This window comes from Pseudomonas sp. Teo4 (genome assembly GCF_034387475.1).
Taxonomy (GTDB): Bacteria; Pseudomonadota; Gammaproteobacteria; order Pseudomonadales; family Pseudomonadaceae; genus Aquipseudomonas.
Genome location: NZ_JAXCIL010000001.1, coordinates 631,916 through 741,342 on the forward strand (window position 1 = coordinate 631,916; position 109,427 = coordinate 741,342).

The following is a 109,427-nucleotide window of genomic DNA, read 5'->3' on the forward strand; positions in this document are numbered from 1 at the left end:
CCTGGGGGTAAATGTCGAAGCGGTGCGTGAGCGACTGGGCGACGTGCCGCTGGACAGCCTCGACCTGCTGTTCAAGCCTGAGTACGCCAGCCGGCTCAAGTCGTGCGGCATTGCCATGCCCGACTCACCCCAGGAGGTCATCGGCCTGGCCTTGAACTACCTGGGCAAGGACCCATACAGCCAGGACAAGACTGACCTCGCGGCGGCGCGCAAGCTTTTGGAACAACTGCAGCCGTCGATCAGCTACGTCGCCAATGGCCGGCAGATCAGCGACCTGGCCAATGGCAGCGTGTGCCTGGCATTGACCTACAACGGTGACGCAGCCATGGCCGCCGACCAGGCGCGCAACGCTGGCAAGCCGTTCCAATTGATCTACCGCATTCCCCGGGAAGGCACCCTGGTATGGCAGGACAACCTGGTCATTCCCAAGGATGCCCCGCATCCGGAGGCCGCCCGAGCCTTCATCGCCTTCATGCTAAAGCCCGATTCGGTGGCGGCGCTGACCAACACGTTGTTTTTCGCCAACGCCAACCAGGCCGCCACCCCTTTGGTGGATGACGCCGTACGCAACGACCCGGACATCTACCCGCCCGCTGATGTGCGTGAGCGCCTATACGCGGACCGCAGCATGGCGTTGTCCGACCTGCGTCAGCGCAACCGCTTGTGGACGGCGTTTCGCAGCGGCCAGTAACCAATAACGACAAAGGAGCAACACCGTGGACCAAGCCGTCGACAATGACCAGGCCATCACCCGCGACAGCCTGTACGGCACTGCCGCAGAAAGTACTTACGCAGGTATCACCAGTTTCTCTCGGCGACGCTACAGCCGTGACCTGCGAGGGGTCGATGTGGTAGTGAGTGGGGTGCCTTTCGACACCGCCACCAGCAACCGCCCAGGTGCACGTTTCGGGCCGCGGGCGATTCGCGCCGCCTCGGTTCAGCAAGCCTGGGCGCGTCACTGGCCCTGGGCATTCGACCCCTTCGACCACCTGGCGGTTATCGACTACGGAGACTGTGCGTTCGACAGTGGCACCCCGCAGTCGGTGCCGGACAGCATCGAAGCCCATGCCAATCGGATACTTGAGGCCGGGTGCGCCATGCTCACCCTGGGCGGCGACCACTTCATCAGCTACCCGCTGCTCAAGGCCCACGCCCGGCGTTACGGTCCGCTGGCGCTGATCCACTTCGATGCGCACAGCGACACCTGGCCCGATGAAGACGGCAAGCGTATCGACCACGGCACCATGTTCTGGCACGCCGCGCGCGAAGGCCTAGTCGACCCGGCTCATTCCGTGCAGATCGGCCTGCGCACCACCAATGACGATAGCCAGGGCTTTGCCATCGTCGATGCCCGCCAGGTCCATCGTCAGGGAACGGAGGCAGTGATCGAAGCGATTCGCCAACGGGTTGGAGATCGGCCGGTATACCTGACGTTCGACATCGACTGCCTCGACCCGGCCTTCGCCCCCGGAACTGGCACCCCGGTATGTGGTGGGCTGAGTACGGTGCAAGCCCTTGAGATTCTGGGCGGGTTGCGCGGTATCAATCTGGTGGGCATGGACCTGGTGGAAGTGGCGCCGGCTTATGACCATGCCGATATCACCGCCCTGGCGGGAGCGACCCTGGCCATGGAAATGCTCTGCCTGTATGCGGCCCGGCACAAAGACATCGGCACTCCACTGCACCTGTAGGAGCCGGCTTGCCGGCGATGAGGCCATCGGAAACTACAGATGGCCTTGCGTCGCCACTAGCCCGCACTGCGCCGCCAAAGCCCATACTGAAACATCAGGAATTAACTCCACCCGCATTCACACTTTTGCCGCGAACCCATCGCGCCTTAGGCTATCCAACCTTCGAGGCGCGCCATTTCGTACAGGAGGTGAAGCATGAACATCAAGATGCCAGCCTTGGGCTTGGGCCTGTTGCTGTGCCTGCCACTGCAAGCGGCGCCCCTCCAGTCGCTGCAGCTCGCTGCCAGCAACAATAACCCCTACAACAGCCCGATCCAGCGCGCCAACCCCAACAGCCGCCAAGGCAGTGTCCAGGCGGCGCCCCCGGTGCGCGGGCCTTCGACCGAGCCCTACCAGCGCACGCCAAGCCTGGACAACCGAGGCATCGGCAATGGCGACAACCTGCGGCGCCAGCAGCAGACGCCAAACCTTGAACCTACCCGGCCACCCCGCGACTCCCAGCGCGTACCGTGAGCCTCGCAATGGAAGGAACCCTGCATGACCCGACCTACCTGGTTGATAACCCTGACCGCCGCCGCGCTGTTCCCGCTACTGGCCCAGGCCGCTGCTCAACAACAGTTTTCCAGTGAAGAGGGGGCACTGACGGTCGATACCCTGGCTGATGGCCTGCGCAACCCCTGGTCGCTGACGTTCCTGCCGGGTGGCAAAGACATGCTGGTGACCGAGCGCCCCGGCAACCTGCGCATCGTCAACGCCGAGGGCAAGGTCGGCCCGCCCATCAGTGGTGTGCCCAAGGTATGGGCCGAAGGGCAGGGCGGCTTGCTGGATGTGGCGCTGTCGCCGGAGTTCGGCCAGGACCGCACCGTCTACCTGTCGTATGCCGAGGAAGGCAGCGACGGCAAGGCCGGAACAGCGGTCGGCCGTGGCCAGCTTTCGAGCGACCGTGCGCGGCTGGAAAACTTCACGGTGATCTTCCGTCAGCAGCCCAAGCTGTCGGAGGGCAACCACTTCGGCTCGCGGCTGGTGTTCGACCGTGACGGTTACCTGTTCATCGCTCTGGGCGAGAACAACCAGCGCCCCACCGCCCAGGACCTGGACAAACTGCAGGGCAAGATCGTGCGCCTGCGGTCCGATGGCAGCGTACCGAAAGACAACCCTTTCGTCGGCCAGGACGCCGTCCGCCCGGAAATCTGGTCGTACGGCCACCGCAACCAGCAGGGCGCGGCCCTCAACCCCTGGACTGGCAAGCTCTGGACCCACGAGCACGGCCCTCGTGGCGGCGATGAGATCAACATCCCGCAGGCGGGCAAGAACTACGGCTGGCCCATTGCAACCCACGGCATCAATTACTCGCTGCTGCCAATCCCCGAGGCTGAGGGCAAGCACGTCGATGGCATGGTCGACCCGCACCATGTGTGGGAGAAGTCGCCCGGAATCAGTGGCATGGCCTTCTATGACAGTCCAACCTTCCGGGCCTGGGACCACAACCTGTTCATCGGCGCACTGGCCACGCAGGAGTTGATTCGTCTGCAGCTTGTGGGGGACAAGGTCGTGCATGAAGAGCGGCTGTTGAGCCAGCTCAAGGCCAGGATTCGTGATGTTCGGGTGGGGCCGGATGGCTACCTGTATGTGTTGACCGACGAAAAGGATGGAAAGCTGTTGAAGGTCGGGTTAGCCGAAGGTTGAGGTCAAGCCCTGGGTAACAGGAGTGCCTATGCTCAAGCAGGTATTACAAGGAATCGTCTTCATGTCTGCCGTCGTCACCACCAGCCTCCAGGCCGCACCGCGCGAGCTGATCATCGATACCGACCCCGGTGCCGACGACGTGGTTGCGCTGTTGCTCGCCATGGCTTCGCCTGACGAGTTGAACATTCGTGCGATCACTACCGTGGCAGGCAATGTGCGCTTGGCCAAAACCTCACGCAATGCCCGCCTGGCCCGTGAGTGGGGAGGTCGCGAAGACATCCCGGTGTACGCCGGCGCCGGGCGACCGCTGGTGCGCACGCCTGTCTACGCCGCCGACGTGCATGGGGAAGAAGGGCTGAGTGGCGTGCAGGTTCACGAACCGGCCAAGCCCCTGGCCCAAGGTAACGCGGTGCAGTACCTGGTCGATACCCTGGGCGCCGCCGAGCCCCGCAGCATCACCTTGGCCATGCTCGGTCCACAGACCAACCTGGCGTTGGCGCTGATCCAGCGCCCGGAAATTGCCAAGGGCATCAAGGAAGTGGTGGTGATGGGCGGTGCCCACTTCAACGGCGGCAACATTACCCCAACGGCTGAATTCAATATCTACGCAGACCCCCATGCCGCCGAAGTGGTGCTGGCCAGTGGCGTACCACTGACCTACCTGCCACTGGACCTGACCCATACGCTACTCACCAGCGAAGCCCGTCTCACGCAGCTGGCGGCGGTGAACAACCACGCGAGCCAGGTGGTGGTGGATATCCTCAATTCCTACATCAAGCACGACATGGACCTGTACGGCATGCCTGGCGGGCCGGTGCACGATGCCAGCGTCATCGCCTATCTGGTCAAGCCAGAACTGTTCAGTGGGCGACGTATTCATCTGGCGGTCGACAGCCGTGAAGGCGCAACCTTCGGCCAGACCATCGCCGACTGGTACGGTGTGCTGAAACGTCCGGCCAATGTGATGTGGGTGTCGCAAGGCGACGCCCAGGGCCTGTTCGACCTGCTCAGTGACCGTCTGGCGAGATTGCGATAGCCGGTTGTGGCGCGTAGCGCTCGATCACCTGCTCGACGAAGCTGCGCGCGGCTTCGCCACCGCGGTCACGCACCAGCAGGTCGATGGCGATCAATAGCAGCTCCTCCGGGGTGCCGGGGCTATAGGCGCTCTGGCCCTCGGCCCATTTGACCTTGATGTCGGCGTCGATACTGTGGCTGCTCATGAAAGGCTCTCGCTGAAGGCCCGGTATGGAGGGGCGAACACCTGACCCTGGTGTCCGACGGAGGCACGGTGCGCTCCACTTCTTGCAGTAAATCATGACTTTGCGTCAATCACCCTGCGACTTAAGAATAAAAGGCCGCGCACTGCAAACCAAGGGGCTGGTGCAAAATTCGGTCACGATTGCTTTTCGCCTCTGTTGGCCAGTTCAGGCAGACTTGGACGGTTTTGCAACAAACAGTGAGTGGAGCTGTCGCATAAGGCAGTTCCCGGATTGATTTTAGGAGGATTCATGTTCCGTACCCGTGCTTCCCTGGCGACCTTGCTGGTGGCGTCCGTCCTGGCAGGTTGCAGCTCTGGCGGTAACTCGGGCGGCGGTGCCCCGGCTGCGGCAGCCGGCAACGATGGCCGCTGCGAGGCCAGTGGCGCCGATTTCGCCATCGGCAAGCCAGGTAGTGCCGAATTGGTCGAGCAGGCGCGCAAGGCCAGTGGCTCGCAAATGGCGCGCATCCTCAAGCCCCATGATGTGGTCACCCTGGAGTACCGTTCCGAGCGTTTGAACCTGAATGTCGACGAGCAGGGTGTGGTCACCCGCGTCAACTGCGGCTGAGTGGCAGGGCAGGGCCCGCCAGGCCCTGCGGATCCCATAAAAACCGCCGCAAGGGCGTGATGCTGTTCACTTAAACGGAGCAGCCTTCCGGTCCACTGGATACCGGGTTTTGGAAATCTTCACCGTCCTTGGCCTTCCTGGTCTTGGACGGTGATCCAGAAATAGCTGAACAGCATTACGCAGCGATGCAAGCTTTTTGTTTGGCTATCAGGAATCGTTTCCTTGTCAACTGATTTCAAAGTTTACTCGTAGATCTACGAGGTTCTGAAATCAAGAAAAGTGGTTACTTTGTTGGCTTCATTAGTTAACAGAGTATCAATGATCATGGAATATATTACGGCAACAACGGGTGAGGAATTCATCTCGCCGGAACTACAACTGCCTGGTGAAGATGAGTTATTGGATGCTGAACGCGAAGACCTTGAAAATGGAGAAGGTCAAACCTGCGAATTCGGTTGTCAGGACGTCTGCGCCCACATTCTGCAAGGAGAGCAATAATGGCCGGTTGGTGTCCAAGTGGAAGCTGGTCGGGTGGTATTTGCAAACCGGCAAATAATAATCGCAGCAACTGGATGGAACGTTATTCAGGCGCGCGTGTATTGCCCATCGGTGAGACCTTGCTGTTGGGTACGCACAATGCGGCGTTTGACAAGGAAGCGCCTCGCACCCCGTCGTTTGAAACCTGCCAGGACGTCAGGATCTACCAGCAATTGATGTGGGGCGTGCGTGCACTCGACTTGCGTGTACAGTACTTCAGTGGTGCCAAAGGCGCCGGTCGCTTTGCCATCTTTCACGAGGGAACCAATGGTCGGACCGTCGAGGCCGACATCCTGCGGGAGTTGCTTCGCTATCGGCGTGATGCAAGAGCCGACAAGGAAATTGTCATCCTCAATTTCCATCGATTCAAAAACTTCACCCGTGAGGCGCACGCGGAACTTAATGCGTTGCTGAAGCGCGTGCTGGGTCAATCGATCATTCCGCCTACGTGCAGAGAAGCGGCAATCGTACAGTTGTGGGCGCTGAACAAAAATACCGTGGTTTCCTATAACCACGATGCCAGGGACGTTTCGTTCTGGCCTGGGGTGAGCCAACGCTGGATTGGCAGTAATACGCCGAGCCTCGATAGGCTGGGAAAATTCATACGCGAAGTTGGCAACGAACCCAAAGCATTTGGTGACTTGCGCGCCATTCAGGCGGCGCGTTATTCCAATCCGTTCTTCACCCCCAAGGATATGTCAGGCCATATCATGCGTTGGTTTGCCGCTACCAAGGAAGGCGGTCCCATCGCCTCCCACTACATCATCAATACCGACTGGTCGCTACGTTGCCGGGTGGCCGACAACATCATCTACGCAAACAGCGTGCGCGCTCGCCAGCGTGGTGCGCATGTGATCCAGTCTTCGCCGAACACGGCGGGGGCTCGGGTTCAGACACAGTCCTACGGTATCTACAAAATGGAGAATGGAAACTGGAAGCAGACGCTGGATTTTGCCCCCAATACTTCCGGTTATCCTTCCATCCAGGTAATTGCCAGCGATGCGGAGTATGCCAGTGAGATCAGGTACGGCACGTTCGTGCAGCCAATCCGCAAGGGTGACCGGTTGCTGTTCAAGGTTGAATCCGGGCGGTTGCCAAGACTGCTCGCGCGGTTCAATAACGCCTGATGCTTCCAGCCACGCAGGGCCCGCGCATGGCGCGTAATGCTGTTCACCTAAGCGGAGCAGCTTTACGCTCCACTGAATACTGGGAGCTGATCAGAGGCCAGGCCTTGAGCACAAATGTTCAAGCGTCTGGCCACCTCATGCACAGGCTCATCACGGAACAAGGCCATGCCCAGCACTAGCCACAGCACTTGTTCGCTGGGTAGGCGGTGGCGCCGAATGGTGGCTTGTGCAGAGAGGTCGGGTGCGCTGGCGACCCACTCCCCAGGGATTTTCTGGGTGAAGGTGCCAAGGTCGGAGAAGTTGGAAAGATCGCCGAGGTCGAGCAATCGCTGCTGAATGGGCATAAAAAAATCCGATACCAGAGGACTGATATCGGATTTTCTAGAAACCCCGGCTTGGACTCACATGCTTAAGTGAAAAGCATTAGCCACAAGGGCGGGTTTTTACAGCTTTCCGAATTACTCCGGACGAACCTGTGCAGCCTGCATGCCCTTCTGGCCGCGCTCGGCGACGAAGGAAACAGTCTGGCCTTCTTTCAGGCTCTTGAAGCCGTCGGATTCGATGGCCTTGAAGTGTACGAACAGGTCGTCGCCGCCGCCTGCTGGGGTGATGAAGCCGTAGCCTTTCTCATCATTGAACCATTTGACGGTGCCTTGTTGGCGATTGGACATGAGGTGAATCTCCAGAACATTTAGTTTTTCAGTGGTGCAATGTGGCCGAGGCTACGCAGCACCGGCAACATCATAGTCTAATTCTGCGCATGTAGCGCCTTTTACCTTCGCAGGATGCTGATCCAGGGCAAACAAAGTGTTGATTGCCTGCTCATCACTTGGGTTTGCAGGCCGCCTGCACGACCGTCTGTGCCTTCTGCATCAGCTTGGCGTCAACGCCGTCCTTGCTGTCCAGGTCTTCGATCTCCTTATCGGTGAAATTCTTTTTGATGGCCTGCGCGCCGCAGTCACAGTGCTTTTTCGCGGTCGCAGCATCCACACCCTGTCCGCTGGCCACCTGGGTGCACTGGGCCATGTAACCAGCCTCTTTCCCCGGGGGGAAGTTGCCAGCGTTCGCAGCCACGGGCAGCAGCAGGGCGCCAGCGGCCGCCAGGGCCAGGAGAGAGTGAAGTCGCATAACCGGTTACTCCTTGGGTTAAGGTCTCATCAAGAGTAGGTTGCTTCCCAAGGTCTGATAGGAAATTTTCCGCGTTAGTTCACCGGGGCCGCGTAATTTCCAAATATTTCTGCCTGCTGCGCAACCCGCGTGCTAGCATGCTCGGCTTGCAGCTGACCAAGCGCAGCGTGCAGCTATCTCTATTACTTTCCAGTCACTCTGGTTCGTCCCAGGCAAGCCGAAAGGCTTCTGCCACTGTGAGGCAGGCTTTCCCGCGGGAAAGGCAGGGCGGATCTTGTACTGGCTCATCCCAACCCACGTGACCTTTGGTAGGGGTCACCACTAGGAGAGGAGGCGCCATGCCCGTTATTACTCTTCCCGATGGCAGTCAACGTTCGTTCGACAAGGCCGTATCCGTAGCCGAAGTCGCCGCCTCGATTGGCGCCGGCCTGGCCAAGGCCACCCTGGCCGGCAAGGTCGACGGCAAGCTGGTCGATGCCTGCGACCTGATCGAGAACGACGCCACCCTGCAGATCATCACCCCTAAAGATGAAGAGGGACTGGAGATCATCCGTCACTCGTGCGCCCACCTGATCGGCCACGCGGTGAAACAGCTGTACCCGACCGCCAAAATGGTGATCGGCCCGGTGATCGACGAAGGCTTCTATTACGACATCGCCTACGAGCGTCCTTTCACCCCGGAAGACCTGGCCGCCATCGAACAGCGCATGCAGCAGCTGATCGACAAGGACTACGACGTCATCAAGAAGATGACTCCGCGCGCCGAAGTCATCGACGTGTTCCAGAACCGTGGCGAAGACTACAAGCTGCGCCTGGTCGAGGACATGCCGGACGAGCAGGCCATGGGTCTGTACTACCACGAAGAATACGTCGACATGTGCCGTGGTCCGCACGTGCCGAACACCCGCTTCCTCAAGGCGTTCAAGCTGACCAAGCTGTCCGGCGCCTACTGGCGCGGTGATGCCAAGAACGAACAGCTGCAACGTGTGTACGGCACCGCCTGGGCCGACAAGAAGCAGCTGGCCGCCTACATCCAGCGCATCGAAGAAGCTGAAAAGCGCGACCACCGTAAAATCGGCAAGCAGCTGGACCTGTTCCACCTGCAGGAAGAAGCGCCGGGCATGGTGTTCTGGCACGCCAACGGCTGGACCGTTTACCAGGTACTCGAGCAGTACATGCGTAAAGTCCAGCGCGAAAACGGCTACCAGGAAATCAAGACCCCGCAGGTTGTCGACCGCATCCTCTGGGAGCGCTCCGGCCACTGGTCCAACTACGCCGAGAACATGTTCACCACTTCGTCGGAAAGCCGTGATTTCGCGGTGAAGCCGATGAACTGCCCGTGCCACGTGCAGGTGTTCAACCAGGGCCTGAAGTCGTACCGTGACCTGCCGCTGCGCCTGGCCGAATTCGGTGCCTGCCACCGTAACGAGCCGTCCGGCGCCCTGCACGGTATCATGCGCGTGCGTGGCTTCGTGCAGGACGACGCGCACATCTTCTGCACCGAAGATCAGGTGAAGAAAGAAGCCGCCGACTTCATCAAGCTGACTTTGGACGTGTACAAGGACTTCGGTTTCACCGACGTCGCCATGAAGCTGTCGACCCGTCCGGCCAAACGCGTGGGTTCCGAAGAGCTGTGGGATCGCGCCGAAGGTGCCTTGGCCGATGCGTTGAACGAGTCGGGCCTGGAGTGGGAATACCAGCCGGGCGAGGGCGCGTTCTACGGTCCGAAAATCGAGTTCACCCTGCGCGACTGCCTCGGCCGTAATTGGCAGTGCGGCACCCTGCAGTACGATCCGAACCTTCCAGAGCGCCTGGATGCCAGCTATATCGCCGAAGATAACAACCGTAAGCGCCCGGTCATGCTGCACCGCGCCATCCTCGGTTCGTTCGAGCGCTTCATCGGCATGCTGATCGAGCACTACGCTGGCGTGTTCCCGGCCTGGTTGGCGCCAACCCAGGCCGTGATCATGAACATCACCGACAAACAGGCCGATTTCGCCCTCGAGGTAGAAAAATCCCTGAACGGTAGCGGTTTCCGTGCCAAGTCGGACTTGAGAAATGAGAAGATCGGCTTTAAAATCCGCGAGCATACTTTGCTCAAGGTCCCGTACCTTTTGGTTATAGGGGATCGCGAAGTCGAAACGCAGACCGTCGCCGTACGCACCCGTGAAGGCAAAGACCTCGGCTCCATGCCGGTGGCTGAATTCACGCAGCTGCTCAACAGCGCTATTGCCCAGCGCGGTCGCCTAGAATCGGAGTAATGACTATTAAGCGTGAAATGAGAAACGATAAACGAACTGCACCGAAGGCCCCGATCAACGAGAATATCTCGGCACGCGAGGTTCGGTTAATTGGCGCTGACGGCGAGCAGATTGGCATCGTCTCGATTGATGAAGCGCTTCGAATCGCTGATGAAGCGAAGCTGGATCTGGTGGAAATCTCTGCAGACGCGCAACCGCCCGTCTGCAAGGTGATGGACTACGGCAAGCACCTCTTCGAGAAGAAGAAGCAGGCCAACGAAGCCAAGAAAAACCAGAAGCAGATCCAGATTAAAGAAATCAAGTTTCGTCCAGGGACGGAAGAAGGGGATTACCAGGTAAAACTACGCAACCTGGTACGTTTCCTTACCGATGGGGACAAGGCCAAGATCTCTCTGAGATTCCGTGGCCGTGAGATGGCCCACCAGGAGCTGGGCATGGAGCTGTTGAAGCGGGTCGAAGCCGACCTCGCCGAATACGGCTCCGTTGAGCAGCATCCGAAGATGGAAGGACGCCAGCTTATGATGGTCATCGCCCCCAAAAAGAAAAAGTAATCTCCCGGGCACGGCAGGCCTGATGATTATTGTGTAATTTTATCGAATGCGGAGTTCCAACATGCCAAAAATGAAAACCAAGAGCGGTGCTGCAAAGCGCTTCCTGAAGACCGCTTCCGGCTTCAAGCACAAGCACGCTTTCAAGAGCCACATCCTGACCAAAATGTCGACCAAGCGTAAGCGTCAACTGCGCGGTGCCAGCCTGCTGCACCCGTCTGACGTGGCAAAAGTCGAGCGCATGCTGCGCGTACGTTAATTTCGGTCAAAGATAGAGGAAGTTACTCATGGCTCGTGTAAAGCGCGGCGTTATCGCTCGTAAGCGTCACAAGAAAATTCTGAAACTGGCTAAAGGCTACTACGGTGCACGCTCGCGCGTATTCCGCGTTGCCAAGCAGGCGGTCATCAAGGCTGGTCAATACGCCTACCGTGACCGTCGCCAGAAGAAGCGTCAGTTCCGCGCCCTGTGGATCGCTCGTATCAACGCCGGTGCCCGCACCAACGGCCTGTCCTACAGCCGTCTGATTGCTGGCCTGAAAAAGGCGTCGATCGAAATCGACCGTAAGGTTCTGGCTGACCTGGCAGTGAACGAAAAAGCGGCGTTTGCTGCGATTGTCGAGAAAGCTAAAGCCGTTCTGGCTTAAGTACCCACGACAATCATCCGGCGGCGCGCTGCGGCGCCGGGTGTAAAACGTCATCGATAGGGGAAGAGCCTTCAAAAGCTCTTCCCCTATTTTCGTATCTGGAGTCTGTACATGGAAAACCTGGACGCGCTGGTTGCCCAAGCCCTCGAGGCCGTGGAACGCGCTGAAGACATCACTACCCTGGAACAGATCCGGGTTCAATTCCTCGGCAAGAAAGGCGAACTGACCCAGGTGATGAAGACCCTGGGCAATCTGCCAGCCGAAGAGCGGCCGAAAGTCGGCGCGCTGATCAACGACGCCAAGGAACGCGTCACCGACGTGCTCAACGCACGCAAGGCCGCCTTTGAAGAAGCCGAGCTCAGCGCTCGCCTGGCCGCCGAATGCATTGACGTGACCCTGCCGGGCCGTGGCCAGACCACTGGCGGCCTGCACCCGATCACCCGTACCCTCGAGCGCATCGAGCAGTTCTTCACCCACATCGGCTACGGCATCGCCGAAGGCCCAGAGGTGGAAGACGACTACCACAACTTCGAAGCGCTCAATATCCCCGGCCACCACCCGGCCCGGGCGATGCACGACACCTTCTATTTCAATGCCAACATGCTGCTGCGCACCCATACCTCGCCGGTACAGGTCCGCACCATGGAATCGACCCAACCGCCGATTCGCATTGTCTGCCCGGGCCGCGTCTACCGCTGCGACTCGGACATTACCCACTCGCCGATGTTCCACCAGGTCGAAGGCCTGCTGATCGACCGCGGCATCAACTTCGCCGACCTCAAGGGCACCATCGAAGAGTTCCTGCGCGTGTTCTTCGAAAAAGAACTGGCCGTGCGCTTCCGCCCGTCGTTCTTCCCCTTCACCGAGCCGTCCGCCGAAGTGGATATCCAGTGCGTGATGTGCTCCGGCAACGGCTGCCGTGTGTGCAAGCAAACCGGCTGGCTCGAGGTAATGGGCTGCGGCATGGTGCACCCGAACGTGCTGCGCATGTCCGGTATCGACCCGGAAGAGTTCCAGGGCTTCGCCTTCGGCATGGGCGCCGAGCGCCTGGCCATGCTGCGCTATGGCGTCAACGATTTGCGTCTGTTCTTCGACAACGACCTGCGGTTCTTAGCGCAATTCCGCTAGGCCAACCCGACGCAATTTTCAGGAGAACAGCATGAAATTCAGTGAACAGTGGCTGCGCGGTTGGGTAAACCCGCAAGTCTCCCGTGACGAGCTGGTCGCCCGCCTGTCCATGGCCGGCCTCGAAGTCGACAGCGTCACCCCCGCTGCCGGCCAGTTCAGCGGCATCGTCGTGGGCGAAATCCTCGCCACCGAACAACACCCGGACGCCGACAAACTGCGCGTCTGCCAGGTGAGCAACGGCCAGGAAACCTTCCAGGTCGTCTGCGGCGCCCCTAACGCCCGCCCAGGCATCAAGATTCCGTTCGCCATGATCGGTGCCGAGCTGCCAGGCGACTTCAAGATCAAGAAAGCCAAGCTGCGTGGCGTCGAGTCCTTCGGCATGCTGTGCTCGGCCGCCGAGCTGCAGATCAGCGAAGAGAACGACGGCCTGCTGGAACTGGCTGCCGACGCCCCGGTGGGTGAAGACATTCGCCAGTACCTGAGCCTGGACGACGCCAGCATCGAGATCGGCCTGACCCCGAACCGCGGTGACTGCCTGTCCATCGCCGGCCTGGCTCGCGACGTCAGCGCCCTGTACAACGTCCCGGTCACCCGCCCGACCGTGCCAGCCGTACCGGCTGCCCACGACGAAGTGCGCCCGGTCGAAGTCAGTGCCCCGGCTGCCTGCCCGCGTTACCTGGGCCGCGTCATCCGCAATGTCGACCTGAGCAAGCCGACCCCGCTGTGGATGGTCGAGCGCCTGCGCCGCAGCGACGTGCGCAGCATCGACGCCGCTGTCGACATCACCAACTACGTGATGCTCGAACTCGGCCAGCCGATGCACGCCTTCGACCTGGCTGAAATCAACGGCGGCATCCGCGTGCGCATGGCCGAAGAGGGCGAGAAGCTCGTTCTGCTCGACGGCCAGGAAGTTGCCCTGCGCGCCGACACCCTGGTCATCGCCGACCACACCCGCGCCCTGGCCATCGCCGGCGTCATGGGTGGCGAGCACAGCGGCGTGAACACCGAGAAGACCCGCGACCTGTTCCTGGAAAGCGCCTTCTTCGAGCCGATTTCCGTTGCCGGTAAAGCCCGTTCCTACGGCCTGCACACCGACGCCTCGCACCGTTACGAGCGCGGCGTCGACTCGCAGCTGGCCCGCGAAGCCATCGAGCGCGCTACCGCGCTGGTGCTGGAAATCGTCGGCGGCGAAGCTGGCCCGGTGGTCGAAGCCGCCAGCGAACAGCACCTGCCGAACATTGCCCCGGTCACCCTGCGCGCCGACCGCATCACCCAGATGCTCGGCATGGAAATGGACCCAGCCCAGGTCGAGCAGTTGCTCAATGCCCTGGAACTGACCACTACCCGCAGTGCGGAAGGGGAGTGGACCGTCAACGTCCCAAGCCACCGCTTCGACATCAGCCTGGAAGTCGACCTGATCGAAGAGCTGGCCCGCCTGTACGGTTACAACAACCTGCCGGTTCGTTACCCGCAAGCGCGCCTGGCGCCGCAAGCCCGCCCGGAAACCCGTGGCGAGCTGCCGAACCTGCGCCGCCTGCTGGTTGCCCGCGGCTACCAGGAAGCCATCACCTACAGCTTCATCGACCCGAAACTGTTCGAGCTGTTCAGCCCAGGTGTCGAGCCGCTGCTGCTGGCCAACCCGATCTCCAGCGACATGGCCGCCATGCGTGCGTCCCTGTGGCCGGGCCTGGTCAAGGCGCTGCAGCACAACCTCAACCGCCAGCAAGACCGCGTGCGCCTGTTCGAAAGCGGCCTGCGCTTCGTTGGCCAGCTGGGTGACCTGAAGCAGCAGCCGATGATCGCTGGTGTCGTCACCGGCAGCCGCCTGCCCGAAGGCTGGGCGAACGGCCGCGATGGCATCGACTTCTTCGACGTTAAAGCCGACGTGGAAGCCCTGCTGGGTTACTCCGGCGCCCTGAGCGACTTCACCTTCAGCGCTGGCAAACACCCGGCCCTGCACCCTGGCCAGACCGCCCTGATCGAGCGCGACGGCAAGCAGGTCGGCTTCCTCGGCGCCATCCACCCAGAGCTGGCCAAGGCCCTGGACCTGGATCGCCCAGTGTTCCTGTTCGAGCTGGTGCTGGGTGACGTGGTCGAAGGCCGCCTGCCGAAGTTCAGCGAACTCTCCAAGTTCCCGGAAACCCGTCGTGACCTGGCCCTGATCGCCGGTCGTGACGTGGCCTCCAGCCAGGTGCTTGAAGTAATTCGTGACAATGCCGGCGAATGGCTGACAGACCTCAGGCTGTTTGACGTCTACCAGGGTAAAGGCATTGATCCTGATAGAAAAAGCCTGGCAGTTGGCTTGACCTGGCAGCATCCATCGCGCACTCTTAACGACGATGAGGTGAACACTACCCTGCAAAACATCCTCACCTCGCTCGAACAAAGGTTGAACACCACGTTAAGGAAATAACGGCATGGGTGCTCTGACGAAAGCTGAGATGGCCGAAAGGCTGTACGAGGAGCTGGGGCTCAACAAGCGTGAGGCCAAGGAGCTGGTAGAGCTGTTTTTCGAAGAAATTCGGCACGCGCTAGAAGAGAACGAGCAGGTGAAGTTGTCCGGTTTCGGCAACTTCGACCTTCGCGACAAACGCCAGCGGCCGGGCCGCAACCCCAAGACAGGGGAAGAGATCCCGATCACTGCGCGGCGCGTCGTCACCTTTCGTCCAGGGCAGAAGCTGAAAGCCCGGGTAGAGGCCTATGCTGGAACCAAGCCATAACGACGAACTGCCCCCCATACCGGGCAAACGCTACTTCACCATTGGTGAAGTGAGCGAGTTGTGTGCCGTGAAGCCGCATGTGCTGCGGTATTGGGAGCAGGAATTTCCCCAACTCAACCCGGTCAAGCGGCGCGGGAACCGGCGGTATTATCAGCGCCAAGACGTGCTGATGATCCGCCAGATCCGAGCGCTGCTGTATGACCAGGGCTTCACCATTGGCGGGGCGCGGTTGCGGCTTTCCAGTGATGAAGTGAAGGATGAGTCCAGCCAATACAAGCAGCTGATTCGGCAGATGATTGCTGAGTTGGAGGATGTGTTGGTGGTGCTTAAGAAGTAATCTATACCCGACGAATGGAAAGTTTTTTGAAAAAAAGCTTCCATTAATCATGAGGTTAGGGTAGATTCTTCATCGTTCTCAGCGGTATCGAGAATAGAGTCGGGGCGTAGCGCAGCCCGGTAGCGCACTTGCATGGGGTGCAAGGGGTCGAGTGTTCGAATCACTCCGTCCCGACCAAAAATCCCTAAAAAACCAGTCGTCGAAAGATGACTGGTTTTTTTTTGCCTATGTTTTGCTCTCATCTTCAGTTCCTATTTTATCGTCATTGAGCGCGTGGCTAGCCCGATGGTTTGGTAATCTCGACCATCGACTAATTGACTCTCTTGAGTTTAGAAGTTGGTCAGGCCGGTAATGGTTCTGCTTTTATAGATTTCGGCGATACTCACGAGATTCGAATCAAGTGAGTGGCTACGCGCGGCAGAGCGAATTTTCCAATCAGCTGTAGGAAATTTCCTCTTTTTTGGTAGGCTTTTGCCATCAAACGAGAGGAAATGAAATGCCCGTCGTCATCGTTGAAAACGACACATCGCAGTGGGAAGATGAGACAGGCGCTGTCTATCACTTCCCCAAGCGCTACCAAACCTGGCTAGCGCAGGGGGCGGAAGTGATCTACTACAAAGGGCGCATAAAAGATAAAACCTTTGATTCCGAGCGCCTAAGTTCAGGTCCGCATTATTTTGGTAAGGCGCGCATCGGCAAGGTTTATCCAGACCCCAAGAGTGATAAGGGTGATCTTTTTGCACTTGTCGAAGATTTCACTCCGTTTGAGGCCGCAGTCCCCTCGAAAATTGATGGGGTGTACCTGGAAACCATCCCCGCTAGCAGAGTCAAGAACTACTGGCGTGACGGAGTTCGGCCCATTGCCCAGAGTGTTTACGATGCCATCTTAAGTCATGCGAAGCTTCTGCCGTCTAAGCTTGAAACGGTTGTGCGGAGTTCGGAAGACGATCCCTTGGTCTTTGAATCGGCGAATGAAGGTAGCAAGTCAAGCTATTTTGGAACCCGTTACGAGCGCCGGAAAGACTTGCGGGTGAAGGCCATTGCTATCCATGGGCTCAACTGCAAGGCTTGCGGTTTTGACTTCGAACAGGCGTATGGCGAACACGCTAAGGGCCTAATCCACGTTCATCATGTGCTCCCGATTTCGGATTTTGGTGGAGAGAAGGCCGTTAATCCCGAGACTGACCTCGTGACGCTATGCGCCAATTGCCACGCGGTAGTCCACCGAAAGAGAGATAAAACTCTGAGTATTGATGAGCTGAAAGGAATGTTGCGCGGGCGATGGGTCATCCCGTCTTAGTTGACTGCTGATGGTATTGGAGCGCGTTCGGAATTGGGTAACTCCCCAGCTTTAGAAGGCAGTCCGGCAACTGGGGAGGGACATTAGTGCATCATACCCAGCTCTGCATCATCCATTAGCGCCTTTGCCAAAGCGCACAGGTAGTGCGATGCCCAGATTAGCTGCGGTTTGTGTTCCATCAGACCGTCGATGGTGAGGTCGCGGGCATAGCCCATCAGTTCTGAGGCCTGTTCGCGGGCGCTTTGGCAAGGGATGCCAGCTTCGATGCGGAAGAGGGGATGGGTCTGGTTTTCACCTTGGTAGAAAGTGGTTTTGCCAACAGTGAATTTGGTGTCGTCTGTGCTCATGGTTCAATCTCCCTGAAATTGGCTGTGCCTGAGTCGGCCTCTCGCAAGCAAGCTGGCTCACATAGGTACCGCACGGGTTTAGCATCTGCAGTTCAGCGCAGACCTTTGTTGTACCCAGCTTGCCGGCTAGAGGGGCTGTACACGCAACGCACTACTTAAGCCCTAGTGCAAAGTCCGTGGCTCAGTGGGCATCTGCACCTGGATCAGCGCAGATTCAAGCAAAGCTCGCAGCGTCTCCAGCTCATGCATCGACGTCATCATCAAAATCGACGCGGGTGACTTGGGCTGCAGAAGTAGACTTTGTTGCACCACTGCCGCAGCGCACAGCGCGTAATCCGCAGCCTGGATCAAGGTGTCTTCGAGGGATTGAAGCGTATGGGGTGGATCTGGAACTATCTTTAGCATCGTACTGTGTTCTCGGTGGGGCCACCGCCAGCGCGCTGTCAAACGAGAAGGTGGCAGCTGTGCATGGGTTGACAGACCGGCGAACACAGAAACCGGCGCACGCAAGCGTGCCCCATGCACAACCGCCATGGACGGATATGCACTGTGTTTCGTCGCGGCCTGTCAAAGCCGGTCGTTGATGTGCAACGACGGACCGAGACTAAAACGCTGAAAATGCGACCGCAACGAAAAACGGGGGAGGGGAGTATCTTTGGGAAATGGACTACAAGAAAGGGGTTAAGTCTGATTTTTAGTCCGCTGAAGCTCATTGGCCTACCCGAATACTCAGCAAGCGTTGGCCTGAAGTCGCCTCTGGTTTCTGTTCAAGCTTGAGGCACCAACCGATGCCAATAGACCGCCTGACCAGGGGGGCAGGATGCGATCATCTTGTCCCCAAATCAGAAGCGTCGGCATGCGAACTCAAGTGAGCCAGTCAGGTGTACGCCGTAACCTTCCTTGAGCGCCTCGAAGGCCGTTGCCGGCCAGTAGACGAGCCAGGCCGTCGTTCGAGCTTTCTTGCGCGTTCGCATGAGGACGGCTATTACTTAGCTGTGTGTTTGGGGAAGGATCCACACGCAAAGTCGATTTTTTGTCGTGCCGGCCCTGCCCGTCAAAAAGGTGTCAACTCGTGACGGCAACCGTTTTCCGCCATGCCGCTTATTGGCGGCTTCGATGTAAAAGTTTTCTACTGCTGCGCTTTCGTCAACAATGAGAGTAAACGCCATGTACCTACTCTCGACGATCTGATTTCCGCCCGCTTCAGTCGACTGGGCAATTGCATGACCGCACCAGGCTGTGCCTTCAAAGAACTTTATCTTAAATGGTAGATGCCTCCATGCTGACTTTTGTATGCTGCGTCGAATACGGTCGACTCGAACAACAAACGCTTCTGATGATAGAGTCGTTAAGGACATTTGGCGGCGACCTTTCATCTTCGAGATTGCTTGCGGTCAAAGGAAGGCGCGGCCCCGCACTCATGCCATCGACCTTACGAGCATTCGATAGGCTGAATGTAGAGTTTGTCGAAGCGAAAGAGGGGGAGAATCCGCATCCATGGCTAAATTACACAAACAAGGTTGTTGCCGTTAAAACAGCCGAACGCATGGCTAACACAGACACGGTTGCCTGGTTGGATAGCGATATCTTCGTGTTGGGCGGAATGAGCCACCTATTACTGAATGACAACGAAGATTTCACCGCCAGGCGCGAGTGGCTACCTCCGGCCATGTTTAAAAGCGACGCTCATTTTGAGCCCTACTGGCGCGATGTATGCCAATTGCTTGGTACTTCTTTGAAGGACATGCCGTGGTTAGCTACGGATGGGCGGCGCGAAGAGCAGTTGGCTTACTTTAATTCTGGGCTGTTCTCGTGGAGACGCGGGTCTGGTTTTGCCGATGCCTATCAGTCAGCCTTCTCAACGCTACTGCGAAGTAAGCTGGCCACACCCGAAGGGCAATTTTTTACAGCAGACCAAGTTGTTCTAAGCCCCATTATTACGCGCCTTGGCTTAAGGTGGCGTGAGTTGGGGCCTGATGAACACAATATGGTGTTTCAGGGCTTGATCACCGGCCCTGCTGCCGCTCCCTCCATGAGTAAATCGTCCGTTGTGCACTATTCTCGGTCCATGGAGCATCCCTATCGCGAGGCATTTATGCAAAGACTGGTTGCTGAGCGTCAGGAGTTCGCGAACTGGCTAAAAAGTTACTTTGCGGCACAGGAAACTATTAACTCCAGTACCATAAGTACGAAGAAAATATTTGCAAAAGCACTGAGAATTGCACGAGGAGCTCAATATAGGCTCTTTGACCGAGCAACAGTTCGATCAAAATCCGGAAGGGTTAATGATACCTGATACAGGGTCGTTAATAGGGGCGGTCTTGAGCGGGGGCTTTCACCATTCGATAGCTCGCCCATCCCACGCCCAAAACCCTCCGCTGTCACTGGGTCCAAGCTGCCCCACCAGCTCAATCAGGCACTGCGCTGCAAACGCCGGCTCAAAGAGTTTGCCAACTGGCACTCCCCCCTGAAACGGCCGCGACAGTTCCGTGTCGGTCGTACCCGGATGCAGCGCCAGAACCGTTGCCGCCGGGTTCAGGCGTTTCAGCTCAATACTCGCCGTATGTAGCAGCTGATTGAGCGCAGCCTTGCTCGCCCGGTAGCTGTACCACCCGCCCAGTCGATTGTCGCCGATCGACCCAACCCTGGCCGACAGTACTGCAAAGGTGGCGGGTTGTTTGCGTAGCAGCGCCAGCAGATGCTTGAGCAACAATATCGGCGCGAACGCATTGGTGGCGAAGCTCGCCTGCAGGCCCGCCAGGTCCAGTTGGGCCAACGACTTCTCTGCCGTGGCCCCGTCCTGATGCAGGATGCCCAAGGTGCTGATGACCAGGTGAAGATGATCGCAACCCTGTGCCACCTGCGCCGCAAGTGCTGCAAGTGCCCCTTCGTCGCGTGCGTCGCAATCTATCAGCACCACGCGCTCGCTGTGTTGATTGCTGAGCTCCGCGAGCCCGTCACTGTGCGTCGCATTGCGTGACACGGCCCATATCCGGGACACATCATCGCGGGCCAGCATCGCCCCACAGAGCGCCAACCCTATGCCTCGGCTTGCACCGCAGACCAACACATTGGCCTTGTCAGTCAGATTGGGGATCAAGCTCATGCAGCACCTCGCGCAACTGCTGGTGGTTCACCTTGTCGCGCAGTTCAAACGCCATTCGGCATCGATACCGGGCCACCGTTGGTCGCTGGCAAGCCTTCAAGAAACGCCCTGATTTGCCGTTTCCCTCGCAAGTGCAGTGTAGGCACCTGCGGCCCGACTTTCTGGCGTACGGCTTCGATACCTGCCCGATAGCTGCCGTCGAATGTCCATACGAATTTGAGGAATGCCAGGTCGAACCGTTCTTCGCAGCCATCGGCGCGATCAGGGCGTGGTTGGTTGCGAAGCAGACGCAGCACAACCCGGGTGAAACAGGTTAACCGAGGTGTGTCGAGCCAGATGACCAGATCAGCGCGGGCAAGGCGCAGGTCGAACGTGCGGCGAGCATAATTGCCCTCGCACACCCAGGCGTTGCCGGCAATCGCCTCGCGTACGCGGTTGCGAAACTGTTCGGCGTCGGGCTCGGTCCAGCCCGGCTCCCAGAAGAGTTTGTCCAGGTGCACTACCGGCAGATCGAGGCGTGCGCCAAGTGCGCGGGCGAGGGTGGACTTGCCGCTGCCGCCGTTACCTAGAATGATGATTCGTTGCATGAAGACTTCCTGTCGCGGGCAAACCGGAGATTGTATCGCTTGAGTTGGGCTGCTCAAAGGAGAGTGCCATCGGGCAGGCTTTTTGAGTCATCAGCGGCTGTCCAGCGCCCCTCATTCCCTTTACGCTGAAGCCTTTCTTCCTCACTCATAGACTTTGCGCTCTTGAAGAAAATCCCCCGCGTCGATGACCTGCAGGTCTTCATCACAACCACCGATGCCGGCAGTTTTTCCGCAGCCGCCCGGTTGCTGGACATCTCACCGGCCCTGGCCAGTGGCGCAATCCAGCGCCTGGAAACCTGTCTGGGGGTGAGACTGTTCATTCGCTCCACCCGCCGTCTGCGCCTCTCGGACGACGGTACACGCTATCTACCCCACGCCCGCCAGGCCCTCGAATCCCTCGACGTCGGCGAGCTGGCCTTGACCGAGGGGCGTGATGAAATTGCGGGTCTGCTGAGCCTGTCCATGCCATCGGACCTGGGCCGCAACGTCCTGTTGCCATGGCTCGACGAGTTCCAGCAGTTGCACCCCAAAGTGCTTTTGCAACTGCGCGTCAGTGACCAGGTCGCGGACCTGTTCGGCGAGCAGCTGGACGCCAGCATTCGCTACGGTCAGCTTGCGGATTCCAGCTTGGTGTCGCTGATGCTGTCTCCATCCAACCGGCGAACCGTCTGTGCATCTCCGGGCTACATATCCCGCCACGGCAAGCCCCAAACGCTTGAAGACCTGAGCCGGCATAACTGCCTGCGCTATGTCATGGGCGAGCAAACCTACGAGCGTTGGCATTTCCAGACCCCGGACGGGGTGAAAACCCTTCAGGTAACCGGCGACCGCATCAGTGACGATGCCGACATTGTCAGGCGCTGGGCGGTCGCCGGGCTGGGTATCGTCTACAAATCGAAGCTCGATGTGATGGACGACATCCGCAGCGGCCGGTTGGTGGAGATCTTCCCGGCCGACTATGGCCAGCCGGCACCGCTGCAACTGGTGTGCGCGCATCGCACGTCGCTTACGCCAGCACTGCAGGTTTTACGGGCTTTCTTGGCCGAGCGTTTTGAACGCTACATCAAAGCCCCAGCTGAAAAGCCCTGAGTCGCGATCAAAACCCTGCCAGCACAATCTTGCCCTTGGCTTTGCCACTCTCGATCAGCGCATGGGCACGCTTTAGTACCGCTATTTTGTAGCCTTTGTGCTACAAAAAATAAAGAATGTAAGTAATTTGTAGCTCTAGTGACACATGTTGACGAGAATGAGTCTTTGCTAAGATGTAGCTCTAGGGCTACATTAATGAGTCTAAACACAATTTTTGATGCTCAGGGGCTACAAATGTCCTCTCTCTACGACATCGCCGAAATGCTTAAGGAAGCCCGGCGTAATGCGAAACTCAGCCAGGAAGCACTGGCCAGCAGTGCCGGGGTTTCGCGCTCAACCGTTGCGCGCATGGAGACACTGGCCAAAGGCGATATGAGCGTGTCAGCACTAGTTCGCCTTCTGGAGGCAGCAGGCTATGACCTGAAGCTTGTGAAGGCCGGTCACGAACGGACAGTTGAGGACATTCTCAACGAGCAACGTTTCGGAGCCACCTGACCATGATCCTTGATGTCCATGTTCGATCGAGGCTTGTGGCCAAACTTTACCGGGAGCGTGACGAGTATGTTCTACGCTATCTTCCCGGCACGGCCCAAGAGGACTTTGTCAGCCTGGCCATGCCCGTGCGCGAAGATCCCTGGCGCTGGCCTCGCGATTTGTTTCCCTTCTTCCGGCAGAACTTACCCGAAGGATATCTGCTGAATGTCATCCGCGAAGAATTTGGCCCGCTGCTCGATGGCACTGACCTGTCCTTGCTTGGATTGGTGGGCGGTACCGGTATTGGTAGGGTCTCGGTCACGCCTGAAAGCGTCAAGCCAGGGATCGAGATGGAGCCTTTGGAAATAGGTCACCTGCTCAAGGCAGAAAACTCCACCGAGAGATTCGCCGCATTGGTCCGGCAGTACGCTCGGGTGGCGGTTTCGGGGGTTGTACCAAAGTTCATTGCGACGGATGCAGTTCAGCCCCGCTTGCCAATTGGAAAGCCAACCTTACGCACCGGCTTTCACATCATCAAAGGCTCTGATGACACGACTCCATTCCTAGGCTTCAACGAGTTCTACACCATGCGTGTGCTGGCGCGGCTCGATGTTGCACCTGTAGCTGCCTGCCGTATGTCTGAGGATGGCAAGGTCCTCGTAGTGGACCGCTTCGATGTAGATGATCAAGGCATCCCTTGCTGTGGTGTTGAAGACGCCTGCGGGTTGCTGGGCTTGCCGCCACATGAAAAGTACGCGCCCACGACTGAGCGCGTCTGGAATGCTACACGGGCGTACATCCCGGCAAATCGCCTAAAGACGCAACGTGAACACTTGGGCTGGCAATTGCTGACCAACTATGTCGTGCGCAATGCAGATTGTCATTCGAAGAACATTGCTCTGCTTTACACATCGCGAGCTGATGTAGCCTTTACTCCCGTCTTTGATCTGGTAACCACCCAAGCCTACCCACGCTTCGCCAGCAATCCACCGGGGCTTTCCATTGGTGGTAGGCAAACCTGGACTCCAGGGCGCTCATTGGAGTCTTTTTTCAAAGCCGTTCTGAACATTCCACCGCGACAGTACGCTGAGATGGTCGAGCAGCTTTGCGAATCAGCAGTAGAAGTTGGAAAAGAGGTGATTGAGGCCTCGAAAAACGAACAGGCGTGGCGTGAGGTGGCCAAGAGTATGGTGCATGCTTGGAATGTCGGGATGGAAACCCTGCGCAGTCCAAAGGCAGCTCCCCATTTTCGAGGCTTGGATGCAGCAATTGCACAAGCCGGATTTTCTGGGCCTCGTAAACCTGAACGCAGCGCAGAAGTGATCGGTAGGTCTGAACTGCTAGGAAAAAGATGATTCAGGCGGGCGCTTGATTCACTACTCAAACGCTCGCCCATCCCCGCTCCAAACCCACCGCTAAAACGTTGTTAACGCTACATCAACGTCTCTACCTAAATGCACTGTAACGCGATCAAAACCCTTCCAGCACAATCTTGCCCTTGGCTTTGCCACTCTCGATCAGCGCATGGGCACGTTTGAGGTTATCCGCACTGATGCTGCCGAAATGCTCACCCAGAGTAGTTTTCAGCACGCCGTCGTCGACCAGCCCTGCAACCCGCTCCAGCAGTTGGTGCTGCTTGATCATGTCATCGGTGTGGTACAGCGACCGTGTAAACATCAGCTCCCAATGTACCGACAGTGATTTGCGCTTGAACGGCATGATATCGAGCTGCTCAGGGTCATCGATCAACGCGAGTTTGCCCTGGGGGCGAAGCACTTCGACGATTTGCGCAAGGTAGCTGTCGGTGTGGGTCAGGCTGATCACATAGTCGACCGGGTTGAGCTGCAGCGCTTCCAGCTGAAGTGGGATCGATGCCGAATGGTCTATCACGTGGTGAGCCCCAGTCTCGCGCACCCATTCCTGCGTTTCCGGCCGGGACGCGGTGCCGATGACGGTCAGTTGCGTGAGTTGGCGGGCCAGCTGCACCAGAATCGAACCCACCCCGCCTGCAGCGCCGATTACCAGCAGACTTTGCCCTTTGCCGCCGTTCTCCTCGACACCCAGCCGGTCGAACAGCAGCTCCCAAGCGGTGATGGAGGTCAGGGGCAGGGCGGCGGCGCTGGCATTGTCCAGGCTACGGGGCTTGTGCCCGACGATGCGTTCATCCACCAGGTGGTACTCGCTGTAGCTGCCAGGGCGGTCGATGGCGCCGGCGTAGAACACTTCATCACCAGGTTGGAACAACGAAACCTCTGTGCCTACCTCGCGGACGATACCGACCGTGTCCCAGCCCAGCACCTGCGGGCCTTGGCCGTTGCGGCTTGCGCGCACCTTGGTGTCGACCGGGTTGACGGCGATGGCCTGGACCTCAACCAACAGGTCGCGGGGGCCAGGCGCAGGTTGGGGCAGGGTGGTTTCGTACAGCGATTGTGGGTCTTGAATCGGCAAACCGGGTTGGGTGAATACGATGGCTTTCATGGGTGTTTCCTTAACAGGTTCAGACGTGGTGTCAGGCTATCCGTACTGGTTTGGTACAAAAACAGGTTAATCAGCGCAAGACTTTCGTCGTTTTGGCGAAAGTCGAGGGAGCACCTGAGTGTCAAGGGTAGGTGCTCCTCGCTCTGAATCGCCTAGAGGGAGTGAGGTACGGGCAATGCGCTTCAGCTGGTCTGGTAGCGCGGCGCAAGCCGGTGGTTCGACAGCTGCGGGAACAGCGCCTGCCGGCTGGCTTCAAAGGCCTCGTACTGTTGCAGGTCATGCAGCGAAGGAATGGACATCAGCACGCCTTTGTCGAAGTCCTGCAAGGCGCCATCGACCAGGTCGGCAGCGGTCATCACGATGCCTGGGTCCAGATTCTCCACCGGCAGGCCGCCGATTTCCCAGAAGTCGGTAGCGGTGGCGCCGGGCAGCACGGCCTGGATCTGGATGCCTTGCCCGGACAGTTCTTTGTGCAATGACTGGGTGAACCCCGTGACGTACGCCTTGCTGCCGCCGTACACGCCATTGAGCAGCTCTGGCGCCAGGCTGACGACCGACGAGATGTTGATGATGGCGCCTTGCTTGCGGGCGCTGAAGCCGGGCACGGCAGCGTAGGTCAGGCGGGTGAGGGCGGTGATGTTGAGGCTGATCATATCGGCCATGCGCTCGACGTCGCTTTCCTGCAAGGGGGTATGGGTGCCGATGCCGGCGTTGTTCACCAGCAAGGTGATGCTGGCGTCCTCGCGCAGTTTGCGCTCCACGCGGGCCAGGTCTGCGGCGTTGGCCAGGTCGGCCTGCAGCACTTCCACATTCTGTTGGGTTTCGCTGGTGAGGCGGCTGGCCAGGGTGTTGAGGCGGTCACGGTTGCGTGCCACCAGCACCAGGTCATAACCCCGGCGGGCGAGGCGCTCGGCATAGATAGCGCCGATGCCGCTGGATGCGCCGGTGATCAGTGCGGTGCCTTTGTGTGCTTGGCTCATGGTCTTGCTCCGGTTGGGTGGGGACTGGGGCCATGATGTGCTGAGTTGCCTGTGTCTCAAATGACCAATATGGTAGTGTTTCAGGACATCGGCAGAGGAGTGCGAAGATGCACAGGGTCGGGTACTTGGTGACTGAAGGTTTTCAGGTGATGTCACTGGCCACGCAGACGGTTTTCGAGTTGGCCAACTATGTGGCGGGTGAACGCGTCTACAGCGTGCAGAACTTCTCCCAGGCGGGCGGTATCGTGCGTTCTTCTCTGGGCATGTTCGTCGACACTCAGCCTTTGGGCGCACCGGGGCTGGCCGATAGCTGGATGGTGGTCGGTACCCTGAGGCCGTTGACGCCGCAGCCCGAGGTGGTGCTGAACAGCGTGCGCGCCATGGTCGACAGTGCGCGGCGCACGGCGGGTGTCTGCACCGGCGGGTTCATCCTGGCGGCAGCGGGGGCGCTCGACAATCGTCGGGCGACGACCCACTGGGCGTTTGCCGCTGCGCTGCAAGCTCATTACCCGGCCGTGCAGGTTGAGCCAGACCGTATCTACATCGTCGACGGGACGGTCTGGACGTCGGCAGGCATGACGGCTGCGCTGGACATGGCATTGGGCATGGTGGAAAAAGACCTGGGCGCGGAAATCGCCCGCTCGGTCGCGCATAATCTGGTGATGCATCAACGCCGTTCGGGCGGGCAGTCGCAGCATTCTGAAATGCTTTCGCTGTCGCCCAAGTCGGACCGGATTCAAAGCGCGCTGGAGTATGCGCAAAAGCACCTGAACCGCCCGCTTGGCGTCGAGGAACTGGCCGAGGCGGTGCACCTGAGCCCCAGGCAGTTCACCCGGGTGTTCACGGCTGAGACGGGGCAGTCGCCGGCCAAGGCAGTCGAGAGCCTGAGGCTGGAGGCGGCGCGGCTGATGATCGAGCAGAGCCGGCACAGCCTGGACGTCGTGGCCAGGGAAACGGGGTTCAGGGACCGTCGCCACATGCGCGAGGTGTTCATGCGAGGTTTCGGCGTTCCACCGCAAGCGATACGCCGGGATGCGCGGCGGGTCGAGTGAGCTGGCACGCACCGAGACCGCCGTGCGGACTCAGGTTTCGGGTGGCTGCAGACGTCTGCGACTGGTGCGGCGTAACACTGCCGCCAGCGCCACGGTCAGCGATACTGCAACGGCCATGGCGAGGCTGATGGTCAGTGCAATGCCCAACCCATCAAGCAACCCGGCCATGGTCAGGTAGAACGCAATCACACCTGCCGCGCCAATGGCATTCCCCCGCACCATCGCCGCCATCCCGGCCCGCCCTCCCTGCACATGGGCAAACACCACCAACGGCCAGGCAATCACTGGAATCGGCGCAAGCATCCCGCTGGTAGCCGGGCCTAGCCAGCTGGCAAGGTGGGTGGTGACCATCAGCAGGGAGGTGGCGGACACCATGCGCAGGGGGATTTCCCAATACCGATGCCGTGGGCGGGGCAGCGTGTCAGGCTTGGGTTCGCGGCCGCTGGCGCGTATCAGCACGCCGATCAGCACCAGCGCCACGCCAATCGACAGATACAAGCTGCCCCAGTGAGTGAAGGCATAAGCCGCCAGGCCGTAGAACAGGATCGCCAGCAGCACCGCCGGGGCGATGCCGAGCCTGCGCGTGGCGAACAGGTAGAAGGTATATGTGGCCTGCACGGCAGCCAGGCCGCCGAGCGCCCCGGGTACCGCGCCCAGGGCGAAGCCTGTGCCTTGCTCAAGGCTCAGGAAGGTCATCACCAGTGCCGAAGTGATCGGCAGGCCGGACAACAATCCGCCCAACAGGCCACCCCAGCGCCGTGAGGCGAGGGAGATGGCCCACATCAATAGCGGCGTGACGACAAGTTTCAGGTAGAAGAGCGTCATTGCGTGGGTATCCGGTTCTGCACGGGTCGTTCCTTGAGTACGGCAGCCCCACAGGTTAGTGGCGGCGCCGGCAGAAGTGGTCAGTCAGCGGTATCAGGTCATGGGTATCGTTTCGCTATCATGGGTCGCCTGCTGCACCAGCACTTTGTTCGCCACCCCAAACGGCACATGCACCATCGGCAGGTTCCTCGCCGCCGAGGTCAGATGGCTGCGCTGGTCGTCGAAGAACATGTGCGGCCGCAAAATGGATAGCACGCGGTCCTTTTCCATTCCTCCCAGAAAAAACGACTCGTCAGGCGAAACGCCCCAGTTCTTCAACGTTGTCACCACCCGTTCGTGGGCGGGGGCGTTGCGCGCGGTGACGATGGCGATGCGCAGAATGCGCTTGTAGGCAGGGTCCTGCGCCAGTTTCTGGTCTTCCAGCGTACGAATGTGCGACAGCTTGCGGTAAAGGTCTGCCAGTGGCCCTGGCTGGTGCGGAATGGCCTTGCGCGCGTGCTCGTGGGCCTTGAAGTCGTTGAGGTCCAGCCGCTGCTTGTACACGCTTTCCGCCTCGTCATCGGCAATCACACCATCGAAGTCGAAGGCCACCCGCAGTTCGGTGTCGATCTCGTCATCGTAGATGCGCGTCGGCAGCACCAGGCCGGCGGGGTAGTTGGCGTCGATGGCTCGTTGCACATCGCCTTCGTGGGCACTGAGGAACAGTGACGCGTTGAAGGCGGGAATGTATTCGTAAGGCGAGCGGCCGGACATGAACGCCGCCCTGGTGATGTCCAGGCCGTAATGGTCGATCGAACGGAACACCCGCAGGCCGGTCTCCGGCGAGTTGCGCGAGAGCAGCACCACTTCCACCGGCAATTGCTCGGGGAAGGCTTGGTTGATGCTCAGGAAGCGGCGGATGAAGGGGAACGCCACGCCTTTGGGGAAGGGCTCGTCGAGGTTCTGCTCCTGATGCAGGCGGTACGCCTCCATGCCGTCGTTCTGGTAGATGGTGTCGGAAACGGTGAGGTCGAACAGGGCGCTGGAGGCGACGCCGACGACCAGTTTCTGTTCGATGGGGTAGGGCATGAGGGGCTCCTGAAGATGTTGCGCAGCAGCGATAGCCATGAAGCATACAACGTGGTGCCGGGTGCGGGCTAAGGCACCAGGCTCAGCAGTAATTGCACCTGGCGCTGCAATTGGCTCACATGCTCGCGCTCGGCACGCAGCGCCGAGTGCAGCTCGCGGTTCTCTTCGATGTGCTGGCGAGCGCTGTGTTCCAGGTCGCGGTCCCTGCGTAGCAGATGCCGCAGTTCAACCAGCCGGGCGTGATGCAGGCCAACCATCAACAAGGTGAGGCCAGTCGTGCCCAGCAGGGCCATTTCGAGCAATTCCATCGTCAACTTCCCTGAGCAGCGGCGCAGTGCCGATGCGTCGAAGGTTATGTCTACTTTTGCTACATGTCGATAATGGTGACTTGTACAGGTAAAGGATTGCAGCAGGTTCGCGGTGGCAGAAATCGCCATTGGCAAGGTTTCAGCAGAGCCGGCGTGGGTTGGCTGCCAGAGACATGCCTTCTTGCTTTACATATCACACATCTGAATGGCGAATGTTGTACGGAAAATGGATCAGCTATAGCTCGAGTGCCCGGTTGTCCGATTGAGTCAAAAAACAGGCCGCCGCATTTGCTTACCGTCAGGCTTTGTCTATGGTGGCATTACACCACCCATATAAGACTAAAGTCGTAGGAGAGTGGCATGAGAATACGCGGTGATGTTTTCTGGGCCTGGGCTGACCCGACGCTTCACCATCGCACTCATGACGAAACCCTCAATGACGGTACGCTCATCGACGTACAAGTCAGGCTGTCGCGAACAGGTGGTACCCAGATGTTCATCGGCGTCTATACGCCATCGGGCATGCCCATCCACGAAGAGTCGATGCAGTCCCGCCCGGGAGAGTCCATGACCCGGGCCTTGGCTTGGGGCGTAGGGCGCGCCAGGCGCATTGCGACAGATGCCGTTCCGGCCGTGGAACAGTTCGTCTGCGCGAAATAGCGGGGAGGTGCGGTTGTTGCGGGGGCGCATCCTTGCGACAGACGCCGGGAAAGGATCACCGGCTGCCTGGCTCTATGCCCTCAGAGCGTTGAAATGCTCTGCTCTTTGGTGTTCGAGGTCATATCCGAGGGAATGACTTCGACATCGCCGTCGGCGACCACATTTTCCTCGGTCAGGGTGGACACGGTGACTGCATAGCGGCCCAGGTCGTTTTCCTCGCGCTGGAAGCGCATGCCCAGTTTCTTGCCCTGCCACTTGTACACTTCGGTCTGGTAGGAAGCGCCAGAGGACAGTTTGACCCAGTGGTTGGTGCGCTCGCCGGGTTCGCCGAAATCTTCGGTGAGCATTTCGCTCACCAGATAGAGGCTGTTGGCGTTGCCACTGAACACCAGCTCTTTGATTTTCCCGTTGGGGGCGACCGCCACCAGTTCATAGCCTGGGGAAATCGGTAGGTACGGCAACCCGCGGACCTCGAAGCGATCGGCCGCGGCAGTGGCGATGCGGCACAGGGTGGTCGGATTGACCGGCGAGGCCGGGCAGGCGGGTACCTGCTCCATGAAGTTGCCGTCGATGTCGATGCCCAGAAACGCGCTTGGCTCCTTGGCCCAGAGCCTGACTGGTTCGGGTGCGTCGGATTGCGCCCAGGCAGAGGTGTTGAACAGGCCCGCGAATGCGGCGAGGACGAGTACGGATCTCATGAGCTCCCTCCTTGGATGTTGGCCATAGGTAGCGCGATTCTACGCTGGGGTATGTGACAAAGCGGCCATGTTACTCAATTTCCAATGTCGGCTGCTACAACGCTTTTGTCAGAGGCTATTTGCCATTACCGGCTTTTCGCTACCATTCGTCGCTTTTTCGAGGCGATGAATCTGCCATCACTTACTGGTAGATCCAGCGCTGCAGGTCATCCAGATTGGCCACCACAACCTGTTGCGCCACCGCTTTGGCGTGAACCTTGGTCGGGTCGATGTGATAGCGCTGCAGCACGTACTGCACCAAGGCGCCACGGCTGGGCACCTGCAGGCAGCCAGCCTCCATGCCGAAGTCCTGTTCGATGATGTTCTTCTGTTCAGGTTTCAGACGCGGGTCGGGCTCGAAGATGATCGTGACTTCGGTGTTCCAGCCCGGGTCCTGTTCCCGCGCGTGCTCGGATTTGTCGAGCACCCCAGGCTCCCCTCGGAAACGGCTGAGGACGAAGTCGCGGTAGTCCCGGTTTTTCTCGCAGTAACCGCGCACATGCCAGCGCATGCCGGTATAGACCAGGGTGTGCGGGGCGATCAGGCGGGTTTCCGGTTCGGGATTGGCCAGCGACACATATTCGCACTCCAGGCGCAGCCCTTCACGGCAAGCCTTGAGCAGCGGGCGCAGCACCTCGGGGCGTACTGAGCGGTCCGGCACCTTGAGCACTTCGGTGTGGGCGTAGGCCAGGGCCAGGCCTTCGATGTGTGGGGCGCGCTCCTTGTTCTGGTCCAGCAGGTGCAGGTAAGCGCTGGCGCTGTGGTCGATGAACCGCGGCTTGAAGCGTCGGCTGGGAATGTAGCCTTTCAGGTGCCGGTCATAGGTCAGGTTGTCCGGAGCATGCTCGGCGATGTAGGTGTTGATGTCCTTGGACGCCTGCTGCCGGCTGATACCGAAGCTTTGCATCAGGTGGTTGGTGGTCAGGCGCCCCTCCCACCAGGCCACGGTTTCGATCAGGCGGTAGCGAAGCGCCAGGTCCCAGCGCACCGACTCGATCGATTGATTGCGTTTCATGCGGATTCCTTTTCCCAGCGATATGATTGCTACATGTAACCATTATGGACGGGACCTGAAAAGCTACATATTGCCGGTTGCAGGACCTTGCCACGCTAAAACGCCATTCTTGTAGTCCATTTCCCAAAGGTGGTGTTTCCACCCCGCAAGCCATTGTGGTGACGGCGCTGCCGTTCTAGTCTCGGCCCGTCCGTCGCGCTTCGTAGTAGGGGTTGGCCAGGCCAAGGGCAGAGATTCGTGTAGGGTTCGCACGGGTCGGCCTGGCCGGCGTCATTGGTGTGGCGCGACGGGCGCCCTAGCGGCATGGCAGATTGAGACTATAGTAACGTCTAAAAAAACGGGTCAGGGATGCTGCCATGCCTACGATCGAGTTGTCGTCCCCGCAAAGCCTTCGCAAACGCGTCCTGGTGGCCGGGGCGTTGAATATCGGGTCCATCGTGGCTTCACAAGTCATCCGATTGGGCGGCAACCTGATCATCACCAGGCTGCTGGTGCCGGAGATGTTTGGCCTCATGGCCATCGCCACCACGGTGTCGGTGATGTTGCTGCTACTGTCCGATGTCGGCTTTCGACAGAATATCGTCCAGAGCCCGCGAGGCGAGGAGCCGTTATTCCTCAACACCGTCTGGTCACTGCAGATCATTCGCGGCTTTGTGCTGTTCGCCGTGATGGAGTTGATCGCACTGTGCTCCTGGTTCAGCCAGCATCTGCAACTGTGGCCGGCGCATTCCACCTACGCCGCGCCGGAGCTGCCCGGTGTGCTGGCCATTACTGGCTTTTTCGCAATCTTCTTCGCGTTCCAGTCGACCAAAATCGACGTGGCCGTCCGCGTGTTCCAGCAGAAGAAAGTGGTCCTGATCGAGCTGATTGCGCAAATCGTCGGCCTGGCGGTGATGCTGGTGCTCGGTTACCTCACCCGATCCATCTGGGCGCTGGTGGCCGCGGGCCTGGTCAGCACATTGGTCTCCACGGTGCTCAGCCATGTGATGTTCCCAGGGCACAGGGACCGCCCGCAATGGGACCCGCAAGCGCTGCGTGAAATCGTCAATTACGGCCGCTGGATACTGTTGTCGTCCGCCATCGGCGTGCTGGCGATGCAGGGTGACCGTATCTGGTTCGGTGGCAGCATGACGGTGGCGCAACTGGGGGTCTATTCGATTGCCGTAGGCATCCTGCAGGCGTTCACGTTGAGCCTGCAGCGCCTGGCCGGGGCCGTCGCGCTGCCGGCCTTCAGCGAGGCGGCCAGAAGTGGCGACAAAGAACGGCTGCGTAACCTGTATTTCCGCTTCAGGCTGATGTTCGATGTGCTGACCCTGTTCACTTGCGGCTTCCTGTTCACCGCCAGCCCGCTGATCATTCACTGGCTGTACGACGACCGTTATGCCGAAGCTGGGCAAATGATGGCGATTCTGTCGTTGTCGCTCTTCACCCTGCGCTATGGCCTGACCCAGCAAGTCTGGATGGCCACGGGGCTGACCAAATACGTCGCCATGGACAACATCATCCGGGTGGTGGCGTTGTTCACCTTGATGCCGCTGCTGCTGGCCATCGGTGGCGTGACCTATGCGCTGTGGGGCGTGGCCTTGCATACCTTCTTCACTCTCATCCTGATCTTCAAGGTCAGCCACCAACTGGGCATGTTGAGCATCAAGCGTGAGCTGGTGGTCCTGCCAGTCATGGTGATCGGCGCCTTGTGCGGGGAGTTCGTCACCAAGTTGTTCGCCTGAACCCGTTGCCAAGGACCTGACCGATGAATGTGATCGACTACTTTGATCGAACCCGAATCATCAATATCCCGTACCGAACGGACCGCCGCGTGGAGACCGAAGCCGAGTTCGCCCGCAACGGTTTCCACATCGATGACGACAAGATAGGTTTCTTCGCCGCGGTCACGCCCACGGCCGAGGAGGGCTTTCCCAGCGTCGGTGCCAGGGGCTGTTTCATGAGCCACATGCACATTCTGGAAGAGGCCATGCGCCTGAATGTGAAGAACATCCTGATCATGGAGGACGACATTCAGTTTTCCCGGCGCATTGCAGCGTTCGGCAAGCAGGCCATCGAGTCGCTGCAAGGCATGGACTGGGACATCGCTTACCTCGGCCACCCGTTTGACGGCAACTCGGATACTCCGGGCTGGGAAGTGGTCGACCGGCCGATACACCTGTCCCATTTCTACGCTGTGAACGGCAAAAGCGTTGGCAAGCTGCGGGACTTTCTGGCCGAGATTCTAGAGCGCCCGCCCGGGCACCCGGATGGCGGGCCGATGCACTACGACGCAGCCCTCAATACGCTGATCCACACCCGCAAGGACATCCAGGCTTACTACTTCACCTGGAACCTGGGTTACCAGCGGCCTTCGCGCACCGACCTGCATGCCCTTTCCATCTTTGACCGCCTGGCCGTGTTTCGGCCGTTGATGGCCGTCTACAGGCGGCTGAAGGCAGAAAAGCTGCGCAGAACGCGCTGATGCGCAGGGCTGGGTGGAAACTACCCAGCCCTGTTCCGCTTTGGTGCATTACCGCCTCAATTTAAGTCACGAAGCACATATTGAATCAGGTTAAGCGGTACTTTTCTGTGCAGGGTGCACAGCACTGTTTGTGCCGCCCGCCCGCTATTTTTCTGTTTTTCAGCCATTTCAAAAGCGGCCCGCATATTGCTCTTTCTGCTCCCAACTACAACCCGGAGCACCGTGCAATGAGCTCACCGACCGAATTCCCGCTGTCCGAAGCCCCCCAATCCTCCCGCAAGGGGCTGTTGCCCATTGCGATGGTCCTGTTCAGCTTCACCTTCTTCACCGGCACGATGTTCGCTGGCGGCAAGCTGGGCATGGCCTTCAACTTTGTCGACATGCTGTGGGTAGCCGCGATCGGCAACACCTTGCTGGCCCTGTACGCCGCAGCCCTGGCCTTCATCGCTTCGCGCAGCGGGCTGAACACCGTGCTGATGGGCCGCTTCTGCTTCGGTGAAGCGGGCAGCCGGTTGTCCGATTTTCTACTGGGGTTTGCCGAGCTAGGCTGGTACGCCTGGGGCACGGCCACCGTGGCGATCGTACTGGTCAAGCTGCTGGGGTTGGCGGGCGACTACACGGTGCCGCTGATGGTGCTGTTCGGCCTGGGCTTCAGCATTACCGCCATCATTGGCTTCAAGGGGCTGGACCTGCTGTCGCGGGTGTCGGTGCCGCTGATGTTTGCGCTGCTGGTGGTGTCGATGTACATCGCCACTCGTGATGCCGGTGGCTTTGCCGGCCTGGCCGCGGTGGTGCCCCATGAAACCATGACCTTCTCGGCAGCGGTGACCATGGTCTTCGGCACCTTCGCCAGCGGCGCCACCCAGGCCACCAACTGGACGCGCCTGGCGCGCAGCGGGCGGGTGGCGGTGGTTGCCAGCATCGTCGCGTTTCTGCTCGGCAACGGGCTGATGGTGGTGGCCGGCGCCTGGTGCGCGATGGTCTACCAGCAGGCCGACATCGTCGAAGTGATGATGCTGCAAGGCCTGTCGTTCGCCGCAGTGGTGATGCTGTGCCTGAACCTGTGGACCATCCAGGGGCCGACCATCTACAACGTTTCGGCCGCCGCCTGCCACCTGCTGCGCAGCGAACGCCGACGTACCGCCACGCTGGTGGCGGCGGGCGTCGGGATTGTGCTGGCCATCGGTGGCATGTACGAGATGCTGATTCCGTTCCTGGTGCTGCTGGGCTCGATCATTCCGCCGGTGGGTGGGGTGATCATGGCCGACTTCTGGTACCGCCACCGTGGCAAGTACCCGGCGCTGGCCAGCGTGAGCCTGCCGCGCTACAACCTGATGGGGCTGTGTGCCTATGCGGTCGGTGCGGTGTTGGCCTATGCCTCGCCGTGGGTCGCGCCACTGGTGGGCATCGGCGCCTCGGCCCTGTGTTACATCGTCATGCTTGAACTGAGCGGCCGGCGCCGGGCGCTGGGCCAGGCGGGTGCCGAGCAGTGAGTCTGGCGCTGGACGAAATCCTGCACCTGCCCGGCTTGCAGGACATGACTGTCCGCGCCGGTGCACGCAACCTGCAGCGGCGCGTGCGTTGGCCGTATGTGGCAGAGAACGAAGGCATCGCCGAGTGGGTGATGGGCGGCGAGCTGGTGTTCGTCACCGGCATCAACCACCCACGCGGCGAGACCAACCTGCTGAGCCTGGTGGAAGATGGCGACGCCGTGGGCATCGCCGGTATGGTGATCCTCACCGGCGGCACGTTCATCCACGGCATTCCGCCCGCGGTGATCGAGCGTGCCGAGCAGTTGGGCCTGCCGCTGATCGAGCAGCCTTATGCGTTGAAGATGGTCGTCGTCACCCACCTGATCGGCACGGCGCTGGTGCAGATGACCCAGGTGCGGCGTTCGCGCAATGACATCCTCGGCCAGTTGCTGACCGGCGACTACCCAAGCCTGGCCATCGCCCGGCAGCGGGCCGCGCACCTGGAGCTGGCGCTGGACGAGCCGCGCCGACTGGTGGCACTGCGGCTGTCTGGCGTCGATGGCCTGTTCGAACGCCATGGGTTGGCCCAGGGTGAGCGTGTGTGGCAGGGCATCCGCCAGGCGCTGGAAGATCAACTGGAGGCCTGGTGCCGTGGCCGGCCAGGGACGGTGACGGCGCATTTGCCGGGCGACTTGTTCGTGTTGCTGCTGGCCGATGCCCAGGGCCTGCACGCCACCCTGGCCGCGCTGCACCGGCAATTGGCGACTGTGGCTGGGGAGCTGGGCCTGTACATGGGCCTGTCGAGCCTGGCCGAGGATTGCGCCCACTACCGCCAGGCGCTCAACGAGGCGCGCCAGGCCCTGGAAGTGGCGCAGAACCTGCGCCCGGCCACGGGTTTCTGCGACTTCAGCGAGTTGGGCGTGCTGCGCCTGCTGCAAGGCATCGTCGACCGCTCGCTGATCGACGACTTCGTCGCCGAAACCCTTGGCCCGCTGATCGCGCCTGGCCGCAAGCACCCCCATGTGCTGGTGTACACCCTCGACGCCCTGCTCAAGGAAAACGGCAATGGCCTCAAGGCCGCCCAGCGTCTGGGCCTGCACCGCAACACCATCAACCAACGTATTCAACGCATCGAACAACTGAGCGGGCAGTCTCTGGACGACCCGCTATTTCGTATGAACGCTTCGGTTGCCATGCTGGTATGGCGCATGAGCGAAGCCCAAGGCAAGGAGTAACAACATGAACATCATCAATGCACGTCTGCGTGGCAAGCCGGGCCTGTTCCGTATCGAACTGGACGGTGACCGTATCGCGGCCATCGAGCCCCAGGCCGATGTGGCGGCGCAGGGCAGCCCCGAAGATCTGGACGCCAACCAGAACCTGGTGGTGGCCCCCTTCGTCGAGCCGCACATCCACCTGGACGCCACCCTTACCGCCGGCGAGCCAAAGTGGAACATGAGCGGCACCTTGTTCGAAGGTATCGAGCGCTGGGCCGAGCGCAAGGAAATCACCACCCACGACGACATCAAGCACCGCTCGAAAAAGACCATCGACATGCTGGTGGAGCATGGCATCCAGCACGTACGAACCCATGTGGACGTGACCGACCCCAAGCTCACCGCACTCAAGGCCATGGTCGAGGTGCGTGAAGAAGTGCGCCACCTGGTCGACCTGCAAATTGTCGCTTTCCCTCAGGAAGGCATCGAGTCGTACGCCAACGGCCGGGCCTTGATGACCGAAGCGGTGGCCATGGGCGCCGATGTAGTCGGTGGTATTCCTCATTTCGAGAACACCCGCGATCAAGGTGTGTCGTCGGTGAAGTTCCTGATGGAGCTGGCTGAACGCACCGGTTGCCTGGTTGATGTGCACTGTGACGAAACCGATGACCCACAGTCGCGCTTCCTTGAGGTGCTGGCCGAAGAAGCCCGGGTGCGTGGCATGGGCGCGCGGGTCACGGCCAGCCACACAACGGCCATGGGGTCCTACGACAATGCCTACTGCTACAAGCTGTTCCGCCTGCTCAAGATGTCGGGCATCAACTTCATCTCGTGCCCGACCGAGAGCATCCACCTGCAGGGCCGTTTCGACACTTACCCCAAGCGCCGCGGGCTGACCCGCGTCGCCGAGATCGACCGCGCCGGAATGAACGTGTGCTTCGGCCAGGACTCCATCGTCGACCCGTGGTACCCGCTGGGTAACGGCAACATCCTGCGCATTCTCGAAGCCGGGCTGCACATCTGCCACATGCTCGGCTACGAAGACCTGCAACGCTGCCTGGACCTGATCACCGACAACAGCGCCCGCACCCTCAACCTGGGCGAGCGCTATGGCATCGAAGTCGGGCGGCCGGCCAACCTGCTGCTGCTGTCGGCGCCGGATGACTACGAGATGGTCCGCAGCCAGGGGCATGCCTTGGTGTCGGTGCGTCATGGCAAGGTGTTGATGCGCCGCACGCCTTCTTCCGTCGAGCGGTTTGCCTGACGGCATCTGATAGGGGCCGCGTCGCGGCCCATCGCAGGCTTTCGCCAGCTCCCACAGGTGAAACGCATACCTCCATTTATGCGCGGTGCCCGTAGGAGCTGGCGATAGCCTGCGATGGGCTGCAAAGCAGCCCCAAAAAAATGACTTTCACGATGACCTGCCGGCCGTGCAAGGCGGGTCGGTTGGTCTCGCGCTCAAAAAAATGATTGATGCACCTTGTGGCATCAATACCCTCTCAAATACGAATTATCAGAATCAAATCCACCCCTTAGACTCGGGTTCATGGATTGATCAGACCCTGTGGAGTCAGTGCATGGTATCTAAGCAGACAATCGGGCTACGCCGCGTGGTCGTAACCGGCATGGGCATCGTCTCGTGCCTGGGCAACAGCCCCGCGCAGGTCCTGCAGGCACTACGCGACGGGCGTTCGGGCATCGCCTTCAACCCGTCCTACGCCGAAGCCGGGCTGCGCAGCCATGTCAGCGGCCGCCTGGACGTCGACCTGGAGCGCATCGACCGGCGCCATCGGCGCTTCATGGGCGATGCTGCAGCCTATGCCTACCTGGCCATGGCCGACGCCATCGCCGATGCGGGCCTTACGCCCGAGCAAGTGTCCAACCCGCGCACCGGTTGCGTCATGGGCTCGGGCGGCGGCTCCAGCGAAGACATCGTCGAGGCCAACCGCCTGCTGCACACCCAAGGTGTGCGCAAAGTCGGCCCCTACCGCGTGCCGCGCACCATGACCAGCACGGTGTCGGCGTGCATGGCCAGCTTCTTCAGCATCAAGGGCCTGAACTATTCCATCGCCTCGGCCTGCGCCACCAGCGCCCACTGCATCGGCCATGCCTTCGAACAGATCCAGTTCGGCAAGCAGGACGTGGTGTTCGCCGGCGGCGCCGAGGCCGAGCACTTCAGCCAGAGCTGCATGTTCGACGCCATGGGCGCGTTCTCCACCAGCTACAACGACCAGCCAAGCACGGCCAGCCGGCCTTATGACATGGCCCGCGATGGCTTCGTCATCAGTGGCGGGGCAGGGGTGCTGGTGCTGGAGGCGCTGGAGCATGCCCAGGCGCGCGGGGCGACGATCCTCGCCGAGGTGATCGGCTACGGCAACGCCTCGGACGGCCTGGACATGGTCTCGCCCAGCGGTGACGGCGCCTTGCGCGCCATGCAAATGGCCTTGGCCAGCTGCGAAGAACCGGTGGACTACCTCAACACCCATGGCACCAGCACCCAGGCCGGCGACCTGGTGGAGCTGCAGGCGGCGCTGCAAGCCTTTGACGGCGACCTGCCGCCGTTCAGCTCGACCAAGTCGCTGAGCGGCCATGCACTGGGCGCGGCCGGGGTGCACGAGGCGATCTACTCGTTGCTGATGATGCGCCACGGCTTCATCGCGGCGTCGCACAACATCGACACACTCGACCCGCAGGTCGAAGGCTTGCCGCTGGTGCGGACTGTCCGCGAAGGGCAGCAGGTGGACTGCGTGATGTCCAACAGCTTCGGCTTCGGCGGGGCCAATGCCTCGTTGGTGTTCAGTCGCCGGGGGCTGGAAGCACACGCCGACATGTAAAGGGGTGAACGGCCCGTCAGAGGCCGGACCTACGTTGAGCCTGAGGGCTGCCTTGCGGCCCACTCGCTGCGCAATGGTTTCGTACTGCCAATCGCTTGTTTTCCAACAGACAGTGAGGTGGATATGTCAGGTACGTCGCAGCAGCCGGTGTCACCGGCGCATTTGAAACGCGTGGACTGGGCCGCGTCCTGCGCGACCGTTTCGGGTGGCCCTTGAGCCGCGCCACCGATCAACCCGCCAAGCCCTTGGCATAGAAACCCCAGGCCCCGCGTGGGGCCCCCGCACTTCAACAACAACCATAAGACCCACGTGCGAATCGGCTCGGCGGCGCAGTTGCCGAGTGCATTCGCGATCACCAGGAGTGACGCAGAATGGCCCGTATAGGCGTAGATGTCGGCGGTACCAACACAGACCTGATCCTGGAAACCACGGAGCGCGACTCCATCGGCCGGCGGATCTTTTCCCATAAGGTTCCCACCACCCTCGAAGACCAGTCCATCGCCGTGATGCGCGGGATCCTCGAGCTGTGTGCCAAGGCCGGAATCGGCACCGAGGAAGTGGACCTGATCGTCCATGGCACCACGGTGGCGACCAACATTTCCATCGAACACAATGGCGCCGAGGTGGGCATGCTCACCACCAAGGGCTTTCGCGACATTCTGCACATCGGCCGGCACAAGCGGCCCTACAACTTCTCGCTGCAGTTCGATGTGCCGTGGCAGAGCACACCGCTGGTGCGTCGGCGCAACCGCATCGCCATCAACGAGCGCATCCTGCCGCCCCATGGCCAGGTCGAGACGCCGCTGGACGAGCAGGAAGTCCGCGAGGCCGCGCAGTTGCTCAAGGCCCGTGGCGTGCAGGCGGTGATCATCGGCTTCATGTACGCCTTCCTCGACCGCTCCCATGAGCTGCGCGCCAAGGCCATCGTGCAGGAGGAAATGCCCGAGGCATTCGTCTGTTGCTCCACCGAAGTGGTGGACGTGATGCGCGAGTACGAGCGTTTCTCCACCACGGCCATGAACGCCTACGTCGGCCCGCGCACCGCCCACTACCTGACCCACCTGGCCAGCCAGTTGCGTGAAAATGGCATCCAGGCCGACCTGCGCATCATGCAGTCCAACGGCGGCGTGGCAACCGTTGAAAGCTGTTGCGAGCGGCCGGTGAACATTCTTATGTCCGGCCCCGCCGGTGGCGTGATGGGCGGGCATTACTTCGCTGGGCTCGACGGTGAGCGCAATATCATCACCGTCGACATCGGTGGCACTTCGGCTGACATCTCGACCCTGGTCGATGGCCAGATCAAGGTGATGAACCCACGCGACTCCTACGTGTCCGGGCACCCGGTGCTGGTGCCGATGATCGACCTGATCACCATTGGTGCCGGGGGCGGTTCGGTGGCCTTCATCGACCCGGCCGGTGGCTTCCAGGTCGGCCCTCGCTCGGCCGGCTCCAACCCCGGCCCGGCCTGTTACGGCCGCGGTGGCGAGGACCCCACCGTGACCGACGCCAACATCGTGCTGGGCCGCCTGGACCCGGACCAGATGCTCGGCGGCGACCTGAAGATCGACCCGGCGCTGTCGTTCCAGGCCATCGAGGCGAAGATCGCCAAGCCGTTGGGCCTGAGCGTGCACCAGGCGGCGCTGGGCATCCTGCGGGTGGTCAACAACAACATGGCCCTGGCCATACGCTCCAACTCGGTGGCCCGTGGTATCGACCCACGCGATTTCGTGCTGATGCCGTTCGGCGGGGCAGGGCCGGTGCATGGCCCGGCGCTGGCCGACGAGGTCAATGCCAAGTCGGTGCTCATTCCGCCGGCACCGGGCATCACCGCTGCCGCCGGCCTGCTGACCACCGACCTGCAATACGAGGCCCTGCGCTCGCTGCTGTGCACCCTGAACACGATCAACGACACGCAATTGCAGCGGCTCGAAAGCGCCTTGCAAGAACTGGAAGCCAACGTCCGCCAACAACTGCGCAACGATGGCGTGGACGATGCCTGCATGCAGCTGACCCGCATCGCCGAATGCCGCTACGACGGCCAGGGCTTCGAACTGCGAGCCTTGATTCCTGACGGCAAGGTCGACCACCAGGCCATTGCCCAGGTCATGGCCCACTTCCACCAGGTGCATGAACAGGACTACGGCTATTGCTACGCCGATGCCCCGGTTGAAGTGGTCAGCCTGCGCGTCATCGGCCATTCCCAGTCCGAGAAACTGGCCTGGCAGCCGCTGCCGGCGGCGCTCGACAGCGACACCGGCCAGGCCTTCCTCTACGAGCGCGACACCTGGTTCGACGATGGCCAGTGCCTGCCCACGCCACGCTATGACCGCAGCAAGCTGCACGCCGGCCAGCACATCGAAGGCCCGGCCATGCTCATGCAGCACGACTCCACCTCGCTGGTGCCGCCGGGTTGGGTGGCCAGGGTGAGCGCCCACGGCAACCTGATCATCTCCCGCCAGTAATTTCAGAGGACACAGCCATGAACACGCAACAGGTCGATCCAATCACCCTGCAAGTCATCAGCGGCGCCTTGAAGACCATCGCTGAAGAGATGGGCCACGTGCTGTACCGCATGTCGTTCTCGTCGATCATCCGCGAGTCCCAGGACATGGGCGCCGGGCTGTTCGACACCCGCTACCAGACCATCTGCGAATCCGAATCCACGCCCATGCACATCGGCTCGATCCCGGCCTACCTGCGCGGCATCGAGGCCACCCTGCAAGGTGGTGCCTGGCATGAGGGCGATGTGGTGGTGCACAACCATCCCTACCACGGCTCCAGCCACAGCCCGGACCTGGCGGTGATCGTGCCGATTTTCCATGACGGCGAACTGGTGGGCTTTTCCGGTAATACCGCGCACCACATCGACATCGGCGCAGCGACGCCGGGGCTGATCATCGACGTGGGCGACGTGTACGCCGAAGGCATGCTGATGGCCGGGCTCAAGCTCTATGAGCGCGGTGTGCGCAACGAGGCATTGGTGCAGATGTTCCGCTACAACAGCCGTGCATCCGACCAGCTGATTCGCGACATCGAAGCCCAGGTGGCCTCGGCGCAACTGGGCGCCCGACGCTTCAAGGAACTGCTGGCCCGCTATGGCAAGGACTTCAGCTTCACCGCGATCAACCAGCTGATCGACTACGCCGAAACCATCATGCGCCAGCAGATCGCGCAGATTCCCGATGGCGACTACCGCGCCGAAGGCTTCCTCGACGATGACGGCCGCAACCGCGAGCGACGCCTGCCGGTGGTGGTCACGGTCAAGGTGCGCGGCGATGCCCTGGAGGTGGACCTGACCGGCTCGGCGCTGCAAACCGAAACGGCCTATAACGTGCCGTTCGAAGGGTCGTGCAAGGTGGCTGCCTACGCCGCTTTCCGCAAGCTGCTGCTCGACGCTGCCACGCTGCCCAGCCCGGTGCCGTCCAACGAGGGGTCGTTTCGCCCGATCAGCGTGGTGGCGCCGCTGGGCACGATTTTCAACCCAGTGTTCCCGGCGGCTGCCGAGGCCCGTTTCACCCAGTGCAACCGCATGATCGACCTGATCATCAGGGCGCTGGCACCGGTGCTGCCGGAGCGTGTCATCGCTGGCAGCTCGGCGTCGATCTCGTTCGCGGCCTATTCGGGGGTCAAGGCCGATGGCGACTATTGGGTGTTCCTCGAAGTCAACGAGGGCGCCTATGGCGGGCGCCCTAAGTCAGACGGCCCGGACGCCATCGACAACCTGATGGCCAACACCCGCAACAACCCCATCGAAGACTTAGGCATGCACCTGCCGATGATCTGCGACCGCTATGAACTGCGCGACGACGTGATGCCAGGGGCCGGCAAGTACCGGGGTGGCATTGGCGTGGTGAAAGCCCAGCGGGTGCTGACACCGGGCTTCATCACCCACGAGAGCGAGCGCCATTTCGATGTGCCGTGGGGGTTGTTCGGCGGCCAGGATGGGGTGGTGGGCAAGACCGAAATCTACAACGTCGCCAGGCCTGATGAAGTGACATCGATGCCGTCGAAGTTCTCGGGTTACGCCTCGAAGGCAGGGGATGTGATGGCCTACTACTCGCCTTGCGGCGGTGGCTACGGCAATCCGCTGGAGCGCAGTGCCGAACAGGTGCGCGAGGATGTGCTGGATGACTTCTGCACCCTTGAGCAGGCTTACGAGGTGTATGGCGTAGTGCTCGATGAGCAGGTGCGCCTGGATGTCGAGGCCACCCGCTCGCGCCGGGCACAGATGCAGGCCTGACCTCGCCAAGCCAGTGCCGGCCTCTTCGCGGGTAAACCCGCTCCCACAGGTTCGGCACTTTCCTTGAAAACAGTGGGGGCTCTGTGGGAGCGGGTTTACCCGCGAAGAGGCCGGCACTGGCAACAAAGGCTTTCGATCTCTCAGATAACTCAAGACCCAAGCCGCCGGTCTCCGATGGCAAGGCCCTTTTGTGCCCAAAATTTTCTGCACAGGTGCTTCCATGAACACCCCAGAACTCACATCCGACTCCGATGCACCCAGCGTCACCCGCCACAACCTGCTGGAACCTTCGATCCTTCCGATAAAACGCCAGCAACGCTCCATCGGCACCCTCGGCTTCACCTGGATCTGGATCGGCATCGCCTTCATGATCGCCACCTTCCAGCTCGGCGCCACCGGTGTCTCCGGCCTGCCGCTGTTGCAGGTGGTGGCGGTCATTCTGCTGGCCAACTTCGTACTGGCGCTGCTGATGACCCTCACCGCCGACATCGGCACCGAGCACGGCCTGTCGTTCGCGGTGTACCTGCGCGCGCCGTTCGGCGTGCACGGCACCCATATCCCGTCGTTGTTCCGCGGGTTGGTGGCGGCGATCTGGTTCGGCATCCAGACCTACCTCGGCGCCCTGGCCCTGAGCGGCATCGTCGAGTACCTCACCGGGTTCGACAACTGGGCAGTGTGGTACGTGATATTCGCCGTCGTGCAGGTGATCAACACCGCCCTGGGCATCAAGGCCGTGGAGTTTCTCTCGTCGATCGCCGCGCCGGCGATCATCGCCATTTCGGTGTGGATGTACATGACCCTCGATGTGCTGGCGGTGGCCAAGGGCGTGAACATCTGGACCTTCGTCGGCGACAAGCCGTTGACCATCATGACCCTGTTCCTGGCCAACGTGGCGTTCTGGTCGACCCTGGCCATCGACATTCCCAACATCACCCGCTACGTGCGCACACCCGTCGATGCCAAGGGTTTCTTCTCCCGCAACCGTCATATTTTCCTGGCCCAGCTGGTGGCGTTGCCGCTGACCCAGACCTGGATTGCGGTGATCGGCGCGGCTTCATTCATCGCGGCGGGGGACTGGAACCCGATCAACGTCATCCAGGGGCAAAGCACCGGGTTCAGCCTGATCGTGCTGATGGTCCTGGTGGTGCTGGCGCAGTGGTCGACCAACACCGCTGCCAACTTGATTCCGGCGGCGCTGACTTTCGTCAACGCTGGCGCACCCCGGGTCAAGTACCCGACGGCGGTGGTCATCGCTGGCATCATCGGCACGCTATCGATGCCCTGGGCGATTCTCGACAACCTGTTCGCCTTCCTGTTTTCGTACGGCTCGTTCCTCTCGGCGATTGGCGGGATCATGGTTGCCGATTACTACCTCATTCGCCGCCGGCGCTTGAACGTGCCGCAGCTATACGAGTTGCAGGGGCAATTCCATTACTGGCGAGGGTTCAACCCGGCAGGGTTGCTGGCCTGGGCAGCCTCCAGCGTGCTGGCGTTCTTTTCCGGCGACTGGGCGTTCGTGGTCGGCTTCGTCAGCGGGTTGGTGATTCATGGGCTGCTGATGAAGCTGTGGATCGTCAAGCGCTACCCACAGCAGGAGATCGTCAGTGACAGTGCCGAGCAGTGGCTGGCCACCAGCGTAGGGCAGGACTGGAGCTATGACGCCGACAGCGACAGCTTCCGGCGTACGCCTGGAGGGCAGGGCTGACAGTATCGGCCTCAGCGCGCCAAATCCTTGAGCAGCGCCTTGAACCGGGCGGCCGTGGGGCTCTCGTACGCCTCGTTCCATGCCGCAATGGTCTGCACCCGTGCCTGGGCATTGTCCAGCGGTACGATCACCACGCCCTCGCGCTGAATTCGGTAGGCGCATTCCGAGTACAGCGACACCCCCATATTGGCCGCCACCAGCCCGAGAATGCCGATGCTGGTGGTGGCCTCCTGGTGGATGTTCGGGCTGAACCCGGCACGCTGGCACAACTGGAACGCCTGGTCGCGGAAAATGCTCCAGCCACTGGGCGAGCCGAAGATGAAGCGCTCGTTGCGCAGCTGCTCGATGCGAATGCTCGGCTGCCCGGCCAGCGGGTGCCGTGACGGCAGCACCGCCACCATCTTTTCCTGGTCCACCAGCAACGAGGCGATGTCCGGCTCGGTCATCGGCCCCAGAAGAAAACCGACGTCGATCAGGCAGTCGCGAATCGCCTTGTACTGCTCGTGCGAGGGCATGTACAGCAGCTCTACCGTCACCTCCGGATGCAGGTCCTTGAAACGTTCGAGAATACCGGGCAAGGCGCCGTTGATGGCGAAGTCGTTGTAGGCCACGGTCAGGTGGCCGATGTCGCCCGCGGCAGCACTGCGCGCCAGGTCGATGCCGCGCTCGATGTGGCGGAACACCTGGTGGCATTCCTGCAGGAACAACCGGCCGGCCTCGGTCAGCGCCACATGGCGGGTGGTACGCATGAACAGTTCCGCCCCCAGCTCGCTTTCCAGGGCCTTGATCAGCCGGCTCAAGGCGGGCTGGGTGATGAACAGGGCGTCGGCGGCACGCTTGAAATGCAGCAGTTCGGCAACCGTGACGAACGCTTTCATCTGCTTGAGATCGAACCGGATATTGTTGCTCATATTGGTATCAATGCTCGCCAATAATGAATTAGATGTTATCAGTGAGCGAGGTTATCGTGAGTTCCAGGTCAAGGCAAACCTTCCTTGCCGAACCGCTCACAACGACCCACTGGAGAGATTCACTATGTCGCAAGACCTGATGACCATGCTCGAACGCGCCTTCGAAGAATCGACCAAGCTCTATAAAGAGCGTGGCTTCCAGCGCCGTATCGGCTTCGGCAAGCGCCCGGCTCTGATCAACGTCGACCTGGCCAACGCCTGGACCCGTCCTGGCAACCCGTTCACCTGCGAGAAGATCGACGACGAGATCATCCCCGGTGTGCAGCGCCTGATGAAGGTGTTCCGCGCCAACCGCTTCCCCATCGTCCACGTGACCACCTGCTACCAGAACACCGACCGCCAGGACCCCAACACCGACATGGGCCAGTGGCACAACAAGATCCCGGTTGACGTGGTCAACCAGGCCGACGAGAACCTCTGGGCAATCGACTCGCGCATTGCCCCGATCGATGGCGAGTTCGTGCTGATCAAGAAGCGCGCCAGCTCGTTCAGCGGCACCTCGCTGGCCGGCTACCTGCGTTCGGCTGGGGTCGACACCATCCTGGTCACCGGCGTGACTGCCTCGGCTTGCGTGCGCACCACGCTGTGCGACGGCCTGGCCGAAGGCTTCCGTACCATCGCGGTAAAAGAGTGCATCGGTGACCGTGTGCCGGGTGCGGTGGCCTGGAACCTGTTCGACATCGATGCCAAGTTCGCCGACGTGGAAACCGTCGACAGCTGCCTGGACTACCTGACCAGCATCGGCAAGCAGTAACACCCTCGGGGGCACACACGCCGTGGCGCAGCACAGCTTCGCCACGGCGTGCTTGCATTGGGGCAGGGGATGCCCTCTAGAATGCCAGTCCAGTCTTTAGCCGATGGACCAACATGGAAGCGTTCTACCTCATCGCACTTGGCGCCATGGTCGCGGGTTTCGTCCAGGGGCTCTCGGGGTTTGCCTTCGGCATGGTCGCCATGTCGTTCTGGGCTTGGGGCCTGGAACCTCGTCTGGCGGCGTCCCTGACTGTGTTCGGTAGCCTTACTGGTCAACTCATTGCCGTCTTCAGTGTCAGGCGTGGCTTCAGTTGGCCGTTGCTGTGGCCCTTCGTGCTCGGTGGCCTGGCCGGTATTCCGCTGGGCGTGTGGATTCTGCCCTACCTGGACATGCTCTGGTTCAAGGCCGTATTCGGCACGCTGCTGGTGCTGTGGTGCCCGCTGATGCTGCTGGCGCCACGCTTGCCAAGGCTTTCCGGCAACCGCTTGGCCGATGGTGCGGTAGGACTGGTCGGTGGGGCACTGGGCGGAATCGGTGGCTTTACCGGAACGGTGCCGACCTTGTGGTGCACCTTGCGCGGGTTCGACCGCGACACCCAGCGGGCGGTGATCCAGAACTTCAACCTGTCGATGTTGATGGTGACCATGCTCACCTACCTGGGCACCGGTGTGGTAACCGCTCAGATGCTGCCGTCGTTCGCCGTGGTGGCCCTGGCGATGGCGCTGCCCGCCGTGTTGGGCACCCGGGTGTACCTGGGCATCAGTGAGGCGGCGTTTCGCCGGGTGGTGCTGAGCTTGCTGACCTTGTCCGGGGTGGCCATGTTGCTGGCATCGCTACCAGTATTGCTGGCGCGTTGAACGCTTGCCTGAGGGCGTCGAACTTGGCACCCTTGGACCGCGTGAATGGTCCATGCCTTGGCTGAAGGAAACACACCGTTGAGTTGGGACAGAGTCGGGAAACTACTGGTAGCCCTGCTGCTTGGCCTGCTGGCCATGCTGGTGGTCTATGGGGTGCTCACGGGCCGCCCGCGTCTGGAAGCGTCCCTGACCTACGCCTACCTCACCTACCCAAGCCAGTTCAGCGAACGCATCAGCACGGCCAGCGAGCAGCTCAAGTACGAGCAGTTGCACCGGCGCATCCGCAGCATCGGCCAAGGCGCGCTCAGCGATGAGCAAGTCGACAAGCTGGTCGATCTGGCCCAGGCACCCTATGCGCAACTGTTCGCCAAACCCTTCGAGGCAGGCTTGGTGGATCACCGCACCGGCCTGCTGATTGACCTGCGCAATACCGGCGATGCGCAGGTGCGCGAGGTGAAGATCCAACTGCCGGCCAAGGGCCTGGTGCAAGTGCGCGATGCCCAGGGCAACGACACCATCGTCGAGGCTTCGACGTCGGCGGTCGACATCCCGACTATCGAGCCAGGTGGTCTGTGCAAGGTCTGGGTGTATTTCGATGCCGATTACGCCCAGATCCGCCAGGGTGGTATCAGCATCAGCCATGCCGATGGCGTGGCCGATGTGCAGGTCTACCGCGAGTTCACAGGTTTCCCGGCACAGGTGGCCCGCTACAGCCGCGAGCTGGTCGCGCTGCTGGGCGTGCTGGGGCTGAGTGTGCTGGTGCTGGGCTGCACCTGCCTGTGGCGGCGGCGGAGCCAAGTTCTACCGTCCTGATCTGCCACAGGGCAAACGACTCGCTGCAGTTGCCCGCTTCGGTCAGAGGTGGCAACTCATGCCGTCTGCTCACTGATCATGCAACGCCAGGCTCTGGCGCAGTTTCTCGAGCATGTTGCTGCGCAAGGATTCCGGTGCCCTGACCTTGATCGAGCCGGCGTGCGACAGGAGCCACCACATCAGCTCCCAGCTGTCGTTCACGGTTGCTTGCAATTCGGCGCCACCCTCGGCGAGCGAGTTGAGCTGCATGTCGTCCGACAGCGGTGTTTCCAGCAAGCGGCGGGCAAGGCTGTCATCGACCCAGGCCAGCAGGCTGATTTGCCGAGGAATGCCGAACTGCAAGGCGCCGCTGTCGATGTAGGCCGCCAGCTCGAAGTCAGCCGGTTTCTGGCTGGCCGTGGCGAGCGGTTGCAGGGACTGAATACGGTGCAGGACGTACAGGCGCACGTCGCTGAAGCCCACTGCGGTGGCGACCAGATAGGAGATCTGACCGCGCTGTACCAGCCCCAACGGGTTGAGCTGCAACTCACTGGTCTGGTCTTTGTGCACCGAGTAATAGCGCACCTGGATCTGGCGGTCATCCAGCAGCGCATGCTGCACCTGCTCCAGCACTTCAGGATCGATGTCCGGAACCAGCAGGTTCAACGAAGGCTGAACGCTCGCCACCTTGTCCATCCACTGTGCAGACCCGTTGGTGTCGGCCAAAGCCTTGAGTTTCTGGCGTGCTTCGTTGAAGCGTGGCTCAAGGGACTTGAACATTTGCGCGGGGATCAGCGGGCGAATGCTGTCTTCCACCAGTTGCAGGGTCATGGCTTCGCCCAGGCTGATACCTGGGAGTGCCAGGTTGCGGCCAACCTGCCAGTACCAACCATACGGCATGCCCTTGTCGTTGCACTGCAACGGGAACAGCGCCGACAACTCGATGAGGTCACGCTCAACCGTGCGCTTGCTGGTCTCGTGCCCGGTATCGGCCAGGGCTTTTTGCAGCTGGGTGGAGGTGAGTCCCGGGTGACGGTTGGGCAGCAACTTGAGCAGTTGCCACTGACGGGCGATGGTGTGGCGAGTGGAATGGCTTGGCAACTCGAATTCCTTGACGGCCGGGTGATGGCATATAGCTACTCCATGAGAATACCCGGTCGAAAGATGGGATCCAAGTTTTAAAGGTGAAGATGACTGTTCAATCGGGCTGGTGCGATTCCTGTGGGAGCGGGCTTGCCCGCGAACACCGGCGGAGCCGGTGCCATACACCGCATCGCCTTCTTCGCGGGCAAGCCCGCTCCCACAGGGATTGCGCCAGCTTTTGGAGATTGGCCTCAGGGCACCAACCGAGCCACCCACTTGCCGCCCAGGCACCCATCCTTCAACTGCTGTAACGCCTGGGGCAGCGCCTCGAAGTCGAAACTACGTCGTTGCGGTGACACCAACCGACCATCGGCCACCGCTTGCATCAGTTGCTCGCCCGCCACGCGCAACGCCTGGCGGTCCAGCACGCGGCCATGGGCATGAATGCTGTTCAGCGCCACTTCATGCAACGAGATCGCGGTGCTGAATGCAGCCAGTGGTGCGCTTTCCTGGCGGTCCTGGATACACACCAGATGGCCGTTGTAGCCGAGCAGGTGGGCGAGGCTGGCGGCATGGGCGCCACTGACGGTATCGAACAGCGCATGCAGCGGGCGTTCGCCCAGGGCTGCCTGCAAACGGGCCTGCCAATCGCTGGCCTGGTAGCCGAACACCTCGATCACACCCAGTGCCTTGAGCGCGGCGTGATGGCGCTGGCCGGCCGTGGCCCAGACCCTCAAGCCCCGTTGCACGGCCAACTGCGCAACATACCAAGCGACTGCTCCGCCTGCGCCGATCACCAGCACGTCGCGGCTGGCGCCGTCCGGCACCTTGGCCAAGGCCTGCCAGGCGGTGAGGGCCGGGCAGGGCACGGCGGCGGCAGCGCTGTCGTCGAGGTTGGCCGGCAGTTGCATCAGCAGGTAGGCGTCCACCAGGCAGTACTCGGCAAAACTGCCATCGCGCGACAGCGACTGGTGGTAGGCCACTCGAGTGCCGAGGGGCACATCCACGCCGTCGCCAACTGCCGCAACCACACCCACGCCGTCGACGCCCGGCACGGTGCCTTCCCGCCAGTCAGGGTGGCCCCATTCGCAGATCTTCCAGTCGACCGGGTTGAGGGCGATGGCACGGTTGGCGACCAGCACTTCGCCGGGGCCGGGGGTGGGTAGAGGCTTGCGTACCAGTTGCAAGCCTTCGAGGCCGGCGCCTGGGGTCCAGGCCCAGGCGTTGTAGTCGTGGGACATGAAGGTTTCCTTGAGGGCGGGTTTGCCTGGAGGCTAAAGGATCGCGGCAGGGCGAAACAGGCGCCGCCAGGCCAAACTGTGGTGAATCCAGGTCACAGGCGTTTTTCGCGCCTCACACCTGGTCGATCGGTACCCCGTGGTTGTTCTTCCACAACAGCACCACTGCGCTGGCAATGACCGCGACCACGATCAGGTAGACGTTGAACATCCAGCCGATCTGCTCGGAGTACAGCCAGGTGGTCAGGTACGAGGCCGTGCCGCCGAACACCGCCACCCCCAGCGAGATGCACACGCCGAACATACGGGTGCGGTAGCGGGTGGGGATCTGCTCGGAAATGGACGCCGGCTTGCACCCGGTGATGAACGCCACCAGCATCAGGCCGGCGGTCTGCGCCACCATCAGCGTCCACGGCTCGCTCGAGATCATGCCCCACAGCGGGAACAGCGTTGCGGCGATCCCCAGCAGCGAAATCAGTGCGCAGACCTTGCGCCCCCAATGGTCCGACAGCCAGCCGCATACCGGCAGGAAGGCCAGGTAGATCACCTGGGCGACACAACTCATCATGAACGCGCTATGCGGGTCCATGCCCTTGACGCTCATGGCGTAGATCGACGCCGAGGTCACCCAGGTGTAGTAGGTCAGGGTCGCGCCGGCTTCGTACAGGAACAGCCGCACGCCATGCTGCAGCACCTGAGCACGGCTCCACGGTGCCTGCTGCGTCGCGGTGCTGGCGCTGGGGCTGTGCTCGCTTTCCATCATGTTGCGCCGTAGCCACAGGGCGAAGACTGCCAGCAGGCCGCCGGTGGCGAAGGGGATGCGCCAGCCCCATTGCTGCATTTCTTCGGTGCTCAGCAGCGAGGTCAGCAGGGCCATGTAGAAGGTCGCCAGCAACGAGCCACTGCCCACTGCGAAGAACACGGTGCTCGACCACAGCCCTCGACGTTTCGGCGGGGCGATTTCGGCGATGTAGGCATAGGAGGTAGTCGTTTCGCCGCCATGGGCGAAGCCTTGGATCAGCCTTGCTGCAAGCAGTAGTGCCGAAGCCCAGCTACCAATGGCTTCGAAAGACGGGATGAAGGCGATGAGCAGGCTGGCGCCGGCCATCAGCAGCATGGTGCTGAGCAACACAGTGCGCCGCCCCAGGCGGTCGGCCAGGATACCGAACACGATACCGCCCAACGGCCGCAGCAGAAAACCTGCGGCAAACACGGCAAGGGTGGCGAGCAGTGCCGAGGTTGGGTTGCTCTTGTCGAACAGGGCGGCGGCGATATAGACGGAGGCGACGGTATAGAGGGTCCAGTCGAACCACTCCAGCAGGTTGCCGATGCCGGTGGCGAGCAGCGATTTACGGCGCAGGTTGGTTGCGCCTGGGGTGGCGTGGGCCGCGCTGGCGGGCAGGGTCTCGGTCATATTGTTCATTGTTAGGCTCCGAGCGGAAGAGGCGGGCAGCGCCGGAGTTGGCGCTGCCCGTACGGCGTAACGGGTCAGCTCGCCATGTGCGCGCGGGCGACTTCTTCGATACCGGCGGCATCGAGCTTGTAGTGCTGGTACAGGTGGGTAGGCGGAGCGATCAGGCTGTACTCGTCGTAGATGCCATGGCGCTTGAGCTTCACCCCGACGCCTTCGTCGGCCAGCACCTCGGCCACCGCCGCGCCCAGGCCGCCGAGCACGTTGTGCTCTTCCACCGTCATCATTCGCTTGCTGCGCGCTGCAGCGGCCAGAATCGCCTCGCGGTCGATCGGCTTGATCGAGGCCATGTCGATCACACCCACCGAGCGGCCCTCGGCATTGAGCTTGCGTGCCGCTTCCAGCGCCGGGTGCACGGTGATGCCACAGGCGATGATGGTCAGTTCTTCACCCTGGCAGTGCTCGGTGGCCTTGCCGAACTCGAAGGTGGCGCCGTGTTCGTAGATGATCGGGTCGCGGCCGCGACCAATGCGGAAGTACACCGGCTTGTCGTAGGTGGCCGAGGCCTTGATGGCCGCCACCAGTTGCGGGCCGTCGGACGGCGAGACCACCGCCAGGTCGGCGATCGAGCGCATGGTGGCGATGTCTTCGGTGGCATGGTGCGAGGTGCCATAGAAACCCAGCGAGATGCCGGTGTGGTGGCCGATCAGGCGCACTGGCTGGGCTGAGTAGGCCACGTCCATGCGGATCTGCTCGCAGCACAGCAGGCCCAGGAACGAGGCGAAGGTGGCCACGAACGGCATCACACCGCAAGTGGCCAGGCCGGCGGCGGCAGTGACCATGTTCTGCTCGGAGATGCCGAACTGGATATAGCGGTCGGGGAACGCCGTGGCGAACTTGTTCAGGCCGTTGGAGTACTGCAGGTCGGCGGAGCCGGCCATGACCGGGTAGCCTTCGCGGGTCAGCTCGATCAGCCCATCGGAAAGGTACGACAGGCCAGGGTTCATGGCATTCAGGCCACGGTATTGCCAGGAGTTGGGGGACAGGGGGGCGTTCATGGTCAGATCTCCTTGGCTTCGATTTCAGCGATGGCGCGTTGCGCGTCTTCCGGGTCCAGGTAGCCCAGGTGCCAACCCGGCTCGGTCTCCATGTAGGAAACGCCCTTGCCCTTGACGGTCTTGGCGATGATGCACACCGGCTTGTCGCGGTTTTCGTCGGCCTTGATGCGGCGCAGGGTGGTGGCCACCTCGCGGATGTCATGGCCATCGATCACATGGACCTCCCAGCCGAAGGCACGCCATTTTTCATCCAGCGGTTCGATGCCGATCACATCGTCGACCTCGCCGTCGAGCTGGAAGCCGTTGCGGTCGACGATGGCGATCAGGTGGCTGGCCTTGTGGTGGGCCGCGCTCATGGCCGCTTCCCAGACCTGGCCTTCCTGCATCTCGCCGTCACCGAGCATGACGAACACGTCGTAGCTGTGGCCGGTGAAGCGCTGCGCCAGGCACATGCCCAGGCCGCCGGACAGGGCGTGGCCGATGGAGCCGGACGAGAAATCGATGCCCGGCACCTTGCGCATGTCCGGGTGGTCGCCCAGTGGGCTACCCAGGCGGGTGTAGTCGTCCAGCCAGTCCTTGGGGAACATGCCAAGGTCGGCCAGGATCGGGAACTGGCCGACGGCGGCGTGCCCCTTGCCCATCAGGAAACGGTCGCGCTCCGGCCACTTGGGGTCTTCCGGGCGCAGGCTCATGACGTCGTAGTACAACGCCGAGAACAGCTCGGCGGCAGAAAACACCGAGGTGTAGTGGCCGGTCTTGGCGATCTCGATCAGGCGGATGGTTTCCAGCCGGACGAATTTCGCCCGTTCGCGCAGGTGGGCGACGGTCTCGGCGCTGGGCACGAAGTCGCTGGCTTTCCAAGCCTCGAGGGTTTTACGGGGTGTAGGCATCTCTACCTCCAAATGCAGGCATCGCAGGGTGGGTGTTGCCAGGGGAATTCAGCGGGTCAGTGATTCCAGCGCGCGCATGGCCTCGATCAGGTCATCGCACTGCAGGGGCTGGCCGTTGGCTCGCAGGAAGTTGCGCGCATGGGGGGCTTGCAGGGTCGGCTCGGCGATCTGCTGCAAGGTGGCCTGGTCGGGCGCGTTCAGGCCTAGCTCGGCCAGGTTGCAGGGCAGGCCGATGCGCCGGTAGAAGGCCAGCAACTCGGCCATGAACGCTGCCTCGCGGTCTTCCAGCACCAGCTGCACCAGCAGGCCATAGGCGACTTGCCAGCCGTGAACCTGGTCGCGGGCGCCCGGCACCTTGGACAAGCCACGGGTCATGGCGTGGGCGATGGACAGCCCGCCGCTCTCGAAGCCCAGGCCGCTCATCAGCAGCACGGCTTCGATCAGGCGCTCGAAGGCGGCGTTCACCTGGCCGCTGCCGGCCAGCGCCAAGCCTTCCTCGGCGTGTTCGCGCAGCACGGCATAGCATTCCCGAGCCAGGGTCACGCCGGCCAGCGAGGGGCGGGCACCGAACATGTTGACGCCGCCAGCCTTCTGGCACTGCTCGGCTTCGAACTTCTTGGTCAGGGCGTCGGCGATGCCGGCCAGCAGGAAGGGGCGGGGGGCCTGGGCAATCAGGCGGGTGTCGACCAGCACGTAGCGTGGGCTGCTGAGCAGGTGGCCGACTTCGCTGAGCTGGTGATGCTCGTCGTAGACCACGAAATTCTTGGAAGTAGGGGCGTCGTTGGAAGCCACCGTGGGCATGCTCACCAAGGCGGCGCCGGATGAGTGGGCCAAGGCCTTGCCGGCATCGATGGACTTGCCGCCACCCACCGCCACCACCATGTCGAAGGCAAAGCGCGCGGCGGACTGGCGCAGGGCGGCGATGCCCTGGGCGGTGATCTCGCCATCGAAAGTGATGTAGTGCAATTGCACATCGGCGCGGGCACAGGTGGCGTCCAGGCGTTCCTTGACCAGGCCGATCACGAAGCTGTCGATGACCACCACGGCGCGGCGGCCGCAGTGGGCCAGGTACTGGCCTGCCTCATCAAGTACATCGGGGCCTTGCACGTAGCGGCCGGGTGATCCGAAAACCAGATTCATACGGTACCTCTGTGTGACGGTTTGTTGTTGTTATGCGAGGTCGTGGGCGATCTCGGTCATGTGTGATGCATGATATATCATGCGTGTTGGCCGTCAAGCGCCTTCACCGTTTCCCTGACGGCCATCGATCGGTTCAGGGGGGGCAAATCAGGCGATGGAGTAACCACCGTCCACCGCCAGGGTGGTGCCGGTGACGTAGCGGGCGTTGTCGGAAACCAGGAAGGCAATCACGTCGGCGACGTCCTCCGGCTGCCCCCAGGCCTGCATCGGTATGCGCGAGAGAATCCCGGCCGAGCGGCTTGGGTCTTCAAAGGCGCGGCGTGACAGCTGGGTGAGGATCCAGCCCGGTGCCACGGCGTTGGCACGCACGCCATCGGCGGCCCAGGCCACCGCCTGGCAGCGGGTCAGCTCGCCGATGGCGGCCTTGCTCGAGGCGTAGGCGGGCGTCTTGGCCGAGCCGAAGATGCCCCACATCGAGGCAAAGTTGACCACCGCACCACGGGCCCGTTTGAGCCCCGGCAGCGCAGCGTTGCTGATGCGCATCACGGCAGTCAGGTTGACGTCGAGCACACGACTGAAGCCCTCCAGCTGCCACTCGCGTTGATGGTCGATGACCCCGGCGGCATTGACCAGGGCATCGATCCGCTCGAAGCGGCCGAAGAAATCCGCCACTGCCCCATCGTTGGTGACGTCCAGCTCCTGGTAATGAATGCCTTCGACACGCTGTTCAGGTTCGCCCAGGCCCAGGGTGTGAACTTCATGGCCATCGGCGAGCAGGCGGCGTGCGGTGGCCAGGCCGATGCCCGAGCCACCGCCGGTGATGATTGCAATCTTGTTCATGAGTTGCTCCGTTGGGAAAAAACGCAATTCGGTTTTCAGTGTTCCTTGGCCGCGCCGAACAGGAAGTCGGCCAGCAGTTCGACCTGCCCGGTGATCATGTGCACGCCCTTGTGGATCTGGCAGCCACGGCCTTGGGCCGCTTCCAGCAGGGCGGTGACATCCGGGTTCATCACCACCTCGGCGACCAGTGCTCCGCTGTCGAGCGTGTGCGCTGGCAGCGGCAACGGGTCGTCGGTCTTCAGCCCCAGCGCCGTGGCATTGATCACCACATCGAAGCCACGGCCATCCGCCGGGCCTGCTGCCACCTGTCGCCCAGGCAGCAACGTGCGCAACTGGGCAGCCAGTTCCTCGGCCTTGGCCTGGGAACGGTTGGCGATGACCAGGCGCTCCAGTGGCTCGGCCAGCAGCGCATGGGCGATTCCCGTGGCGGCGCCACCGGCACCGAGCAGCAGCACGCGTTTGCCGGCCAGCGAGTGGCCCTGGTTCTTCAGGCCGCGGACAAAGCCCTCGCCATCGAACATGCGCCCGCTGAAGCGGCCGTCGGGCAGGCGTCGGGCGACGTTGCACACCCCAAGCGACGCCGCTACGCCTTGCAGTTCGTCGCACAGTTCGGCGACTTCCAGTTTGTGCGGCACGGTGACGATCACCCCGGCGAGGTTTTCGATGCCGCGCAGGCCGGCCCAGGCGTTGGCCAGGTTGGCAGGCGACACCTCCCAGGGCACCAGCACGCCGTCATGGCCCAGGCGTTCGAGCAGCGGGTTGAAGAAGGAAGGGGTACGCAGGTGTTTGGCCGGGTAGGTCAGATGAACCACCACCCGGGTGGTGCCGGTGATTGGCATGATGGGCTTCCTATGACGTGGGTAAGGCGTCAGCGGCGATGACGGGGTGTTGCGTGCTCGGGGTGAGCGTCATCAGTCGTTGGCGTAAAATATGATATATCATGTTTTTACTTGGCACTAAAACCCCTGAGCTACCGAGACCGTCATGATGATGTATCATGCCTTCTCGCCCAGCCGCGCCCCGGCAGGTGCCGGGCCATTCACCAGACAAGAGAGAATCAGCGTGACAGTTCACAAGCCGCTGGATAAAGGCAACCTGAGCGAGCGGGTCTACAGCATCATCCGCACCGCATTGATGGACGGCCAGTACCAACCTGGGGACCGCCTGCGCATCAGTGCCCTGGCCGAAGAGTTCGGCGTGTCGATCACTCCGGTGCGCGAAGCGATCTTCCGCCTGGTCAGCGACCATGCGCTGGACATGAAAGCCGCCACCTCCATCTATGTCCCCGAACTGACCGTCAACCAGTTGCGCGAGATCCAGCTGATCCGCCACTTGCTTGAGGGCGAAGCTGCGGGCCTTGCGGCCGAGCGCATCTCCGAAGCCGAACTGGCCCACCTCGAAGAAGTGCAGGCTGCGTTCCAGGCGGCGGTCAGCGTCGACTACAAGAAGGCTTCGTTGCTCAACCGCGAGTTTCATTTCGGCCTGATCGCTGCGGCGCGCATGCCGGTGGTGTTCAAGACCCTGGAAAACATGTGGGTGATGATGGGGCCGCTGCTCAGCACCTTCCACGCCGAAGTGCCCAAGGCCGAACTGGCCAGCGCCAAGCACAAGCACTTCGAAGTGCTTGAGGCATTGCGCAAGCGCGACTCGGCCAAGGCCAAGGCTGCGTTGCAAGCCGACATCGCCTGGGGCGAGCTGATGCTGGAGTGGCTGGAGCGCAAGTCCATGGCGACGACCTCGGCTTGAGTGTTCACACGCTCGGCGCGACGCTGGCCGATACCGGGTGCCGGGCACGCCACACCAGCCAGGCCAGCGGCAGGTGCACCAGCACGGCGGCGACCACCCCGGCCCATGGGGTAAGGGCCAGTTGCCCATGGGTGACCAGGTAGCTGCCCGCCGTCTCGCCCAGGGTGATTCCCAGGTTGAAGGCCGAAATGTTCAGGCCTGATGCGAAGTCGACGGCCCTTGGGGCATAGCGCCCGGCGGTGTCGAGCATGCCGGCCTGGAAGCCTGGGGTCATGCCGAAGGCCAGCACGCCCCAGATGAACAGCAGCACCACCATCGCTATCGGGGATGTCAGCGACAGCCCCAGCAGCACCAATGTCGCGGCCAGCAGCACGAACAGCAGGCGCAGTGCACGTTGCCAGCCCATGCGGTCGGCCAGACGCCCACCAGCCAGGTTACCGAGCAGCGTGGCCAGGCCGAACACCACCAGCAGGCTGCTGGCCGTGGCCGAGGAGAAACCGGTGATGTCGGTGAGGATCGGGGTGATGAAGGTGAAGGCGGCGAAACTTGCGCCGAACCCGAGAATGGTCACCAGCATCATCGACCAGATGGCCGGTTGCCCCAATGCAGCCAGTTGCGTGCGAATGTTGCCCGCTTCACCGCTTTGCAGTGCAGGCAGCCAGAACAGGGTCGCCAGCAAGGCCAGGGCGCTGAGGGCGGCCACGGCGTAGAACGGCAGGCGCCAGCCAAGGGCATTGCCGAGGAAGCTGCCCAGCGGTACGCCGATCACCATGGCCAGGGTCAACCCCGCGAACATGATGGCGATGGCCTTGCTGGCTTGGCCCCTGGGGGCCAGGCTGGCTGCCACCGTGGCGCCGATAGCGAAGAAACTGCCGTGGGCGACGGCGGTAATCAGACGGCCCACCAGCAAGGTGGTGTAGTCGCTGGACAGTGCCGAGAGCAGGTTGCCGGCCAGAAACACCGCGACCAGCCCAAGCAACACCGGCTTGCGTGGCAGGCGCCCCAGCAGCAGGACGATGAACGGGGTGAAGATCGCCAGTGCCAGGGCGTACAGGCCGACCAGGCCGCCAGCAGTGGCCAGGCTCACGCCAAGGTCGCTGGAAATCGACGGCAGGATGCCGACCACGATGAACTCGGCCACGCCGATGGCGAAGGCCGTCAGAGCCAGCACGTAGATCCCAGGATGGATACGTGTGGAGGTGGGGGTAGTCATGAACAGACGCTCGCAAGGTGAAAGATGAAGCAGACGATACGAGCTCGCTGGCTTGTGATGTAGACTTGTGCAATTCAAACCAGCTGTGAATTGAGGTCATGCAAAGCCGAATCAAGGACATCAACCGCTCGGGCGAGATGGAGGTGTTTGCCGAAGTGGTGGCCGCCAGCACGTTCTCGGAAGCGGCACGGCGCCTGGACATGACGCCCTCGGCGGTCAGCAAGCTGATCGCCCGCCTCGAACAGCGCCTTGGCGCACGCCTGCTGCACCGCACCACGCGGCGCCTGGAACTGACCGCCGAAGGCGAACGCTTTCATGCCGAATGCCTGCGTATTCTTGAACAGATCGACAACGCCGAACGCGACGTGGCCAATGCCGCCTGTCCCAGCGGCGTCATCCATATCAACAGCAACCTGCCGTTTGGCCTGCACTGCCTGGCGCCGTTGATTCCCCAGTTCCTCGAGGCCTACCCGCAAATCACCCTGAACCTTGAACTGACCGACACGGTGGTCGACCTGCTGGAGCGTCGCGCCGATATCGCCATTCGCTCGGGCCCGTTGAAAGCCTCGCGCCTGGTGCAGCGCCACCTGGGCCGTAGCCGCTTGCGTACGGTCGCCTCGCCGGCCTATTTGGCGCGCCATGGGAAGCCATGCACACCTGCAGAGTTGGCCGGCCACAACCGGCTCGGTTTTGGTTTTCATCGTCACTCCCAGGCCTGGGTCTACCGCGATGAGCAGGGGCAGCGGGTGGAGGTCGAACCACAAGGCAACCTGCTGGTGCACGACGGTGAGAGCATGCGTCAGCTATGCCTGGGAGGGGCAGGGATCGCGCGTCTGGCCAACTTCCACGTGGGCGCCGATATCGACGCCGGGCAGTTGGTGCCGTTGCTGGACGGCTTTGAAAGCGACGAGCAGGAAGATGTGCTGCACGCCGTGTTCATTGGGCCGGGCCGCCAGTTGCCGCAGCGGGTGAGGGTGTTCATCGACTTTCTGGTCGAGCGTCTGGACACACGCTATTTCAGTTGATGCAGGCGCAGCCCCTGCTGTATACATGACGCCACCAAGGGGAGCCCGGCAACGGGCTGAGAAACCGCTGGCGCGGTGACCCTTCGAACCTGATCCGGATCATGCCGGCGAAGGGATGGGACTGCCGACCTACCTTTTTGCCGGCCTCACTGCGAGGCCAGTCCATGCATCACCTCAACGGTCTCGCTGTCAGCCTAGAAAGGACAGCACCATGACCGAACGCTTCAACGCCACCCTGCGCCGCCAGAGCGAGCCGACCTGGTCCGCCGCCGTTGGCCACCGCTTCGTCACCCAATTGTGCGACGGCAGCCTGCCGGACCCGGTGATGGTCCGCTACCTGGTGCAGGACCACCGCTTCCTCGACAGCTTCCTGACCTTGCTCGGTGCCGCCATCGCCACTGCCGACACCTTCGAAGCGCGCCTGCGGTTCGGGCGTTTCGCCGGCATGATCAGCAGCGATGAAAACACCTATTTCCTGCGCGCTTTCGAAGCCCTGGACGTCAGCCCCGAGCAGCGCCAGGCGCCGCCCGACACCGTGCCCACCGCAGGCTTCAAGGCGATCATGCGCGAAGCCGCCGCCACCCGTTCGTACGCCGCCGCGCTGGCGGTGCTCAATGTCGCCGAAGGCCTGTACCTGGACTGGGCGCTCAAGGCACCCAAGCCGCTGCCAGCCAACTTCGTCCATGCCGAGTGGATCACCCTGCACGACAACCCAGCGTTCAGTGACTTTGTCGCTTTCCTGCAAGCCGAACTGGACCGGGTCGGCCCGCAGGAGGCAGCGCTGGCCACCGATTTCTACCTGCGCACCGTCGCGCTGGAGCTGGCCTTCTTCGAGGCCGTGTATGAGGAACAACAATGAGTCTGGATATCTTCGACCGCCTCAAGGCAGCCGCGCTGCCTGAGTGGAACAGCTACGTCGACCACGCCTTCGTACGTCAGATGGGCGAGGGCACCCTGTCGGAAAGCGCCTTCCGTACCTACCTGGTGCAGGACTACCTGTTCCTCATCCAGTTCGCCCGCGCCTGGGCGCTGGCCGCTTATAAAAGCCGTCGACCCAGCGATATTCGCGCTGCCCAGGCCGGGTTGGCGGCGATTCTCGATGAAACCGACCTGCATGTGCGCCTGTGCGCCCGCTGGGGCCTGAGCCAGGCCGACATCGAAGCGGCACCGGAGCACCAGGCGACGGTGGCCTACACCCGTTTCGTGCTGGACTGCGGTGCGGCGGGCGACCTGCTCGACCTGCACGTGGCGCTGGCGCCCTGCGTGATTGGTTATGCGGAAATCGGCAGCCGGTTGGCCGGCGGCATCAGCGACATGGCCAACCACCCGTACCGTGAGTGGATTGGCGAGTACGCGGGTGAGGGGTATCAGGGGGTGGCGCAGGCGGCGCGCAAACACCTGGACGAGCTGGCTGCACGCAGCATGACCGAGCAGCGTTTCACGGAGCTGGCGGCGATCTTTGCCCAGGCTTCGCGGTTGGAAGCGGACTTCTGGCAGATGGGGCTGGACGGCGCTGCCAAGTAGCGGTTAATGCCGACTGTTACCTTGTGGGAGCTGGCGAAGCCGGCGATGGGCTGCTTGGCAGCCCCATTACATACTCATGCGAGGGCTGCGCCCTCGTTTCGCAGGCTTCGCCAGCTCCCACGAAACCCTGGCTATATCAAGCCAGGCCAGCCAGCGTATCCACAGCCACCATCCCCCCGTCAAATTCATCCATGGCATCAAGCATGGCGCCGCTGAAGTAAGCCAGCGATGCCCGGTCGAACAGGATGTGCAACGCCGGCAGCGTCGCACTGCCCACATTGACCACGATCACGTTGATCCGCGCTGCCGAAGTCTGCGCCACGGCCCCGACCGGAAACGCTTCGGCGCGCAGGTCGACACCACACAGCTTGGCCATTACCGCGCTGCCCTGGTGCCCAGACAGTTGCAACCAGGCATGGCTATCCTGGCGCGGCAGCAGGTAGTTGCGCTGACCATCCTGGGTCCATTCGGCTTCCTCGGTGGCAACCCGCTTGCCCTGGTCAGCCAGGCTGCCAAGCAACAGGTACTCGCTTTGCGACAGCCGCGCGACCCATCCCCCGTCGTCCTGACGCAGGGCTTGGTTCGGCCGTTCGGGCAGGCGATAGCCCCGTGCTTGCAGGTAGGCTGCGCTGTCACCACCGCGAAACCCCACCCGTGGCAGGTCGGTCAGGTCGGTCAGCGCGCAGGTATTGAGCAGCACGGCCTGCGGGCTGCGTTCGATCAAGGCTTCGGCATTAAGGCTGGACATGGCTCAGAGCTCCTGGCGCTGGTTGTCGGGGTCGAAGAAGGGCAGTTGCACCACCTGGGCATTGACCATCACGCCGCCCTCCACGCGGATCGGGATGTGCATGCCAGGGGTGGCCTGGTGCGCGCCAGCGTAAGCCAGGCCGATGATCTGCCCCAGGGTCTGGGAGTATTCGCAGGAGGTGACGTTGCCGCTGATGTCCGGCCCGTCCAGCACCAGGTGGCCTTCCAGCGGTTGGGGGCTGCCTTGGGGCAGGGTGAAGCCGACCAATTTGCGCTTGAGTGGCTGCGCTTCGAGAATTTCGATGGAGCGTTTGCCGACGAAGAACGGCTTCTTGCGGCCAATCGCCCATTGCATGTCGATCTCGGCCGGGTGGGTCATGCCGTCGGTGTCCTGGCTGATGATCACATGGCCTTTTTCCAGGCGCAGCAGGCGTTGGGTCTCGACACCGAACGGGCGAATGCCCAGCCCCGCGCCGGCCTGCATCAAGGCGTCCCACAGGCGTTCGGCATGGCGGGCCGGGACGTGTACCTCGTAGCCCAGCTCACCGACGAAACCGACCCGCAGGATGCGCGCCGGGATGCCGGCCACCGTGCCCAGGCGCACGCCCAGGTAAGGGAAGGCCTCGGCCGACAGCTCGACGTCGTCGCACACTTTGGCCAGCACCTGGCGCGACAGCGGGCCGGCCAGGTTCACCGCGGCCAGCGCGGCGGTGACGTTGGTGATGTCCACGTCCAGGCGCCATTGCGCGTTCCACTTGAGCATCTGCTGATAGATACGGTCCACGCCGCTGGTGGTGGCGGTGACGTAGAAGTGCTGGTCGGCCAGGCGCGCACACACGCCATCGTCGATCACTACGCCGTGTTCGTTGGTCATCAGTGCATAACGGGTACGGCCGACAGGCAGCTTGGCAAAGCCGAAGGTATAGAGCCGTTCGAGCAGCTCGGCAGCGTCGGGGCCGCGCACATCCAGGCCGCCAAGGGTGGATACGTCGATCAGGCCGACCTTCTCGCGCACGTGGCGGGCTTCTGCCTGCATGCAGTGCTCACGTTGCTCCGGCTTGCCGTAGTACGCCGGGCGCTGCCAGATACCGGCGGGCATCATCTTCGCCCCGGCTTCCAGGTGGCGGCGGTGCATGGGCGTCTGGCGGTAGGGGTCGAAGGCGCGGCCTGCAACGTGGGCCAGCTTTTCCGCCTGGAAGGGGGGGCGAGCCGTGGTCACGCCGGTTTCGCTGATGCTGCGGCCCGTGGCCTGGGCCACCAGACGGGCGGTGGGCAGCGCCGAGTGGCGGCCTTGGGACGGGCCCATGCCGACCGTGGAGAAACGCTTGACCAGCTGTACATCGCGGTAGCCGCTGCGGGTCGCGTTGACGATGTCACGCACTTGCAGGTCTTCGTCGAAGTCGACGAAATCCTTGCCCTTGGGGTGAGGGAAGATCGGCCACGGGAAGTTGACCTTGGCCTCGGCGACGAAGGCCGGCAGCACTGGGGCTGGCAGGCCCAGCGCGGCCAGGGCCTCGGCGGCGCCGCGGGAGGCATCGGTCAGCACGTTGTCCAGATGATGACGGCCATTCACCGAGCCTGCGATATCCAATCCAGCTGGCAGCTGGCTGATGGCGAACTCGTCACGGTTCACGTCATAGGCCAGCTTGCCGCCGGCCTGGCACAGCAACTGGTACACCGGCATGTAGCCCGCCGACATGCACAACAGGTCGCACGACAGACGCAGGCCGTGGTCGCCCACTTTGCCCTGGCCGATGATGGGGCGAATGTCCACGCCGCTGACATGGCGCATGCCGGCTTCGTGCAGCGCTTCGTATACCGTGCTGCCTAGGTGCACGGGGATATCGCGGCGCTTGAGTTCGGCCGCCAGCGCGGCATCGGCGGGGGCGGCGCGCATGTCCACCAGGGCGGCGACGGCCACGCCTTGCTCCTGCAGGTCGAGGGCGGCCAGGTAGCCATCGTCGTGGCCAGTGAGGATCACCGCACGCTGGCCCGGCTTGACCGCGTAGAGCTTCATCAGCCGTTGGGCCGCACTGGTCAGCATCACCCCGGGCAGGTCATTGTTGCGGAACACCACCGGCTGGTCGAACGAGCCTGCGGCCACCAGGCAACGGGTGGCGCGCACCTTGTACATGCGCTTGTGCTGGATCACCGGCAGGTAGTGGTCGGTGAACCAACCGTTGCAAGTGGCTTCCAACAGCACCTGAATGTTCGGGTGGCCTTCGACCGCGGCCAGCAGCTCCCGGCGCAGGTTGGCGGCACGGGTGCCGGCGATGTCGAAACGGGCATAGGTGAGCGAGCCGCCGAGCACCGGTTGCTGCTCGATCAACAGCACCTTGGCCCCGGCGTTGGCGGCGTCCAGCGCAGCACGGAGCCCGGCCGGGCCGCCGCCGATGACGGCGACGTCGACGAATAGGTATGCCTTGTCGTAGTACTGCGGCCTGAAGCTCTGGTCGAGCACGCCGAGCCCGGCCTTCTTGCGAATCAGCGGCTCCCAGACTTTCCACATGCCTTTGGGCTTGTAGAACGAACGGTAGTAGAAGCCCACCGGCATGAAGCGCGAGAACTTGCCAAGGTAGGCATCGCGGTCGTTGTCCAGGCTGCCATTGAAGTTCTGGCCTTCGACCACCTGGCCATCCTGGGCGGCTTGCATGTCGGCCAGCACATTGGGCTCGTCGGGCAGTTGCACCAGGGTGTTGGCGTCCTGTCCGGCCAGGCTCAGCGGGCCGCGCGGGCGGTGGTACTTGAACGAGCGCGACAGCAGCCAGCGGCCGTTGCCGAGCAGGGCGCTGGCGATGCTGTCGCCGGCAAAGCCCGGGTAGGTCTGGCCGTCGAAGGTAAAGCGCAGGGGCCGCTCGCGGTCGATCAGCAGGCCCATGGGCGCGGGGAGGCGAGTGAGGCTGTTCATCCTGCGATCTCCGGGGTGGCGGTGGGGGCGAAGTCGATGCGGCGGTCGAACACTTCTTTGGGGTCGAAGGTGCGCAGTACCTGGTCGCTGACGGTGTGGCGCTCGGCCAGGAACCAGTAGCTGGAGGCGTTGTGCAGCCACCACTCGACCACCACCCCGGCATGGTTGTCGCTGTTGAACACGTAGTCGGCCCATTCGGCGTCGCTGCAGTTGCGCGGGTCGGGCATGTGCTTGAACTCGCCGCCGTAGGTGAATTCGCTGATGTTGCGCGGGCCGTTCAAGGGGCAGGTCAGGATCTTCATCGTCTCGCTCCTAGTGGCTGGCCGCAGTGGCGCCCATTTCGTTGACTTGCTGGAAGCGGCTGAAGCGCTCCAGGGCGAATGGCGCGATCAGTTCCGGCACCTGGCCGCCGCTGGCGACCAGCTCGGCCATGGTCTTGCCGCAGATGGGCGTGGCCTTGAAGCCCCAGGTGCCCCAGCCGGCATCCAGGTAATAGTTCTTCACCGGCGAGAGGCCCATGATCGGGCTGTAGTCCGGGGTCATGTCGGTCATGCCGGCCCACTGGCGCATCAACTTGGCGTTGGCCATGAACGGGAACATCTCGATGGCGTGGGCCAGCAGGCTTTCCTTGAGGTCCAGGGTGGAGCGGGTGTTGTACAGCGGGTAGGGGTCGGAGCCGCCGCCGAAGACGATTTCGCCACGGCTGGTCTGTTGCACGTAGCAATGCAGGGCGGAGGAACTGACCAGCGGATCGAGGAACGGCTTGAACGGCTGGGTGACCATGGCCTGCAGGGGGTAGGTGTGGATCGGCGCGCGGATGCCGGCCTTGGTCATCAGCAGCGAGCTGGCGCCAGCAACCGCCTGCACCACGCAGCCGCACTGCACCGTGCCACGGTTGGTTTTCACCGCTTCGATGCGGCCGTTGCGAATCAGCAGGTCCTGCACCTCGGTGAGCTGGTGAATCTCCACCCCGCGCTTGGCCGCCTGCTTGGCGTAGCCCCAGGCCACGGCGTCGTGGCGGGCGGTGGCGCCGTCGATGTGCCACAGGCCTGCCAGCACCGGCAGGTGGCCGGGGTCGAGGTTCAGGCTCGGTACCAGTTCGCGGATCTGCTGGCGGTCGATCATTTCAGTGCGGCCACCGAAGTGCTTGTTGACCTCGGCCCGCTGGCGGAAGGCGCGCACGGTGGCGTCGGTGTGCGCCAGGGTGAGCTGGCCGCGCTCGGAGTACATGATGTTGAAGTCGAATTCGTTCGACAGGTTCTGGAACATCCGCACCGATTCCGCGTAGAAGCGCACGCCCTCGGAAGTGAGGTAGTTGGAGCGGATCACGGCGGTGTTGCGCGCGGTATTGCCGCCGCCCAGGTAGGCTTTTTCCAGCACGGCGACGTTGGTGACGCCATGGTACTTGGCCAGGTAGTAGGCGATGGCCAGGCCATGGCCGCCGCCACCGATGATCACCACGTCGTAGCGTGGCTTGAGTTCGCAGGGTGGCGGCAGGTCGACCTCCACCGGGTAATCGGCGCTCAGGCCGTATTTCAGCAGGGCGAAGGGCATGGGGTGCGCTCCTGTTGGGCGGCCTGTTGTTGCAGGTCGAGGGCGAGCAGGGTGTTTTTCATCAGGTAGGCGATGGTCATCGGCCCGACACCGCCGGGAACCGGGGTGATGGCGGCGGCCTGGGGCAGGGCGGCGTCGAAGTCGACATCGCCCACCAGGCGGCTGCGGCCGTCCTCGTCGATGCGGTTGATGCCCACGTCGATGACGACTGCACCGGGCTTGAGCCAGTCAGCGCCGATCAGTCGCGGCTTGCCGACCGCGGCGACCAGGATGTCGGCCTCGCGGCACAGCGCTGGCAAGTCGCGGCTGCGCGAGTGCACCACGGTCACCGTGCAGTCGGCCTGCAACAGCAGGGCGGCCATGGGCTTGCCGACGATGTTCGAGCGGCCGACCACCACCGCGTGCTTGCCGCGCAATTCGCCGCAGGCATCGCGCAACAGGCGCATGCAGCCGCTGGGCGTGCACGGGGTGAGCACATCGCGGCCCTGGGCCAGGCCACCGACGTTTTCACTGTGGAAACCGTCCACGTCCTTGAGCGGGCTGATGGCCTGCAACACTCGGTGTTCGTCGATATGCCCGGGCAGCGGCAACTGCACGAGGATGCCGTTGACCGCGGTGTCGCGGTTGAGCCGGTCGATCAGGGTCAGCAGTTCGCGCTGGCTGGTGTCGCCGGGCAGGCGGTGCTCCAGCGAACGTATGCCCACTTCCTCGGCCCGCAGCACCTTGTTGCGCACATACACCTGGCTGGCCGCATCCATGCCCACCAGCACCACCGCCAGGGCCGGTTGCACGCCGCCCTGACGCAGGGTGTCGACCTGCTCGCGCACCTCGGCCAGCACCCGCGCCGCCGTGGCCTTGCCGTCGATCAGCTTGACACTGGGGATGGCGTTCATTTGAAGATCACCGTGCGGTCGTGGTTGAGGAACACCCGGTGTTCGAGGTGGTACTTCACCGCGCGGGACAGGGCGATGGTTTCGGTGTCACGGCCGATGGCGACCAGGTCGTCGGGGGCGTAGGCGTGGTCGACACGCTGGACTTCCTGCTCGATGATCGGGCCTTCGTCCAGGTCGCTGGTCACGTAGTGGGCGGTGGCGCCGATCAGCTTGACCCCACGTTGATAGGCCTGGTGATAGGGCTTGGCGCCCTTGAACCCCGGCAGGAACGAGTGGTGGATGTTGATGGCCCGGCCAGAGAGCTGGCGGCACAGGTCGTCGGAGAGAATCTGCATGTAGCGCGCCAGTACCACCAGTTCGGTGCCGGTGTCCTCGACGATGCGCATCAGCGCCGCTTCCTGCTCGGCCTTGGTTTCCTTGGTCACCGGCAGGTAGACGAAGCGGATGCCCTGGCGTTCGGCCATGGGGCGCAGGTCCAGGTGGTTGGAGACCACGGCGGTGATCTGCATGTCCAGCTCACCCTTGGCGTGGCGGTACAGCAGGTCGCTGAGGCAATGGTCGAACTTGCTCACCATCAGCAGCACGCGCATCGGCCGGGCGCTGCTGTGCAGGCTCCAGTCCATGTCGAAGCGCTGGGCCACGTCGGCAAAGCCCGCCTCCAGTTGCGGCGTGTCGCCACTGACACCGGTGTTGTAGCGGAACACGGCGCGCATGAAGAAGCGGCCATTGTCTTCGTCGTCGAACTGCGCCATCTCGCTGATGTAGCAACCGTGCTCGGCCAGGTAGGTGGTCACCGCCGCGACGATGCCGGACACGGCCGGGCAGCTGACGCGCAGGATGAAATGGTCGGGAGCGGGGTGCATGTCGAGGTCCTCGTGGTGGAGTGGGGCAGGTCGGGCACAAGGGCGAAATGGCTTCGCGGGTGGCGAAGAGGGTGTTTCTTGGTAGGAATATAAATTTCCTTTTGGCGATTTATAGGCGAAGAGGTGGGTGGCGGTCTAGGGGTTTGTGAAATTTTTTATCCTGAGGGGAAACTCAGGGGGTCTATATCGGCTCCTGGCCTCATCGCCGGCAAGCCGGCTCCCACAGGTATTGCGGTGATTTCGGGGTCGACTCGGTCCATGTGGGAGCCGGCTTGCCGGCGATAGGGCCGGTACAGCCCCACAAAAAAACTGGCTATGCTTGCCCCATGACCGACACCCCTCCATTACGCCAACCGTGCCCCCCCGGCGCCTGCGTGTGTGGCCGCGAACACCTGGCCGACTACCCCCAGGCCGCCCAGCGCATCCTCCTGCTTACCCGCCAGGAAGAAAAACGCCTGCTCGACCGCCTGGAAAACCTCAAGGACCTGGAAGACTTGCAGCGCCTGCAGCAGCGCATGTACGAAAACCTCGGCATCCGCGTGCACATCGCCCCTGGGTTCAACGAGGTGCGCACCATGCGCGGCATTGTCATTGAGCTGGATGAGCAGGTGGGGTTGTGTCGCAAGACCCGGCAGTCGATTCCGGCCGCGATTCGGCGTGGGCTGGAGCGCAATCCGCAGGTGGCGTTCAGGTTGCTGGATGCACATGACTTGTTGAGGGATGCGTGAAGGGGATTGGGTGGGGCGGGGTGCATGTCTTGAGTGTTTTGGCGCGTTTGAGATCGCGCGCCGCCCGCGCGGCGCATCGCGAGCAAGGCTCGCTCCTACGTTTGTTTACGGCCAATAACGCCTGTGACAGGCGCGCGCGACCGCCTTGTTTGTACGCCTCAATATTGCGCCATGCGCCAAGGCGTTCGCGCACATATCCCACAGCCATAACTGGCCCGAAACAAACGTAGGAGCGAGCCTTGCTCGCGATGCGCCGCGCGGGCGGCGCTCGATATCCGCCCCAACACCAAACTCCATCCATACTAATTTTTCCGAAGTTTCCTACGTCTACCTGAGAGCCTCCCTACGCCAAGCGCGTATCGGCATCTATCACTCAAGGAGACAGGCAATGACTTCCGTTTTCGACCGCGACGATATTCAGTTCCAGGTAGTGGTCAACCACGAAGAGCAATACTCCATCTGGCCCGACTACAAGGCCATCCCTAATGGCTGGCGCGCCGTGGGCAAGAGCGGCCTGAAAAAGGACTGCCTGGCGTACATCGACGAGGTCTGGACCGACATGCGCCCACTGAGCCTGCGCCAGAAGATGGCTGAAGCCGCCGCGCAGTGAGCGCGATGAACCTGCTGTGCCTGCCGTATTCCGGCGCCAGTGCCATGGTCTACAGCCGCTGGCGGCGCAAGCTGCCAGCCTGGCTGCAGGTGCGGCCGGTGGAGCTACCCGGGCGTGGCGCACGCCTGGGTGAGCCCCTGCAGACCGACATGCAGGCCCTGGCCCGGCAGTTGGCGGCTGAACAGCGTATGGCGGCCAATGCGCCCTATGCGTTGCTGGGGCATAGCCTGGGCGCGCTGTTGGCGTTCGAGCTGGCCCACGAGCTGCAAGCGCTGGGCTGCCCGGCCCCGCGCGCGTTGTTCGCCTGTGGCACTGCGGCACCGACCCGGCGTGAGGACTACGACGGCAAGAACTGGCGCGAGCCCAAGACCGACGCCGAGTTGATCAACGAGCTGCGCGAGCTGAACGGCACCCCGGAAGAGGTGCTGGCCAACGCCGAGCTGATGAGCCTGACCTTGCCCATTCTGCGCCATGACTTCCTGCTCTGTGGCCGTTATGCCTATCGCCAGCGGCTGGCGCTGCAGTGTCCGCTGCACGTGCTCGGTGGCGAGGCTGATCGTGCCAGCGAAGAGCAACTGCTGGCGTGGCGCAAGGAAACCTCGGGTGAGTTTTCGCTGGAGCTGTTCCCTGGTGGCCATTTCTTCATCCATGAGCATGAAGACCGCGTGCTCGCAGCGGTGGCCGCGTCCCTTGAGCCGTACAGGCTTTCTGCCTGATTGACGTTGTCGCTTGCCTGGGGGAGGCTAGGGCTTTTCCCAGGCAAGAGGCCGACAATGCTGATCAACCCCCGCCAGGCCACGCTGCTGGTCGTCGATATCCAGGAAAAACTCATTGGCGCCATGAGCGACCCCGAAGGCACCCGTGCGCGGGCGCGCTGGTTGCTAGCGGCGACTGCCGAGCTGGAATTGCCGATCGTGATCTCCGAGCAGTACCCCAAGGGCCTGGGGCATACCCTGGCGGAACTCACCGCCGCCGCACCGGCCGCCCAGGTGGTGGAGAAGACCCACTTTTCCTGTGTGGCCGCCGAGTGCCTGCCCGAACATCTGCTGGCCCGTGATCAAGTGATCGTGTGTGGCATGGAAACCCACGTCTGCGTGCTGCAGACCGTGCTGGGCCTGCTGGCACTGGGCAAGCAGGTGTTCGTGGTCGAGGACGCCTGCGACAGCCGCACCCCGGCCAGCAAGGCCGCAGGCCTGGCGCGCATGCGCGATGCGGGGGCGCAGGTGGTGACTCGTGAGATGGTCCTGTTCGAATTGATGGTCAGTGCCAGCCACCCGTTGTTCCGCCATATCAGCAAAACCTATCTGGTCGGTGAGCAGCCCTGAACCGGGGGTTAGTGGCGACAGGGCTGGTGGCGCTGGCTCTGTTGCAAGGTTGCGCCGGGCGCCGCGAAGAAGCGCCAGAGACCGACCCGGCGAAGGTCAGGGCACAGCTGATGCGGCTGTTGCCTGCGCAAGCCAAGGACCGCCAGGGCTGGGCCAAGGATATTCAGGTGGCCTTCGAGGCCCAGGATATTGCCCCAAGCAAAAGCAACCTGTGCGCCGTGCTGGCGGTCACCGAGCAGGAGTCGACCTTCAATGCCGACCCGCAGGTGCCGAACCTTGGACGCATCGCCCGTGAGGAAATCGACCGGCGCGCGGCGCGCCTGCACATCCCCAAACTGTTGGTCGACGGCGCCCTGAATACCAACTCGGGCAATGGCAAGACCTATCAGCAAAGGTTGCTCGCGGTGCGCAGCGAGAAACAGCTGAGCACGCTGTACGACGACTTCATTGCCGGCCTCCCGTTGGGCAAGACCTTGCTGGGCGGGCTGAACCCGGTGCACACCGGTGGGCCGATGCAAGTGAGCATCGACTTTGCCGAGCAACACGCCAAGGGCTATCCCTACAGCTACGAAGGCACGATCCGGCAGGAGGTGTTTACCCGCCGAGGCGGTTTGTACTTCGGTATTGCCCACTTGCTGGGCTACCCCGCTCATTACGAGCGGCCGTTGTACCGCTTCGCCGATTTCAACGCGGGGTGGTACGCCAGCCGCAATGCCGCCTTCCAGGCTGCGTTGAGCCGGGCGACCGGGGTGAAGCTGGCGCTGGATGGCGACTTGGTCGCGCCAGGGGCGATCATGCCCGGTACCACCGAGCAGGCGGCGCGCAAACTGGGGGTGAAGCTTGGGCTGCGCAACCCGCAGATTCGCAGCCAGCTGGGGCAGGGTGACAGCCTGGCCTTCGAGGACAGCCAGCTTTACAGCGGCGTCTTCGCCCTGGCCGACGCGTCGGCCGGCAAGCCGGTGCCGCGTGCGGTATTGCCGGGGATCGAGCTGAAAAGCCCGAAGATTACCCGCAAGTTGACCACGGCGTGGTTCGCGGGAAGGGTGGATGAGCGGTATCAGCGGTGCATGAAGCGATAGGGCCGGTACAGGCAACCTCAACCTTCGCCCAGTGCGCCAACCACCTGATCGACACTGGCCTTCAACCCGGCCAGCGCATCTTCCGGGTCGCTCTCGACCACCACCAGCTTGGCCCCGGATGCCTTGATCACCTCGGCCACCGCCGGCTCCGGCTGGCGGTGGTGCAGCACCAAGGCCACATCCTGCGCCTTCAGGTTCTCACCCAGCGCCTTGAGCGCCGCCTCATCCCACTTGTCCTCGGCCGGTAGCGCCTGCTGCGCGACATCCAGGTTCAGCCCGCTGACCAGATAGCCCAAACGGTCCGACAGGCTCACCACGGTCAGGTTGTCGACCTCGGCCAGACGCGTCTGGCTGCTGGCGGTCAGCTCCAGCAACTGGCGCTTGAGGCCGGCCAGGTTACCCTGGATCTTCGCCTTGTCGGCGGGCGACAAACGCTCCAGGTCGTTGGCTACCACATCGGCCATGCGCCCCAGGTTGGTCGGGTTGAGCCAGGGGTAGGCGGCGTAGGCTTCGTCACCGGTCACGGCAATGCCCGGCAGTGCGCCGTCCACCGGTCGTGCCGCATCGATTTCGACAATGCGGATATTGCTGCGTCGTGCCATCGGGTAAAGCGGGTCGTCGCGCCAGATCGAGCGTACGCCGATCACCGCGTCCGCCTGCTGCGCGGCCTTCTGCAGGCTGGCACCACCACGGCCGCTGAAATACGACGGCTGGCGGCTGGCCGGCAGGTTGGCCGGGGCGGCGCGCTTGAGCTGCACCGAGGTGCCGTCGAGCAGGGCCACGGCCAGGCTGTGGGTCACGGGCAAGGTGGTGAGCACCTGGGTGGCAAAACTCAGCGAGGGCAGGCCAGCCAGGGCAAGGGCCAGCGACAGGTGCTTGAAGTTCAGGTTCATGCCGGGTTTCCTTGCAGGCGTGGGACGAGGGTGCGGGCCAGGGCGGCGAGGGCGAAGCACAGGCCGGCGACCAGAATGATCGCGGCGCCCGATGGCACCGGCAGGTCGAGGACGATCGGCAACAGGATGCCGAGCAGGGTGCTCAGCGTGGCGATCAGCACCGAGAGGAAGAAAAAGCCCTTGAGCGACTGGCTGACCAGGCGCGCGGCGGCGGCGGGAATCACCAGTAGCGCACCCACCAGAATCGCCCCGATCACTTTCACCGAGGCCACGGTGACCAAGGTCACCAGCACCACGAACAGGTAGTCCAGCGTCTTCACCGCCACCCCGCGCACCGCGGCCAGCTGTGGGTTGAAACTGGCCAGCATGATGCGGTTGTAGAGCGGCAGGGCCAGGCTCAACACCAGCACTGCGACAATGCCCAGCACCACCAGGTCGTGGGCGCTGACGGTCAGCACCGAGCCGAATAGCACGTTCTCGAGAATGTGCACGTTGATCTTGCCGGCCAGCATCAGCAGCAGACTCGCACCCAGGGCCAGGGACACCGAAAGGAATACGCCGATCAACGTGTCTGGCGAAAGCCCGGTGCGGTTGCGCAGGTAATTCAACAGAATGCCGAACAGCAGGCAGTAGCCGAACAGGCTGCCGTACGGGCCGGTATAGGGTTCGCCGAGCAGGATGCCGATGGCCACGCCTGTCAGCGCGGCATGGCCAACCGCCTCGGAGAAAAAGGCAAAGCGCTTGACCACGACCAGCGTGCCCAGGCCGCCCAGTACCGGCCCGATCATCAGGCCGGCCAGCAAGGCATTGATCACGAACCCGTAGGCCAAGGCCTCGGGCAGATAGCCGGCGCTGGCCCATTCCTGGACCAGTTGGCGGAATGCTTCATAACTCATCAGGCGAGGCTCTCGCTGCGCGGGTGAACGGAGAACAGGCTGAGCAGGCGCTCCGGGGTCAGGGCCTGGGCGGGTGGGGCATCGAACAGCACCTGGCGGCTCAGGCCGGTGACCCGGTCGGCCAGGCGCAGCACGGCCTGCAGGTCGTGCTCGATCCACAGCACGGTGGTACCTGCCTGGCGCCACCCCTGCAGCAACTGTTCGAACACCTGGATGCCCGCTTCGTCGAGGGCCGACATCGGCTCGTCCAGCACCAGCAGTTGCGGCTCGGGGATCAAACCCTGGGCCAGCAGCACTCGCTGGCGTTCGCCACCGGACAACGCACCCATGCGCCGCTTGCGCTTGTCGAGCATGCCGACCCGCGCCAGCGCGGCATCGATGGCCGGCTGGATGCGCCGCGACAGGCCCAGGAACGCGGGGCGTCGCTGGCACATGGCAGCCATGAAGTCGTCCACGGTCATGGGCAGGCCCCGGTCGAACTCAAGCGCCTGGGGTACATAGCCAATCACCTTGCCTGCGCCGGACCAGTGCAGGGTCAGTTGGCCCTGGTGCGGCATCTGCCCGAGCAGGGTCTTGATCAACGAGCTCTTGCCGCCGCCGTTGGGGCCGACGATGGCGTGCACGCTGCCGGCGGCGACGCTGAAGGCAACCTGTTCAAGGATGCGCGTACGGCCCAGGGTCAGGTCGATGCCGGCGAACTCGATGCGTGGCCCGCTGGGAGCGGTGAGTGTGGCGGCGGCGGTCATGCGCGGTTCTCCTGGATCGCCCGCACCACCGTGTCGAGGTTGCGCTTCATTTCCACTTCGTACTTTTCCTTGGTGTACTCGCCGTAGGAAATGTGCGTCAGCGGGTACAGGCGTACGCCCGATTCACGCTGGATGGTCTCGACGTAGGCGGACGGGAAGTCCATCTCAGAGAAAATTACCTTCACGTCCAGCGCCTTCAACTGGTCGATGGTTTTCTTCAGTTGCGCAGGGCTTGGCTCGATGCCGTGGGCCGGCTCGACCACGGCGGTCACTTCCAGGCCGAAGTCGCGCACCAGGTAGTCGTAGGCCGCGTGGATGGTGGCGACGCGGAACGTCGCGGAAGGCGCTTCGGTGACCTTCGCCAAAGCCTCGGCACGCAGGGCGCGCAGGCGCTTGGCATAGGCGCGGGCGTTCTGGGTGTAGAGCTTGGCGTTTTCCGGGTCGAGCTTGCCCAGTTCACGGGCGATGTTGTTGACCTGGGCGATGGTGGTGCTGATGGACAGGAAGGTGTGCGGGTTGACCACCTTGCCCGCGCCGCGGGCGGCGATGCCGGTGGCGGCCAGCAGCGGTACGTTCTGGTTGGCTTCGATGGTCGCGATGTCAGGCTTTTCGCTGGCGGCGATCATGCGGTCGGCGAAATCGTCATGACCCACGCCGTTGAGTACCACCACGTCCAGCGTGCCGATACGCTTGATGTCCTCGGCCCGGGGCTCGTAGGCGTGTGGGTTGAAGCCTGCCGGAATCAGCGGCACCACTTCGGCCTTGTCGCCCACGATGTTGCTGACATAGCTGTAGTAGGGGTGCAGGGTGATGCCGATGCGCAGCGGCTTGCCGTTGTCGGCCAGGGCCAGGGCTGGCAGGGCGCAGGCCAGGAGCAGCGCGAGGACTGAGCGGAGCATGGGGAGATTCCTTGGGTTCAGTGACGGTGTTCGCGGGTGACCCCGGCGTCGTAGTGGCTGACCACCTGCTGCCAGCCGGCGGCGATCAATGCCGCCTGGCCCAGGTCTTCCGGGGCCAGGGTGGAACTGTCGCGGCGCAGCCAGACATCGGCCTGGCCGCCAGCGTCGGCGGGCACGATCAACAGGAAGCTGCCGGCGATTTCCGGGGCCTGGCTGCGCCCCAGATAGGCACCGGCCTGCAGCCATTGCCACTGGTGGCTGCCACGGCTCTGGCTGCCGGCATCGACAACGAAGGGCGGCAGGCCTTCTTCGGCCAGGGCGTCCACGCTGGGGGTGGCGGCGCTTTCCTCGCGCAGCAGCTGGATCTCGTCGAAGGCCACCCGCAGGTCGGTGTAGATGCCCTGCTCGGCGGCGGTGAGGTCGCGTCGGGCGTCGATCTGGTGGCTGGCGATGGTCTGTTCGTCCTCACGCTCACCGCGCATCAGCACCACCGTGGCGGCCAGCACCACGATCAGCAGGCTGGCCAGCAGCACGTAGAGGGTTTCGTGCCCGGCACCGGCCGGGCGTACTACCTGGGCGTGACTCATGGATGGCTGGCTCATGGCTGGGCGATGTCGGCGTAGTCGATTTCCACCACGTGACCGGGGCCGGCATCGAACAGCACATAGAACTCGCCATCTGGGCGCTTGAAGGTCAGGGTCGAGTCCTGGCCGAGCTTGCCGCCGACCAGCACTTGTTCGTCGTAGCCGATCACGTCCAGGGTCACGCCAGGCGCGCCACTGCCGTCGGAAAAGCCGCCGGTGCATTTGATCTGGCCGCTGGCGACCTCTTCGCATTCGCACATCGGGTTGTGCGCCAAGGCCGGGCCGGCGGCCAGGGCCAATAGCGGCAGGGCGAGCCTGCGGATCAGGTGTTTCATGGTTTGCCTCCTTGTTTCTCGAGCCAGGCGACGGTGGCGGGGGATGCTTTGGCCAGCGCAACGGAGCCTTGGTGCATGCTGCCGTCCCAGCCCTCGATGGTGATCCAGATCTGCGCATCGGGCCGGGTGCGCGGTGGCACCGGCAGGTTGGTGGCCATGCGGTACGGTGCGCCGAAGAAGATGGTGCCGGCGGCGCGCAGACTACGCGGCTTGCCTATACGCAGGTAAACGGCCTTGACGTCTTCGATGCACGCCTTGCACAAGGCGGCGTTGAAGGCCTTGAAGTGGCCGGCAGGTCCGTCGGCGCGGGGCGCCTCGTCGCGCATCTCAGCCAGGTCCAGGGTGTAGGGGCCGATCTGGATGTTGCTGACCGGGTTGGCGCCAAGGCCCGCGTCGCCACGGAACATCTTGGCGTCGGCAAAGTACTTGGGCATGAAACCCAGCGGAATGAGGATCAGCAGGATATTCAGGTGAAAGCGCCACTTGAGCCACCACTGCTTCAGTGGGCTTGCGGGTAGGGTTTGGGCCTGGCTCATGGGTTCACCTCGGCGGTGGTGTCGGTGTTGCCGGTGCGTGTCCGGGGTGTGCGCTCGCCGCGCTTGAGGGCAGCCGCGGTGGCCTGGGCGGTGCGTTTGGTCCAGATCAGCAGGCCACTGAACACCATCAGGGTGAGAATCAGGCCGAAGAAGAACCAGATCAGTTTGATCGGCAGGCCGCCGAAATCACCGGTGTGCAAGGGGCGCATGGACTCGGTGACGAACTCCAGCGCCGAGCGGTCAGCCAACAGGAACTGGCTGTCGACGTTGTGGGTGTACGGGTTGATGGCGGCGGTCTGGAACATCAGCGGATACCAGCCACGGCCGCCCAGGTTTATATGGCTGTAGTTGGTGGCAGGTAGTGAGATGAAGTTGATATCCAGGCCCGGGATGGCCAGCCCGGCGATGCGTGCGGCTTCGTCCAGGTCGATGCGTGGTGCGGGGCTGCCATCGCTGGTTTGCGGCACATCCTCACGGGAAATCACTGGTACCACCGGTTCGGTGGAGACGGTGATGTGGTTGTCGCCGAGAATCGCCTGGATCAGGAACCAGGTGCCGGTGATGGAGATGACCGCGATGAACCAGATCGACCACACACCAGCCAGGCGGTGCAGGTCACCCCAGAAAATCCGTGAGCCATGGCCGGTGCGGATGGGTTTGAAAAAGCCTTTCCAGAACTTCTTGTACACCACCAGGCCGGTGACCAGCGACGCCAGCATCGGCAGGCCGAGCAGCGATACCAGGTACCAGCCCCAGCTGTAGCCGTTGGTGAACGGCACCAGCCACCAGCCATGCAGGGCGCGGGTGAACGCTTCGAAGTTGAAGTCCGGGCTCTTGCCCTGGATCGCCCCGGTGTAAGGGTTGACGTACAGGGTCGGGCTGGTGCCGTCAGGGAAGACCACCGAGGCATTGAGTGCAAAGTGCTCACCGTCTGGCTGGCGCAGGGTGCGCACCACCATGTCCGGTTCGGCCTTGTGCAGGGCGTCGAGCACCTGCTGGTAGCTCAGGCGTTCGGCCACGTCGTCGGGCTGGCTGGCGCGCACATCGGGGTTGGCCAGCCAGACGATCTCCTGGCTGACCACGGCGAGCATGCCGGTGAAGCAGACGATCAGCACGAAGAACCAGATCGGCAGGGCGAGCCAGCTGTGCACCAGGAACCACAACCTGGACTTGGATTTTTTCGGTGATTTGGCCATCGGTCGGTCTTCTGAAAATGAGGGTCGAGCACGTGCCCAACCAAAGGGGCTGCATTAATAAGGACGAATGAGAATCGAAATCCTGCCGATTTAAATGCAAGCAAATGTTTCAGAAAGCACAAGCCGGCATGCGCACAAAGGCGACATGCCGGCTGGGAAGGCCTTAGGGCGTGGGTCAGGCGCTGGCGGCGGCCGCGTGGAGCTTGCCGTGCTGGCGGGCCAGGTCGTGATACAGCGACTGGCCAATTTCCGCCGCGCGGGCCGGCAGCACCGACAGCAGCGTGTCGCTCAGGCCATGGCTGTTCTCGCAGAAGCCTTGCAGATAAACCGATGCCTGCATGTCCGGGGTGGCCAGCACTCGGTAGTTGCGGTCGACATTGAAGTCTTCCAGGTAACCGGCCAGCGGTGCCAGCAGGTCGCGGTGCGAGCGGCGCTCGTAACCGGTGGCGAGGATGATCGCATCGTAGCGGTGGGTCTGCTGCTGGCCGGTGGCCAGGTCGCGCAGGGTCAGTTCGATGCCCTCGCGGGTGGCCACCACAGCTTCCACCTGGCGGCGGCACAGCACGTTGTGGCGGAACTGGTGGGACACCTTCTGGCGGTAGAGGATGCCGTAGATGCGCTCGATCAGGTCGAGGTCGACCACCGAGTAGTTGGTGTTGTGGTACTCGCCCAACAGTTTGCTGCGCTGGTCGGCCGGCTCGTTGTAGACCAGGTCGGTGTAGTCCGGCGAGAAGATCTCGTTGACGAACGGGCTGTCATCGGCCGGTTTCAGGGCCGAACCACGCAGCACCATGTCGACCTTGACCGACGGGTAGCTGTCGTTCAGGTCGATGAATGCCTCGGCAGCGCTCTGGCCCGAGCCGATTACCGCAATGCGCATCGGCTTGCCTTCGGTGCAGGGCAGTTTGTTCAGGCTGCTCAGGTACTGAGAGTGGTGGAAGACCCGTGGATCGTCTTTGAATGCACCGAATTTTTCCGGGATTTTCGGCGTGCCGCCGCTGCCGACCACCACCGAGCGCGTCCGGCGGCTGTATTCGCGGCCTTGGCCATCGCGGGACACCAGGCGCAGGTGCTCGACCCGGCCTGCATTCACTTCAGGCTCGATGCGCAGCACTTCCTCGCCATACACCGCCTGGGTGGCGAAATGCTCGGCGGCCCAGCGCAGGTAGTCGTTGTACTCCAGGCGGCAGGGGTAGAAGGTGCCGAGGTTGATGAAGTCGGCCAGGCGCTGCTTCTGGTGCAGGTAGTTGACGAAGCTGTAAGGGCTGGTCGGGTTGCGCAGGGACACCAGGTCCTTGAGGAAGGAAATCTGCAACTCGCTCTGGGTGGCCAGGGTTTCACCGTGCCAGCGGTAGTCTTTCTGCTTGTCGATGAACAGTGCATCCAGGGCATGGCCCTGAGTCTGGGCAAGCTCTTCCAGGGCGATGGCCAAGGCCAGGTTGGAAGGGCCGAAGCCCACGCCGATCAAATCTTTGATTGTTTCCGGGTTTGAAGACTGGCTCATGGCTGCGATTCCATAATGGTCGAATGTGGACGCCCGCCGGGGCTCCGGCTCCTGCGCAAGTACATTGGTTGGAACGAGCCACGTGTGGGGGAATTTACTGATGGGGGTGTGGGCCGTTGCCGAGCCGGTCTAAAGTTCTGCGCCAGGCAGCCGATAGGTAGGCCAACGCAAGGACCCACTTCGAAGGCAGAGGAATGTCATGGTCGGAATAAGCGCCGTCACTATCAACACTGTTTCGGCTCAGGCTCAGGCTCAGGCTCAGGCCGCTGCCCAGAGCAACGAAACGCAAACAACCGAAGAAAGCGCGACCACCCGGGTTGACACATCGAAGATTACCGGTGGTGGTCAGGCACAAGGCGCGCAAGGGGCGCAGGGCAGTGAGGACAGCAGTGAGTCGGCTGAAATCAAGCAACTGCGCCAGATGATCAAAGACCTGCAGAAGCAGTTGGCCGAACAGCAGAAGCAATTGGCCGCGATCATGGCCAAGGATATGGACGAGAGCGACAAGCTCGCGGCGGCCAGTGCCAAACAGGCCAGCATTGCCACGCTCAATGGCGAGATCTTGCGCGCCACCGCGCAGTTGCTCGAAGCCCTGCAGGAAACCGGTGGCAGCAGCGCGGGCAGTATCGTCAGCACCCAGGCCTGAGGGCGCATAGCTGGCTTTGAGCCAGTCCCTGTGGGAGCGGGTAAGTCGGATCGCCGCACCGCCACTCCCACAGTGTTCCTGCCAACAACAAAAGGGCTGACGACTCGTTGTCAGCCCTGTCGGTCCTCAGTCAGCCGCCACGCGAGCCCCTTTCTGGCGATCGGACTTGTACTGCATCGCCACCGCCGGTGCCGGCTTGGCCGCGCCGGTTTCCAGCCATTGGCGCATGCGGCTGGCATCGGCGAAGTGGGTGTACTTGCCGAAGGCGTCGAGAATCACCATGGCCACCGGGCGGTTGTCCATGCGGGTCAGCAGCACCAGGCAATGCCCGGCCTCATTGGTGAAGCCGGTCTTGGTCAGCTTGATGTCCCAGTTGCTCTTGTTCACCAGATGGTCGGTATTGCGGAAGCCCAGGGTGTAGTTGGGCTTGCGGAAGGCCACGGTCTTTTCGCGGGTGGTCGACAACTCGCTCAGCATCGGGTACTTGCGCGAAGCCATCAGCAGCTTGGCCAGGTCGCGGGCGGTGGACACGTTCTGCGTCGACAGGCCGGTCGGCTCGACATAGCGGGTGTGCGCCATGCCCAGGCTGCGGGCCTTGGCGTTCATGGCCTTGATGAAAGCCGGGTAGCCCCCGGGGTAGTAGTTGGCCAACGTGGTCGCGGCACGGTTCTCCGACGACATCAGGGTGATCAGCAGGGTTTCGCGGCGGTTGAGCTGGCTGCCCAGGCGCACGCGCGAATAGACGCCTTTCATTTCCGGGTTGTTGGCGATGGTCATGGTGAGCATTTCATCCATGGGCAGCTTGGCATCCAGCACCACCATCGCCGTCATCAGTTTGGTCACCGAGGCAATGGGCACCACGCGGTCGGCGTGGCTCGAATACAGTTCCTGGTTGGTGTTCAGGTCGATCAGCAGGGCGCTGCCAGAGGCCAGGTGCAGCTTGGAGGGGTCGCGTTGAACCTGGGCCGGGGGTTGTGCAGCAGCGGTCGACGGAAGAGTCGCGGTTCCTGTGAGCAACAGCAGCAGGCTGAGGATGGACAGGGATGTTTTCACGTTGAGGCTCACTAAAAGTTGGTATGTCGTTGGCTGTGCAAGGGTTTTCCCCCAAAAAACCGCTGCATTGTGGAGTATGGTCGAACCACTGTCGATTGCTCGTTTGGTCGACCTGTCGAAATGAAAAAACCTTCATGCTGGATCGGTTCTCCCGGCTCCGTCCGTCGGGTCATAGGGCAAAAAAAGGCCCGCAATTTGCGGGCCATAAGGTCGTAGGGAGCAACGCACAACAAATGCGGTCAGGCGAGCAGCGTGGCTGCTTGCAGTTGGTCGGCCAGGGCCTGGGCCGAGGCGCGGGTCATCAGTGGGCCGCTGACGGCTTCACCGTTGCGCACCAGGTACCAGCAGGCGAGCAGACCTTGCTCACGCAAGGCATTAGGGACGGCACTGCCGACGACGGACATGATCTGGATAGTGGCCATGTGGACCTCCTGTAAAACATGGCCCTACCTTACGCAGCAGCCAGAGCAGTTTGAAATCAACTTCCTCGATAGTGGTCATTAGCTTTATCAACGATCACCAGCGAGGCGGGCCGTAATACACCGGCGGTGGGCCGTAATAGGTTCGGTACACCGGTGGTGGAGGGGCCGGCACGTAGCCGTAGCCATAGGGCTGGTAGTAGACGGGCGCGGGCGGTGGCTGTACGTAAACCGGCGGCGGGCCGTAGTAAACCGGCTGGCGTTCGACGTACACCGTGCGATCGCGCCCGCCGTAAACCGCCGCCCCGACCACGGCGCCTACCACGGCTGCGCCGAGTACAGGGCCTGCACCATACCAACCGCCGCCGCCATGACCACCATGGGCGGCTGCTTGTCCGCTGATGGCCAGGGCACCGACCAGCAGGGCGATTCCGGGGATGTGACGGTTCATAAGGTGTCCTCGCGAGGCACCCCGCGCTTGGGGTCTCATTACTATGATCCTGTTGACTGTCAGGTGAGCACAGGGAAACAGTAAATGTTGTGTAAGGGACGACCAGCGGTGGTCTCTGTTACGCTGAATAAACGATTCAGTTATGACGCAGGAGCCGGTTATGGCGACAACTCCCAGCAAAGACACACAACTGTGCATTTCCCTGGCCGGGCGACCGGGTACCTTTGGTGTACGGTTTCACAACCATCTGTACCAGCAACTGGGCCTGGACTTTTACTACAAGGCCATGACCACCGATGACCTGCCTGCAGCGGTCGCGGGCATTCGAGCGTTGGGCATTCGCGGGTGTGGGGTGTCGATGCCGTACAAAGAGGCCTGCATGGCCCTGGTCGATGAGATCGACCCCTCTGCTGCGGCCATCGAGTCGGTCAACACGCTGGTCAACACCAAGGGGCACCTGAAGGCCTACAACACCGATTACCTCGCGGTGCGGCAACTGCTGGAGCAGCATCAGGTCGACCCTGATACGGCCTTCGCCCTGCGGGGCAGTGGTGGCATGGCCAAGGCAGTGGCCAGTGCGCTGCGTGATGCAGGGTTCCGCCAGGGCACCATCGTTGCACGCAATGAGCAGGCAGGGCGGCAATTGGCCGATGCCTGTGGCTACCGCTGGCTGGCTGACCTGGGTGATCGATGCCCGCCTATGCTGGTGAATGTGACGCCAATCGGCATGGCGGGCGGGCCTGAGGCTGAGCAGTTGGCGTTCTCCGAAGAGGCCATCGCCGCCGCCGAGCGGGTGTTCGATGTGGTGGCAATGCCAGCGCGCACACCGCTGATTCGCCACGCCGAGGCCTTGGGCAAGCCGGTGATCACCGGGCTGGAAGTGATTGCCGTGCAGGCGCTGGAGCAGTTCGTGCTGTATACCGGGGTCAGGCCTGAGCCAGGCCAGGTCCAGGCTGCCATTGCGTTTGCCCGGGACGTCTAGGGTTCTTCATGGGGCGGTTGTGCTGTGCCTTTCTGGGGTTTTGAGGTGATGCGTATATCGAGCGCCGCCCGCGCGGCGCATCGCGAGCAAGGCTCGCTCCTACGTTTGTTTCGGGCCAGTTATGCCTGTGGGATATGCGCGCGAACGCCTTGGCGCATGGCGCAATATTGAAGCGTACAAACAAGGCGGTCGCGCGCGCCTGTCATAGGCGTTACTGGCCGTAAACAAACGTAGGAGCGAGCCTTGCTCGCGATGCGCCGCGCGGGCGGCGCTCGGTCTACTAAGCACCGAAAATCTCATGGCAAGCGCCTGGCGCCTCACTGAAAAGCGACCATGAACTGTAAGTCAAAGGTACAGCCTGTGATAATGCAAGCAATCACAAAGGCCATGTCATGCTGACCATCTCGCAAAACGTGCATCTGCCGGATGCCGACATCGAACTGAGCTACATTCGCGCACAGGGCGCAGGTGGGCAGAATGTCAACAAGGTGTCCAGCGCCGTGCACCTGCGCTTCGACATCCGCGCCTCGTCGCTGCCCGAGTTTTACAAGGAGCGCCTGCTGGCGCTGCGGGACAGCCGCATCACCGGCGACGGCGTGCTGATCATCAAGGCCCAGCAGTACCGCACACAGGAGCAGAACCGCGCTGACGCCCTGGCGCGGCTCACCGAGCTGATCATCGGCGCCGGCAAGACCGAGAAAAAACGTCGCCCCACCAAGCCGACCCTTGGCTCCAAGACCCGCCGCCTCGAAGGGAAAGCCAGGCGCAGCACCGTCAAGGCAGGGCGGGGCAAGGTGGAGTTCTAGGGTTGGTCACACACCCTGTCAGAACGCCTTCTGGCCATCATCGAGCTGCTGATCCACCAACGCTCGGCCATGCGCCAACGACACATGCTGGGCATTGTCCAGGTCAGAGAAGAACTTCATCGGCATCGAAATGCGTCGGCTGGTATGGCCTTCGGGGTCTGTGATCAGGCACCCGGCAGCATAGGGCAGGGGAGAGTCGGGGTGCGGCATCACACTGGCGGTAATGGTGTGGTCGCGGTATTCACAGTGAAGGGTTTGCATCGTCCTTACCTCGCTGTGGCATGTGAAGCAGTTACCTTCATATACCACAGCGAGGCGCCGGGAGTTCCCGGGCCGACGAGCGCGAACTGACGAGCGATCAGTCCTTGAGTTCGGTCGGCTGGATGACTTCTACCCAGTAGCCGTCCGGGTCCTTGACGAAGGCCAGGTGTTTCATGCGGCCGTCGCTCAGGCGTTTCTGGAACGGCACGTCCAGGGCTTCGAAGCGCTCGCAGGCGGCGCGCACGTCCGGCACCGAGATGCAGATGTGGCCGAACCCGCGTGGGTCGGTGTTGCCGTTGTGGTAGGCGAACGCCGGGTCGTTCTCGGTGCCGTGGTTGTGGGTCAGTTCCAGGACGCCTGGAATCGACTTCATCCATTGGTGACGTTCGGCGTCATCGGCAGGGGTGTGCGCCGGGTCGACCAGTGCCAGGAAGTACAGGCTGAATTCGGCTTCAGGGAAGTCACGCTTGTCCACCAGGCTGAAGCCCAGTACGCGGGTGTAGAAGTCCAGCGACTTCTGGATGTCCTTGACCCGCAGCATGGTGTGGTTGAAGACGAAGTTGGCGGTAGCGGCGTCCGGCTGCGCGGTGACGCCAGGCAGCGAGTGCAGATCGTGCAGGCTCATAGGTACTCCTGAGACGGGGCTGGCGCGTGAGCACCAGCAAAACAGACAGGGCGCCATGATACGGCAGTGAAGCGATTGCGCAAATGAAAGCGCCCTGCACAAGGCAGGGCGCTGGAATTAGAGGCCCGCATGTGCGGGCGCGTGATGGGGTCGCTAGTCCTTTAGCTGTCTCGATACTGGGGTAGCCAATGTGAAAAAAACGTGAAGTGCGCGTTGATGTTTCATCAGCGCACCCAACTTTCCACCGTGCTGGCACCGTACTGTTCCTTCCAGGCCTTCAACCCGCGATGATTGCCGCCTTTGGTCTCGATCAGCTCGCCGGTATGTGGGTTTTCGTAGACTTTCACCACGCGTGGTCGGCGCTGCTGTTTGGGGGCTGCGCTCGAAACCCGGATGGCGGCTTTGGGGTCAAGGATGGCGATGATATCGCGCAGACTCTTGTCATAGCTTTTCATCAGGCCGACTAGTTTCTGCTCGAATTCGATTTCGCGTTTTAGGCCGGCATCCTTTTTCAGCGCCTCCAGTTGTGCCATCTGTTCCTGGAGCGCTTTTTCGGCAGCACGAAACTCTGCAAGTCTGGACACTGTTTTCACTCCTGTACGTCTTTCGTGGCGGGGCGTGACGAACATGGAAGAAAGATAAACGCCGGCCACGCGGGTGGGTATCAGCTGTTCGCTGATATCGAGTGTAGCACCAGTGGCTATTGGGTAAACCGCAAACTTTTTATAAGTAAGCCGGGAACTTTCCAAGTTTTTCAAGCGGTGTTTTCGAACGGTTTTCGTGTTCCCCGAGCGCTTGTTTAGACCATGGTCCAATGGCCCGTGCCAGAGCGGTTGCGCGATCATTTCAGATGATGGCCTGTGAGTACTTGGCCGTCGCGCAGTGCCGCAGTGCTTGTTTGCCGCGGATTGTTTTCGCCTTATTTCTGGATGTTCCCTCGCATGTTTGCCCCTTTCCCTCTCGCCCCCGGGCGCCGTGTTGCCGGCCTGTTTCTGTTGTGTGCTGGCGTCAACGCCCAGGCCGCCGGTTTTCTTGAAGACAGCAGTGCCAAGGTCGAAGCACGTAATGTCTACTTCAACCGGGATTTCCGTGACGGCCACAGCAGTTCCAGCCAGGGCGCGTCGAAGCGTGAAGAGTGGGCGCAGGGCTTTATCCTGAATGTTCAGTCCGGTTATACCCAGGGGCCGGTGGGTTTTGGCGTGGATGCGCTGGGCATGGTCGGCTTCAAGCTCGACTCCAGCCCCGCCGACAGCAACAGCGGTTTGCTGCCATCGTCCGGCCATGACCCACGTCACTCTGCCGACCAGTACGCGAAAATGGGCTTGGCAGCCAAGGTCAAGGTATCCAACACCGTGCTCAAGTACGGCTCGATGATGCCGGATGTACCGCTGCTCAAATACAACGACGGCCGCCTGCTGCCGACCATGTTCCACGGAGCCATGCTGACTTCCGAAGAAGTGCGCGACCTCAAGTTCACCCTGGCCCGTCTGGATAAATACACCGCGCGTGATTCCACCGACCGGCAGGATATTCGCGTGCACTGCAAGAACAAGCGTTATGCCTGCGATATCGAGGCGGATCACTTCGACCTGGCCGGCCTCGATTACCGCTTCAATGACCGAGTCACCGCCCAGTATCAGGTGGCCAAGTTGGAAAACATCTATCGCCAGCATTTCCTCGGCGTGGTGGCCTCCCAACCGCTGCCGGTGGGCAGCCTGTCGGCCGACCTGCGCCTGATCAAGAGTGACGACATAGGCAACGCCCGCGCCGGTGAAATCGACCACCGTGCCTTCAGCGGCATGCTCGGCTACAGCCTTGGCGGGCACAAGATCAGCGCCGGCTGGCAGCGCATGTACGGTGAAAGTGCCATGCCGTACCTCGATGGCAGCAACCCGTACCTGGTCAACTACGCCCAGGTCAACGACTTCGCCGCCGCTCAGGAGCGTTCCTGGCAACTGCGTTATGACTATGACTTCAAGGCCCTTGGCGTGCCTGGGCTTACGTTCTTCACCCGCTACATCAATGGCGACAACATCAAGGTCCCGGGCAGTAACGCTGAAGGCAAGGAATGGGAACGCGACACCGAGCTCAAGTACCAGGTACAGAGCGGCACCTTCAAGGATGTCAGCGTGCGCCTGCGTAACTCTACCTACCGCAGCAACTACGAGAAGTGGGCGCGGGATATGGACGAGACGCGGGTCATCGTCAGCTACAACTTCTCGATCTGGTGATGTGAGACAGCCCTGACGATGTCCAAGTTGTCAGGGCTTGGCAACAGGCCGACGCCTGTTGGTCGAACGAAAAGTTCGCACTTCGTCCTCGCGTGAGTATCCACCTATTATTTGGAAAACTCGGCGGTGAAGACGATGCACACACTTCTGCTGATCGGAATAGGGGCGGGTGATCCGCGTCAGATTACGCTGCAGGCCGTTGATGCACTCAAACGTGCCAACGTCATCTTTGTGCTGGAAAAGGGTGCGGGCAAAGATGAGTTGGTGCAGTTGCGCAAGCGTATTCTTGAGCGTCATGCCACGGCCGGCAGTTATCGCCTGGTGTTGATGGATGACCCGGAGCGCGATGACCAGGCCGCCGACTATGTTGCGGGAGTACAGAGTTGGCACGAGCAGCGCGCACAGCTGTATGCGCGCACATTACGCTCTGCGTTGCACCCTGGCGATGTAGGTGCGTTTCTGTTGTGGGGCGATCCGACGCTTTATGACAGTACTCTGCGCATCCTTGACCGGGTTCGCCAGCACGGTGTGGCGCTGACGCTGGAAGTCATCCCAGGCATTAGCAGCGTCCAGGCCTTGGCGGCCAGTCACAAGATTCCGCTTAACCGTATCGGCGAGCCTTTGACGGTGCTTCCTGGGCGTCGTCTGGCCGAACAGGCGCGGATCGACAATGTTGTGGTCATGCTCGATGGCCAGTGTGCGTTTGCCGCGCTCGATGACCCCGAGTTGATGATTTACTGGGGTGCCTACCTGGGTACCGAGGACGAGGTCCTGATTGCTGGGCGGTTGCGGGAGGTGAAAGGGCAGATTCTTCAGGTGCGCGAGCGAGAACGGTTGCGCAAGGGGTGGATCATGGATACCTACTTGTTGCGCCGGGAGCCATGACTGGGCGTCACTGTTCACGGGAGATGTCACATCATGGAGCGCTCAGAATTGCCATCACCTTGTCACGCAACTGGTCGATGCTGAACGGCTTGCCGATCATGTGCATGCCCTCAGGCACATCGAAGCTCTCGGCATAGCCACTGGCAAACAGCACCGGCAGCAAGGGCCTGATTTCGCGGGCCTTGGCCGCCAGTTCTTCGCCGCGCATGTCCGGCAGGCCGACGTCGGTCATCAGCAAGTCCAGCGCTTGACCTGGGTCTTCGAGCACCCGCAGGGCCGCAGCGGCATCCGCCGCTTCAATGATCGTGTAGCCCAGTTCGTCGAGCACTTCGACTATCAGCATGCGTACGATGTCGTCGTCTTCGACTACCAGTAAATGCATGGTTCGGGTCCTGTAGATTGGGGAATGACTCTATTCTGTGCGTCAGGCAATGATAGAAGTTCCCCCGAGGATACCGACCGACTCGATTCGAGGGAACGATTCGTGCCTGTTACCTTCAAATACTGGCTAAATGCCCTGCCAGACCCGGCAAAGCTGGTTAGACTCGCTGTAACCGGTGAGCAAAGCGGCGGGCAATGACTGGCACTGGCCGCTACACCGTTCAATGGACTTCATTTCGCTCGGGCGTTATCAGATGACTCAGGCAGCCTCGATGGACCAGAAAAGCTTTCGCAAACTGTTGGCCCGCAACATTGGCCTGCCTCTGGGCGTAGGCCTGTTGGGCGCCGTGGCCTTCGTCGCGGTGATCAACTACCTGCTGTCGGCCATGCAATGGGTCGAACACACCGACCGGGTGATTGGCAATGCCAATGAAACGCTCAAGCTGTCTGTTGATATGGAAACGGGCATGCGCGGCTACCTGATTGCCGGTGAAGAGCGTTTTCTCGACCCCTATGAGGTGGCCAAGCCTCGTATCTTCAGCAGCCTGCAAGGCTTGCGGGCGATGGTCGAGGATAACCCGCAACAGGTCGACCGCATCGACCGGCTGATTGGCCTGCAGCAGGCCTGGAATGAATTTGCCGGCGAGATGATCGACCTGCGTCGCAATGGCGGCAACTATCAGGCTTCGATTGGCAAGGGGCGGGGAAAACGGATCACCGATGAAATTCGCAGCGAGTTCGATACGCTGATCACCACTGAGCAGCAGCTGCGTTTTACCCGTAACGAGAAGGTCAGCGACATCACGGTCGCGTCCATCACCGCCTTTGTGCTGTTGATTGTCGGCCTCAGTGCCTTGCTGGCGTTCCTGGGGCGTCGCGACCTGATCACGCTGTCCAACAACTACAACGAAAACCTGAAGGCCCAGCAGCGCTCGGCTGAACGCCTGGAGCATCAAGCCTGGCTGCGCAACGGCCAGACCCAGCTGGCCGAGCAGGTGCTGGGGCAACTGACCCTGCCGATGCTGGGCGACAATATCCTGCGCTTTTTTGCCAAGTACCTGGGCAGCGTGGTGGGTGCGGTGTACGTGCGGGACGAGCATGGCCGCCTGCTGCGCGTGGCCAGCTACGGCCTGGATGCCGACGAGCAGGCCCGCGAACAGGTGCTGGGCGACCATGACGGTCTGCTGGCCCAGGCCGTGCGCGAGGGACGCCTGTTGCGCCTGGAGGACTTGCCTGAGGATTACTACCGCCTGAGTTCCGGCCTGGGCAGCGGCCTGCCGCGCAGTGCACTGCTGATGCCGGCCAGCGACGATGGCCGGGTCAACGGTGTGATCGAGCTGGGCTTCCTGCGGCCGTTGCAGGTGCGCGATGACGAGTTGCTGGAGCGCGTTGGCGGCAACCTTGGCATCTCCATCGAAAGCGCCCGTTATCGTCAACGTCTGCAGGAGGTGCTGGCCGAGACCCAGCAGCTCAACGAAGAGCTGCAGGTGCAGCAGGAAGAACTCAAGACCGCCAACGAGGAACTCGAAGAGCAGTCCCGTGTGCTCAAGGAGTCCCAGGCCCACTTGGAGACCCAGCAGGCGGAACTGGAGCAGACCAACGAGCAGCTGTCCGAGCGAACCGAGGCGCTGGACCGCAAGAACGATGAGTTGAGCCAGGCCCAGCAAGAGCTGCAGGCCCGCGCCGACGACCTGCAGCGCTCGAGCAAGTACAAGTCCGAGTTTCTCGCCAACATGTCCCACGAGTTGCGCACGCCGCTCAACAGTTCGCTGATTCTGGCCAAGCTGCTTTCCGAGAACGGCGAGGGCAACCTCAGCGAGGAGCAGGTCAAGTTCGCCGAGTCGATCTATTCGGCCGGCAACGACCTGCTGAACCTGATCAACGATATCCTCGACATCGCCAAGGTCGAGGCCGGCAAGCTGGAAGTACGCCCCGAAACCACCCAGATCGAGCGCCTGGTCGAAGGCCTGCAAGGCATGTTCCTGCCGCTGGCCCAGAACAAGGGGCTGTCTTTCACGGTGCAGGTCGAACCGCAGATTCCGGCGACCTTGTTTACCGACCGCCAGCGCCTGGAGCAGATCCTCAAGAACCTGCTGTCCAATGCCATCAAGTTCACCGACCACGGCCAGGTCAGCCTGGACATCAGCCACCAGCGCGGCACTGGCATCGTCTTCGCGGTGCGCGACAGCGGCATTGGCATTGCCGCCGACCAGCAGCAGGCGATCTTCGGTGCCTTCCACCAGGTCGATGGCAGCAGCAACCGCCGTTTTGGTGGTACCGGCCTGGGCCTGTCGATTTCCCGTGACCTGGCGCACTTGCTCGGCGGGCAGATCAGCGTCGACAGCAGCCCAGGGCAGGGCAGTGTGTTCAGTCTGATCCTGCCTGAGCGCTTCGAGGCCCAGGCCCAGGTGATCGAGCCGCAAAGCCTGCGCCCGGCGGTGGATGCACTGCCACCGGCGCCCCAGGTGACCTTGCCCAGCGCGCCGAAACGCCCGCTACCCGCTTTCGACGATGACCGTGAACGCGCCCCGTTCGGCAATCGCTGCATCCTGGTGATCGAGGATGAGCCGAATTTCGCCCGTATCCTCTTCGACCTGGCCCACGAACTGGGTTACAGCTGCCTGGTGGCGCAAGGCGCCGACGAAGGCTTCGAGCTTGCCGCCCAGTACATCCCGGATGCCATCCTGCTGGACATGCGCCTGCCCGACCACTCCGGCCTGACCGTGCTGCAGCGTCTCAAGGAGCAGGCCATCACCCGGCACATTCCGGTGCATATCATTTCGGTGGAGGACCGGGTCGAGGCAGCCATGCACATGGGCGCGGTGGGGTACGCGGTCAAGCCCACCAGCCGCGATGAGCTCAAGGAGGTGTTCGCCCGCCTGGAAGCCAAGCTGACCCAGAAGCTCAAGCACATCCTGTTGGTGGAGGACGATGACCTGCAACGCGAGAGCATTGCCCGGCTGATCGGCGACGATGATGTCGAAATCACTGCCGTTGCCATGGCCCAGGATGCCCTTGAGCTGTTGCGCGAGAACATCTACGACTGCATGATCATCGACCTCAAGCTGCCAGACATGCTAGGCAACGAGCTGCTCAAGCGCATGACCGGCGAGGACATCCGCAGCTTCCCGCCAGTGATCGTCTATACCGGACGCAACCTCACCCGCGAGGAAGAAGCCGACCTGCTCAAGTACTCGCGTTCGATCATCATCAAGGGTGCCCGCTCGCCGGAGCGTCTGCTGGACGAGGTGACGCTGTTCCTGCACAAGGTCGAGTCGCAGCTGTCCCACGAACGCCAACGCATGCTCAAGACCGCGCGCAGCCGCGACAAAGTCTTCGAAGGGCGCAAGGTGTTGCTGGTGGACGACGATGTGCGCAATATCTTCGCGCTCACCAGCGCCCTGGAGCACAAGGGCGCAATTGTCGAGATTGGCCGCAACGGGCGCGAGGCCATCGAGCGCCTGGAGCAAAACGATGACATCGACCTGGTGTTGATGGATGTGATGATGCCGGAGATGGACGGCTTCGAAGCCACCCGGCTGATTCGCCAGCAGCCGCGCTGGCGCAAGCTGCCGATCATCGCCGTGACGGCCAAGGCAATGAAGGACGACCAGCAGCGTTGCCTGCAGGCGGGTGCCAATGATTACCTGGCCAAACCGATCGACCTGGACCGACTGTTCTCGCTGATTCGTGTCTGGCTGCCGCAACTGGAGCGAATTTGACTAGCGAACGCAACACCGACATCGAGATCCGGCTGCTGATCGAGGCGATCTACCTCAAGTACAGCTACGACTTTCGCAATTACTCCGGCGCTTCCATCAAGCGCCGGATCCTCCATGCACTGCGCCAGTTCGACTGCCTGACGGTTTCGGCGTTGCAGGAGCGGGTGCTGCACGACCCTGGCATGTTCATGCAGTTGCTGCAGTACCTGACGATTCCGGTCAGCGAGATGTTCCGTGACCCGGGGCACTTCCTGGCGCTGCGCAACGAGGTCGTGCCGCTGCTGCGCACCTGGCCTTCGATCAAGGTGTGGATCGCCGGTTGCAGCACGGGCGAGGAGGTCTATTCCATGGCCATCCTGCTGCGCGAGGAAGGCTTGCTCGAACGCACCATTCTGTATGCCACCGACATCAACCCGCACTCGCTGGACAAGGCCAAGCAGGGCATCTACTCGATGCAGAGCATGCGCGAGTATGAAGAAAACTACCGCCTGGCCGGTGGGCGCCGGGATTTTTCCGAGTACTACACCGCAGCCTATGGCAACGCCATCATGGACAGCAGCCTGCGCGAGAACGTGACTTTCGCCGACCACAGCCTGGCCACCGACAGCGTGTTCTCGGAAACCCAGCTGGTGTCGTGCCGCAACGTCCTGATCTACTTCAACAAGGAACTGCAGGACCGGGCCCTGGGCCTGTTCCACGAGTCCTTGTGCCACAGGGGCTTTCTGATACTGGGCAGCAAGGAATCGGTGGATTTTTCGGCGTACAGCGACCAGTTCGAGCCGCTGGTCAAGCCTGAACGGATCTACCGCAAATCATGAATGGCGTGCAGGCGGTAGTCATCGGCGCCTCGGCGGGCGGCGTCACGGCGCTGATCCAGGTGCTGGGCGCGTTGCCCAAACGCTTCGCCATACCGGTGCTGTGCGTGCTGCACCTGCCAGGTGACCGCCACAGCCAGTTGGCGCAAGTGCTGCAACAGCGGCTGCAGCGGCCGGTGCACGAGGCTTGTGACAAGCAGGCCATCAAACCCGGCCAGATCTACGTTGCAGGGCCCGGTTATCACCTGTCGGTCGAGCGTGACCTGAGCCTCTCGCTCAGCCAGGAGGCACCGGTGCATTTCTCTCGCCCGTCGATAGACTTTCTGTTCATGTCGGCAGCCGACGCCTATGGCGCCGGGCTGCTCGGCGTGCTGCTTACCGGGGCCAATGAAGATGGCGCCGAGGGCCTTGCCTACATCAAGCAGAGCGGTGGCCGGACCGTGGTCCAGGACCCCGACGACGCACAGGTGGCGTTGATGCCGGAGGCCGCATTGGCCCTGCATCGCCCAGACCTGATCCTTACTTTGAGCGGTATCGAGCAGTTGCTCGCGAACCTGGAACCCAGCGCATGACTAGCAACATCATCGCCAAGCTGCTGATCGTCGACGACCTGCCGGAAAACCTGCTGGCCCTCGATGCCCTGATTCAGGGCGACGACCGCGAAGTGCACCAGGCCCGGTCGGCCGAGGCGGCGCTGTCGCTGCTGCTCGAGCATGAGTTCGCCCTGGCGATTCTCGATGTGCAGATGCCGGGCATGAACGGCTTCGAACTGGCCGAGCTGATGCGCGGCACCGACAAGACCCGGAACATCCCCATCGTGTTCGTCAGCGCTGCGGGCCGTGAAATGAACTACGCGTTCAAAGGCTATGAAAGCGGGGCCGTGGACTTTCTGCACAAACCGCTGGATACCCTGGCGGTCAAGAGCAAGGTGTCGGTGTTCGTCGACCTGTTCCGCCAACGCAAGGTCCTCGACCGCCAGCTGCAAGCCCTGGAGCGCAGCCGCCAGGAGCAGGAGGTGCTGCTGGCCCAGTTGCAGGCGGCCCGCGGTGAGCTGGAGCGTGCGGTGCGCATGCGCGACGACTTCATGTCGATTGTCTCCCACGAAGTGCGCACACCGCTCAATGGCCTGATTCTTGAAACCCAGTTGCGCAGGATGCACCTGGCAAGGGGCAAGCTCGAAGCTTTCACCCCAGACAAGCTGCAAGCCATGGTCGAACGCGACGAGCGGCAGATCAACAGCCTGATCCGGTTGATCGAAGACATGCTCGATGTGTCGCGCATTCGCACTGGCAAGTTGTCGCTGCGGCCCAAACCATTCGACCTGGGCCAGCTGGTCAGTGGGCTGGTCGAGAACTTCGCGGCCCAGGCCGCGGCCCTGGACACGCATATCGACCTGCTGCGCTGCGAAGCCTTGGAGGGGGAGTGGGACGAATTCCGGATTGAGCAAGTGGTAGCCAACCTGTTGTCCAATGCCTTGCGTTACGGCGAGCGGCGCCCCGTTCAGGTGCGCGTGTTCGCCCAGGATGGCATGGCCTGGGTGCAGGTGCAGGACCAGGGTATTGGGGTCAGCGCGGCCAACCAGCAACGAATTTTCCAGCAGTTCGAGCGGGTTGCCGCGCAGCAGGCCAGTGGTGGGTTGGGCTTGGGGCTGTATATTTCCGAACAGATCGTTCAAGCCCATGGCGGACGAATTCTGGTTGACAGCGAAGAGGGCCAGGGTGCCACCTTCAGTGTGCAATTGCCGCTGGCGCACAGGACCGAACAAAACGACCCGCTGCGGGCAACCTCTGCCTGAGCCAGGGGTCAGATGGCCAACTTAAAGAATTTCAAGGCGTTGTCATGAGTGAAGATGCACAAGATGTGGTTCTGATCGTCGAGGACGAACCGGCGATTCGCATGATCCTGCGCGATTACCTGGCAGGCGAGGGCTACCACGTGCTGGTGGCCGAGGACGGTGAGCAGGCGTTCGCCATTCTGGCGAGCAAGCCGCACCTGGATTTGATGGTGACCGATTTTCGTCTGCCAGGCGGGATCTCCGGGGTGGAAATCGCTGAACCGGCAGTGAAATTGCGACCGGACCTGAAGGTCATCTTCATCAGCGGGTACCCGGCGGAGATTCTCGAATCGGGCAGCCCGATCGCGCGCAAGGCGCCGATTCTGGCCAAGCCGTTTGACCTGGATACGCTGCGTGACCAGATTCAGGTGCTGTTGCGCTGATGCTACGGGCCTCTTCGCGGGTAAACCCGCTCCCACAGGATCAGCACAGCGCTTGAAACTGTGCTGATCCTGTGGGAGCGGGTTTACCCGCGAAGAGGCCGGCACATGGATCATAAAAACATTGGGCTAACGCAAAGTACGCTCAATCCCCCCCACCAGCAGGTTCTCCATCAACCCCAACCCCTGCTCCTGCGGCAAGCCCTGCAAAAGCCCCGGCAACTGGTTGAGCAACGTCGCCAGCACATGGGCCGTCGCCGCCAAAGCCTCCCCCGACAACGTCGCCCGTGGCGCGATCAGGCGCAGCAATCCAGCCTCATAGCGCTTGCGCAGCACGCTCAAACGGGCCTGTTGCTCTTCGCTCAGGCAACAGAAGTCGCGTTCTGCCAGGCGAAACTGCATGGGCCGTTGCGCGTGCAGCTCCCAGTGCGCGGCAATCAGGCACGACAGCGCCGATGCCCCCCGGGCCATGGCCCGGCGCCCCTGATCCAGAGTTGCCTGCAGTTCCTCGTACAACTCTTCGATCAAGTCGTACAGCAGGTCCTGCTTGCTGGGGAAGTGGTGATACAGCGAACCTGCGGTCAGCCCCACGTGCGCCGCGAGTTCGCGCATGCTGACCTGCCCGAAACCCTTTTCGGCGAACAGTGCCATGGCCCTGTCACGTCGCTCTTCAAAGTTGCTACAGCGCATTGCGGCAGTGACTGGGGGCATGGCGCTCGTTCCTCAGTAGGTGAAGAAGCCGCGGCCGCTCTTGCGCCCCAGCCAACCGGCCGCGACCATTTCCTTGAGCAGCGGAGCAGGGCGGTACTTGCTGTCGTTGAAGCCCTCGTGGAAGGCCTCCATGATCGCCAGCAAGGTATCCAGGCCAATCAGGTCGGCCAGCGCCAGCGGGCCGATGGGCTGGTTGCAGCCCAGGCGCATGCCGGTATCGATGTCCTCGGCGCTGGCCAGGCCTTCCTGGCGCACGAAAATCGCCTCGTTGATCATTGGCACCAGAATACGGTTGACCACGAAGCCTGGGCGGTTGCCAGCGGTGATCGGCGTCTTGCCCAGTTTCTCGGTGACCACCAGGGCCTGCGCATAGGTGCTGTCGCTGGTCTGCAGGCCACGGATGATCTCCACCAGCGCCATCATCGGCACCGGGTTGAAGAAGTGCACGCCGATGAAGCGCTCCGGGTGCTCGATGCACGCGGCCAGTTGGGTGACCGACAGCGACGAGGTGTTGGTGGCGATCAGGCAGTCGGCCGCCACATTGGCGGCCACCTGCTGAAGGATGCGCTGCTTGAGCTGCAGGTTCTCGGTGGCCGCCTCGATCACCAACTGCGCGCCGCTCAGCTGGGCGTAGTCGGTGCTGGTGCGGATACGCGTCTTCGCGCCCTGGGCCTGGTCGGCGGTCAGGGTGCCTTTGTTGACCTGGCGTTCGAGGTTCTTGCCCAGGGTCGTTACACCGCGCTCCAGCGCTGCATCGGAAACGTCCACCAGCAGCACCTGATAACCCGCCACCGCGCACACCTGCGCGATGCCGTTGCCCATGGTGCCTGCGCCGATCACGGCGATCTGTTCAATGCTCATGTTCGGCCCCCTCAGACGCGCTCGAAGACAACGGCGATGCCTTGGCCGCCACCGATGCACATGGTGGCCAGGGCGTAACGGCCTTGGATGCGCTGCAGTTCATGGATGGCCTTGGTGGCGATGATCGCCCCGGTGGCGCCCACCGGGTGGCCGAGGGAAATGCCCGAACCGTTCGGGTTGACCTTCTCCGGGTCGAAGTCCAGCGCACGCGCCACGGCGCAGGCCTGGGCAGCGAAGGCTTCGTTGGACTCGATCACGTCCAGGTCACTGACATTCAGGCCGGCCTTCTGCAGCACTTTGCGGGTGGCCGGAATCGGGCCCAGGCCCATCAGTTCCGGTTCGACACCGGCGTGGGCGTAGGCCACCAGGCGTGCCAGCGGCTTCAGGCCCAGGCGGCGTACCGCCTCACCAGTCGCCAGCACCAGGCCGGCCGCACCATCGTTGATGCCGCTGGCGTTGCCGGCAGTGACGGTACCGTCCTTCTTGAACACAGGTTTCATGCCGGCCAGTTGCTCGGCGGTCACCTCGCTACGCACATGTTCGTCGACGCTGAATTGCACGCTGCCTTTGCGGGTCTTCAGCTCCAGCGGGACGATCTGGCTATCGAAGCGGCCTTCGGAGATGGCGCGGGCGGCGCGGCGCTGGCTGGTCAGGGCCAGTTCATCCTGCATCTGGCGGGTGATGCCATCTTTTGCTGCGACGTTTTCGGCGGTGATGCCCATGTGGAAGTGTTCGAAGGGGTCATGCAGCACGCCGACGGTATAGTCGATGCCTTGCAGGTCGCCCATGCGTGCGCCCCAGCGCGCTTGTGGCAGCAGGTATGGGCCACGGCTCATCGACTCGGCACCGGCGGCCACGGCGACTTCAGAATCGCCCAGCAACAGGCCCTGGGCCGCGGAAACGATGGCCTGCAGGCCCGAGCCGCACAGGCGGTTGACGTTGAACGCCGGGGTTTCCTTGGGCAGGCCCGCGTTCATCGCCGCAACCCGGCTGAGGTAGGCGTCGCGCGCTTCAGTCGGGATGACGTTGGCCATCACCAGGTGGCCGATCTGCTCGGCGGCCACGCCCGAGCGCTCGATGGCGGCACGGGTCACGGCGGTGGCCAGGTCGGCCAGTGGCAGGTCCTTGAGGGAACCACCAAAACCACCGATGGCTGAACGGACGGCACTGACGACGTAGATTTCTGCGCTGCTCATAAGGGGCTCCGATTGCGAAGGCATGGCGGGACCGGGCCAGGCTCTGCGAGAATGGCCGGCGATCCGTGAGTTAAGTCCGAGTCTAGGCAAAGGCCGTGCTTGAGCCTATGCCGGAACTGTTCAGTCAACCTGGCACTTTTTGCCACTCAGCATAGACAGCGAAACACGCCATGCGCGAAAGCGATTCGGTCGCGGTGTACTTTCTCAATGCCATGCTCCATGCCCTGCGTGATCGCCCAGGCGAGCGTGATGCGCGTCTGCGCGCCGTAGGCATCGACCCGTCGCTGCTCGGCCAGCCCCAGGCGCGGGTGCCAGCCAAGGCCTTCGCGCAGCTGTGGCTTGAGCTGATTCAACTGCTGGATGACGAGTTTTTCCATCTGGATAGCCACGGCATGCCGCTGGGCAGTTTTGCCCTGATCTGCCGTGGGCTGATTCAGGAACCGAACCTGGAAAAAGCCTTGCGCCAGTGCATGGCCAATTTCAGCCTGTTCCTGCGTGACCTGCACGGCAGCTTGACGGTGCGCGGTGGTCGGGCGGTGATCAGCGTACAGTCGAACATCGTCGACCCTTTGACCCGGGTGTACGCCGAGGAAACCTTCCTGGTGCTGATGATTGGCCTGTCGTGCTGGCTGGCCGGCCAGCGCATCGCCATCGACCGCACCGAGCTTGCGGTGGCGCGCCCGGCCCAGGAGGACGATTTGTTGCTATGGGGGCCAGACCTGCGCCTGGGCAGCGGCCGTACCGAAGTGGAGTTCGACAGCGCCTGGCTGCGCCTGCCAGTGGTACAGGACCTGGCCGGCCTGAAAACCTTCCTGCGTAGCGCCCCCCAAGGGCTGGTGATCCGCTTTCGCAACCAGAACGGCCTGGTGGCCGAGGTGTATCGCCACCTGCGCGCCCGGGGTTACGGGCAGTGGCCGACACTGGCGGCGCTGGCTGAACAGCACGGTATCAGTGCCAGCACTTTCCGTCGGCAATTGGAGCGGGAAGGGCGCTCGTACCAGCAGATCAAGGATGAGGTGCGCCGTGCCATGGCCTTCGAGCGCTTGCGCGAAGGCACTTTGAGCATTGCCGAAATTGCCGAGCAGGCCGGCTTTCAGGAGCCCAGTGCGTTCCACCGGGCGTTCAAGAAATGGACCGGGCAAAGCCCGGGCAGTTACCGGGCACGCCTGGGAGGGCGCGCCCGCTGACGGCTAATCCTGCAGGCTCGCGGCCAGTATCTTGACTTGCCTGATATCGCCCTTGGCCACCTTGGTGACCGCGGTGCCATAGTCGACATCGGCCTTGTAGAGGTACGACAGGATGATGTGCTTGCTTTCGTCATCGGCTGCCGCCAACGATTGGCCGAAGCTGTTGACCAGGTCACGCTGCTCGCTCTTGGAGTAGGCGCGATAGAGTTCACCCGCCTGTTTGAAGTTTTGCGCTCGGGCGATGCCCTGTTGTTGGGTCGTGCCGCTCAAGGGCAATTGGCTGTAGCGCGCCGACTCGCTGGTGGTGCGCGGCTGCAAACGGCTGGGTTGGTAGTTGACCATGCTGCGGGTGCGGCCTGGGTTGAGCGCGCCGTCCTGGTTGCCATTGCTGACCGCTGCCCGGGGCTGGTTGATCGGCAGGCTGTTGGCATTGGCGCCTACCCGATACATCTGGGTGTCGGCATAGGAGAACAGGCGGCCCTGCAACAAGCGGTCCTCCGAGGGTTCGATATCCGCGATCAGGTTGGACGGCGCCAGGGCGACCTGCTCGGTTTCCTGGAAGAAATTGCCGACATTGCGGTTCAGCACCATCTGCCCCACGCGGCGCTCAGGTACATTGGGCCAGATTTTCGTGGCGTCCAGCGGGTCGAAGTCGAAACCGTCCAGTTGCTCTGGCTCAAGGGTCTGGATATAGAGGTCCCACTTGGGGTACTCGCCCCTGTCGATGGCCGTTACCAGGTCCTCGGTCATGTGGCTGAAGTTTTTACCCTGGATCTGCTCCACGCTTTTGGGGTTGAGGTTTTCACGGCCTTGCAGGCTCTTCCAGCGAAACTTCACATAGGTGGCTTCGCCCTTGGCATTGATGAACTTGTAGGCGTGAACGCTGTTGCCATCCATGTGTCGGTAGCTTTTGGGCGTGCCTTCGTTGGAGTAGAGCAGTGTCAACGTGCGGGTCGCCTCGGGCATGTGCGACAACAGGTCGAAGCGCCGTGCATCGTTACCGAGATTGTGGCGAGGGTCGGGTTTGAAGGCATGAACCATGTCGGGAAACTTGATTGCGTCGCGGATGAAGAACGTCGGGAAGTTGTTGCCTACCAGGTCCCAGTTGCCGGTGCTGGTGTAGAAACGGGTGGCGAAGCCGCGCGGGTCACGCAAGGTTTCCGGTGAATGCAGGCCATGGATGACCGAGGAGAAGCGCACGAAAACCGGTGTTTTCTCGCCGGGGGTGAACAGTGGCGCCATGGTCAGTGCGGATAAGTCCTCAAACGCCGTGAACTCGCCGTGGGCGCCGGTGCCGCGGGCGTGTACGACGCGTTCAGGGGTACGTTCGCGGTCGAAGCGCTGCAGCTTCTGAATCAGCTGAACATCTTGCAGCAGGGTAGGGCCGGCAGCGCCGGCGGTTTGCGAGTGCTGGTTGTCGCCGACCGCCGCACCATTGTCTCGGGTCAATGGTGCGGCTTGCAGAGGGCCGCTGACCAACAGCGCGGCACACAGCAATGGCAGTAAAGGATGGCTCGGGCGTATGGCTGGCATGGGCGTGCTCGGTGGTTGATGGAGCTCCCGATGCTATTCATCCCATAGCCCTTGTACCGTCGGCGAGGTCACATGGGCTTGTGTGAATCTTCACTGCTCGCAGGTCAGGCCGGCACCATCGCGAACCCCACGCCGAAGCGGTTCCAGGCATTGATGGTGGCGATCGCCAGCGTCAGGTTGGCCACTTCATTGGCTTCGAAGTGCTCGAACAAGGCTTCGTATTCCGACTGTGGGGCGCCGTGTTCGGGCAGGCGGGTCAGGCTTTCGACCCAGGCCAGTGCCGCCCGTTCGCGTGGCGTGAAATAGCGGGTTTCGCGCCACACGCTCAGCGTTTGCAGGCGTGCTTCGGTTTCGCCGGCCTTGCGGGCGTCATTGGCGTGCATGTTGACGCAGTAGGCGCAGCCGTTGATTTGCGATGCGCGCAGGCGCACCAGTTCCAGCAGTGAGTTCTCCAGGCCGCTCTTGGCCAGGGCCTGTTCCAGGCCGACCATGGCTTTGTAGGCTTCCGGGGCCGCTTTGGCCCATTCGATACGCTCGTGCATGACAATCTCCGAGTTCAAGGCTGAAGGTGTGTGGACATGGAGTTACCTTAGCGCTGCCCGTGCGTTGACCCGATAGCCAATGCCGTGCTTTCACAGGAGGCCAATGGTCCCATTTGGCTGGCCACTGACAAGCATCCAATCTCTTCATTTCAGCCAGCAAGCGTCTGCCGGGATAATGATCAGGTCTTGCATCAGGAGTACTTGTTCATGCCCGAAGAACGTTACATGCGCGAAGCCCTCGACCTGGCCCGCGCCAATATCCAGGCCGGCGGCAGGCCCTTCGGCGCCGTGCTGGTGTATCAGGGCAACGTGGTGGCCCGCGCCGTCAACGAGATCCACAGCACCCAGGACCCGACCACCCATGCCGAAATGCAGGCCATCCGCCAGGCGGCCCAGGTTTTGGGCCAGGCGCGCCTGGAGGGGGCCGAAATCTATGCCAGCGGCCACCCGTGCCCGATGTGCCTGGCTGCCATGCACCTGTGCGGCATCGAGCGCGCCTGGTTCGCCTATGACAACGACGAAGGCGAGCCCTATGGCCTGTCCACGGCGACTGTCTACGCCCAGATGGCCCGGCCGCCACAACAGCAGAGCTTGCCGCTGCGCCCCTTCAAGCCTGACGGTGAAGCCGGCCTTTACCTTCAGTGGAAGCAGGCCAACGGGCAATGAGGGGCGCATTGAACCTGTTGCTGGTGGTGCTGCTGGCATTGAACCTGCGGCCCATCCTGACCAGTATCGGCCCGCTGCTCGAACCGATGCGTGAAAGTACTGGCCTGGGCTACCAACAGGCGGCGTTGCTGACGGCGCTGCCGGTGCTGTGCATGGGGCTGGTGCCATTGCTGCAGCCTTGGCTGCGGCGTTGGCTCAGTGAACACGGTGGCATGCTGGCCGGGCTGTCGGCCATTGCCCTGGCGTGCCTGTGGCGCCTGCAACTGGGCAGCGCCGCGGCGTTGATCGCCAGTGCGGTGCTGGCCGGGCTTGGCGTGGCCGTGGTCCAGGGCATGATGCCGGGGTTGGTCAACCGCTGGTTCCCAGGCCGCCTGGCAGCGACCATGGGGCTGTACTCGGCGGCGCTGATGAGCGGTGGGGGCCTGGCGGCGGTGCTCGGGCCGCATCTGAGTGGCTACTTCGGCCGCTGGCAGGCAGGCCTGGGGCTATGGGCGATTCCAGCGCTGCTGGCGGTCATCGCCTGGGCGGCGCTGCGCCCCCGCCGGGACGCACCGAAACTGGACGGGGCAGAAGGAGGTCACTGGTTCGGCAACCGTCGGGCCTGGTTGTTGGCGCTGTACTTCGGGCTGATCAACGGTGGATACACCAGCATGGTTGCTTGGCTGCCGGCGTATCACCTGGAGCACGGTGGCACGGCGCAGGGCGGTGGCGACCTGGTGGGGCTGATGACGATTTTCCAGGTGGCGGGTGCCTTGGGGCTGCCTTTGCTGTTGCGCCGCTGGTTCGATCGGCGCCCAGGGCTGTGGCTGGCCTTGTCGATTCAGCTGGTCGGTTTCCTGGGGCTGTTGCTGGCGCCGACGTTGGCCACAGGAGCCTGGGTGGCAATGATTGGCTTTGGCCTGGGCGCGTGCTTCAGCCTGAGCCTGACCTTGACCCTGGAACACCTCAAGAGCCCGGCCGAGGCGGGCAGCCTGGCGTCCTTCGTGCAGGGGATCGGCTTCATCATCACCGGTATCGTGCCCTACATCACCGGTTGGTTGCGTGATGTGAGCGGCGATTTCCAGGCGTCCTGGACATTGCTGGCAGTTACCGTGCTGGCGATGCTGCTGGTGACGCTGTGCTTCGCCCCGCGCGGCTATGCCGCCGCCATCACCCGACCGGGCCAGGCCAAGCAGGCGCCTGCGGTCAGCTGAGGCGCTGCAGGGTGTCGACGACCCGGTCCAGGGCCGGGTCGATGTCCAGCAGCTCGATCGCACCGAAGCCCATCAACAACCCAGGGCGTACCGGGGCTTCGTGATAGAAGGGGGCCAATGAGTAAAGGCCCACTTCCACCTTGCGGGCCAAGTTGGCCAACAGTTCCACGTCCACCTCTGGCCGCGCCAGCGCGCTGAGGTGAAAGCCGGCGCTGGCGGGCACAGCCTGAAACCACGGGGCCAGGTCACCCTCCAGCCGTGACAGGATACGCTCGCGCCGGGCGCTGTAGATTTCGTGGCAGCGGCGGATGTGCTTGTTGAGGTGGCCTTCGCCGATGAAACGCGCCAACGCCCACTGCAGCAGCGTCGGGCTGTGCCAGTCGGTCAGGTGCTTGGCCACGCAGGCCGCTTGCAGTACGGCGGCCGGCAGCACCGCATAGCCCAGGCGCAGCTCGGGCAGCAAGGTCTTGGAGAAGGTCCCGACATAGGCCACCAGGCCGTGTCGGTCCAGGCGCTGCAGGGCGTCCGAAGCAGGGCCGTGATAGCGGAATTCGCAGTCGTAGTCGTCTTCGATGATCAGCGCGCCAAGCGCTGCGGCGCGTGCCAGCAAAGCCTGACGCCGGCCTTCGCTCATGGGCATCCCTAAGGGAAACTGATGCGAAGGGGTGACATAGATCAGTCGCGTGCCATCGGCGATCTGCTCGACGCACATGCCTTGATCATCCACCGGTACCGATTGCAGGCGTGCGCCCAGAGCCAGGAACAGTTGCCGTGCCGGCGGATAGCCGGGGTCTTCCATGGCCACCTGGCAACCCGGCTCTATCAGCACGCGGGCGATCAGGTCCAAGGCTTGCTGGGCGCCGTTGCAAACCAGCACATCCGCCGCACTGCAGTGCACGCCACGGGCGTAGGCGATGTGGTGGGCGATGGCTTCACGCAGCTCAGGCAGCCCCTGGGCCGGGAATTGCCGCTCGGGGTGGCGCTGGCTGCGGCGTAGCGCGTAGTTCAGGCAACTGCGCCACTGGTCGAAGGGAAACTGTGCCTTGCTCGACGCCCCGCCGACGAAATCATAGCGCGAAGGCGCTTCCAGGGTACGCCTGGCGAGCACCGTGGCCCGCTGCTGCCAGCGCTGCAGTGAGTCGGCAGCGGCCAGGGGGATGGCGTGCATATCGTTCGCGCTGACCGGTTGGCGCGGGGTGATGAAGGTGCCTCGGCCCACCACGCCACTGAGCAGGTTGTCGTAGGTCAGGCGTGAGTAGGCTTCGGCCACGGTCTTGCGTGACACCCCCAGTTGCTCGGCCAGCAGCCGGGTTGGCGGCAGCTGGGTGCCTGCGGCCAGGTGACCACTGTCGATGCCAGCGCGCAGTTGCTGGTAGAGCTGGTCGGCCAAGCCTTTGCGGCCGTCCAGGCGGATGTGCAATTCCATGGTTGGGGTCCGGAGCGCAGGAGTGCTCAGGATAGCGGATACCGCACTGCGCGGCGCCCCTAGAATCGCGCCGTACTCACGGTGATGTACCTTTTATCCGGCAGGGCGATGCGAATCACCGTTTCATCAGCCGGCGCCTTGCGCTTCTGCTTGATGCGTACCCCCTCCACCGCGACGGCGTTCATGCGGTGGTTGATGGCGCGGCCACTGGCGTCGAAGAACACATCACTGGCCAGCAGCTCGATACGTTCGACCAGTTGTCGGGAGCGCTCATCGGTGGAGCAGAAGAACAGTACGCCCGACAGGTGCGGGTCGTCGTCGGGGTTGCTGACGTCATGCGCCAGCAGTTCGCGCAGGGCGCTGCGCAGTTCGGCCGTTGCGCGCTGGTATGTCTGCATGTGGGGGCATCCTCTGGATTGCGAGCGGGGTCGGGCCGCGAGTTCCTTGCGGCCTTGTTTCATCCAGTGCCGATCATGTTTTCACTGGGTAGCGGCGACAAGTAAGACGCGTCCGTTACTTGCGTGGGAAATTTCCGAACTTGCCGTTGTTGATGCGCGTCGGTCCGGCTGGAATTGCCGTAGGGCCCTTTGGCACAATGCCTCGCTTGATAGCGCGTTGCCGAGGAGTACCGATGAACAGCCATTTTCAAGCCGTCGACCTGAAGAAGGCCTACCGCCTGCTCAATCACGGGCCGACTGTACTGGTGTCGGCAAACCATGCAGGGGTGGACAACGTCATGGCTGCAGCCTGGGCCTGCGCGCTGGACTTCGACCCGCCCAAGGTCACGGTGGTGCTGGACAAGATTGCCCGCACCCGGCAATTGGTCGAGGGCAGCGGCTGGTTCGTGATCCAAGTGCCCACCGCCGCTCAAGCCGAGCTGACCCATGAGGTCGGCACTCGCAGCCTGTTCGACCAACCCGACAAGCTGGCCAGCATCGGTGTCGAGCTGGCCCATGTCGAAGGCTATGCCGCCCCCCTGGTGCAAGGGTGCTCGGCCTGGTTGATGTGCCGGGTGATCGACGAGCCGCACAACCAGAGCACCTATGACTTGTTCATCGGCGAAGTGGTGGCGGCCTGGGCTGATGACCGGGTGTTCCGCGACGGGCACTGGGCCTATGAGAATGCCGACCCACAGTGGCGTAGCCTTCATTACGTGGCGGGCGGGCATTTCTATGCCATTGGTGAACCGGTGGTGGTCGGGCAGCAGGATCAAGACTGACTGCTTCGCCGGCAAGCCGGCTCCCACAGGTACTGCGGTGGTCTCAAGGTTGTCGCGGTCCATGGACTGCCCCCCAAAAGTTGGACAGTTTCAGCCAGTGACCTGAGTCCTGTAATCGACAGGGCTCAGGCCATTGAGCTTCAGTTTGATCCGGTCATGGTTGTAGTAATGGATGTACTCTTCCAGACCTGCCTTCAGCTCCTCAACACTCTCAAATCGCTTCAGATAAAAAAATTCAGCCTTGAGTGTGCCGAAGAAGCTTTCCATAGCTGCATTGTCCAGGCAATTGCCCTTGCGAGACATGCTTTGCTTTACGCCACGTTCATTGAGCTTGTGGCGGTATTGAGCTTGCTGGTAGTGCCAGCCTTGATCAGAGTGGATCACTAGCTTGGGCTTTTCTCCCAAGCGATTGAGAGCTTTCTCCAACATATTTCCAACCAAGCTATAGCTGGGCCGGCTGGCCGTTTCATAGGCAATGATTTCTCCGTTGTACAAGTCCAACACTGGCGACAGATAGAGCTTTTGCTGAGCTACCTTGAACTCAGTGACATCGGTTACCCATTTCTGGTTAGGTCGCTGAGCGATGAAATTGCGTTCCAGCAGATTCTTGGCCACTTTGCCGACGCACCCCCGGTAGGAGCGGTATTTTTTCGGGCGCACCACAGATTTCAGGCCGAGCCGAGCCATTAGCCGTTCGATAACTTTTTTGTTGACCAGGGTCCCTTGGCTTCTGATCGCCAACGCCACACGCCGATAGCCGTACAGCCCCCTCTCCTTGTGATAAACGCGCTGCACCAACTCGTTGAGCGCGGCATGCTTGTCCGGCTTCTGCTGGCTTTTGATCTGGTAATAGAACGTGCTGCGCGCCAGGCCTACTAATTCCAGAAGGTCTGGTAACGGAAATCTGCGTTTGAGTTGGGAGACAATCAGGGCTTTTTCGCCCGTGTTCGCTCCTTTTCCTCTCGCAGCGCTTTGAGCTCCTTTAGGACAGCGTTCTCCATGCGCAGGTATTCGAGTTCAGCCATCAGCTGTTCTCGGGATTTCTCCGTGTCGTTGGAGTCCGTGGGTTTGGCTGGCTTGATTCTCTTGGCCACGTTGGTCGGCTTTCTCTGTTGAATAGCTGTCAGGACGGTAGGGCTGCCACTGTAGTATTGCCGCTGCCAGATGCCTACCTGAGAAGATTGCCCTAAACCAAAATGTGCCGCCGTTTGGCGCATCGAAAGCCGATGCTCCAGCATGTACTGCAACACCTGCCGCTTGAAGTCATCGCTGTAGCGCTGTCCGTGTGATCGCGGGCCAAGACCTGCACTGGCCTGATGGCTCGCCACCCACCGTCTCAACAGACTGACATCGAGCCCGAAATGCCTGGCCACCTTTCGGAAACCATCACTGCCAGTTAGGTAGGTCGTGATTGCAGCGAGCTTGAACTGCTCGGTGTACTTGCCCATAGATCCCCCAAGGGTTGGATTTGTGTCCAACTTCTTGGGGGCAGTCCACCATGTGGGAGCAACTGTCTTGTGCTGCCTGTACCGGCCTCATCGCCGGCAAGCCGGCTCCTACAGGTACTGCGGTGGTCTCAAGGTTGTCGCGGTCCATGTGGGAGCCGGCTTGCCGGCGATAGGGCCGGTATCGGCAATCACAATGCCGCCGCCCCGGCCTTGGCCACTTCGGCATCCTGCTCGGACTTGACCCCGGAAACACCAATGGCGCCCACCACCTGGCCGTCGATCCGCAGCGGCACGCCGCCTTCCAGGCTGGTAAGCAGCGGCGCGGTGACGAACGCGGTGCGCCCGCCGTTGACCATCTGCTCGTAATCGCGGGTTTCCTTGCGCCCCAGCGCCGAGCTGCGGGCCTTTTCCATGGCGATGTAGGCGCTGGCCGGGGCGCAGCCATCCATGCGCTCCAAGGCCAGCGGGTGGCCGCCGTCATCGACCACGGCGATGGTCACGTTCCACTGGTTGGCCTGCGCGTGCTGGCGGGCGGCGTTGAGCAGGCGGCTGACTTCGGCCTGGCCGATCACGGACTTGCTATGCATGGGGGGACTCCTGATTCAAGGCAGCTTCGACGATTTCGATCCAGTGCCGCACCGGTGTGCGCCCGGCCCCGTCGAGGTGGGTCTGGCAGCCGATGTTGGCGGTGGCGATGATCTGCGGTTTGCCGCTTTCCAGCGCGTCGAGGCGGTTGTCGCGCAGCTGTTGCGACAGCGCTGGCTGGGTCAGCGAATAGGTGCCGGCCGAGCCACAGCACAAGTGGCCGTCCGGCACCTGGGTGAGGGTGAAGCCCAGGCGCGTCAGCAGGCTTTCGACCGCGCCGCCGAGCTTGAGGGCATGCTGCAGGGTGCACGGGCAATGGAAGGCCAGCCGCTGTTCGGCGCACAGGCCTAGACGCTCGACCGGCTCATCGCGCAGAACCTCCACCAGGTCCCGTGACAGGGCGCTGACCCGTGCGGCCTTGACAGCGTAGCGCGGGTCTTTTTCCAGCAAGTGGCCATAGTCGCGCACGAACGCACCACAGCCGCTGGCGGTCTGCACGATGGCTTCGGCGCCGGCTTCGATGGCGGGCCACCAGGCGTCGATATTGCGCCGTGCGCGTTCCAGGCCTTGCTCCTGGGCGTTGAGGTGGTAATCCACCGCGCCGCAGCAGCCTGCTTCGAACGCCGGCTCGACACTGATGCCCAGGCGGTCCAGCAACCGCGCAGCGGCCGCGTTGGTGTTGGGCGACAGCGCCGGTTGCACGCAGCCTTCCAGCAGCAATACCTTGCGGGCATGGCGCGGTGCCGGGCGCTCGCCGGGGGCGGCGACTTGCAACGGCAGCTTTTGCTTGAGCGCTGCTGGCAGTAACGGGCGCAGCGCCTGGCCGGTGCGGCTCAGGGCCTTGAACAGCGCCGGGCGTGGCACGACTGCCCGCAGGCCCTGGCGCAGCAAACGCTGACCGAGCGGGCGGGGCACCTGCTGTTCGACCACGGCGCGG

At 62.3% G+C, this 109,427-nt stretch carries 114 protein-coding genes, 1 tRNA gene, 1 pseudogene and 1 riboswitch (2 of these 117 running past the window's edge); of the genes and pseudogenes, 59 read left to right on the forward strand and 57 right to left on the reverse strand.

Translation table 11 applies throughout. The annotated features are described in order from the left end of the window. From PspTeo4_RS03095 to PspTeo4_RS03115, 5 genes are all read left to right on the forward strand, one after another. Window positions 1-691, forward strand: partial view of an extracellular solute-binding protein gene (locus PspTeo4_RS03095; RefSeq protein WP_322362257.1) — the 3' portion only. Its footprint begins 389 nt before the window's first position; 691 of the gene's 1,080 nt are visible here — the last part of the coding sequence; its start codon lies off the left edge, out of view; it ends in the stop codon at window positions 689-691. A gap of 25 nt (window positions 692-716) precedes the next feature. Beyond that, a complete protein-coding gene (speB, locus tag PspTeo4_RS03100; RefSeq protein ID WP_322362258.1) occupies window positions 717-1,691 on the forward strand; it encodes an agmatinase in 975 nt (324 codons plus the stop codon). A 195-nt stretch (window positions 1,692-1,886) separates the two neighbouring features. Continuing rightward, window positions 1,887-2,204, forward strand: coding sequence for a hypothetical protein (locus tag PspTeo4_RS03105; protein WP_322362259.1), 318 nt, complete (start codon window positions 1,887-1,889; stop codon window positions 2,202-2,204). Window positions 2,205-2,228: 24 nt separating this feature from the next. Further along, window positions 2,229-3,377, forward strand: a complete 1,149-nt coding sequence (locus PspTeo4_RS03110) for a PQQ-dependent sugar dehydrogenase (protein ID WP_322362260.1) — start codon at window positions 2,229-2,231, stop codon at window positions 3,375-3,377. Between the two features lie 28 nt (window positions 3,378-3,405). Then, window positions 3,406-4,413, forward strand: coding sequence for a nucleoside hydrolase (locus tag PspTeo4_RS03115; protein ID WP_322362261.1), 1,008 nt, complete (start codon window positions 3,406-3,408; stop codon window positions 4,411-4,413). Here the strand turns inward: PspTeo4_RS03115 and PspTeo4_RS03120 are convergent. Next, window positions 4,385-4,597: a hypothetical protein gene (locus tag PspTeo4_RS03120; RefSeq protein ID WP_322362262.1), complete on the reverse strand. Its 213-nt coding sequence runs from the start codon at window positions 4,595-4,597 to the stop codon at window positions 4,385-4,387. The genes PspTeo4_RS03115 and PspTeo4_RS03120 overlap by 29 nt on opposite strands. A 288-nt stretch (window positions 4,598-4,885) precedes the next feature. Between PspTeo4_RS03120 and PspTeo4_RS03125 the strand changes: the two genes are divergently transcribed. From PspTeo4_RS03125 to PspTeo4_RS03135, 3 genes are all read left to right on the forward strand, one after another. Next, the gene (locus PspTeo4_RS03125; protein ID WP_322362263.1) at window positions 4,886-5,203 is read left to right on the forward strand and encodes an I78 family peptidase inhibitor; all 318 of its coding nucleotides are present in this window, start codon (window positions 4,886-4,888) and stop codon (window positions 5,201-5,203) included. Between the two features lie 318 nt (window positions 5,204-5,521). Next, window positions 5,522-5,701, forward strand: coding sequence for a hypothetical protein (locus tag PspTeo4_RS03130; protein ID WP_322362264.1), 180 nt, complete (start codon window positions 5,522-5,524; stop codon window positions 5,699-5,701). After that, on the forward strand, window positions 5,701-6,867 hold the full coding sequence (locus tag PspTeo4_RS03135; protein ID WP_322362265.1) for a hypothetical protein: 1,167 nt from the start codon (window positions 5,701-5,703) through the stop codon (window positions 6,865-6,867). The genes PspTeo4_RS03130 and PspTeo4_RS03135 overlap by 1 nt, the downstream gene beginning before the upstream one ends. Window positions 6,868-6,935: 68 nt before the next feature. Here the strand turns inward: PspTeo4_RS03135 and PspTeo4_RS03140 are convergent. From PspTeo4_RS03140 to PspTeo4_RS03150, 3 genes and pseudogenes are all read right to left on the reverse strand, one after another. Continuing rightward, window positions 6,936-7,205 (reverse strand): annotated as a pseudogene (locus PspTeo4_RS03140) (transposase domain-containing protein); the annotation flags it as partial. Window positions 7,206-7,325: 120 nt separating this feature from the next. After that, entirely contained in the window at window positions 7,326-7,538 is a 213-nt protein-coding gene (locus PspTeo4_RS03145) for a cold-shock protein (RefSeq protein ID WP_003250656.1), read from the reverse strand. A gap of 154 nt (window positions 7,539-7,692) precedes the next feature. Then, a complete protein-coding gene (locus tag PspTeo4_RS03150; protein WP_322362266.1) occupies window positions 7,693-7,995 on the reverse strand; it encodes a hypothetical protein in 303 nt (100 codons plus the stop codon). Between the two features lie 338 nt (window positions 7,996-8,333). On the opposite strand from PspTeo4_RS03150, the gene thrS reads away from it, so the two are divergent. The 10 genes from thrS to PspTeo4_RS03200 all read left to right on the forward strand — a co-directional run bounded on the left by thrS (window position 8,334) and on the right by PspTeo4_RS03200 (window position 16,933). Beyond that, window positions 8,334-10,256, forward strand: coding sequence for a threonine--tRNA ligase (gene thrS, locus PspTeo4_RS03155; protein WP_322362267.1), 1,923 nt, complete (start codon window positions 8,334-8,336; stop codon window positions 10,254-10,256). Further along, the gene (gene infC / locus PspTeo4_RS03160) at window positions 10,256-10,807 is read left to right on the forward strand and encodes a translation initiation factor IF-3 (protein ID WP_013972005.1); all 552 of its coding nucleotides are present in this window, start codon (window positions 10,256-10,258) and stop codon (window positions 10,805-10,807) included. The genes thrS and infC overlap by 1 nt, the downstream gene beginning before the upstream one ends. A 61-nt stretch (window positions 10,808-10,868) precedes the next feature. Next, a complete protein-coding gene (gene rpmI / locus PspTeo4_RS03165; protein ID WP_003250667.1) occupies window positions 10,869-11,063 on the forward strand; it encodes a 50S ribosomal protein L35 in 195 nt (64 codons plus the stop codon). 28 nt (window positions 11,064-11,091) lie between these two features. After that, on the forward strand, window positions 11,092-11,448 hold the full coding sequence (rplT, locus tag PspTeo4_RS03170) for a 50S ribosomal protein L20 (protein WP_003250671.1): 357 nt from the start codon (window positions 11,092-11,094) through the stop codon (window positions 11,446-11,448). A gap of 111 nt (window positions 11,449-11,559) precedes the next feature. Next, a complete protein-coding gene (pheS, locus tag PspTeo4_RS03175; RefSeq protein ID WP_322362268.1) occupies window positions 11,560-12,576 on the forward strand; it encodes a phenylalanine--tRNA ligase subunit alpha in 1,017 nt (338 codons plus the stop codon). Window positions 12,577-12,607: 31 nt separating this feature from the next. Next, window positions 12,608-14,989, forward strand: coding sequence for a phenylalanine--tRNA ligase subunit beta (gene pheT, locus PspTeo4_RS03180; RefSeq protein ID WP_322362269.1), 2,382 nt, complete (start codon window positions 12,608-12,610; stop codon window positions 14,987-14,989). Window positions 14,990-14,993: 4 nt separating this feature from the next. Beyond that, entirely contained in the window at window positions 14,994-15,296 is a 303-nt protein-coding gene (gene ihfA, locus PspTeo4_RS03185; protein ID WP_003250679.1) for an integration host factor subunit alpha, read from the forward strand. Next, window positions 15,277-15,633 (forward strand): MerR family transcriptional regulator, encoded by a 357-nt coding sequence (locus tag PspTeo4_RS03190; protein WP_011533210.1) that lies wholly within the window; start codon window positions 15,277-15,279, stop codon window positions 15,631-15,633. The genes ihfA and PspTeo4_RS03190 overlap by 20 nt, the downstream gene beginning before the upstream one ends. Before the next feature lie 100 nt (window positions 15,634-15,733). Continuing rightward, window positions 15,734-15,810 (forward strand) — tRNA-Pro (locus tag PspTeo4_RS03195). Window positions 15,811-16,129: 319 nt separating this feature from the next. Further along, a complete protein-coding gene (locus PspTeo4_RS03200; protein WP_322362270.1) occupies window positions 16,130-16,933 on the forward strand; it encodes an HNH endonuclease in 804 nt (267 codons plus the stop codon). Between the two features lie 83 nt (window positions 16,934-17,016). Here PspTeo4_RS03200 and PspTeo4_RS03205 read toward each other — a convergent pair whose 3' ends face one another. Together PspTeo4_RS03205 and PspTeo4_RS03210 are read right to left on the reverse strand one after the other, a co-directional pair. Then, on the reverse strand, window positions 17,017-17,280 hold the full coding sequence (locus tag PspTeo4_RS03205; RefSeq protein ID WP_322362271.1) for a DUF3077 domain-containing protein: 264 nt from the start codon (window positions 17,278-17,280) through the stop codon (window positions 17,017-17,019). A gap of 162 nt (window positions 17,281-17,442) precedes the next feature. Beyond that, on the reverse strand, window positions 17,443-17,685 hold the full coding sequence (locus PspTeo4_RS03210) for a hypothetical protein (RefSeq protein WP_322362272.1): 243 nt from the start codon (window positions 17,683-17,685) through the stop codon (window positions 17,443-17,445). 874 nt (window positions 17,686-18,559) lie between these two features. Here PspTeo4_RS03210 and PspTeo4_RS03215 point away from each other — a divergent pair. Then, window positions 18,560-19,576: a hypothetical protein gene (locus PspTeo4_RS03215; protein ID WP_322362273.1), complete on the forward strand. Its 1,017-nt coding sequence runs from the start codon at window positions 18,560-18,562 to the stop codon at window positions 19,574-19,576. A 39-nt stretch (window positions 19,577-19,615) separates the two neighbouring features. On the opposite strand, the gene PspTeo4_RS03220 is transcribed toward PspTeo4_RS03215, so the two are convergent. Beyond that, window positions 19,616-20,386: an SDR family NAD(P)-dependent oxidoreductase gene (locus PspTeo4_RS03220; protein WP_322362274.1), complete on the reverse strand. Its 771-nt coding sequence runs from the start codon at window positions 20,384-20,386 to the stop codon at window positions 19,616-19,618. A 44-nt stretch (window positions 20,387-20,430) separates the two neighbouring features. Then, window positions 20,431-20,973, reverse strand: coding sequence for an AAA family ATPase (locus tag PspTeo4_RS03225; RefSeq protein WP_322362275.1), 543 nt, complete (start codon window positions 20,971-20,973; stop codon window positions 20,431-20,433). A gap of 162 nt (window positions 20,974-21,135) precedes the next feature. Here PspTeo4_RS03225 and PspTeo4_RS03230 point away from each other — a divergent pair, with 162 nt between their 5' ends. The 3 genes from PspTeo4_RS03230 (at window position 21,136) to PspTeo4_RS03240 (ending at window position 23,891) form a co-directional block, all read left to right on the forward strand. Next, the gene (locus PspTeo4_RS03230; RefSeq protein WP_322362276.1) at window positions 21,136-22,062 is read left to right on the forward strand and encodes a LysR family transcriptional regulator; all 927 of its coding nucleotides are present in this window, start codon (window positions 21,136-21,138) and stop codon (window positions 22,060-22,062) included. Window positions 22,063-22,296: 234 nt separating this feature from the next. Further along, the gene (locus PspTeo4_RS03235; RefSeq protein WP_322362277.1) at window positions 22,297-22,557 is read left to right on the forward strand and encodes a helix-turn-helix transcriptional regulator; all 261 of its coding nucleotides are present in this window, start codon (window positions 22,297-22,299) and stop codon (window positions 22,555-22,557) included. Between the two features lie 2 nt (window positions 22,558-22,559). Continuing rightward, window positions 22,560-23,891: a type II toxin-antitoxin system HipA family toxin gene (locus PspTeo4_RS03240; RefSeq protein ID WP_322362278.1), complete on the forward strand. Its 1,332-nt coding sequence runs from the start codon at window positions 22,560-22,562 to the stop codon at window positions 23,889-23,891. A 115-nt stretch (window positions 23,892-24,006) separates the two neighbouring features. Here PspTeo4_RS03240 and PspTeo4_RS03245 read toward each other — a convergent pair whose 3' ends face one another. Next, on the reverse strand, window positions 24,007-25,014 hold the full coding sequence (locus PspTeo4_RS03245; RefSeq protein WP_322362279.1) for a zinc-binding alcohol dehydrogenase family protein: 1,008 nt from the start codon (window positions 25,012-25,014) through the stop codon (window positions 24,007-24,009). A 182-nt stretch (window positions 25,015-25,196) separates the two neighbouring features. Then, entirely contained in the window at window positions 25,197-25,994 is a 798-nt protein-coding gene (locus tag PspTeo4_RS03250) for an SDR family oxidoreductase (RefSeq protein WP_322362280.1), read from the reverse strand. A 107-nt stretch (window positions 25,995-26,101) separates the two neighbouring features. Between PspTeo4_RS03250 and PspTeo4_RS03255 the strand changes: the two genes are divergently transcribed. Continuing rightward, window positions 26,102-27,046 carry a GlxA family transcriptional regulator gene (locus PspTeo4_RS03255; protein ID WP_322362281.1) on the forward strand — a complete coding sequence of 315 codons (945 nt, stop codon included), beginning with the start codon at window positions 26,102-26,104 and terminating at the stop codon, window positions 27,044-27,046. A 30-nt stretch (window positions 27,047-27,076) separates the two neighbouring features. Here the strand turns inward: PspTeo4_RS03255 and PspTeo4_RS03260 are convergent, their stop codons facing one another. The 3 genes from PspTeo4_RS03260 to PspTeo4_RS03270 form a co-directional block, all read right to left on the reverse strand. Next, window positions 27,077-27,871 carry a hypothetical protein gene (locus PspTeo4_RS03260; protein WP_322362282.1) on the reverse strand — a complete coding sequence of 265 codons (795 nt, stop codon included), beginning with the start codon at window positions 27,869-27,871 and terminating at the stop codon, window positions 27,077-27,079. Window positions 27,872-27,964: 93 nt separating this feature from the next. Then, entirely contained in the window at window positions 27,965-28,939 is a 975-nt protein-coding gene (locus PspTeo4_RS03265; protein WP_322362283.1) for a 5'-nucleotidase, read from the reverse strand. 68 nt (window positions 28,940-29,007) lie between these two features. Further along, window positions 29,008-29,247: a hypothetical protein gene (locus tag PspTeo4_RS03270; protein WP_322362284.1), complete on the reverse strand. Its 240-nt coding sequence runs from the start codon at window positions 29,245-29,247 to the stop codon at window positions 29,008-29,010. Window positions 29,248-29,607: 360 nt separating this feature from the next. On the opposite strand from PspTeo4_RS03270, the gene PspTeo4_RS03275 reads away from it, so the two are divergent. Further along, complete coding sequence (locus PspTeo4_RS03275) at window positions 29,608-29,907, forward strand: hypothetical protein (RefSeq protein WP_322362285.1); 300 nt, start codon at window positions 29,608-29,610, stop codon at window positions 29,905-29,907. Window positions 29,908-29,987: 80 nt separating this feature from the next. On the opposite strand, the gene PspTeo4_RS03280 is transcribed toward PspTeo4_RS03275, so the two are convergent. Together PspTeo4_RS03280 and PspTeo4_RS03285 are read right to left on the reverse strand one after the other, a co-directional pair. Beyond that, window positions 29,988-30,605 (reverse strand): hypothetical protein, encoded by a 618-nt coding sequence (locus tag PspTeo4_RS03280; RefSeq protein WP_322362286.1) that lies wholly within the window; start codon window positions 30,603-30,605, stop codon window positions 29,988-29,990. 181 nt (window positions 30,606-30,786) lie between these two features. After that, window positions 30,787-31,659: a helix-turn-helix transcriptional regulator gene (locus PspTeo4_RS03285; protein ID WP_322362287.1), complete on the reverse strand. Its 873-nt coding sequence runs from the start codon at window positions 31,657-31,659 to the stop codon at window positions 30,787-30,789. 356 nt (window positions 31,660-32,015) lie between these two features. Between PspTeo4_RS03285 and PspTeo4_RS03290 the strand changes: the two genes are divergently transcribed. The 9 genes from PspTeo4_RS03290 to PspTeo4_RS03330 all read left to right on the forward strand — a co-directional run bounded on the left by PspTeo4_RS03290 (window position 32,016) and on the right by PspTeo4_RS03330 (window position 45,594). Next, on the forward strand, window positions 32,016-33,386 hold the full coding sequence (locus PspTeo4_RS03290; protein WP_322362288.1) for an oligosaccharide flippase family protein: 1,371 nt from the start codon (window positions 32,016-32,018) through the stop codon (window positions 33,384-33,386). 23 nt (window positions 33,387-33,409) lie between these two features. Next, window positions 33,410-34,126, forward strand: coding sequence for a glycosyltransferase family 25 protein (locus tag PspTeo4_RS03295; protein ID WP_322362289.1), 717 nt, complete (start codon window positions 33,410-33,412; stop codon window positions 34,124-34,126). A gap of 227 nt (window positions 34,127-34,353) precedes the next feature. Then, complete coding sequence (gene codB, locus PspTeo4_RS03300; RefSeq protein WP_322362290.1) at window positions 34,354-35,619, forward strand: cytosine permease; 1,266 nt, start codon at window positions 34,354-34,356, stop codon at window positions 35,617-35,619. Next, on the forward strand, window positions 35,616-36,833 hold the full coding sequence (locus PspTeo4_RS03305; protein ID WP_322362291.1) for a PucR family transcriptional regulator: 1,218 nt from the start codon (window positions 35,616-35,618) through the stop codon (window positions 36,831-36,833). Before codB ends, PspTeo4_RS03305 begins: the two co-directional genes overlap by 4 nt. A 4-nt stretch (window positions 36,834-36,837) precedes the next feature. Next, window positions 36,838-38,079: a cytosine deaminase gene (gene codA, locus PspTeo4_RS03310; protein ID WP_322362292.1), complete on the forward strand. Its 1,242-nt coding sequence runs from the start codon at window positions 36,838-36,840 to the stop codon at window positions 38,077-38,079. A 313-nt stretch (window positions 38,080-38,392) separates the two neighbouring features. Continuing rightward, entirely contained in the window at window positions 38,393-39,649 is a 1,257-nt protein-coding gene (locus PspTeo4_RS03315) for a beta-ketoacyl synthase N-terminal-like domain-containing protein (RefSeq protein WP_322362293.1), read from the forward strand. Window positions 39,650-40,020: 371 nt separating this feature from the next. After that, window positions 40,021-42,111 carry a hydantoinase/oxoprolinase family protein gene (locus PspTeo4_RS03320; protein WP_322362296.1) on the forward strand — a complete coding sequence of 697 codons (2,091 nt, stop codon included), beginning with the start codon at window positions 40,021-40,023 and terminating at the stop codon, window positions 42,109-42,111. Between the two features lie 17 nt (window positions 42,112-42,128). Continuing rightward, entirely contained in the window at window positions 42,129-43,889 is a 1,761-nt protein-coding gene (locus tag PspTeo4_RS03325; RefSeq protein ID WP_322362297.1) for a hydantoinase B/oxoprolinase family protein, read from the forward strand. Window positions 43,890-44,109: 220 nt separating this feature from the next. Continuing rightward, window positions 44,110-45,594, forward strand: a complete 1,485-nt coding sequence (locus PspTeo4_RS03330) for an NCS1 family transporter (RefSeq protein ID WP_322362298.1) — start codon at window positions 44,110-44,112, stop codon at window positions 45,592-45,594. 11 nt (window positions 45,595-45,605) lie between these two features. Here the strand turns inward: PspTeo4_RS03330 and PspTeo4_RS03335 are convergent, their stop codons facing one another. Continuing rightward, window positions 45,606-46,505 (reverse strand): LysR family transcriptional regulator, encoded by a 900-nt coding sequence (locus PspTeo4_RS03335; protein ID WP_322362299.1) that lies wholly within the window; start codon window positions 46,503-46,505, stop codon window positions 45,606-45,608. Between the two features lie 124 nt (window positions 46,506-46,629). Between PspTeo4_RS03335 and PspTeo4_RS03340 the strand changes: the two genes are divergently transcribed. From PspTeo4_RS03340 to PspTeo4_RS03350, 3 genes are all read left to right on the forward strand, one after another. Then, window positions 46,630-47,319, forward strand: coding sequence for an isochorismatase family protein (locus PspTeo4_RS03340; protein ID WP_322362300.1), 690 nt, complete (start codon window positions 46,630-46,632; stop codon window positions 47,317-47,319). Between the two features lie 113 nt (window positions 47,320-47,432). Then, window positions 47,433-48,176: a sulfite exporter TauE/SafE family protein gene (locus PspTeo4_RS03345; protein ID WP_322362301.1), complete on the forward strand. Its 744-nt coding sequence runs from the start codon at window positions 47,433-47,435 to the stop codon at window positions 48,174-48,176. A 78-nt stretch (window positions 48,177-48,254) separates the two neighbouring features. Beyond that, window positions 48,255-48,989 (forward strand): hypothetical protein, encoded by a 735-nt coding sequence (locus PspTeo4_RS03350; RefSeq protein ID WP_322362302.1) that lies wholly within the window; start codon window positions 48,255-48,257, stop codon window positions 48,987-48,989. 69 nt (window positions 48,990-49,058) lie between these two features. On the opposite strand, the gene PspTeo4_RS03355 is transcribed toward PspTeo4_RS03350, so the two are convergent. The 8 genes from PspTeo4_RS03355 to PspTeo4_RS03390 all read right to left on the reverse strand — a co-directional run bounded on the left by PspTeo4_RS03355 (window position 49,059) and on the right by PspTeo4_RS03390 (window position 57,467). Then, window positions 49,059-50,069: a WYL domain-containing protein gene (locus PspTeo4_RS03355; protein ID WP_322362303.1), complete on the reverse strand. Its 1,011-nt coding sequence runs from the start codon at window positions 50,067-50,069 to the stop codon at window positions 49,059-49,061. 233 nt (window positions 50,070-50,302) lie between these two features. After that, the gene (locus PspTeo4_RS03360; RefSeq protein ID WP_322362304.1) at window positions 50,303-51,292 is read right to left on the reverse strand and encodes a zinc-binding dehydrogenase; all 990 of its coding nucleotides are present in this window, start codon (window positions 51,290-51,292) and stop codon (window positions 50,303-50,305) included. A gap of 112 nt (window positions 51,293-51,404) precedes the next feature. Further along, a complete protein-coding gene (locus PspTeo4_RS03365) occupies window positions 51,405-52,712 on the reverse strand; it encodes an MFS transporter (RefSeq protein ID WP_322362305.1) in 1,308 nt (435 codons plus the stop codon). 65 nt (window positions 52,713-52,777) lie between these two features. Next, entirely contained in the window at window positions 52,778-53,758 is a 981-nt protein-coding gene (locus tag PspTeo4_RS03370) for a transketolase family protein (RefSeq protein ID WP_322362306.1), read from the reverse strand. Between the two features lie 2 nt (window positions 53,759-53,760). Further along, window positions 53,761-54,648, reverse strand: coding sequence for a transketolase (locus PspTeo4_RS03375; protein WP_322362307.1), 888 nt, complete (start codon window positions 54,646-54,648; stop codon window positions 53,761-53,763). Window positions 54,649-54,696: 48 nt separating this feature from the next. Beyond that, window positions 54,697-55,788, reverse strand: a complete 1,092-nt coding sequence (locus PspTeo4_RS03380) for a glycerol dehydrogenase (protein WP_322362308.1) — start codon at window positions 55,786-55,788, stop codon at window positions 54,697-54,699. Window positions 55,789-55,935: 147 nt separating this feature from the next. Next, window positions 55,936-56,628 carry an SDR family oxidoreductase gene (locus PspTeo4_RS03385; RefSeq protein ID WP_322362309.1) on the reverse strand — a complete coding sequence of 231 codons (693 nt, stop codon included), beginning with the start codon at window positions 56,626-56,628 and terminating at the stop codon, window positions 55,936-55,938. Between the two features lie 35 nt (window positions 56,629-56,663). Continuing rightward, the gene (locus PspTeo4_RS03390; protein ID WP_322362310.1) at window positions 56,664-57,467 is read right to left on the reverse strand and encodes a shikimate dehydrogenase; all 804 of its coding nucleotides are present in this window, start codon (window positions 57,465-57,467) and stop codon (window positions 56,664-56,666) included. A gap of 223 nt (window positions 57,468-57,690) precedes the next feature. Between PspTeo4_RS03390 and PspTeo4_RS03395 the strand changes: the two genes are divergently transcribed. Continuing rightward, window positions 57,691-58,374: a GntR family transcriptional regulator gene (locus PspTeo4_RS03395; protein ID WP_322362311.1), complete on the forward strand. Its 684-nt coding sequence runs from the start codon at window positions 57,691-57,693 to the stop codon at window positions 58,372-58,374. Between the two features lie 4 nt (window positions 58,375-58,378). On the opposite strand, the gene PspTeo4_RS03400 is transcribed toward PspTeo4_RS03395, so the two are convergent. After that, window positions 58,379-59,587 (reverse strand): MFS transporter, encoded by a 1,209-nt coding sequence (locus PspTeo4_RS03400; RefSeq protein WP_322362312.1) that lies wholly within the window; start codon window positions 59,585-59,587, stop codon window positions 58,379-58,381. 98 nt (window positions 59,588-59,685) lie between these two features. Here PspTeo4_RS03400 and PspTeo4_RS03405 point away from each other — a divergent pair, with 98 nt between their 5' ends. From PspTeo4_RS03405 to tenA, 3 genes are all read left to right on the forward strand, one after another. Next, window positions 59,686-60,612: a LysR family transcriptional regulator gene (locus PspTeo4_RS03405; protein WP_322362313.1), complete on the forward strand. Its 927-nt coding sequence runs from the start codon at window positions 59,686-59,688 to the stop codon at window positions 60,610-60,612. Between the two features lie 27 nt (window positions 60,613-60,639). Further along, a riboswitch (TPP riboswitch) is annotated at window positions 60,640-60,745 on the forward strand. Between the two features lie 78 nt (window positions 60,746-60,823). Beyond that, the gene (locus PspTeo4_RS03410; RefSeq protein ID WP_322362314.1) at window positions 60,824-61,471 is read left to right on the forward strand and encodes a TenA family protein; all 648 of its coding nucleotides are present in this window, start codon (window positions 60,824-60,826) and stop codon (window positions 61,469-61,471) included. Further along, entirely contained in the window at window positions 61,468-62,136 is a 669-nt protein-coding gene (gene tenA, locus PspTeo4_RS03415; protein ID WP_322362315.1) for a thiaminase II, read from the forward strand. Before PspTeo4_RS03410 ends, tenA begins: the two co-directional genes overlap by 4 nt. Window positions 62,137-62,272: 136 nt before the next feature. Here the strand turns inward: tenA and PspTeo4_RS03420 are convergent, their stop codons facing one another. The 6 genes from PspTeo4_RS03420 to purU are packed head-to-tail and all read right to left on the reverse strand — an operon-like array spanning window position 62,273 to window position 69,101. After that, window positions 62,273-62,884 (reverse strand): sarcosine oxidase, encoded by a 612-nt coding sequence (locus tag PspTeo4_RS03420; protein WP_322362316.1) that lies wholly within the window; start codon window positions 62,882-62,884, stop codon window positions 62,273-62,275. 3 nt (window positions 62,885-62,887) lie between these two features. Further along, window positions 62,888-65,791 (reverse strand): 2Fe-2S iron-sulfur cluster-binding protein, encoded by a 2,904-nt coding sequence (locus PspTeo4_RS03425; RefSeq protein ID WP_322362317.1) that lies wholly within the window; start codon window positions 65,789-65,791, stop codon window positions 62,888-62,890. Beyond that, window positions 65,788-66,093: a sarcosine oxidase subunit delta gene (locus tag PspTeo4_RS03430; RefSeq protein ID WP_322362318.1), complete on the reverse strand. Its 306-nt coding sequence runs from the start codon at window positions 66,091-66,093 to the stop codon at window positions 65,788-65,790. The genes PspTeo4_RS03425 and PspTeo4_RS03430 overlap by 4 nt, the downstream gene beginning before the upstream one ends. A gap of 10 nt (window positions 66,094-66,103) precedes the next feature. After that, the gene (locus tag PspTeo4_RS03435; RefSeq protein ID WP_322362319.1) at window positions 66,104-67,345 is read right to left on the reverse strand and encodes an FAD-dependent oxidoreductase; all 1,242 of its coding nucleotides are present in this window, start codon (window positions 67,343-67,345) and stop codon (window positions 66,104-66,106) included. Continuing rightward, window positions 67,327-68,238: a bifunctional methylenetetrahydrofolate dehydrogenase/methenyltetrahydrofolate cyclohydrolase FolD gene (gene folD / locus PspTeo4_RS03440; protein ID WP_322362320.1), complete on the reverse strand. Its 912-nt coding sequence runs from the start codon at window positions 68,236-68,238 to the stop codon at window positions 67,327-67,329. Before folD ends, PspTeo4_RS03435 begins: the two co-directional genes overlap by 19 nt. Then, window positions 68,235-69,101, reverse strand: coding sequence for a formyltetrahydrofolate deformylase (gene purU / locus PspTeo4_RS03445; RefSeq protein ID WP_322362321.1), 867 nt, complete (start codon window positions 69,099-69,101; stop codon window positions 68,235-68,237). The genes folD and purU overlap by 4 nt, the downstream gene beginning before the upstream one ends. A 326-nt stretch (window positions 69,102-69,427) precedes the next feature. Between purU and PspTeo4_RS03450 the strand changes: the two genes are divergently transcribed. The 5 genes from PspTeo4_RS03450 to PspTeo4_RS03470 all read left to right on the forward strand — a co-directional run bounded on the left by PspTeo4_RS03450 (window position 69,428) and on the right by PspTeo4_RS03470 (window position 72,843). Then, the gene (locus PspTeo4_RS03450) at window positions 69,428-69,829 is read left to right on the forward strand and encodes a hypothetical protein (protein WP_322362322.1); all 402 of its coding nucleotides are present in this window, start codon (window positions 69,428-69,430) and stop codon (window positions 69,827-69,829) included. A 388-nt stretch (window positions 69,830-70,217) separates the two neighbouring features. Continuing rightward, window positions 70,218-70,439, forward strand: coding sequence for an MbtH family protein (locus tag PspTeo4_RS03455; RefSeq protein ID WP_003256222.1), 222 nt, complete (start codon window positions 70,218-70,220; stop codon window positions 70,437-70,439). Further along, entirely contained in the window at window positions 70,436-71,155 is a 720-nt protein-coding gene (locus PspTeo4_RS03460) for a thioesterase II family protein (RefSeq protein WP_322362323.1), read from the forward strand. Before PspTeo4_RS03455 ends, PspTeo4_RS03460 begins: the two co-directional genes overlap by 4 nt. Before the next feature lie 57 nt (window positions 71,156-71,212). Beyond that, entirely contained in the window at window positions 71,213-71,764 is a 552-nt protein-coding gene (locus PspTeo4_RS03465) for a hydrolase (RefSeq protein ID WP_322362324.1), read from the forward strand. Continuing rightward, complete coding sequence (locus PspTeo4_RS03470; protein WP_416196940.1) at window positions 71,761-72,843, forward strand: DUF1615 domain-containing protein; 1,083 nt, start codon at window positions 71,761-71,763, stop codon at window positions 72,841-72,843. Before PspTeo4_RS03465 ends, PspTeo4_RS03470 begins: the two co-directional genes overlap by 4 nt. A 17-nt stretch (window positions 72,844-72,860) precedes the next feature. On the opposite strand, the gene PspTeo4_RS03475 is transcribed toward PspTeo4_RS03470, so the two are convergent. The 9 genes from PspTeo4_RS03475 to PspTeo4_RS03515 all read right to left on the reverse strand — a co-directional run bounded on the left by PspTeo4_RS03475 (window position 72,861) and on the right by PspTeo4_RS03515 (window position 80,432). Further along, window positions 72,861-73,730 (reverse strand): metal ABC transporter substrate-binding protein, encoded by an 870-nt coding sequence (locus tag PspTeo4_RS03475; RefSeq protein ID WP_322364792.1) that lies wholly within the window; start codon window positions 73,728-73,730, stop codon window positions 72,861-72,863. A gap of 2 nt (window positions 73,731-73,732) precedes the next feature. Further along, window positions 73,733-74,632 (reverse strand): metal ABC transporter permease, encoded by a 900-nt coding sequence (locus PspTeo4_RS03480; protein WP_322362325.1) that lies wholly within the window; start codon window positions 74,630-74,632, stop codon window positions 73,733-73,735. Then, on the reverse strand, window positions 74,632-75,378 hold the full coding sequence (locus tag PspTeo4_RS03485) for a metal ABC transporter ATP-binding protein (protein ID WP_322362326.1): 747 nt from the start codon (window positions 75,376-75,378) through the stop codon (window positions 74,632-74,634). The genes PspTeo4_RS03480 and PspTeo4_RS03485 overlap by 1 nt, the downstream gene beginning before the upstream one ends. Then, window positions 75,375-76,277, reverse strand: coding sequence for a metal ABC transporter substrate-binding protein (locus PspTeo4_RS03490; RefSeq protein ID WP_322362327.1), 903 nt, complete (start codon window positions 76,275-76,277; stop codon window positions 75,375-75,377). Before PspTeo4_RS03490 ends, PspTeo4_RS03485 begins: the two co-directional genes overlap by 4 nt. Before the next feature lie 17 nt (window positions 76,278-76,294). Beyond that, window positions 76,295-76,864, reverse strand: coding sequence for a DUF6162 family protein (locus tag PspTeo4_RS03495; protein WP_322362328.1), 570 nt, complete (start codon window positions 76,862-76,864; stop codon window positions 76,295-76,297). Between the two features lie 11 nt (window positions 76,865-76,875). Then, complete coding sequence (locus PspTeo4_RS03500; protein ID WP_322362329.1) at window positions 76,876-77,196, reverse strand: hypothetical protein; 321 nt, start codon at window positions 77,194-77,196, stop codon at window positions 76,876-76,878. Next, on the reverse strand, window positions 77,193-77,732 hold the full coding sequence (locus tag PspTeo4_RS03505; protein ID WP_322362330.1) for a thiamine pyrophosphate-binding protein: 540 nt from the start codon (window positions 77,730-77,732) through the stop codon (window positions 77,193-77,195). Before PspTeo4_RS03505 ends, PspTeo4_RS03500 begins: the two co-directional genes overlap by 4 nt. Beyond that, window positions 77,729-78,928 (reverse strand): PepSY domain-containing protein, encoded by a 1,200-nt coding sequence (locus PspTeo4_RS03510; RefSeq protein ID WP_322362331.1) that lies wholly within the window; start codon window positions 78,926-78,928, stop codon window positions 77,729-77,731. The genes PspTeo4_RS03505 and PspTeo4_RS03510 overlap by 4 nt, the downstream gene beginning before the upstream one ends. A gap of 175 nt (window positions 78,929-79,103) precedes the next feature. Continuing rightward, complete coding sequence (locus tag PspTeo4_RS03515; RefSeq protein ID WP_322362332.1) at window positions 79,104-80,432, reverse strand: lysine N(6)-hydroxylase/L-ornithine N(5)-oxygenase family protein; 1,329 nt, start codon at window positions 80,430-80,432, stop codon at window positions 79,104-79,106. 199 nt (window positions 80,433-80,631) lie between these two features. Between PspTeo4_RS03515 and PspTeo4_RS03520 the strand changes: the two genes are divergently transcribed. Next, window positions 80,632-81,078 carry a hypothetical protein gene (locus PspTeo4_RS03520; protein WP_322362333.1) on the forward strand — a complete coding sequence of 149 codons (447 nt, stop codon included), beginning with the start codon at window positions 80,632-80,634 and terminating at the stop codon, window positions 81,076-81,078. 126 nt (window positions 81,079-81,204) lie between these two features. Here the strand turns inward: PspTeo4_RS03520 and pbpG are convergent, their stop codons facing one another. The 3 genes from pbpG to PspTeo4_RS03535 form a co-directional block, all read right to left on the reverse strand. Next, window positions 81,205-82,131, reverse strand: coding sequence for a D-alanyl-D-alanine endopeptidase (gene pbpG / locus PspTeo4_RS03525; RefSeq protein WP_322362334.1), 927 nt, complete (start codon window positions 82,129-82,131; stop codon window positions 81,205-81,207). Window positions 82,132-82,370: 239 nt separating this feature from the next. Further along, the gene (locus PspTeo4_RS03530; RefSeq protein WP_322362335.1) at window positions 82,371-82,553 is read right to left on the reverse strand and encodes a hypothetical protein; all 183 of its coding nucleotides are present in this window, start codon (window positions 82,551-82,553) and stop codon (window positions 82,371-82,373) included. 94 nt (window positions 82,554-82,647) lie between these two features. Then, entirely contained in the window at window positions 82,648-83,001 is a 354-nt protein-coding gene (locus PspTeo4_RS03535; protein ID WP_322362336.1) for a hypothetical protein, read from the reverse strand. 160 nt (window positions 83,002-83,161) lie between these two features. Here PspTeo4_RS03535 and PspTeo4_RS03540 point away from each other — a divergent pair, with 160 nt between their 5' ends. Then, complete coding sequence (locus PspTeo4_RS03540; RefSeq protein ID WP_322362338.1) at window positions 83,162-83,983, forward strand: shikimate 5-dehydrogenase; 822 nt, start codon at window positions 83,162-83,164, stop codon at window positions 83,981-83,983. Between the two features lie 392 nt (window positions 83,984-84,375). Next, entirely contained in the window at window positions 84,376-84,789 is a 414-nt protein-coding gene (gene arfB, locus PspTeo4_RS03545) for an alternative ribosome rescue aminoacyl-tRNA hydrolase ArfB (RefSeq protein ID WP_322362339.1), read from the forward strand. A gap of 18 nt (window positions 84,790-84,807) precedes the next feature. Here arfB and PspTeo4_RS03550 read toward each other — a convergent pair whose 3' ends face one another. The 3 genes from PspTeo4_RS03550 to PspTeo4_RS03560 all read right to left on the reverse strand — a co-directional run bounded on the left by PspTeo4_RS03550 (window position 84,808) and on the right by PspTeo4_RS03560 (window position 86,259). Then, complete coding sequence (locus PspTeo4_RS03550; RefSeq protein ID WP_322362340.1) at window positions 84,808-85,050, reverse strand: hypothetical protein; 243 nt, start codon at window positions 85,048-85,050, stop codon at window positions 84,808-84,810. A gap of 97 nt (window positions 85,051-85,147) precedes the next feature. Beyond that, window positions 85,148-85,675: a lactoylglutathione lyase gene (gene gloA, locus PspTeo4_RS03555; RefSeq protein ID WP_322362341.1), complete on the reverse strand. Its 528-nt coding sequence runs from the start codon at window positions 85,673-85,675 to the stop codon at window positions 85,148-85,150. Between the two features lie 224 nt (window positions 85,676-85,899). Then, the gene (locus tag PspTeo4_RS03560; RefSeq protein WP_322364793.1) at window positions 85,900-86,259 is read right to left on the reverse strand and encodes a histone-like nucleoid-structuring protein, MvaT/MvaU family; all 360 of its coding nucleotides are present in this window, start codon (window positions 86,257-86,259) and stop codon (window positions 85,900-85,902) included. Between the two features lie 357 nt (window positions 86,260-86,616). Here PspTeo4_RS03560 and PspTeo4_RS03565 point away from each other — a divergent pair, with 357 nt between their 5' ends. Then, complete coding sequence (locus PspTeo4_RS03565) at window positions 86,617-87,906, forward strand: OprD family porin (protein ID WP_322362342.1); 1,290 nt, start codon at window positions 86,617-86,619, stop codon at window positions 87,904-87,906. A gap of 135 nt (window positions 87,907-88,041) precedes the next feature. Next, window positions 88,042-88,791 (forward strand): precorrin-6A synthase (deacetylating), encoded by a 750-nt coding sequence (gene cobF / locus PspTeo4_RS03570; protein ID WP_322362343.1) that lies wholly within the window; start codon window positions 88,042-88,044, stop codon window positions 88,789-88,791. 31 nt (window positions 88,792-88,822) lie between these two features. Here the strand turns inward: cobF and PspTeo4_RS03575 are convergent, their stop codons facing one another. Further along, entirely contained in the window at window positions 88,823-89,173 is a 351-nt protein-coding gene (locus PspTeo4_RS03575; RefSeq protein WP_322362344.1) for a response regulator, read from the reverse strand. 253 nt (window positions 89,174-89,426) lie between these two features. Between PspTeo4_RS03575 and PspTeo4_RS03580 the strand changes: the two genes are divergently transcribed. Genes PspTeo4_RS03580 through PspTeo4_RS03600 form a run of 5 tightly spaced genes read left to right on the forward strand, consistent with a single transcriptional unit; the run spans window position 89,427 to window position 95,926 of the window. Beyond that, window positions 89,427-92,894 (forward strand): response regulator, encoded by a 3,468-nt coding sequence (locus PspTeo4_RS03580; protein WP_322362345.1) that lies wholly within the window; start codon window positions 89,427-89,429, stop codon window positions 92,892-92,894. Further along, window positions 92,891-93,712, forward strand: coding sequence for a protein-glutamate O-methyltransferase CheR (locus PspTeo4_RS03585; protein ID WP_322362346.1), 822 nt, complete (start codon window positions 92,891-92,893; stop codon window positions 93,710-93,712). Before PspTeo4_RS03580 ends, PspTeo4_RS03585 begins: the two co-directional genes overlap by 4 nt. Continuing rightward, window positions 93,709-94,281, forward strand: coding sequence for a chemotaxis protein CheB (locus PspTeo4_RS03590; protein ID WP_322362347.1), 573 nt, complete (start codon window positions 93,709-93,711; stop codon window positions 94,279-94,281). The genes PspTeo4_RS03585 and PspTeo4_RS03590 overlap by 4 nt, the downstream gene beginning before the upstream one ends. Continuing rightward, a complete protein-coding gene (locus PspTeo4_RS03595; RefSeq protein ID WP_322362348.1) occupies window positions 94,278-95,504 on the forward strand; it encodes a hybrid sensor histidine kinase/response regulator in 1,227 nt (408 codons plus the stop codon). Before PspTeo4_RS03590 ends, PspTeo4_RS03595 begins: the two co-directional genes overlap by 4 nt. 44 nt (window positions 95,505-95,548) lie before the next feature. Then, window positions 95,549-95,926, forward strand: coding sequence for a response regulator (locus tag PspTeo4_RS03600; RefSeq protein WP_322362349.1), 378 nt, complete (start codon window positions 95,549-95,551; stop codon window positions 95,924-95,926). A 126-nt stretch (window positions 95,927-96,052) separates the two neighbouring features. Here the strand turns inward: PspTeo4_RS03600 and PspTeo4_RS03605 are convergent, their stop codons facing one another. The 3 genes from PspTeo4_RS03605 to PspTeo4_RS03615 are packed head-to-tail and all read right to left on the reverse strand — an operon-like array spanning window position 96,053 to window position 98,691. Then, on the reverse strand, window positions 96,053-96,634 hold the full coding sequence (locus PspTeo4_RS03605; protein WP_322362351.1) for a TetR/AcrR family transcriptional regulator: 582 nt from the start codon (window positions 96,632-96,634) through the stop codon (window positions 96,053-96,055). 12 nt (window positions 96,635-96,646) lie between these two features. Next, complete coding sequence (locus PspTeo4_RS03610; protein ID WP_322362352.1) at window positions 96,647-97,495, reverse strand: 3-hydroxybutyryl-CoA dehydrogenase; 849 nt, start codon at window positions 97,493-97,495, stop codon at window positions 96,647-96,649. An 11-nt stretch (window positions 97,496-97,506) separates the two neighbouring features. Further along, complete coding sequence (locus PspTeo4_RS03615; protein WP_322362353.1) at window positions 97,507-98,691, reverse strand: acetyl-CoA C-acyltransferase family protein; 1,185 nt, start codon at window positions 98,689-98,691, stop codon at window positions 97,507-97,509. 170 nt (window positions 98,692-98,861) lie between these two features. Between PspTeo4_RS03615 and PspTeo4_RS03620 the strand changes: the two genes are divergently transcribed. Beyond that, the gene (locus PspTeo4_RS03620; RefSeq protein WP_322362354.1) at window positions 98,862-99,878 is read left to right on the forward strand and encodes an AraC family transcriptional regulator; all 1,017 of its coding nucleotides are present in this window, start codon (window positions 98,862-98,864) and stop codon (window positions 99,876-99,878) included. A 3-nt stretch (window positions 99,879-99,881) separates the two neighbouring features. Here the strand turns inward: PspTeo4_RS03620 and PspTeo4_RS03625 are convergent, their stop codons facing one another. Both PspTeo4_RS03625 and PspTeo4_RS03630 read right to left on the reverse strand, forming a co-directional pair. After that, entirely contained in the window at window positions 99,882-101,411 is a 1,530-nt protein-coding gene (locus PspTeo4_RS03625; RefSeq protein WP_322362355.1) for a catalase, read from the reverse strand. Window positions 101,412-101,515: 104 nt separating this feature from the next. Then, window positions 101,516-101,953, reverse strand: coding sequence for a carboxymuconolactone decarboxylase family protein (locus PspTeo4_RS03630; protein ID WP_322362356.1), 438 nt, complete (start codon window positions 101,951-101,953; stop codon window positions 101,516-101,518). Between the two features lie 207 nt (window positions 101,954-102,160). Between PspTeo4_RS03630 and PspTeo4_RS03635 the strand changes: the two genes are divergently transcribed. Together PspTeo4_RS03635 and PspTeo4_RS03640 are read left to right on the forward strand one after the other, a co-directional pair. Then, window positions 102,161-102,619, forward strand: coding sequence for a nucleoside deaminase (locus PspTeo4_RS03635; protein WP_322362357.1), 459 nt, complete (start codon window positions 102,161-102,163; stop codon window positions 102,617-102,619). Continuing rightward, entirely contained in the window at window positions 102,616-103,812 is a 1,197-nt protein-coding gene (locus PspTeo4_RS03640) for a CynX/NimT family MFS transporter (protein ID WP_322362358.1), read from the forward strand. The genes PspTeo4_RS03635 and PspTeo4_RS03640 overlap by 4 nt, the downstream gene beginning before the upstream one ends. On the opposite strand, the gene PspTeo4_RS03645 is transcribed toward PspTeo4_RS03640, so the two are convergent. Both PspTeo4_RS03645 and PspTeo4_RS03650 read right to left on the reverse strand, forming a co-directional pair. Further along, entirely contained in the window at window positions 103,805-105,238 is a 1,434-nt protein-coding gene (locus PspTeo4_RS03645; protein WP_322362360.1) for a PLP-dependent aminotransferase family protein, read from the reverse strand. The genes PspTeo4_RS03640 and PspTeo4_RS03645 overlap by 8 nt on opposite strands. Before the next feature lie 59 nt (window positions 105,239-105,297). Continuing rightward, entirely contained in the window at window positions 105,298-105,636 is a 339-nt protein-coding gene (locus PspTeo4_RS03650; protein ID WP_322362362.1) for a hypothetical protein, read from the reverse strand. A 233-nt stretch (window positions 105,637-105,869) separates the two neighbouring features. On the opposite strand from PspTeo4_RS03650, the gene PspTeo4_RS03655 reads away from it, so the two are divergent. Continuing rightward, window positions 105,870-106,457: a flavin reductase family protein gene (locus PspTeo4_RS03655; RefSeq protein ID WP_322362363.1), complete on the forward strand. Its 588-nt coding sequence runs from the start codon at window positions 105,870-105,872 to the stop codon at window positions 106,455-106,457. Window positions 106,458-106,547: 90 nt separating this feature from the next. Here the strand turns inward: PspTeo4_RS03655 and PspTeo4_RS03660 are convergent. From PspTeo4_RS03660 to glcF, 3 genes are all read right to left on the reverse strand, one after another. Continuing rightward, window positions 106,548-107,905 (reverse strand): IS3 family transposase gene (locus PspTeo4_RS03660; protein ID WP_322362364.1). Its coding sequence is split into 2 segments (ribosomal slippage): window positions 106,548-107,437 and window positions 107,437-107,905, totalling 1,359 coding nucleotides; the frame shifts between segments, so codons are not numbered across the junction. Between the two features lie 188 nt (window positions 107,906-108,093). Continuing rightward, window positions 108,094-108,492 (reverse strand): heme-binding protein, encoded by a 399-nt coding sequence (locus tag PspTeo4_RS03665; protein ID WP_322362365.1) that lies wholly within the window; start codon window positions 108,490-108,492, stop codon window positions 108,094-108,096. Beyond that, window positions 108,485-109,427, reverse strand: partial view of a glycolate oxidase subunit GlcF gene (glcF, locus tag PspTeo4_RS03670; protein WP_322362366.1) — the 3' portion only. 293 nt of this gene lie beyond the right edge of the window; 943 of the gene's 1,236 nt are visible here — the last part of the coding sequence; the start codon falls outside the window, past its right edge; the stop codon is at window positions 108,485-108,487. Before glcF ends, PspTeo4_RS03665 begins: the two co-directional genes overlap by 8 nt.

What these genes read in the sequence shown, in the direction of transcription:
- PspTeo4_RS03105 (WP_322362259.1), top strand. Translation starts at nt 1,887, where the DNA reads ATGAACATCAAGATGCCAGCCTTGGGCTTGGGCCTGTTGCTGTGCCTG.
- PspTeo4_RS03110 (WP_322362260.1), top strand. Translation starts at nt 2,229, where the DNA reads ATGACCCGACCTACCTGGTTGATAACCCTGACCGCCGCCGCGCTGTTC.
- PspTeo4_RS03115 (WP_322362261.1), top strand. Translation starts at nt 3,406, where the DNA reads ATGCTCAAGCAGGTATTACAAGGAATCGTCTTCATGTCTGCCGTCGTC.
- PspTeo4_RS03120 (WP_322362262.1), bottom strand. Translation starts at nt 4,597, where the DNA reads ATGAGCAGCCACAGTATCGACGCCGACATCAAGGTCAAATGGGCCGAG.
- PspTeo4_RS03125 (WP_322362263.1), top strand. Translation starts at nt 4,886, where the DNA reads ATGTTCCGTACCCGTGCTTCCCTGGCGACCTTGCTGGTGGCGTCCGTC.
- PspTeo4_RS03130 (WP_322362264.1), top strand. Translation starts at nt 5,522, where the DNA reads ATGATCATGGAATATATTACGGCAACAACGGGTGAGGAATTCATCTCG.
- PspTeo4_RS03135 (WP_322362265.1), top strand. Translation starts at nt 5,701, where the DNA reads ATGGCCGGTTGGTGTCCAAGTGGAAGCTGGTCGGGTGGTATTTGCAAA.
- PspTeo4_RS03145 (WP_003250656.1), bottom strand. Translation starts at nt 7,538, where the DNA reads ATGTCCAATCGCCAACAAGGCACCGTCAAATGGTTCAATGATGAGAAA.
- PspTeo4_RS03150 (WP_322362266.1), bottom strand. Translation starts at nt 7,995, where the DNA reads ATGCGACTTCACTCTCTCCTGGCCCTGGCGGCCGCTGGCGCCCTGCTG.
- thrS (WP_322362267.1), top strand. Translation starts at nt 8,334, where the DNA reads ATGCCCGTTATTACTCTTCCCGATGGCAGTCAACGTTCGTTCGACAAG.
- infC (WP_013972005.1), top strand. Translation starts at nt 10,256, where the DNA reads ATGACTATTAAGCGTGAAATGAGAAACGATAAACGAACTGCACCGAAG.
- rpmI (WP_003250667.1), top strand. Translation starts at nt 10,869, where the DNA reads ATGCCAAAAATGAAAACCAAGAGCGGTGCTGCAAAGCGCTTCCTGAAG.
- rplT (WP_003250671.1), top strand. Translation starts at nt 11,092, where the DNA reads ATGGCTCGTGTAAAGCGCGGCGTTATCGCTCGTAAGCGTCACAAGAAA.
- pheS (WP_322362268.1), top strand. Translation starts at nt 11,560, where the DNA reads ATGGAAAACCTGGACGCGCTGGTTGCCCAAGCCCTCGAGGCCGTGGAA.
- pheT (WP_322362269.1), top strand. Translation starts at nt 12,608, where the DNA reads ATGAAATTCAGTGAACAGTGGCTGCGCGGTTGGGTAAACCCGCAAGTC.
- ihfA (WP_003250679.1), top strand. Translation starts at nt 14,994, where the DNA reads ATGGGTGCTCTGACGAAAGCTGAGATGGCCGAAAGGCTGTACGAGGAG.
- PspTeo4_RS03190 (WP_011533210.1), top strand. Translation starts at nt 15,277, where the DNA reads ATGCTGGAACCAAGCCATAACGACGAACTGCCCCCCATACCGGGCAAA.
- PspTeo4_RS03200 (WP_322362270.1), top strand. Translation starts at nt 16,130, where the DNA reads ATGCCCGTCGTCATCGTTGAAAACGACACATCGCAGTGGGAAGATGAG.
- PspTeo4_RS03205 (WP_322362271.1), bottom strand. Translation starts at nt 17,280, where the DNA reads ATGAGCACAGACGACACCAAATTCACTGTTGGCAAAACCACTTTCTAC.
- PspTeo4_RS03210 (WP_322362272.1), bottom strand. Translation starts at nt 17,685, where the DNA reads ATGCTAAAGATAGTTCCAGATCCACCCCATACGCTTCAATCCCTCGAA.
- PspTeo4_RS03215 (WP_322362273.1), top strand. Translation starts at nt 18,560, where the DNA reads ATGCTGACTTTTGTATGCTGCGTCGAATACGGTCGACTCGAACAACAA.
- PspTeo4_RS03220 (WP_322362274.1), bottom strand. Translation starts at nt 20,386, where the DNA reads ATGAGCTTGATCCCCAATCTGACTGACAAGGCCAATGTGTTGGTCTGC.
- PspTeo4_RS03225 (WP_322362275.1), bottom strand. Translation starts at nt 20,973, where the DNA reads ATGCAACGAATCATCATTCTAGGTAACGGCGGCAGCGGCAAGTCCACC.
- PspTeo4_RS03235 (WP_322362277.1), top strand. Translation starts at nt 22,297, where the DNA reads ATGTCCTCTCTCTACGACATCGCCGAAATGCTTAAGGAAGCCCGGCGT.
- PspTeo4_RS03240 (WP_322362278.1), top strand. Translation starts at nt 22,560, where the DNA reads ATGATCCTTGATGTCCATGTTCGATCGAGGCTTGTGGCCAAACTTTAC.
- PspTeo4_RS03245 (WP_322362279.1), bottom strand. Translation starts at nt 25,014, where the DNA reads ATGAAAGCCATCGTATTCACCCAACCCGGTTTGCCGATTCAAGACCCA.
- PspTeo4_RS03250 (WP_322362280.1), bottom strand. Translation starts at nt 25,994, where the DNA reads ATGAGCCAAGCACACAAAGGCACCGCACTGATCACCGGCGCATCCAGC.
- PspTeo4_RS03255 (WP_322362281.1), top strand. Translation starts at nt 26,102, where the DNA reads ATGCACAGGGTCGGGTACTTGGTGACTGAAGGTTTTCAGGTGATGTCA.
- PspTeo4_RS03260 (WP_322362282.1), bottom strand. Translation starts at nt 27,871, where the DNA reads ATGACGCTCTTCTACCTGAAACTTGTCGTCACGCCGCTATTGATGTGG.
- PspTeo4_RS03265 (WP_322362283.1), bottom strand. Translation starts at nt 28,939, where the DNA reads ATGCCCTACCCCATCGAACAGAAACTGGTCGTCGGCGTCGCCTCCAGC.
- PspTeo4_RS03270 (WP_322362284.1), bottom strand. Translation starts at nt 29,247, where the DNA reads ATGGAATTGCTCGAAATGGCCCTGCTGGGCACGACTGGCCTCACCTTG.
- PspTeo4_RS03275 (WP_322362285.1), top strand. Translation starts at nt 29,608, where the DNA reads ATGAGAATACGCGGTGATGTTTTCTGGGCCTGGGCTGACCCGACGCTT.
- PspTeo4_RS03280 (WP_322362286.1), bottom strand. Translation starts at nt 30,605, where the DNA reads ATGAGATCCGTACTCGTCCTCGCCGCATTCGCGGGCCTGTTCAACACC.
- PspTeo4_RS03285 (WP_322362287.1), bottom strand. Translation starts at nt 31,659, where the DNA reads ATGAAACGCAATCAATCGATCGAGTCGGTGCGCTGGGACCTGGCGCTT.
- PspTeo4_RS03290 (WP_322362288.1), top strand. Translation starts at nt 32,016, where the DNA reads ATGCCTACGATCGAGTTGTCGTCCCCGCAAAGCCTTCGCAAACGCGTC.
- PspTeo4_RS03295 (WP_322362289.1), top strand. Translation starts at nt 33,410, where the DNA reads ATGAATGTGATCGACTACTTTGATCGAACCCGAATCATCAATATCCCG.
- codB (WP_322362290.1), top strand. Translation starts at nt 34,354, where the DNA reads ATGAGCTCACCGACCGAATTCCCGCTGTCCGAAGCCCCCCAATCCTCC.
- codA (WP_322362292.1), top strand. Translation starts at nt 36,838, where the DNA reads ATGAACATCATCAATGCACGTCTGCGTGGCAAGCCGGGCCTGTTCCGT.
- PspTeo4_RS03315 (WP_322362293.1), top strand. Translation starts at nt 38,393, where the DNA reads ATGGTATCTAAGCAGACAATCGGGCTACGCCGCGTGGTCGTAACCGGC.
- PspTeo4_RS03320 (WP_322362296.1), top strand. Translation starts at nt 40,021, where the DNA reads ATGGCCCGTATAGGCGTAGATGTCGGCGGTACCAACACAGACCTGATC.
- PspTeo4_RS03325 (WP_322362297.1), top strand. Translation starts at nt 42,129, where the DNA reads ATGAACACGCAACAGGTCGATCCAATCACCCTGCAAGTCATCAGCGGC.
- PspTeo4_RS03330 (WP_322362298.1), top strand. Translation starts at nt 44,110, where the DNA reads ATGAACACCCCAGAACTCACATCCGACTCCGATGCACCCAGCGTCACC.
- PspTeo4_RS03335 (WP_322362299.1), bottom strand. Translation starts at nt 46,505, where the DNA reads ATGAGCAACAATATCCGGTTCGATCTCAAGCAGATGAAAGCGTTCGTC.
- PspTeo4_RS03340 (WP_322362300.1), top strand. Translation starts at nt 46,630, where the DNA reads ATGTCGCAAGACCTGATGACCATGCTCGAACGCGCCTTCGAAGAATCG.
- PspTeo4_RS03345 (WP_322362301.1), top strand. Translation starts at nt 47,433, where the DNA reads ATGGAAGCGTTCTACCTCATCGCACTTGGCGCCATGGTCGCGGGTTTC.
- PspTeo4_RS03360 (WP_322362304.1), bottom strand. Translation starts at nt 51,292, where the DNA reads ATGTCCCACGACTACAACGCCTGGGCCTGGACCCCAGGCGCCGGCCTC.
- PspTeo4_RS03365 (WP_322362305.1), bottom strand. Translation starts at nt 52,712, where the DNA reads ATGAACAATATGACCGAGACCCTGCCCGCCAGCGCGGCCCACGCCACC.
- PspTeo4_RS03370 (WP_322362306.1), bottom strand. Translation starts at nt 53,758, where the DNA reads ATGAACGCCCCCCTGTCCCCCAACTCCTGGCAATACCGTGGCCTGAAT.
- PspTeo4_RS03375 (WP_322362307.1), bottom strand. Translation starts at nt 54,648, where the DNA reads ATGCCTACACCCCGTAAAACCCTCGAGGCTTGGAAAGCCAGCGACTTC.
- PspTeo4_RS03380 (WP_322362308.1), bottom strand. Translation starts at nt 55,788, where the DNA reads ATGAATCTGGTTTTCGGATCACCCGGCCGCTACGTGCAAGGCCCCGAT.
- PspTeo4_RS03385 (WP_322362309.1), bottom strand. Translation starts at nt 56,628, where the DNA reads ATGAACAAGATTGCAATCATCACCGGCGGTGGCTCGGGCATCGGCCTG.
- PspTeo4_RS03390 (WP_322362310.1), bottom strand. Translation starts at nt 57,467, where the DNA reads ATGCCAATCACCGGCACCACCCGGGTGGTGGTTCATCTGACCTACCCG.
- PspTeo4_RS03400 (WP_322362312.1), bottom strand. Translation starts at nt 59,587, where the DNA reads ATGACTACCCCCACCTCCACACGTATCCATCCTGGGATCTACGTGCTG.
- PspTeo4_RS03405 (WP_322362313.1), top strand. Translation starts at nt 59,686, where the DNA reads ATGCAAAGCCGAATCAAGGACATCAACCGCTCGGGCGAGATGGAGGTG.
- PspTeo4_RS03410 (WP_322362314.1), top strand. Translation starts at nt 60,824, where the DNA reads ATGACCGAACGCTTCAACGCCACCCTGCGCCGCCAGAGCGAGCCGACC.
- tenA (WP_322362315.1), top strand. Translation starts at nt 61,468, where the DNA reads ATGAGTCTGGATATCTTCGACCGCCTCAAGGCAGCCGCGCTGCCTGAG.
- PspTeo4_RS03420 (WP_322362316.1), bottom strand. Translation starts at nt 62,884, where the DNA reads ATGTCCAGCCTTAATGCCGAAGCCTTGATCGAACGCAGCCCGCAGGCC.
- PspTeo4_RS03425 (WP_322362317.1), bottom strand. Translation starts at nt 65,791, where the DNA reads ATGAACAGCCTCACTCGCCTCCCCGCGCCCATGGGCCTGCTGATCGAC.
- PspTeo4_RS03430 (WP_322362318.1), bottom strand. Translation starts at nt 66,093, where the DNA reads ATGAAGATCCTGACCTGCCCCTTGAACGGCCCGCGCAACATCAGCGAA.
- PspTeo4_RS03435 (WP_322362319.1), bottom strand. Translation starts at nt 67,345, where the DNA reads ATGCCCTTCGCCCTGCTGAAATACGGCCTGAGCGCCGATTACCCGGTG.
- folD (WP_322362320.1), bottom strand. Translation starts at nt 68,238, where the DNA reads ATGAACGCCATCCCCAGTGTCAAGCTGATCGACGGCAAGGCCACGGCG.
- purU (WP_322362321.1), bottom strand. Translation starts at nt 69,101, where the DNA reads ATGCACCCCGCTCCCGACCATTTCATCCTGCGCGTCAGCTGCCCGGCC.
- PspTeo4_RS03450 (WP_322362322.1), top strand. Translation starts at nt 69,428, where the DNA reads ATGACCGACACCCCTCCATTACGCCAACCGTGCCCCCCCGGCGCCTGC.
- PspTeo4_RS03455 (WP_003256222.1), top strand. Translation starts at nt 70,218, where the DNA reads ATGACTTCCGTTTTCGACCGCGACGATATTCAGTTCCAGGTAGTGGTC.
- PspTeo4_RS03465 (WP_322362324.1), top strand. Translation starts at nt 71,213, where the DNA reads ATGCTGATCAACCCCCGCCAGGCCACGCTGCTGGTCGTCGATATCCAG.
- PspTeo4_RS03480 (WP_322362325.1), bottom strand. Translation starts at nt 74,632, where the DNA reads ATGAGTTATGAAGCATTCCGCCAACTGGTCCAGGAATGGGCCAGCGCC.
- PspTeo4_RS03485 (WP_322362326.1), bottom strand. Translation starts at nt 75,378, where the DNA reads ATGACCGCCGCCGCCACACTCACCGCTCCCAGCGGGCCACGCATCGAG.
- PspTeo4_RS03490 (WP_322362327.1), bottom strand. Translation starts at nt 76,277, where the DNA reads ATGCTCCGCTCAGTCCTCGCGCTGCTCCTGGCCTGCGCCCTGCCAGCC.
- PspTeo4_RS03495 (WP_322362328.1), bottom strand. Translation starts at nt 76,864, where the DNA reads ATGAGTCACGCCCAGGTAGTACGCCCGGCCGGTGCCGGGCACGAAACC.
- PspTeo4_RS03500 (WP_322362329.1), bottom strand. Translation starts at nt 77,196, where the DNA reads ATGAAACACCTGATCCGCAGGCTCGCCCTGCCGCTATTGGCCCTGGCC.
- PspTeo4_RS03505 (WP_322362330.1), bottom strand. Translation starts at nt 77,732, where the DNA reads ATGAGCCAGGCCCAAACCCTACCCGCAAGCCCACTGAAGCAGTGGTGG.
- PspTeo4_RS03510 (WP_322362331.1), bottom strand. Translation starts at nt 78,928, where the DNA reads ATGGCCAAATCACCGAAAAAATCCAAGTCCAGGTTGTGGTTCCTGGTG.
- PspTeo4_RS03515 (WP_322362332.1), bottom strand. Translation starts at nt 80,432, where the DNA reads ATGAGCCAGTCTTCAAACCCGGAAACAATCAAAGATTTGATCGGCGTG.
- PspTeo4_RS03520 (WP_322362333.1), top strand. Translation starts at nt 80,632, where the DNA reads ATGGTCGGAATAAGCGCCGTCACTATCAACACTGTTTCGGCTCAGGCT.
- PspTeo4_RS03530 (WP_322362335.1), bottom strand. Translation starts at nt 82,553, where the DNA reads ATGGCCACTATCCAGATCATGTCCGTCGTCGGCAGTGCCGTCCCTAAT.
- PspTeo4_RS03535 (WP_322362336.1), bottom strand. Translation starts at nt 83,001, where the DNA reads ATGAACCGTCACATCCCCGGAATCGCCCTGCTGGTCGGTGCCCTGGCC.
- PspTeo4_RS03540 (WP_322362338.1), top strand. Translation starts at nt 83,162, where the DNA reads ATGGCGACAACTCCCAGCAAAGACACACAACTGTGCATTTCCCTGGCC.
- arfB (WP_322362339.1), top strand. Translation starts at nt 84,376, where the DNA reads ATGCTGACCATCTCGCAAAACGTGCATCTGCCGGATGCCGACATCGAA.
- PspTeo4_RS03550 (WP_322362340.1), bottom strand. Translation starts at nt 85,050, where the DNA reads ATGCAAACCCTTCACTGTGAATACCGCGACCACACCATTACCGCCAGT.
- gloA (WP_322362341.1), bottom strand. Translation starts at nt 85,675, where the DNA reads ATGAGCCTGCACGATCTGCACTCGCTGCCTGGCGTCACCGCGCAGCCG.
- PspTeo4_RS03565 (WP_322362342.1), top strand. Translation starts at nt 86,617, where the DNA reads ATGTTTGCCCCTTTCCCTCTCGCCCCCGGGCGCCGTGTTGCCGGCCTG.
- cobF (WP_322362343.1), top strand. Translation starts at nt 88,042, where the DNA reads ATGCACACACTTCTGCTGATCGGAATAGGGGCGGGTGATCCGCGTCAG.
- PspTeo4_RS03575 (WP_322362344.1), bottom strand. Translation starts at nt 89,173, where the DNA reads ATGCATTTACTGGTAGTCGAAGACGACGACATCGTACGCATGCTGATA.
- PspTeo4_RS03580 (WP_322362345.1), top strand. Translation starts at nt 89,427, where the DNA reads ATGACTCAGGCAGCCTCGATGGACCAGAAAAGCTTTCGCAAACTGTTG.
- PspTeo4_RS03590 (WP_322362347.1), top strand. Translation starts at nt 93,709, where the DNA reads ATGAATGGCGTGCAGGCGGTAGTCATCGGCGCCTCGGCGGGCGGCGTC.
- PspTeo4_RS03595 (WP_322362348.1), top strand. Translation starts at nt 94,278, where the DNA reads ATGACTAGCAACATCATCGCCAAGCTGCTGATCGTCGACGACCTGCCG.
- PspTeo4_RS03600 (WP_322362349.1), top strand. Translation starts at nt 95,549, where the DNA reads ATGAGTGAAGATGCACAAGATGTGGTTCTGATCGTCGAGGACGAACCG.
- PspTeo4_RS03605 (WP_322362351.1), bottom strand. Translation starts at nt 96,634, where the DNA reads ATGCCCCCAGTCACTGCCGCAATGCGCTGTAGCAACTTTGAAGAGCGA.
- PspTeo4_RS03610 (WP_322362352.1), bottom strand. Translation starts at nt 97,495, where the DNA reads ATGAGCATTGAACAGATCGCCGTGATCGGCGCAGGCACCATGGGCAAC.
- PspTeo4_RS03615 (WP_322362353.1), bottom strand. Translation starts at nt 98,691, where the DNA reads ATGAGCAGCGCAGAAATCTACGTCGTCAGTGCCGTCCGTTCAGCCATC.
- PspTeo4_RS03620 (WP_322362354.1), top strand. Translation starts at nt 98,862, where the DNA reads ATGCGCGAAAGCGATTCGGTCGCGGTGTACTTTCTCAATGCCATGCTC.
- PspTeo4_RS03625 (WP_322362355.1), bottom strand. Translation starts at nt 101,411, where the DNA reads ATGCCAGCCATACGCCCGAGCCATCCTTTACTGCCATTGCTGTGTGCC.
- PspTeo4_RS03630 (WP_322362356.1), bottom strand. Translation starts at nt 101,953, where the DNA reads ATGCACGAGCGTATCGAATGGGCCAAAGCGGCCCCGGAAGCCTACAAA.
- PspTeo4_RS03635 (WP_322362357.1), top strand. Translation starts at nt 102,161, where the DNA reads ATGCCCGAAGAACGTTACATGCGCGAAGCCCTCGACCTGGCCCGCGCC.
- PspTeo4_RS03640 (WP_322362358.1), top strand. Translation starts at nt 102,616, where the DNA reads ATGAGGGGCGCATTGAACCTGTTGCTGGTGGTGCTGCTGGCATTGAAC.
- PspTeo4_RS03645 (WP_322362360.1), bottom strand. Translation starts at nt 105,238, where the DNA reads ATGGAATTGCACATCCGCCTGGACGGCCGCAAAGGCTTGGCCGACCAG.
- PspTeo4_RS03650 (WP_322362362.1), bottom strand. Translation starts at nt 105,636, where the DNA reads ATGCAGACATACCAGCGCGCAACGGCCGAACTGCGCAGCGCCCTGCGC.
- PspTeo4_RS03655 (WP_322362363.1), top strand. Translation starts at nt 105,870, where the DNA reads ATGAACAGCCATTTTCAAGCCGTCGACCTGAAGAAGGCCTACCGCCTG.
- PspTeo4_RS03665 (WP_322362365.1), bottom strand. Translation starts at nt 108,492, where the DNA reads ATGCATAGCAAGTCCGTGATCGGCCAGGCCGAAGTCAGCCGCCTGCTC.